At 54.3% G+C, this 115,343-nt stretch carries 108 protein-coding genes, 2 tRNA genes and 3 pseudogenes (1 of these 113 cut by a window edge); 42 read left to right on the forward strand and 71 right to left on the reverse strand.

The window, feature by feature from the left end; translation table 11 throughout:
* Both SynA1562_RS07785 and SynA1562_RS07790 read left to right on the forward strand, forming a co-directional pair.
* On the forward strand, positions 1-643 hold the 3' portion of the coding sequence (locus tag SynA1562_RS07785; RefSeq protein WP_186493407.1) for a metal ABC transporter ATP-binding protein. 47 nt of this gene lie to the left of the window's left edge; only the last 643 of its 690 coding nucleotides appear in the window; its start codon lies off the left edge, out of view; the stop codon is at positions 641-643.
* Positions 636-1,430 carry a metal ABC transporter permease gene (locus SynA1562_RS07790; RefSeq protein WP_186493408.1) on the forward strand — a complete coding sequence of 265 codons (795 nt, stop codon included), beginning with the start codon at positions 636-638 and terminating at the stop codon, positions 1,428-1,430. Before SynA1562_RS07785 ends, SynA1562_RS07790 begins: the two co-directional genes overlap by 8 nt.
* A 14-nt stretch (positions 1,431-1,444) precedes the next feature.
* Here the strand turns inward: SynA1562_RS07790 and SynA1562_RS07795 are convergent, their stop codons facing one another.
* The 4 genes from SynA1562_RS07795 to SynA1562_RS07810 all read right to left on the reverse strand — a co-directional run bounded on the left by SynA1562_RS07795 (position 1,445) and on the right by SynA1562_RS07810 (position 3,188).
* Positions 1,445-1,609, reverse strand: a complete 165-nt coding sequence (locus SynA1562_RS07795; protein ID WP_186493409.1) for a hypothetical protein — start codon at positions 1,607-1,609, stop codon at positions 1,445-1,447.
* A gap of 16 nt (positions 1,610-1,625) precedes the next feature.
* Complete coding sequence (locus tag SynA1562_RS07800) at positions 1,626-1,859, reverse strand: hypothetical protein (RefSeq protein WP_186493410.1); 234 nt, start codon at positions 1,857-1,859, stop codon at positions 1,626-1,628.
* A 227-nt stretch (positions 1,860-2,086) separates the two neighbouring features.
* The gene (locus SynA1562_RS07805; RefSeq protein WP_186493411.1) at positions 2,087-2,278 is read right to left on the reverse strand and encodes a hypothetical protein; all 192 of its coding nucleotides are present in this window, start codon (positions 2,276-2,278) and stop codon (positions 2,087-2,089) included.
* A 175-nt stretch (positions 2,279-2,453) separates the two neighbouring features.
* Positions 2,454-3,188 (reverse strand): YdcF family protein, encoded by a 735-nt coding sequence (locus SynA1562_RS07810; protein ID WP_186493412.1) that lies wholly within the window; start codon positions 3,186-3,188, stop codon positions 2,454-2,456.
* Positions 3,189-4,085: 897 nt separating this feature from the next.
* On the opposite strand from SynA1562_RS07810, the pseudogene gmd reads away from it, so the two are divergent.
* Positions 4,086-5,173: pseudogene (gene gmd, locus SynA1562_RS07815) on the forward strand (GDP-mannose 4,6-dehydratase).
* Positions 5,170-6,164: pseudogene (locus tag SynA1562_RS07820) on the forward strand (GDP-L-fucose synthase family protein). Before gmd ends, SynA1562_RS07820 begins: the two co-directional pseudogenes overlap by 4 nt.
* A 153-nt stretch (positions 6,165-6,317) precedes the next feature.
* Here the strand turns inward: SynA1562_RS07820 and SynA1562_RS07825 are convergent.
* The 3 genes and pseudogenes from SynA1562_RS07825 to SynA1562_RS07835 form a co-directional block, all read right to left on the reverse strand.
* Positions 6,318-7,424 (reverse strand): glycoside hydrolase family 10 protein, encoded by a 1,107-nt coding sequence (locus SynA1562_RS07825; RefSeq protein ID WP_370593281.1) that lies wholly within the window; start codon positions 7,422-7,424, stop codon positions 6,318-6,320.
* 146 nt (positions 7,425-7,570) lie between these two features.
* Positions 7,571-7,729, reverse strand: a pseudogene (locus SynA1562_RS07830) (phosphoribosylpyrophosphate synthetase); the annotation flags it as partial.
* A gap of 2,736 nt (positions 7,730-10,465) precedes the next feature.
* Complete coding sequence (locus SynA1562_RS07835; protein ID WP_186493414.1) at positions 10,466-11,461, reverse strand: ribose-phosphate pyrophosphokinase; 996 nt, start codon at positions 11,459-11,461, stop codon at positions 10,466-10,468.
* 56 nt (positions 11,462-11,517) lie between these two features.
* Here SynA1562_RS07835 and SynA1562_RS07840 point away from each other — a divergent pair, with 56 nt between their 5' ends.
* A complete protein-coding gene (locus SynA1562_RS07840; RefSeq protein ID WP_186493415.1) occupies positions 11,518-12,018 on the forward strand; it encodes a hypothetical protein in 501 nt (166 codons plus the stop codon).
* Here SynA1562_RS07840 and SynA1562_RS07845 read toward each other — a convergent pair.
* Complete coding sequence (locus tag SynA1562_RS07845) at positions 12,015-12,947, reverse strand: LCP family protein (protein WP_186493416.1); 933 nt, start codon at positions 12,945-12,947, stop codon at positions 12,015-12,017. The two genes, SynA1562_RS07840 and SynA1562_RS07845, sit on opposite strands and share 4 nt — an antisense overlap.
* Positions 12,948-13,026: 79 nt before the next feature.
* On the opposite strand from SynA1562_RS07845, the gene SynA1562_RS07850 reads away from it, so the two are divergent.
* Both SynA1562_RS07850 and malQ read left to right on the forward strand, forming a co-directional pair.
* The gene (locus SynA1562_RS07850; protein ID WP_186493417.1) at positions 13,027-14,055 is read left to right on the forward strand and encodes an NAD(P)-dependent oxidoreductase; all 1,029 of its coding nucleotides are present in this window, start codon (positions 13,027-13,029) and stop codon (positions 14,053-14,055) included.
* Between the two features lie 32 nt (positions 14,056-14,087).
* On the forward strand, positions 14,088-15,656 hold the full coding sequence (gene malQ / locus SynA1562_RS07855; RefSeq protein WP_186493418.1) for a 4-alpha-glucanotransferase: 1,569 nt from the start codon (positions 14,088-14,090) through the stop codon (positions 15,654-15,656).
* Here the strand turns inward: malQ and SynA1562_RS07860 are convergent.
* From SynA1562_RS07860 to SynA1562_RS07885, 6 genes are all read right to left on the reverse strand, one after another.
* Positions 15,590-16,558, reverse strand: coding sequence for a RodZ family helix-turn-helix domain-containing protein (locus SynA1562_RS07860; RefSeq protein ID WP_255445599.1), 969 nt, complete (start codon positions 16,556-16,558; stop codon positions 15,590-15,592). The two genes, malQ and SynA1562_RS07860, sit on opposite strands and share 67 nt — an antisense overlap.
* Positions 16,498-17,250, reverse strand: a complete 753-nt coding sequence (locus SynA1562_RS07865) for a pseudouridine synthase (protein WP_186493419.1) — start codon at positions 17,248-17,250, stop codon at positions 16,498-16,500. The genes SynA1562_RS07860 and SynA1562_RS07865 overlap by 61 nt, the downstream gene beginning before the upstream one ends.
* On the reverse strand, positions 17,247-18,377 hold the full coding sequence (locus SynA1562_RS07870) for a cell wall metabolism sensor histidine kinase WalK (protein ID WP_186493420.1): 1,131 nt from the start codon (positions 18,375-18,377) through the stop codon (positions 17,247-17,249). The genes SynA1562_RS07865 and SynA1562_RS07870 overlap by 4 nt, the downstream gene beginning before the upstream one ends.
* A 7-nt stretch (positions 18,378-18,384) precedes the next feature.
* On the reverse strand, positions 18,385-19,149 hold the full coding sequence (locus SynA1562_RS07875; RefSeq protein WP_186493421.1) for a response regulator transcription factor: 765 nt from the start codon (positions 19,147-19,149) through the stop codon (positions 18,385-18,387).
* Between the two features lie 35 nt (positions 19,150-19,184).
* The gene (locus SynA1562_RS07880; RefSeq protein ID WP_186493422.1) at positions 19,185-19,604 is read right to left on the reverse strand and encodes a hypothetical protein; all 420 of its coding nucleotides are present in this window, start codon (positions 19,602-19,604) and stop codon (positions 19,185-19,187) included.
* 71 nt (positions 19,605-19,675) lie between these two features.
* Complete coding sequence (locus SynA1562_RS07885; RefSeq protein WP_186493423.1) at positions 19,676-21,325, reverse strand: AarF/ABC1/UbiB kinase family protein; 1,650 nt, start codon at positions 21,323-21,325, stop codon at positions 19,676-19,678.
* A 50-nt stretch (positions 21,326-21,375) separates the two neighbouring features.
* On the opposite strand from SynA1562_RS07885, the gene SynA1562_RS07890 reads away from it, so the two are divergent.
* From SynA1562_RS07890 to SynA1562_RS07900, 3 genes are read left to right on the forward strand one after another with little or no spacing between them, the layout of a single operon-like run.
* On the forward strand, positions 21,376-22,779 hold the full coding sequence (locus SynA1562_RS07890; protein ID WP_186493424.1) for a lysine decarboxylase: 1,404 nt from the start codon (positions 21,376-21,378) through the stop codon (positions 22,777-22,779).
* Positions 22,780-22,825: 46 nt separating this feature from the next.
* Positions 22,826-23,335: a septal ring lytic transglycosylase RlpA family protein gene (locus tag SynA1562_RS07895; RefSeq protein WP_186493425.1), complete on the forward strand. Its 510-nt coding sequence runs from the start codon at positions 22,826-22,828 to the stop codon at positions 23,333-23,335.
* Between the two features lie 30 nt (positions 23,336-23,365).
* Positions 23,366-24,232, forward strand: a complete 867-nt coding sequence (locus SynA1562_RS07900; RefSeq protein ID WP_186493426.1) for a phosphatidate cytidylyltransferase — start codon at positions 23,366-23,368, stop codon at positions 24,230-24,232.
* 6 nt (positions 24,233-24,238) lie between these two features.
* Here the strand turns inward: SynA1562_RS07900 and SynA1562_RS07905 are convergent, their stop codons facing one another.
* The 5 genes from SynA1562_RS07905 to SynA1562_RS07925 all read right to left on the reverse strand — a co-directional run bounded on the left by SynA1562_RS07905 (position 24,239) and on the right by SynA1562_RS07925 (position 30,047).
* Positions 24,239-24,859 (reverse strand): LmeA family phospholipid-binding protein, encoded by a 621-nt coding sequence (locus SynA1562_RS07905; RefSeq protein WP_186493427.1) that lies wholly within the window; start codon positions 24,857-24,859, stop codon positions 24,239-24,241.
* A complete protein-coding gene (locus SynA1562_RS07910; protein ID WP_186493428.1) occupies positions 24,852-25,718 on the reverse strand; it encodes an alpha/beta fold hydrolase in 867 nt (288 codons plus the stop codon). The genes SynA1562_RS07905 and SynA1562_RS07910 overlap by 8 nt, the downstream gene beginning before the upstream one ends.
* The gene (locus SynA1562_RS07915; RefSeq protein WP_186493429.1) at positions 25,715-26,815 is read right to left on the reverse strand and encodes an iron-containing alcohol dehydrogenase family protein; all 1,101 of its coding nucleotides are present in this window, start codon (positions 26,813-26,815) and stop codon (positions 25,715-25,717) included. The genes SynA1562_RS07910 and SynA1562_RS07915 overlap by 4 nt, the downstream gene beginning before the upstream one ends.
* A complete protein-coding gene (locus tag SynA1562_RS07920; RefSeq protein WP_186493430.1) occupies positions 26,815-29,355 on the reverse strand; it encodes an ATP-dependent Clp protease ATP-binding subunit in 2,541 nt (846 codons plus the stop codon). The genes SynA1562_RS07915 and SynA1562_RS07920 overlap by 1 nt, the downstream gene beginning before the upstream one ends.
* A gap of 176 nt (positions 29,356-29,531) precedes the next feature.
* Positions 29,532-30,047 carry a GNAT family N-acetyltransferase gene (locus tag SynA1562_RS07925; protein ID WP_186493431.1) on the reverse strand — a complete coding sequence of 172 codons (516 nt, stop codon included), beginning with the start codon at positions 30,045-30,047 and terminating at the stop codon, positions 29,532-29,534.
* Between the two features lie 3 nt (positions 30,048-30,050).
* On the opposite strand from SynA1562_RS07925, the gene lysA reads away from it, so the two are divergent.
* The 9 genes from lysA to SynA1562_RS07965 all read left to right on the forward strand — a co-directional run bounded on the left by lysA (position 30,051) and on the right by SynA1562_RS07965 (position 38,058).
* Positions 30,051-31,430 (forward strand): diaminopimelate decarboxylase, encoded by a 1,380-nt coding sequence (gene lysA / locus SynA1562_RS07930; RefSeq protein ID WP_186493432.1) that lies wholly within the window; start codon positions 30,051-30,053, stop codon positions 31,428-31,430.
* Between the two features lie 22 nt (positions 31,431-31,452).
* Positions 31,453-32,283, forward strand: a complete 831-nt coding sequence (gene cdaA, locus SynA1562_RS07935; protein ID WP_011364590.1) for a diadenylate cyclase CdaA — start codon at positions 31,453-31,455, stop codon at positions 32,281-32,283.
* Positions 32,280-33,062 (forward strand): isoprenyl transferase, encoded by a 783-nt coding sequence (locus SynA1562_RS07940; RefSeq protein WP_186493433.1) that lies wholly within the window; start codon positions 32,280-32,282, stop codon positions 33,060-33,062. Before cdaA ends, SynA1562_RS07940 begins: the two co-directional genes overlap by 4 nt.
* Positions 33,059-34,054 (forward strand): biotin synthase BioB, encoded by a 996-nt coding sequence (bioB, locus tag SynA1562_RS07945; RefSeq protein ID WP_186493434.1) that lies wholly within the window; start codon positions 33,059-33,061, stop codon positions 34,052-34,054. The genes SynA1562_RS07940 and bioB overlap by 4 nt, the downstream gene beginning before the upstream one ends.
* Before the next feature lie 37 nt (positions 34,055-34,091).
* Positions 34,092-34,535, forward strand: coding sequence for a cupin domain-containing protein (locus SynA1562_RS07950; RefSeq protein ID WP_255445600.1), 444 nt, complete (start codon positions 34,092-34,094; stop codon positions 34,533-34,535).
* A gap of 797 nt (positions 34,536-35,332) precedes the next feature.
* A complete protein-coding gene (locus tag SynA1562_RS13030; protein ID WP_255445601.1) occupies positions 35,333-35,458 on the forward strand; it encodes a hypothetical protein in 126 nt (41 codons plus the stop codon).
* A gap of 64 nt (positions 35,459-35,522) precedes the next feature.
* A complete protein-coding gene (locus SynA1562_RS07955) occupies positions 35,523-36,506 on the forward strand; it encodes a rhodanese-related sulfurtransferase (protein WP_186493435.1) in 984 nt (327 codons plus the stop codon).
* Positions 36,507-36,554: 48 nt separating this feature from the next.
* Positions 36,555-37,526 (forward strand): DUF952 domain-containing protein, encoded by a 972-nt coding sequence (locus SynA1562_RS07960; protein WP_186493436.1) that lies wholly within the window; start codon positions 36,555-36,557, stop codon positions 37,524-37,526.
* A gap of 34 nt (positions 37,527-37,560) precedes the next feature.
* A complete protein-coding gene (locus SynA1562_RS07965; RefSeq protein ID WP_186495363.1) occupies positions 37,561-38,058 on the forward strand; it encodes a hypothetical protein in 498 nt (165 codons plus the stop codon).
* Here SynA1562_RS07965 and lipA read toward each other — a convergent pair.
* A complete protein-coding gene (gene lipA, locus SynA1562_RS07970) occupies positions 38,043-38,942 on the reverse strand; it encodes a lipoyl synthase (protein ID WP_186493437.1) in 900 nt (299 codons plus the stop codon). The two genes, SynA1562_RS07965 and lipA, sit on opposite strands and share 16 nt — an antisense overlap.
* A complete protein-coding gene (gene recR / locus SynA1562_RS07975) occupies positions 38,939-39,514 on the reverse strand; it encodes a recombination mediator RecR (protein WP_186495364.1) in 576 nt (191 codons plus the stop codon). The genes lipA and recR overlap by 4 nt, the downstream gene beginning before the upstream one ends.
* Positions 39,515-39,621: 107 nt before the next feature.
* Here recR and psbP point away from each other — a divergent pair, with 107 nt between their 5' ends.
* Positions 39,622-40,203, forward strand: coding sequence for a photosystem II reaction center PsbP (gene psbP, locus SynA1562_RS07980; RefSeq protein WP_186493438.1), 582 nt, complete (start codon positions 39,622-39,624; stop codon positions 40,201-40,203).
* On the opposite strand, the gene SynA1562_RS07985 is transcribed toward psbP, so the two are convergent.
* The 3 genes from SynA1562_RS07985 to SynA1562_RS07995 form a co-directional block, all read right to left on the reverse strand.
* Entirely contained in the window at positions 40,204-41,148 is a 945-nt protein-coding gene (locus SynA1562_RS07985; protein ID WP_186493439.1) for an LCP family protein, read from the reverse strand.
* A gap of 65 nt (positions 41,149-41,213) precedes the next feature.
* Entirely contained in the window at positions 41,214-43,313 is a 2,100-nt protein-coding gene (locus SynA1562_RS07990; protein WP_186495365.1) for a cation:proton antiporter, read from the reverse strand.
* Positions 43,314-43,375: 62 nt separating this feature from the next.
* Positions 43,376-45,133, reverse strand: coding sequence for an ABC transporter ATP-binding protein (locus SynA1562_RS07995; RefSeq protein WP_186495366.1), 1,758 nt, complete (start codon positions 45,131-45,133; stop codon positions 43,376-43,378).
* A gap of 101 nt (positions 45,134-45,234) precedes the next feature.
* On the opposite strand from SynA1562_RS07995, the gene SynA1562_RS08000 reads away from it, so the two are divergent.
* Positions 45,235-45,429, forward strand: coding sequence for a hypothetical protein (locus SynA1562_RS08000; protein ID WP_186493440.1), 195 nt, complete (start codon positions 45,235-45,237; stop codon positions 45,427-45,429).
* A gap of 3 nt (positions 45,430-45,432) precedes the next feature.
* Here the strand turns inward: SynA1562_RS08000 and SynA1562_RS08005 are convergent, their stop codons facing one another.
* Positions 45,433-45,720: an RNA-binding protein gene (locus SynA1562_RS08005; protein WP_011364605.1), complete on the reverse strand. Its 288-nt coding sequence runs from the start codon at positions 45,718-45,720 to the stop codon at positions 45,433-45,435.
* Positions 45,721-45,917: 197 nt separating this feature from the next.
* On the opposite strand from SynA1562_RS08005, the gene SynA1562_RS08010 reads away from it, so the two are divergent.
* On the forward strand, positions 45,918-46,112 hold the full coding sequence (locus SynA1562_RS08010) for a hypothetical protein (protein ID WP_186493441.1): 195 nt from the start codon (positions 45,918-45,920) through the stop codon (positions 46,110-46,112).
* A 21-nt stretch (positions 46,113-46,133) separates the two neighbouring features.
* On the opposite strand, the gene SynA1562_RS08015 is transcribed toward SynA1562_RS08010, so the two are convergent.
* From SynA1562_RS08015 to SynA1562_RS08035, 5 genes are all read right to left on the reverse strand, one after another.
* Positions 46,134-46,382 carry a hypothetical protein gene (locus SynA1562_RS08015; RefSeq protein WP_186493442.1) on the reverse strand — a complete coding sequence of 83 codons (249 nt, stop codon included), beginning with the start codon at positions 46,380-46,382 and terminating at the stop codon, positions 46,134-46,136.
* Positions 46,382-48,163 carry a DEAD/DEAH box helicase gene (locus SynA1562_RS08020; RefSeq protein WP_186493443.1) on the reverse strand — a complete coding sequence of 594 codons (1,782 nt, stop codon included), beginning with the start codon at positions 48,161-48,163 and terminating at the stop codon, positions 46,382-46,384. The genes SynA1562_RS08015 and SynA1562_RS08020 overlap by 1 nt, the downstream gene beginning before the upstream one ends.
* A 104-nt stretch (positions 48,164-48,267) precedes the next feature.
* The gene (locus SynA1562_RS08025; protein ID WP_186493444.1) at positions 48,268-48,609 is read right to left on the reverse strand and encodes a phosphomannose isomerase type II C-terminal cupin domain; all 342 of its coding nucleotides are present in this window, start codon (positions 48,607-48,609) and stop codon (positions 48,268-48,270) included.
* 13 nt (positions 48,610-48,622) lie between these two features.
* Positions 48,623-50,203, reverse strand: coding sequence for an ATP-dependent RecD-like DNA helicase (locus tag SynA1562_RS08030; protein WP_186493445.1), 1,581 nt, complete (start codon positions 50,201-50,203; stop codon positions 48,623-48,625).
* Complete coding sequence (locus SynA1562_RS08035; RefSeq protein WP_186493446.1) at positions 50,200-53,820, reverse strand: UvrD-helicase domain-containing protein; 3,621 nt, start codon at positions 53,818-53,820, stop codon at positions 50,200-50,202. The genes SynA1562_RS08030 and SynA1562_RS08035 overlap by 4 nt, the downstream gene beginning before the upstream one ends.
* A gap of 245 nt (positions 53,821-54,065) precedes the next feature.
* On the opposite strand from SynA1562_RS08035, the gene SynA1562_RS08040 reads away from it, so the two are divergent.
* Complete coding sequence (locus SynA1562_RS08040; protein ID WP_186493447.1) at positions 54,066-54,236, forward strand: hypothetical protein; 171 nt, start codon at positions 54,066-54,068, stop codon at positions 54,234-54,236.
* Between the two features lie 879 nt (positions 54,237-55,115).
* Here SynA1562_RS08040 and SynA1562_RS08045 read toward each other — a convergent pair.
* The 7 genes from SynA1562_RS08045 to SynA1562_RS08075 form a co-directional block, all read right to left on the reverse strand.
* Complete coding sequence (locus SynA1562_RS08045) at positions 55,116-56,516, reverse strand: nucleotide sugar dehydrogenase (RefSeq protein ID WP_186493448.1); 1,401 nt, start codon at positions 56,514-56,516, stop codon at positions 55,116-55,118.
* Complete coding sequence (locus tag SynA1562_RS08050; protein WP_186493449.1) at positions 56,516-57,487, reverse strand: UDP-glucuronic acid decarboxylase family protein; 972 nt, start codon at positions 57,485-57,487, stop codon at positions 56,516-56,518. The genes SynA1562_RS08045 and SynA1562_RS08050 overlap by 1 nt, the downstream gene beginning before the upstream one ends.
* 1,209 nt (positions 57,488-58,696) lie before the next feature.
* Complete coding sequence (locus SynA1562_RS08055) at positions 58,697-61,951, reverse strand: exodeoxyribonuclease V subunit gamma (RefSeq protein ID WP_186493450.1); 3,255 nt, start codon at positions 61,949-61,951, stop codon at positions 58,697-58,699.
* Positions 61,945-62,565: a metallophosphoesterase gene (locus SynA1562_RS08060; protein WP_186495367.1), complete on the reverse strand. Its 621-nt coding sequence runs from the start codon at positions 62,563-62,565 to the stop codon at positions 61,945-61,947. The genes SynA1562_RS08055 and SynA1562_RS08060 overlap by 7 nt, the downstream gene beginning before the upstream one ends.
* 67 nt (positions 62,566-62,632) lie before the next feature.
* Positions 62,633-62,968: a hypothetical protein gene (locus SynA1562_RS08065; protein WP_011364615.1), complete on the reverse strand. Its 336-nt coding sequence runs from the start codon at positions 62,966-62,968 to the stop codon at positions 62,633-62,635.
* The gene (locus tag SynA1562_RS08070) at positions 62,968-63,288 is read right to left on the reverse strand and encodes an MgPME-cyclase complex family protein (protein WP_186493451.1); all 321 of its coding nucleotides are present in this window, start codon (positions 63,286-63,288) and stop codon (positions 62,968-62,970) included. The genes SynA1562_RS08065 and SynA1562_RS08070 overlap by 1 nt, the downstream gene beginning before the upstream one ends.
* A complete protein-coding gene (locus SynA1562_RS08075; protein WP_186493452.1) occupies positions 63,285-64,034 on the reverse strand; it encodes a pyridoxine 5'-phosphate synthase in 750 nt (249 codons plus the stop codon). The genes SynA1562_RS08070 and SynA1562_RS08075 overlap by 4 nt, the downstream gene beginning before the upstream one ends.
* Positions 64,035-64,060: 26 nt before the next feature.
* Between SynA1562_RS08075 and SynA1562_RS08080 the strand changes: the two genes are divergently transcribed.
* The 4 genes from SynA1562_RS08080 to grxD are packed head-to-tail and all read left to right on the forward strand — an operon-like array spanning position 64,061 to position 66,013.
* Entirely contained in the window at positions 64,061-64,816 is a 756-nt protein-coding gene (locus SynA1562_RS08080; protein WP_186493453.1) for a 1-acyl-sn-glycerol-3-phosphate acyltransferase, read from the forward strand.
* Between the two features lie 28 nt (positions 64,817-64,844).
* Positions 64,845-65,372 (forward strand): hypothetical protein, encoded by a 528-nt coding sequence (locus SynA1562_RS08085; RefSeq protein WP_186493454.1) that lies wholly within the window; start codon positions 64,845-64,847, stop codon positions 65,370-65,372.
* A gap of 48 nt (positions 65,373-65,420) precedes the next feature.
* Positions 65,421-65,669, forward strand: a complete 249-nt coding sequence (locus SynA1562_RS08090; protein WP_186493455.1) for a BolA family protein — start codon at positions 65,421-65,423, stop codon at positions 65,667-65,669.
* 20 nt (positions 65,670-65,689) lie between these two features.
* Complete coding sequence (grxD, locus tag SynA1562_RS08095) at positions 65,690-66,013, forward strand: Grx4 family monothiol glutaredoxin (RefSeq protein ID WP_006851683.1); 324 nt, start codon at positions 65,690-65,692, stop codon at positions 66,011-66,013.
* 1 nt (position 66,014) lies between these two features.
* Here grxD and SynA1562_RS08100 read toward each other — a convergent pair whose 3' ends face one another.
* Positions 66,015-66,287 (reverse strand): DUF6761 family protein, encoded by a 273-nt coding sequence (locus SynA1562_RS08100; protein ID WP_115082587.1) that lies wholly within the window; start codon positions 66,285-66,287, stop codon positions 66,015-66,017.
* A gap of 74 nt (positions 66,288-66,361) precedes the next feature.
* Between SynA1562_RS08100 and SynA1562_RS08105 the strand changes: the two genes are divergently transcribed.
* The gene (locus SynA1562_RS08105) at positions 66,362-67,129 is read left to right on the forward strand and encodes a response regulator transcription factor (RefSeq protein WP_186493456.1); all 768 of its coding nucleotides are present in this window, start codon (positions 66,362-66,364) and stop codon (positions 67,127-67,129) included.
* An 81-nt stretch (positions 67,130-67,210) separates the two neighbouring features.
* Here the strand turns inward: SynA1562_RS08105 and SynA1562_RS08110 are convergent, their stop codons facing one another.
* Positions 67,211-67,387, reverse strand: coding sequence for a hypothetical protein (locus SynA1562_RS08110; RefSeq protein ID WP_186493457.1), 177 nt, complete (start codon positions 67,385-67,387; stop codon positions 67,211-67,213).
* A gap of 1,048 nt (positions 67,388-68,435) precedes the next feature.
* On the opposite strand from SynA1562_RS08110, the gene SynA1562_RS08115 reads away from it, so the two are divergent.
* On the forward strand, positions 68,436-69,143 hold the full coding sequence (locus SynA1562_RS08115; RefSeq protein WP_186493458.1) for an FkbM family methyltransferase: 708 nt from the start codon (positions 68,436-68,438) through the stop codon (positions 69,141-69,143).
* A gap of 185 nt (positions 69,144-69,328) precedes the next feature.
* On the opposite strand, the gene SynA1562_RS08120 is transcribed toward SynA1562_RS08115, so the two are convergent.
* Both SynA1562_RS08120 and SynA1562_RS08125 read right to left on the reverse strand, forming a co-directional pair.
* A complete protein-coding gene (locus SynA1562_RS08120; RefSeq protein ID WP_255445603.1) occupies positions 69,329-70,762 on the reverse strand; it encodes an exopolysaccharide biosynthesis polyprenyl glycosylphosphotransferase in 1,434 nt (477 codons plus the stop codon).
* Between the two features lie 103 nt (positions 70,763-70,865).
* Positions 70,866-72,047: a glycosyltransferase gene (locus tag SynA1562_RS08125; RefSeq protein WP_186493459.1), complete on the reverse strand. Its 1,182-nt coding sequence runs from the start codon at positions 72,045-72,047 to the stop codon at positions 70,866-70,868.
* A 394-nt stretch (positions 72,048-72,441) separates the two neighbouring features.
* On the opposite strand from SynA1562_RS08125, the gene SynA1562_RS08130 reads away from it, so the two are divergent.
* Entirely contained in the window at positions 72,442-73,149 is a 708-nt protein-coding gene (locus SynA1562_RS08130; protein WP_186493460.1) for a hypothetical protein, read from the forward strand.
* Between the two features lie 72 nt (positions 73,150-73,221).
* On the opposite strand, the gene SynA1562_RS08135 is transcribed toward SynA1562_RS08130, so the two are convergent.
* Positions 73,222-74,112: a hypothetical protein gene (locus SynA1562_RS08135; protein ID WP_186493461.1), complete on the reverse strand. Its 891-nt coding sequence runs from the start codon at positions 74,110-74,112 to the stop codon at positions 73,222-73,224.
* A 1,443-nt stretch (positions 74,113-75,555) separates the two neighbouring features.
* Here SynA1562_RS08135 and SynA1562_RS08145 point away from each other — a divergent pair.
* Together SynA1562_RS08145 and SynA1562_RS08150 are read left to right on the forward strand one after the other, a co-directional pair.
* The gene (locus SynA1562_RS08145) at positions 75,556-76,395 is read left to right on the forward strand and encodes a glycosyltransferase family 2 protein (protein ID WP_186493463.1); all 840 of its coding nucleotides are present in this window, start codon (positions 75,556-75,558) and stop codon (positions 76,393-76,395) included.
* Positions 76,395-77,645: a WcaI family glycosyltransferase gene (locus tag SynA1562_RS08150; protein WP_186493464.1), complete on the forward strand. Its 1,251-nt coding sequence runs from the start codon at positions 76,395-76,397 to the stop codon at positions 77,643-77,645. Before SynA1562_RS08145 ends, SynA1562_RS08150 begins: the two co-directional genes overlap by 1 nt.
* A 309-nt stretch (positions 77,646-77,954) precedes the next feature.
* Here SynA1562_RS08150 and SynA1562_RS08155 read toward each other — a convergent pair whose 3' ends face one another.
* The 10 genes from SynA1562_RS08155 to SynA1562_RS08200 all read right to left on the reverse strand — a co-directional run bounded on the left by SynA1562_RS08155 (position 77,955) and on the right by SynA1562_RS08200 (position 90,895).
* Positions 77,955-78,722, reverse strand: coding sequence for a bifunctional 2-polyprenyl-6-hydroxyphenol methylase/3-demethylubiquinol 3-O-methyltransferase UbiG (locus tag SynA1562_RS08155; protein ID WP_186493465.1), 768 nt, complete (start codon positions 78,720-78,722; stop codon positions 77,955-77,957).
* Between the two features lie 8 nt (positions 78,723-78,730).
* Entirely contained in the window at positions 78,731-79,045 is a 315-nt protein-coding gene (locus tag SynA1562_RS13035; protein WP_255445604.1) for a DapH/DapD/GlmU-related protein, read from the reverse strand.
* Positions 79,046-79,278: 233 nt separating this feature from the next.
* Positions 79,279-80,412 carry a glycosyltransferase family 4 protein gene (locus SynA1562_RS08165; protein ID WP_186493467.1) on the reverse strand — a complete coding sequence of 378 codons (1,134 nt, stop codon included), beginning with the start codon at positions 80,410-80,412 and terminating at the stop codon, positions 79,279-79,281.
* Between the two features lie 2 nt (positions 80,413-80,414).
* Positions 80,415-81,569: a glycosyltransferase gene (locus SynA1562_RS08170; protein ID WP_186493468.1), complete on the reverse strand. Its 1,155-nt coding sequence runs from the start codon at positions 81,567-81,569 to the stop codon at positions 80,415-80,417.
* A 445-nt stretch (positions 81,570-82,014) separates the two neighbouring features.
* A complete protein-coding gene (locus SynA1562_RS08175; protein ID WP_186493469.1) occupies positions 82,015-83,049 on the reverse strand; it encodes a glycosyltransferase family 4 protein in 1,035 nt (344 codons plus the stop codon).
* A 489-nt stretch (positions 83,050-83,538) separates the two neighbouring features.
* Positions 83,539-84,696, reverse strand: a complete 1,158-nt coding sequence (locus tag SynA1562_RS08180) for a hypothetical protein (RefSeq protein ID WP_186493470.1) — start codon at positions 84,694-84,696, stop codon at positions 83,539-83,541.
* A gap of 107 nt (positions 84,697-84,803) precedes the next feature.
* Positions 84,804-86,624, reverse strand: a complete 1,821-nt coding sequence (locus SynA1562_RS08185; protein ID WP_186493471.1) for an ABC transporter ATP-binding protein — start codon at positions 86,622-86,624, stop codon at positions 84,804-84,806.
* A 416-nt stretch (positions 86,625-87,040) separates the two neighbouring features.
* On the reverse strand, positions 87,041-88,372 hold the full coding sequence (locus tag SynA1562_RS08190; RefSeq protein WP_186493472.1) for a hypothetical protein: 1,332 nt from the start codon (positions 88,370-88,372) through the stop codon (positions 87,041-87,043).
* A 29-nt stretch (positions 88,373-88,401) separates the two neighbouring features.
* A complete protein-coding gene (locus SynA1562_RS08195) occupies positions 88,402-89,628 on the reverse strand; it encodes a glycosyltransferase family 4 protein (RefSeq protein WP_186493473.1) in 1,227 nt (408 codons plus the stop codon).
* Between the two features lie 88 nt (positions 89,629-89,716).
* Entirely contained in the window at positions 89,717-90,895 is a 1,179-nt protein-coding gene (locus SynA1562_RS08200) for a polysaccharide biosynthesis/export family protein (protein WP_186493474.1), read from the reverse strand.
* A 74-nt stretch (positions 90,896-90,969) separates the two neighbouring features.
* Between SynA1562_RS08200 and SynA1562_RS08205 the strand changes: the two genes are divergently transcribed.
* Positions 90,970-93,357 (forward strand): polysaccharide biosynthesis tyrosine autokinase, encoded by a 2,388-nt coding sequence (locus SynA1562_RS08205; protein ID WP_186493475.1) that lies wholly within the window; start codon positions 90,970-90,972, stop codon positions 93,355-93,357.
* A gap of 262 nt (positions 93,358-93,619) precedes the next feature.
* Here the strand turns inward: SynA1562_RS08205 and SynA1562_RS08210 are convergent, their stop codons facing one another.
* The 7 genes from SynA1562_RS08210 to SynA1562_RS08240 form a co-directional block, all read right to left on the reverse strand.
* The gene (locus SynA1562_RS08210; RefSeq protein WP_186493476.1) at positions 93,620-94,174 is read right to left on the reverse strand and encodes a hypothetical protein; all 555 of its coding nucleotides are present in this window, start codon (positions 94,172-94,174) and stop codon (positions 93,620-93,622) included.
* The gene (locus SynA1562_RS08215) at positions 94,171-94,455 is read right to left on the reverse strand and encodes a hypothetical protein (RefSeq protein WP_186493477.1); all 285 of its coding nucleotides are present in this window, start codon (positions 94,453-94,455) and stop codon (positions 94,171-94,173) included. The genes SynA1562_RS08210 and SynA1562_RS08215 overlap by 4 nt, the downstream gene beginning before the upstream one ends.
* A 35-nt stretch (positions 94,456-94,490) precedes the next feature.
* A complete protein-coding gene (crtH, locus tag SynA1562_RS08220) occupies positions 94,491-96,047 on the reverse strand; it encodes a carotenoid isomerase (RefSeq protein WP_186493478.1) in 1,557 nt (518 codons plus the stop codon).
* Positions 96,048-96,071: 24 nt separating this feature from the next.
* Complete coding sequence (locus SynA1562_RS08225) at positions 96,072-97,037, reverse strand: cation transporter (RefSeq protein WP_186493479.1); 966 nt, start codon at positions 97,035-97,037, stop codon at positions 96,072-96,074.
* The gene (gene trmFO / locus SynA1562_RS08230) at positions 97,034-98,404 is read right to left on the reverse strand and encodes an FADH(2)-oxidizing methylenetetrahydrofolate--tRNA-(uracil(54)-C(5))-methyltransferase TrmFO (RefSeq protein ID WP_186493480.1); all 1,371 of its coding nucleotides are present in this window, start codon (positions 98,402-98,404) and stop codon (positions 97,034-97,036) included. Before trmFO ends, SynA1562_RS08225 begins: the two co-directional genes overlap by 4 nt.
* Before the next feature lie 47 nt (positions 98,405-98,451).
* Positions 98,452-98,574, reverse strand: a complete 123-nt coding sequence (locus tag SynA1562_RS08235; RefSeq protein WP_025362202.1) for a photosystem II protein Y — start codon at positions 98,572-98,574, stop codon at positions 98,452-98,454.
* Positions 98,575-98,767: 193 nt separating this feature from the next.
* Entirely contained in the window at positions 98,768-99,280 is a 513-nt protein-coding gene (locus SynA1562_RS08240; protein ID WP_186493481.1) for a gamma carbonic anhydrase family protein, read from the reverse strand.
* A gap of 79 nt (positions 99,281-99,359) precedes the next feature.
* Here SynA1562_RS08240 and SynA1562_RS08245 point away from each other — a divergent pair.
* The 6 genes from SynA1562_RS08245 (at position 99,360) to SynA1562_RS08270 (ending at position 104,087) form a co-directional block, all read left to right on the forward strand.
* A tRNA-Lys gene (locus SynA1562_RS08245) sits at positions 99,360-99,431 on the forward strand.
* 211 nt (positions 99,432-99,642) lie between these two features.
* Positions 99,643-100,794 carry an NAD(P)-binding protein gene (locus SynA1562_RS08250; protein WP_186493482.1) on the forward strand — a complete coding sequence of 384 codons (1,152 nt, stop codon included), beginning with the start codon at positions 99,643-99,645 and terminating at the stop codon, positions 100,792-100,794.
* 13 nt (positions 100,795-100,807) lie between these two features.
* Positions 100,808-100,881 (forward strand) — tRNA-Pro (locus SynA1562_RS08255).
* Between the two features lie 188 nt (positions 100,882-101,069).
* The gene (locus tag SynA1562_RS08260; protein WP_186493483.1) at positions 101,070-102,293 is read left to right on the forward strand and encodes a site-specific integrase; all 1,224 of its coding nucleotides are present in this window, start codon (positions 101,070-101,072) and stop codon (positions 102,291-102,293) included.
* A 630-nt stretch (positions 102,294-102,923) separates the two neighbouring features.
* On the forward strand, positions 102,924-103,589 hold the full coding sequence (locus tag SynA1562_RS08265; protein ID WP_186493484.1) for a hypothetical protein: 666 nt from the start codon (positions 102,924-102,926) through the stop codon (positions 103,587-103,589).
* A gap of 261 nt (positions 103,590-103,850) precedes the next feature.
* Positions 103,851-104,087 (forward strand): hypothetical protein, encoded by a 237-nt coding sequence (locus SynA1562_RS08270; protein ID WP_186493485.1) that lies wholly within the window; start codon positions 103,851-103,853, stop codon positions 104,085-104,087.
* Positions 104,088-105,507: 1,420 nt separating this feature from the next.
* On the opposite strand, the gene SynA1562_RS08275 is transcribed toward SynA1562_RS08270, so the two are convergent.
* The 5 genes from SynA1562_RS08275 to SynA1562_RS08295 all read right to left on the reverse strand — a co-directional run bounded on the left by SynA1562_RS08275 (position 105,508) and on the right by SynA1562_RS08295 (position 107,920).
* Positions 105,508-105,756, reverse strand: coding sequence for a hypothetical protein (locus SynA1562_RS08275; RefSeq protein ID WP_186493486.1), 249 nt, complete (start codon positions 105,754-105,756; stop codon positions 105,508-105,510).
* Between the two features lie 116 nt (positions 105,757-105,872).
* Entirely contained in the window at positions 105,873-106,097 is a 225-nt protein-coding gene (locus SynA1562_RS08280; protein WP_186493487.1) for a zinc ribbon domain-containing protein, read from the reverse strand.
* A 372-nt stretch (positions 106,098-106,469) separates the two neighbouring features.
* Positions 106,470-106,784 carry a DUF3303 domain-containing protein gene (locus SynA1562_RS08285; protein WP_186493488.1) on the reverse strand — a complete coding sequence of 105 codons (315 nt, stop codon included), beginning with the start codon at positions 106,782-106,784 and terminating at the stop codon, positions 106,470-106,472.
* A gap of 116 nt (positions 106,785-106,900) precedes the next feature.
* Entirely contained in the window at positions 106,901-107,179 is a 279-nt protein-coding gene (locus SynA1562_RS08290; protein ID WP_186493489.1) for a DUF3764 family protein, read from the reverse strand.
* 129 nt (positions 107,180-107,308) lie between these two features.
* Entirely contained in the window at positions 107,309-107,920 is a 612-nt protein-coding gene (locus tag SynA1562_RS08295; protein ID WP_186493490.1) for a hypothetical protein, read from the reverse strand.
* Between the two features lie 724 nt (positions 107,921-108,644).
* Here SynA1562_RS08295 and SynA1562_RS13045 point away from each other — a divergent pair.
* On the forward strand, positions 108,645-109,082 hold the full coding sequence (locus SynA1562_RS13045; protein WP_255445606.1) for a hypothetical protein: 438 nt from the start codon (positions 108,645-108,647) through the stop codon (positions 109,080-109,082).
* A gap of 774 nt (positions 109,083-109,856) precedes the next feature.
* Here SynA1562_RS13045 and SynA1562_RS08305 read toward each other — a convergent pair.
* Both SynA1562_RS08305 and SynA1562_RS08310 read right to left on the reverse strand, forming a co-directional pair.
* Complete coding sequence (locus tag SynA1562_RS08305; protein WP_255445607.1) at positions 109,857-110,201, reverse strand: hypothetical protein; 345 nt, start codon at positions 110,199-110,201, stop codon at positions 109,857-109,859.
* 1,252 nt (positions 110,202-111,453) lie between these two features.
* Positions 111,454-111,621 (reverse strand): hypothetical protein, encoded by a 168-nt coding sequence (locus SynA1562_RS08310; protein WP_186495451.1) that lies wholly within the window; start codon positions 111,619-111,621, stop codon positions 111,454-111,456.
* 174 nt (positions 111,622-111,795) lie between these two features.
* On the opposite strand from SynA1562_RS08310, the gene SynA1562_RS08315 reads away from it, so the two are divergent.
* The gene (locus SynA1562_RS08315; RefSeq protein ID WP_186493491.1) at positions 111,796-112,092 is read left to right on the forward strand and encodes a hypothetical protein; all 297 of its coding nucleotides are present in this window, start codon (positions 111,796-111,798) and stop codon (positions 112,090-112,092) included.
* Positions 112,093-112,824: 732 nt separating this feature from the next.
* Here SynA1562_RS08315 and SynA1562_RS08320 read toward each other — a convergent pair.
* A complete protein-coding gene (locus SynA1562_RS08320) occupies positions 112,825-112,986 on the reverse strand; it encodes a hypothetical protein (RefSeq protein WP_186493492.1) in 162 nt (53 codons plus the stop codon).
* Between the two features lie 355 nt (positions 112,987-113,341).
* Here SynA1562_RS08320 and SynA1562_RS08325 point away from each other — a divergent pair, with 355 nt between their 5' ends.
* Positions 113,342-113,509 carry a hypothetical protein gene (locus SynA1562_RS08325; protein ID WP_186493493.1) on the forward strand — a complete coding sequence of 56 codons (168 nt, stop codon included), beginning with the start codon at positions 113,342-113,344 and terminating at the stop codon, positions 113,507-113,509.
* A 312-nt stretch (positions 113,510-113,821) separates the two neighbouring features.
* Here the strand turns inward: SynA1562_RS08325 and SynA1562_RS08330 are convergent, their stop codons facing one another.
* The 4 genes from SynA1562_RS08330 to SynA1562_RS08345 all read right to left on the reverse strand — a co-directional run bounded on the left by SynA1562_RS08330 (position 113,822) and on the right by SynA1562_RS08345 (position 115,285).
* The gene (locus tag SynA1562_RS08330) at positions 113,822-114,031 is read right to left on the reverse strand and encodes a hypothetical protein (protein WP_186493494.1); all 210 of its coding nucleotides are present in this window, start codon (positions 114,029-114,031) and stop codon (positions 113,822-113,824) included.
* On the reverse strand, positions 114,024-114,209 hold the full coding sequence (locus SynA1562_RS08335) for a hypothetical protein (RefSeq protein ID WP_186493495.1): 186 nt from the start codon (positions 114,207-114,209) through the stop codon (positions 114,024-114,026). The genes SynA1562_RS08330 and SynA1562_RS08335 overlap by 8 nt, the downstream gene beginning before the upstream one ends.
* Positions 114,210-114,217: 8 nt before the next feature.
* Positions 114,218-114,361: a hypothetical protein gene (locus SynA1562_RS08340; RefSeq protein ID WP_186493496.1), complete on the reverse strand. Its 144-nt coding sequence runs from the start codon at positions 114,359-114,361 to the stop codon at positions 114,218-114,220.
* 666 nt (positions 114,362-115,027) lie between these two features.
* Complete coding sequence (locus SynA1562_RS08345) at positions 115,028-115,285, reverse strand: hypothetical protein (protein ID WP_186493497.1); 258 nt, start codon at positions 115,283-115,285, stop codon at positions 115,028-115,030.
* Positions 115,286-115,343: the final 58 nt, after the last annotated feature.

Here is a 115,343-nt window from a genome sequence, read left to right on the forward strand (position 1 = left end):
CTACGGAGGTCGCAACACCGTCGACCGCGTCAACCTGCAACTGCAAGCGGGAACACTGACGGCGCTGGTGGGGCCCAACGGAGCCGGCAAGTCAACGCTGTTGCACCTGCTGGAAGGCCGACTGAAACCCAGCCAAGGAACGGTCAACACCAGCAAGCCCATCGGCCTGATGCCCCAGCGGGCCGCCATTGATTGGTCGTTTCCGATCACTGCCCGTGACATGGTCCAGCTGGGGCAGCCCAAAAAGGGCAAAGCCACAACAGCGGACCACTGCGAACAGCTGCTGGAACGCGTCGGCATGGGAACCATGGGGAACCGGCGCCTCAACCAGCTCTCCGGCGGCCAGCAACAACGCGTCCTGCTGGCCAGAGGGTTGATGCAGCAGACCGAGATCCTGCTGCTGGACGAACCCTGCAGCGCCATCGATCCACCAACGCGCGAGCACCTGCTCAAGGTGATGCGGGATCAGGCGGAAGCCGGTCAGACACTGCTGGTGAGCAGCCACGACTGGGGTAGCGCCCTCGACAGCTACGACCAGGTGGTCGTGATGGACGGCCAGATCCTGGCCAACGGGTCACCCGACACGGTCCGAGAAAAACTGAGCGACCTGACTTGCATGATGGGGAGCCACTGCTGTGGTTGAACCCGACATCTGGTGGCTTCTGCCTCTGACGATCTCGCTGTTGATCGGAGCCATCTGTCCGGCCACTGGAGCGTTGCTGATCACCCAACGCCGGGTGTTGCTGGCCAACCTGATGGCCCATTCCGTTCTGCCCGGCTTGGTGATCGCCCTGGCCATCGGCATCGACCCAAGCATCGGGGGGCTGATCAGTGGACTGCTTGGAGCCTTGGTGGCTGAACGCTTGAACCGGCGCTTCAAAGGCCGGGTAGAGGGCGCCATGAACACTGTGCTGGCAGGCTTCACAGCCCTGGGCGTGCTGTTGGTGCCTCTGCTAGAGGCACGGGTGGACCTGGAAACAATTCTGTTCGGCGATCTGCTGGCTGCCACCACAACAGATCTGCTGCGAACAACCATCTCAGCCAGTGCCCTGTTGGCGATGTTGGTGTGGGGCTACCGCGACCTGGTGTTTGTTGGCATTGACCCCGAGGGAGCAGCCATCGCCAAGCGACCGGTGCTCTTAATTCGGCTGATCTGCAGCCTGATCACGGCCCTGGTTGTGATCAGTGCCATCACAGCCGTGGGGGTGATTCTGGTGATCGGCCTGCTGTGCGCTCCGGTACTGATGCACGTGGAGCGCAGCCGAAGCCTGAAGGAACTCATGCTACGCAGCGCGAGCACGGGGCTGCTTCTATGTGGTGGCGGAATGATGCTGGCGATTGCTGTTGACCTGCCACCGGGCCCACTGATCGGAACACTGTGCTTGGCACTTCTGTTCACCTACAGGGCTAACACCGCAGAGCAACAGTGATAGGAAAGCCTTCTTTATGGCTTTTGCTTCAGGAACATCCGATCAAGGCGGCGCCGCATTCTCCGCATCAATATGCGTTCCTGCTCCAGGCGGAAGGTGCGCCGAAAGGCCAGGAACAACACAGTCAGCGTTGAGGCCATCCCCACGCTGAACAGGGCGATCAAGCTTGCATCGTTCATGGCTCCATTCACCCCGCTACTGAACAACGGCGAACCAACCGCCAGCCAGGGCTGCAATCAAACCACAGGCGAGGGCTTGAAGCACAAATTGGCCTGAGTCTTTTTTTTCCCAACGATCAATGGTCTTCGATGCCGTAACAAACGGTTCTTTGTTCCTGATCAGCTTTTCGAGATACCGCTCGATGAACTGATCGTCGAGATCGAGCCGTCGAAGCTTGGAACGGATCTGATTGAGTTCAAACTGATTCATCACTCAAAAATCTCACAACTTCTCAGCCACGAACATTGAATTACCGTTCCGAATGAATCAATGTTGAAAACACCAATCATACGTCAGCAGAGTTGATACAGAAACTGCAGATTCATTATATTAGCGAGAGTGAACTCTTGACGTGGGCCTTTCAGACAAGGAAGCTCACTGCTGTTAGCTCAGGCGATCCAAAACTCGATTGATCACGATCAAGTTCATCAAAATCCCTAAAAACCTTTGGCACTGCCGCGTCGCTTCGATTGCATCACTTCAATCGTCTTTGGCCTTGTCTTGCTGGAATACCAAACGCGTTGCGCTTCGTCGTAGCTCTCGACATCCTTGAACGACCCATCACGCAACCAGACGCGGTAGTGGTGACGGTCATAGGGGTCGGAACTGGTTTCGGTGAACTGTTTCATGCAACTCAATAACGATCGTGTCGAGCCAGGTCTGCTGATCAATCAGATCCAAGCCTGGTAAATGCTGCGCGACGAGGATCTCGATACCGCTCCGCCACATGCTTGCCCCAAGGACTTCAGAGGATATCAATATTAAGAAATTGGCGCAAGACAAAAAACAGCCGCTATTAATAAATCAGTATCGGCCGGTCACATAATAGTACATCAAAGCAAGAAACTCTCTTTTAGCAAGGAAGTTTTTTGCACGCTCTGGCAGATCAGGCACCGCAAAAACAGGGCTTGTATTAACACCAAATCGCAAGAAAGCCTGATTGGCTCGTTTCAACTGCCATATATCTGTCACAAGAATCACATCAGCCTGAGGGTAATTGTCTTGAATCCAAGTGTTAGCATACAAAGCATTTTCCCAAGTGTTTTTAGCGCAGGAATCGCCAAAAACTAATTCACTAGAAATTCCACCATCTATTAAACGTAGAGCGGTCCTGGGATCATCACCTGAAATATAAACAGAGTCAATATTTTGAGAATTAAATATTTCAATCGCAACTTTCGTGGTTGCCTTGGCAATTTGCTGCCCTCGGCCAACCAATACAATAACTTTTGACGAATTAACACCATCATGAATCGCAGAAGATGGAATATCAGCAGACAGGAGATTAGTAAGATACCTCGTCGTCAGTGGCTGATACTGAAGGCTGACAAGAAGAACAATCAAGAAGGATAAAAGCACTCTTGTCAAAAATTTATAACTTTTAAGAACCAGGCTTAGCAAACAAATTGATACTATAAAGACCAGCAAAGAGGAACCAAGTGGTTGAAACAATAGAAAGAAAATAATTTTTCGGACAAAGAGATATGCATGCTGTTCATCAACGCAAGTGGTCCAGTGAGTATTGATCAAAGGAAACAACCGAAAGAGCAACGACTTGAAATATAAGCCCAACGGGAACTATATTCAATATGACAATGAAAATCCGTTCATACACGATTTTCATGAGTAACACGAGAGAGTCTTCAGCATGAAATTCTCTCTCTTGTCCTAGGCCTATATGACTCGGGATAAAACAGTAGAATTATATAAGATCCAAAAAATCTTTGAATCGATTTTAGATGTGTTGGGGGCTAGCACGAATAGTGACAAAGCTAGTGGAATCTTATTATTTTATTAACTTACATTGCATTCTCAGGACAAGGAAATCCATCAAGACAGCACCTTGCCTAAAAATTGCCAACAGGGATAACAATCCAAATCCTTGATTTTGTCAACAGATACGACTGATAATTGAGGTACAAATACTTATATCAACTAAAGCAATTCTCAAGACTTCTGGACAAATCAATGCCCCAGCAAACTATCTGCATTCATGCTGGCACACAACCTAATAAGACATAGATCAATCAAAATTAATGAGCTTAAATCATAGATCAAGCAAATTGAGCAACAACAGATACAATTGGCGCAACATTCTTGCGGTGGGACTTGCAAAATCTTGAGCGCAGGATACTGATGTCAACCACAAAACATCAACTCAAGACCTGGAGCGACCAGGAGCCAACATTAGATTTATTCACTCAAATTCACCCTTTAGAGGCGAATATATATTGATGCGATAGACATTTGACCAAACAATAAAAAAGAAAGGCCCTTCAAACTAGGAATTCATCCTATTTGAATTGAAACACACCTAGGATACTTCCACTTCGATGTTTCCCAGATGTAGGCTTATACGACATCGGGTAGGACGATCTTGGTCTTTCAAGCGGCACTGGTCAATTATTGCTGTCCATCAATACATGTAATACAGCCGTGAAAAGAGCCTTAATTACAGGGATCACAGGGCAGGATGGCAGCTATTTGGCCGAACTTCTGCTGGAAAAGGGGTATGAAGTGCATGGCATCAAGCGCCGGTCCAGCAGCTTCAACACCGGGCGAATTGATCACCTTTATCAAGATCCTCATGCCGCAGATCCACGGCTGATCCTCCACTACGGCGATCTCACCGACAGCACCAACCTGATCCGCATCATTCAGCAGGTGCAGCCCAAAGAAATCTACAACCTTGGTGCTCAAAGCCATGTGGCCGTCAGTTTTGAGGCCCCGGAGTACACCGCCAACAGCGATGCCTTGGGAACCCTGCGCATCCTTGAGGCGGTAAGGATGCTTGGACTGACCAAGAAAACTCGCATCTATCAGGCCAGCAAAGTGAGCTTTACGGCCTGGTGCAGGAAATTCCCCAGAAGGAATCGACACCCTTCTATCCCCGCAGTCCCTACGGCGTCGCCAAGTTGTTCGGATACTGGATCACGGTGAACTACCGCGAGTCCTACGGGATGTATGCCTGCAACGGCGTGCTGTTCAATCACGAGAGTCCCCGCCGCGGTGAAACCTTTGTCACCCGCAAAATCACCCGGGGCCTCTGCCGCATTGATGCGGGTCTGGAGGACTGCTTGTACATGGGCAACCTCGATGCCAAGCGCGACTGGGGCCACGCTCGTGATTACGTCGAGATGCAGTGGCGGATGCTCCAACAGGAGCATCCCGAAGATTTCGTCATCGCGACTGGGCGCCAGGAAAGTGTGCGCCGCTTCATTGAACTGGCATCACAGAAGATTGACTGGAAAGGCATCATCTGGGAAGGCGATGGGCTCGAGGAGGTTGGCCGTCGTGCCGATAGCGGTGCCGTGGTGGTGCGGATCGACCCACGCTATTTCCGTCCCGCTGAGGTGGAGACCCTGCTAGGGGATCCAACGAGGGCGAGAGAGAAACTGGGTTGGACACCCACCACCACGCCCGAGCAGTTGGTAGCTGAAATGGTGGAGGCCGACCACGAGGAAGCGCGCAAGGAAGCGCTGCTGAAGCGAGAAGGTTTCAACGTTGTCGGGACGCACGAATGACCTTGGTTTCTGTGACCGACCGAATGCCATTTTTGGGGCTCGGGGGATGGCGGGCAGTGCCGTCACCCGGGCCTTGCAGCAGAGCGGTTATGGGTCGCTCTTAACGCCAAGCCGGGATGCCTTGGATTGTCTAGATCGAACTGCCGTGGAGCAGTGGATGAAGCAGATGCGGCCGAATGTGGTGGTTCTGGCTGCTGCCCGAGTTGGTGGTATTCATGCCAACAAAAGCTTTCCGGCTGATTTCCTGCTGGACAACCTCAAGATCCAAACCAATGTGATCGAGGCGGCCTGGGCCAATGGTGCCCGGCGGCTGCTGTTCCTAGGCAGCAGCTGCATTTATCCGAAGTTCGCAAACCAGCCGATTCGCGAAGAAGCGCTGCTTACCGGGGCTCTCGAGCCCACTAATGAGTGGTATGCAATCGCCAAAATCAGCGGTATCAAGCTGTGTGAGGCCCTGCTGCGCCAGCACGGCTTCGACGCGATCAGCCTGATGCCGACCAATCTCTACGGCACAGGGGACAATTACCACCCAACAAAAAGTCATGTGTTGCCGGCCCTGCTGCGCCGCTTCCATGAAGCCAAAATCCGTGGCGATTCGGCAGTGACCTGTTGGGGCAGCGGCACTCCACTACGAGAGTTCCTGCACGCCGATGATCTGGGTGAAGCATCTGTGTTCGCCCTAGAGCATTGGAGCGCCCTAGCGGAAGATGCCCCCAAAAGCGACGCTAACCAGCCCCTGGCCTTTTTGAACGTGGGAACCGGCGTAGACCTCACGATCCGTGCCTTGGCGTAGCAGATCGCTGACGTGGTGGGTTTCAACGGAAACTTACTGTGGGACCCGAGTAAGCCAGATGGAACGCCGAAAAAGCAGCTGGATGTCAGTCGACTGCGAGCTATGGGCTGGTCGGCATCGATTTCTTTGACCGAAGGCCTGCAGCGTGCTTACGCGGATTTCAAAGAAGCTCTGGCGACTGAACAATTAAGGGGATGAGCTGTACTGCTTCCATCCTGCTCCACCTGAACGCTCTAATGCAGTGAGCAGCTTCAAGTTCAAGAATGCATCAGCACACCATCGCAAAATGGCCTTCTGTCCTCATATGAAATTTTAATTCTCCACGATTAAGTTGCAATCAAGACAAAAGGCCTATTTTAAAGAACCCATTCGGGCGAAAGATTCTCGACGATTCTTTCTTGCATACTCAGGGACATGTGATCCCCATAGCCCTTCCCAATAGAAAAAGATCACACCATGACCGCGTTGGCGAGCCAGACGGACTTTTTGCTCCAGAACGGCCATCGAGGTGGTGCGCTTGCCGAATCCCGCCAACACACCAATCTGCGAAGGAATGCCCCAGTCGCGGGCTTTGCGCAGAGCCGGCTGATCCAGGTCTTTGGCAAATCCACGAACTGAATAGGCATAGTTCTGCACCACCAACTCTTCAATCAGCCCGCCTAAAGCCCAGAGCTCCCAGTCCTGCAGCCAGAGGTTGTAGGCCGAACGGAAGGGGCCTGGAGACAAGCTGATCCGGGTGGAGAGGCCTTCCTGCTTGAGACATTGCCGCAATTCACGCAGCAGCGAAGTGAGTTGATTGCGGCGCCATTTCATCCAATGTCGATTGCTGTGATCCCGAGGAGGCGCCAGTCCCGTCTCCTGCCGGTAGAGCGCCACGGTGGTGGGGTCATAACCGAACTGAACGGGCCAGGCGAAGTGGTCGTCCAATTGCAGGCCGTCCATCGGACAGCGCTTGAGGGTTTCCATCACCAAACCGATGAAACGGGCACGAACCTCCGGATGGGCTGGATTGAGCCAAGCCATCCGATAGTTGCCATGCATAGCCATCCAACGCCGGCCATTGGCTTTGGCCAAAACCCAGCTGGGGTTCTTATGAACAACCGCTGAATCAGCCGGTTCCATCAGGCCGTACTCAAACCAGGGCATCACCTTGATGCCGCGGCGCCTACCTTCCTCGGCCAGGGTACAGATGGGATCAAAACCGAGCCCAGCCTTCTTCAGCGGTGGCTCCACCGGAGCGAAACGGCTGTGATGAAAGGTGGTGCCTCGGCTCCAAACGTTGGGCACCACGCGATTGAAGCCGGCATCCTGCAGCTGCTGCATCGCAACGCTGATGCGCTTCCGGTCGTAATAGAGCTTGCTGGGGCTGTTGGTCAGCCACACCCCCATGGTGCTCCGGCTTCGTAGCAGCCGATCCAATCGAGGTTCGGCCATTAGAGGAGCCGGAGCCCCCGCCATCAGGCTGGCCAGAGCAACACCAATCAGTGGCTTCCACCGCAGAACCAACGCCGTTGAAGCACCAGGCCTCAAGGATGGCCCGAATCAATGCTGATCAAGCCGATCCAAGCCCGCCCGTTCAACAGTCCATGGCCCGAGACCAACAATCAGCGGAACATCGAGCTCACGGAGCTCTCTTCATGGATGCGCCAGATGGCTGCCCAAATCATGTTGGCCACGGAGAGCACCTTCAGTTGAGGAAAGACCCGGTCCTGTGGGATCGAAATACTGTTGGTCACCACCAACTGCTCAAACAGGCCCTCGGATTTACACCTGCAACGACATGGTTAACACCACGAGAGGCACCGCGGCGGTGGAACCTTCATCTACTCGGATGTCACTTTTGCATTGATGCGGTTCTGAGGGGATGATTGTATGTGGGTAACTTCGATTCCAAGCGCGACTGGGGCCACGCCCGCGATTGCTTCGAGATGCAGTTGCGGATGCTCTAACAACAGATCCCGCTGCAGGTGGAACCTGTATCTGCTCATCATGGTGGTGGCGTCCCCCAGGTCGTCCGTCCCCCTTTACATACACAAATCAGATGGTGTTCTTGTGCAATAAGCAGTGTGAGCTTCGGAATCAGTGGGGGGCCGAGGAATTGGATTCTGAGGGATTGGCTGGAAGGGAATCGTAATTAAAAAAATGATTCGACTCTCTAATTCTCAGTAAAAAGCTGCCAGTTTTGAAAATTAATAACCAAAGCAAAGCAGAAAGAGATAGGCATATTAAAAAGGGGATACCCCATCCCTTTATTTGTCCATTCGCCGGCGAGCGACTGTGGCGTGCAATCTCTATGCAGTTTTGTGTATTTCCTGCTAAAATATTGTCCTGCTTGAATTTATTGGGCTTGTAAAGCAATTGGACTAGTTGCTTTACCTGTTTCACATTATTCTAGTAATTCACTGTATTTATAGCCAGCTCGCAAAAAACCTCCCAGCTTTGCAATTAATATTTACATTTATTTTGAGCGGCTCCGATACTTTCTGGCGTATTTAGGGGGTGCCCAGAATCTGACCATGCATTAACAGAGATGGACTACCTTGAGGTTCCCAAACTTATTTACACTTTCCTTACTGATCAAGCCTGGTCCGTGTGAATCCGGACGACATAGCTAGCTCGCCATCTCACTGATTTAAGATGCGGATCTATTGGATAGTTGATCTTTCGGCTCGACTTTTTAAGTCTGCCTAGTTTCAGTTCTAGGACTTCTCAGGGGCTTTCTCTTTACCCATCAAAGCATGAAATTTCTTGTATCTTTTCCATCTCTTATGGAAGTAGTGGCGGACCCTGGCATAGGCATCTGCTGGCGATGCTTCAGTTTGGCAAGAATGCTAGCCGGGTTAAACCCGATAACAAAAGGGAAACTGCATCAGACCACTTCCTGAAAAACTGAGCTAGAAAAGCAGCTTGATCAATAGACATTGCTTAATGTCGTCTCTTGAAAATACCAAGCTTGGATCACGTCTGGGATGACAAGGTTGCTGCGGAAGTGGGTGAAGACTCAATCGCAGTGATCTCAGATGGGGATGTCGACGACTGTGTCGACTGCGGGCGATAAGACTGCCATGTCGAGCTAATGGAGCACCTAGTTGGAGACTTTAGCCAAGAGCTTCTAATCATCAATCCTTGTACGACTGAATTCATCATCAAGGAGTGCAGTAATTTTGTTTGTAAGCATCGACACCCTTCCCGAGAGTTAATACGGTGAGACAAAAACATCCCAAAGGGAATCTTCGGATGTAGTACCTCCGGGGCATATGGCTGTTGACGACTGATGAAGCTACCAAGTCATTAATCACCTCGGGCGGGAGTGGTGGGTGTGCAGACATTCGGCCTGCTGCTGCTGGTTCGAACCGTCACAGTGTGCTTTGCTCTAAAATTTATCTTTAAGCAGCCCCCGGATTATTTTTAATTCTGGTGGAATAGGTGACGGCTGAAGCCGTGACTGATCCATGTTCCTAACTATCTTGCTTTCTTGTGGGGATTTGAGAGCTTGAATTGCTTCTACACCACCCAGGATGATCACTACCCATAAACCACTTGAAAGGGAAATACATCCCAAAAAAGGTATACCCCATCCGCCTATACTCGACATCTGCAGTTAACTTTTGATCAAATCCTATGGAAATCAATCGCTTCTTGCATGAATTCTCCGAAAGATTTGCCTGAGAGTTGGCTTAGAGCAAGCCTAAGCTTCTACACTTAGGTCAAAAAAACATGCACTGAATAATGCAAGAGGCTTGCCAATGCTCATTGCACTGGAAACTCCGGCAATATTACTGACAAAGCAGATTTAACAAAGGCCGCATGAAAGCAGAATTCTCAAAGAAGAGAAGTAATTTCACCCCTTAAATCCATAAAGCATACCTGATCTGATGCAGGTGTTAGTGAGTGATCTGAAGTGGCTTCGGTTGATCTCGATCTCATGTCAACCCGACTCGACCATCTGCATAGCCACTATCCATACAGTCAAGACCTGTGTTGTGGCTTGTTAATACTCCAAAGAGGTCATATCTAATCAATACAAATATCTTCTTACCGGATGTTGCTTTAGTCCAGCCCATTTTTCTTGCTCTTTCTTACATCGTCAGTCTATATCACAAAATCTCTCGGCCTAATGCCTCGTAGCTGCTCTCGCTCGGCTATCTGGCTGACTTGCAACTCCAGTGTTCTGACGTTTTTTCAATCCTTGGAGCCATCAGCTTTAGATGAGATAAACCTCTCAATTCCCACTTCATCAGACATCAAGAGTGATCACTCCGTTCCGGAATCTTTTATCTCATTTTATTCGACTTATGGGGGTACTCTACGTATCCAAAACCCATACTTTTTGTCTGGCGGCGAGTCAGTGCATTGCCTTAGATGATGAGCCGCATAAAGTCATGTTGGATCACGGTTGTAATACTTTTAGCGGTCTAGCCATGGTGCGACTTTGATGTCAGGCTTCTTCCAAGTGTCGTCCCATCAAAAGGGATTTCAGTAGTCAGCCTGCAATTCGATCAGCGGAACATCGAGCTCACGGAGCTCTCTTCATGGATGCGCCAGATCGCTTCCCCCAGCATGTTGGCCACGGAGAGCACCTTCAGCTGAGGGAAGACCCGGTCCTGCGGGATCGGGATGCTGTTGGTCACCACCACCTGCTCAAACAGGCCCTCAACGGACAGACGTTCGCTGGCGGGGGGAGAGAAGACGGCGTGGGTGGCGCAGGCCAGCACCCGCTTGGCTCCTTGCTCCCTCAGCAAGCGTGCACCTGCGCAGATCGTGCCGCCGGTGTCGATCATGTCGTCGATCAGGATCGCTGTCCGCCCCGCCACATCACCAATCACCGTGAGGCTTTCGGCCATGTTGTGGCCGGTGCGGCGCTTGTCGATAATCGCCAGCGGGGCATCGTTCATCTGCTTCGCGAAAGCCCGGGCCCGGGCTACGCCCCCCACATCCGGAGACACCACCACCACATCTCCCAGATCCTGGGTGGAGAGGTAGTCCACCAGCACGGGAGAGCCGTAGATGTGATCGCAGGGAATATCGAAATAGCCCTGAATCTGGGCGGAGTGCAGGTCCATTGCCAGCACGCGGTCAACGCCCGACGTCACCAACAGGTTGGCCGTGAGCTTGGCGGTGATCGATTCACGACCAGCGGTCTTGCGATCGGCACGGGCGTAGCCGTAGTAAGGCACCACAGCGGTGATCTGCCGTGCAGAAGCCCGTCTGCAGGCATCCACCATGATCAGCAGCTCCATCAGGTGATCGTTCACCGGTGCGCAGGTGGGCTGGATCAGGAACACATCGCAGCCCCGGATCGACTCCTGGATCTGCACGTAGAGCTCACCGTCAGCAAAACGCTTGCAGACGCGAGGACCATCGGGCACCCCGAGATAGGCGGAAATCTCCTTGGCCAGAGCAGGGTTCGAGGTGCCGCTGAACAGGCGCAAACGGCGACTGTCCGGGGTCATCTGCTCCTGTTCGGCACGGGCTGCTGTCAGGAAACTTGTCACGGCGCCCGCGGAACGAATTCTGCTGTAATCCGATGGTAGAGGTGAGCAGTGCCCCCATGTCCACAGGTTTCCCGCTGTTGGTGGGTGCGGGCCCCCTGCCTGAACTCAAAATGCGCCAGGCCTGTGAAGCCCTGGCACGGGCTTGCCGATGCCCTCTCACCACGGTGGCCAGTGGTGCATCACCGGCTGAGGTTCTCCAGACCAATCCGGCGGCAACAGGGCTTGTGAGGCTCAGCGGCGACGCAGCCCGGCCGACCCTGAAGGGTGATGCCAGCTGGCTGCAGGCCCTCGCCGACTGGCGTCAGCCGGTGCTGCTGCTGACCACTGCTGAACAGGACGGTTCAATCTCTGGCGCAGCCGCCGCCTATGCCGCCCTGTGCCGGGAACTGCAGGTGCCGCTGCTCGGACTGGTGCAGCTCCAGGGCCCCTGGAACGGCCCAGCGCGACGCCGGGACGGCCTCAGCTGGCTGGGCTGGATTCCCGATGAACAGCATCCGGAACAGAGCGAGTGCGTCGACGCCCTCGCCCGGAGGCTGCAACTCCGCAGCCCCGCTTAACGCTGGGGCCAGAGGGGAAGGCTGGCGCCGCCGTCGATCTGGCGCAAGGTCTGCTCACCAGCCCGCTCGGCCAGGGGCAGCCGGCTGATCCGTGCGGGTTCGGGGCTGGCGATGATCGCCGCGGCCAGGCTCAGCTGCTCCGAACGACTGAGGTTGGTCTCCAGCTCAGTGTTCAGTTGGTTCACCAAACCAGGGATCACTTCGATTCCACTGGGGGCCTTGACCTGTTCGATCAGACCCTCAACAAGGAGGTTTTGGCGTTGGCGACGCTGGGGGACAGCCTTGGGATCGGGCAGATGGCGCACCAGCTGTTCCGCCTGGGCACCGTTAAGACGCTGTCGTCCGGCCTGGAGCATGACGGTGTAATCCTGCGTCTTGTCCTGGCGTTCGTAGGAGTCGCTCAACACCACCTCCACCTCGCCCAGACCATCCACCAGGCGGCGTAGGGCCGCACGGGGCATCACCACATACCGCTTGGGATCACCCTGCTGAAGACCAACAATGTCGCGGATGGCATCGCCAAGAAGACTGACGCCACCCCGTTGCCACAACTGAGCCAAGCGTCCCGGATTCTCTTCGCCAGGGAGCTGAACAGCGAGCTCCGTGGGGATCTGGAGAACCTGAAGCGGCTCCTGGGCGGCAATGCGAAGCAACAGCAGTGCATCGGCATTGGGGGGGCCCTTGGGCGCGGCCTGATTGGAGGCGGCACCCAGCCGATCCGCATCAACACCGATCACCAACACCGTCACCGGGACCTCCGGGAAGGGGGCCAGAGTTTCAGGTTGATCCGCACTCAGCGGAGCGCCCGCGGCAACGCGATCGGGTTTTGGCCAGAGGGTCGCCATCAACCACCCGGTCACACCAATCCCCAGCACAGCAGCACCGACACACAGCGCACCGCGAACTCGGGATGGCGACAACCAGTTCATTTCGCTGGACGAACCGCAATGGCGCTTAGTTTCGCCCAGATCTCCAGTTCCTAGCCTGGGCCCCGTGAAGCCGTCATCGATGTCCCTCCGCCACGACTACCGCAGCCGACCACCCGAACAGGTGCGCGTGGTGGTGTTCGGAGCCACGGGCTACATCGGCCGCTTTGTGGTGAAGGAACTGGTGGACCGGGGCTACCAGGTGATCGCCTTCGCCCGCGAGCGCAGCGGCATCGGTGGTCGTCAGAGCAGGGACGAGGTGATCGCCGATTTCCCGGGAGCTGAGGTGCGCTTTGGGGATGTCACCGATCCAGCCTCAATCGCCGCCGAGGCCTTCGATCAACCCACGAATGTGGTGGTGAGTTGCCTGGCATCCCGCACCGGCGGCCGCAAGGATTCCTGGGCGATTGACCACGCAGCCACCCTCAACACGTATGCGCAGGGACGGGCGGCCGGGGTGGCCCACTACGTGCTGCTCTCGGCCATCTGTGTGCAGAAGCCGCTGCTGGAATTTCAGAAGGCGAAGCTGGCCTTCGAAGCCGTGTTGCAGGCGGATGAAGAGATGAGCCACTCCATCGTTCGCCCCACCGCCTTTTTCAAAAGCCTGGGCGGACAGGTGGAAAGCTGCCGCAAGGGCGGCCCCTACGTGATGTTCGGAGGCGGAACCCTGGCCAGCTGCAAGCCGATCAGCGAAGCAGATCTAGCCCGCTTCATGGCGGATTGCATCCATGACGCGTCCAAACGCAACCAGGTACTGCCCATTGGGGGGCCGGGTCCGGCGCTGAGCGCCCGGGAGCAGGGAGAGATGCTCTTCCGCGCTCTGAACAAACCCGAACGGATGCTGTCGGTGCCGATTGCCCTGATGGATGCACCGATCGCCGTGCTGGACGCCCTGGCTCGAGTGTTCCCAGGCATCAACGACACAGCGGAATTTGGTCGGATCGGCCGCTACTACGCCAGCGAATCCATGCTCGTCTGGGACGAGCAGAGGCAGTGCTACGACGCGGATGCCACGCCCTCCTATGGAACCGACACGCTGGAGCAGTTTTTTGAGCGCGTGGCCCGGGAGGGCATGGCCGGGCAAGACCTGGGGGATGCCGCACTGTTCTGAAGCAGCCATCCTTGGGAGACGAAGAGGCCCCCATGGATCAGTCCACTGTTGACCTGACCAAGGCTGAACCTGGGCGCAGCACTGGGGTGCTGCTGCATCCCACCGCCCTGCCGGGCAGTCCCGTCTGCGGCAGCTTTGGAGAGCCTTGTCGCCGTTGGCTTCAGCTGCTGGCCGACCATGACATCGGCGTCTGGCAGATTCTGCCGCTGGCTCCGCCGGATCCCACCGGCTCGCCCTACAGCTCTCCCTCCTGCAATGCGCTGAACCCCTGGTTCCTGGACGGCCAGGACCTGGCCAATGAGGGATTCATCAGCGATGACGCCCTCAGGGCTGCTCCCGGAGCTGATGCACCGCTGGAGGGAGCGGAGCGTGTGGACTTCAGCCTCGCCAGGCAACGGTCCGCTGCCCTCGGCGATGCCCTGCTTGATGCCTGGCCTGAGCAGGATCCAGTGCGACATGCCGACTTCAAGCGCTGGACGCACCAGCAGCACTCCTGGCTGGATGACCACGCCCGTTTTCGCGTCCTGCACGATCAAAACCACAAACCCTGGTGGGAGTGGCCGCTCCCCCTGGCCCGGCATGACAACAAGGCCCTGCGGGCCTGGGCTGAGCAACACCACGGCGCGCTGCTGCGGGAACAACTGACCCAGTGGCATCTCGATCGCCAGTGGCAGGCGATCCGCCGCCAAGCGGCAGAGCTGGGCATCCAGCTGTTTGGAGACCTGCCCTTCTATGTGAGCAGTGACAGCGCAGATGTCTGGAGCAACCTTTCGCTCTTCACCGTCAAGGAGAACGGCCAGCTCACCACCCAGAGCGGCGTGCCGCCCGATTACTTCTCGGAAACCGGACAGCTGTGGGGCTCACCGGTGTACCGCTGGGGACAGCATCGGATCACGCGGTTCCGATGGTGGCGGCGAAGAATTGCGCGGCAGAGAGAGTTTGTGGATCTGCTGCGCCTGGATCACTTCCGTGCCCTTGCGGCCTTCTGGGCCGTCCCCGGTTCCGACAGCACCGCGGAGAACGGTCAATGGCAGCCCTCTCCAGGCCATGCCCTGCTGCGCAAGCTGCGCAGAGATGCCGGTGGTGCTCTTCCCTTGATTGCCGAGGATCTCGGCGTGATCACACCTGATGTGGAGGAGCTCCGGGATGCCTTCCGGTTGCCTGGCATGAAAGTGCTGCAGTTCGCGTTCGATGGCGAGCGCGACAACCCTTATCTGCCGGAAAACACCAATGGGCATCGATGGGTCGTCTACACCGGCACCCACGACAACCCCACAACCCTGGGCTGGTGGAACGCTTTGGATGCCGACAGCCGGGACCGCATCGCGACGCGGGTGAATGGTGAGATCACAGCTCCAGCCTGGCATCTGCTCGACATGGCCTTTGCCACGACCGCAGGCCTGGTGATCGCCCCACTGCAGGACCTGATGCACCTGGACGACCGGGCCAGGTTCAACACTCCCGGCACCAGCGAAGGCAACTGGAGCTGGAGGCTTCAAAGCTTTGATGCCGCGCTGGCGAATGCACTGAGCGGCTATGGAAGCAGGGGAGCCGTCTGGGGACGGTCGCTTGCGGGAGCAGTCAGTTTGTTGACCCGATAAACCCCCGGCCGTTCTTGATCCACAGTCAGAGGCTCTCCGTTCCAAAGCACCTGATCCTCTGCACCAGCAGGGGGATCCAGAAGGACCTCAATCGGGGCCTGCAACTGCAGGGTCAACCTGCCGGCACTGGCCATGAATTGAACCCGGTCTCCCCCACCGCTGGAGAGCTTGAGCGCTCTCGGCTCAGCCACCACAACCTCAAGCACCCCCTGAGACTGCGACATGGCGTCCCGCACCAGCTCAAACCACTGCTGAGGCTTGCGTTGCTGGACCTGTTCCAGGGGACGCAGGGCGGCGATGCCTTCGTCTGAACCCGCCAGGTTCGGACCACGGCTGATCGCCTCAACATCGGCGCGCACGGGCTCAAGGCTGAGGCTGTTGCGCAGGGCCAGATCCTGTTGTTGGCGGTTGATGGCCAGCAGGCTGAAGGCGATCACCGCCGCATAAACGACCGTTCCCTGCCAGGTGGTGAACACATCGATGTTGCCCAGGGTGAAGCGACCCAGTCCCGCTTTGGCGGGTCCACGGCGGAACACCGGCGAAGGGAGCAGGGGCTCGAGGCAGCCACCGGGAAGGGCCAGACGACGCTCGATCTGCGGAAGCATCGAGGCGAGATAGGCCCGCTCGGGCAGGCGATCTCGCCAGCCCCGCTCCAGAGCTTCGATCACAGGGGTAGTGATGCGGGTCTCGTTGGCGAGATCACGAAGCGAGAGGCCCAGTTCCTCACGACGCCGCCGCAGCATCAGCCCCAGATCCTGGCGCTGTTGCTCCTGGGCCTCCACCGTGCCGGCATCAGGGCTGGAACCCTTGCGGGGACGTCGCCACCAGAGTCCTGGACGCTTCAGTCGCATGGGCTGTTGGGCAGATCCATCGAACCAGCCCGCTCGAGCAGGGGCTTCCATTCTCCCTCGCTCAACCAGATCCAGCACCCCTCGGCCAGATCACCGAGCGGCAACCCGGCAATCGCCGTGCGCTGCAGGTCAAGAACCGGATGGCCAAGAGCTTCCGCCATCCGACGGATCTGTCGGTTGCGCCCTTCCCGAAGCTCTATCTCCAGAAGCGAGCGGTCACCCCAAGTCCGCAACCGGCGCACCCGAGCGGGGCGGGTCAAGCGCCCATCCAGGGGCACACCCCGACGCCAGCGATCGAGGACTGGCTCCGGTGGCACACCCTGCACCCACACCCGGTAGGTCTTGGCGTGGCTGTAACGCGGGTGGGTGAGTTTCAAGGTGAGTTCGCCCAGATCGGTGAGCAGAAGGGCACCATGGCTGTCGGCGTCCAGGCGGCCAACGGGGTGAAGACCAGCCCGATGCTTCGGAGGCAGCAGGTCAAGCACCGTGCGGCGACCCTGCGGGTCATCACAGCTGCAGATCACGCCCATCGGCTTGTTCATCAGCAGGACCCGTGCCACTCCACGGGACGGCAACGGCTGACCATCCACATGAATCCTCTGCTGCTGCGGATCGGCCTGGTCGCCAACGCGGGCGACCTGACCATCCACCGTCACGCGGCCGGCCTGCAACCATTCTTCAGCCCGGCGCCTGGAGCAGAGGCCGGCAGCAGCGATCAGTTTCTGCAGGCGCTGCCGCGTCATCCCAGGGGCTCCCGGGGCAGGAGCAGATCCATGCAGGCTCCCCCGGCAGGATGGTTGCGGGCGTCGATGCGGCCGCCATGGTTGACAGCGATCTGCTGCACGATGGCAAGTCCCAGGCCACTGCCGCTGCGATTGGAGCGGGTGCGGGAGGGATCCCCCCGATAGAAGCGTTGGAACATGCGCGTGAGATCGGCCTCACTCAAGCCAGGGCCATGGTCACGAATGCTGAGCAACCACCAGCCGCCGCTCTGGCGGACGGACACGTTGATGCTGCTCTCATCAGGGGAGTAGCGCAGGGCATTGTCGAGCAGGTTGAGCACCGCACGGTGCAAACGGCGCTGATCACCACGTAGGGGGCCGGATTCGCTGCGGTCCAGCTGCAGCGTCACCCGCCGTTCCTCCGCAATCGGGCCAATCGATCCCCAGGCGCTGTCCACCAGCTCTTCCAGGGTTAGGGGCACATGCTCGCTGTCGTCCTGAGGCAGGCTGTTCTCCAACCGCGACAGCTCCAACAGGTCCTCCACCAGCAGCTGAAGACGCCGGAGTTCCTTCTGCAGCCGTTGCACCAGAGCCGCGTCGTCCTCCTTGACGGCCAGCTCCAGCCGATCGCTCACCAGCATCAGGGCGGTGAGGGGGGTCTTGAGCTCATGGGCCACATCACTCACCCAGCGTTCCTGTTGCTGTTGCTGGGCTTCGAGGGACTGACGGCTCTGGATCAGCACCAGCCAGCATTCGTCGCTGCCCGGCAGAACAACGGCCTCGAGCGGAGTCCCCTGTTGATCCCATTCACAACGCTGGGAACGCAGCTGATAGCGGCTGCTGAAAATCAACTCCTCCAAGGCAGGAATGTCGAGGACATCCCGGAGCTTCATGCCACGAACCAGGCGGTTGGAAGGGATATGAAGAAGGCGTTCAGCCCGGTCGTTGATGTAGGCGATGGAGTGATCCGGGGCCAGGATCATCCAGCCCTGGGTGGCCGCATCAATCCAGGCCAGCAGCTGGGGAGCGTTCAAGACGATGGAGCGCTCCCTGGGCGTTCGTTTGGACGCCAGAACACGGCGTCGACGCTGCAGCAGAAGCGTGATCCCGATGCCAGCTGCAAAGCCGAGTGCGGCAGAAATCACCACAGCTCCCTCAGCCGAAGCGATACCCGAAGCCGCGAACCGTCCGGATCAACTGAGGCGATGAGGGCTCCTTCTCCACCTTTTCCCGCAGCCAGCGGATGTGAACGTCCACGGTTTTGGTGTCGCCGATGAAGTCGACACCCCAGATTTTCTCCAGCAGCTGGTCGCGGCTCCAGACGCGCTTGGGGTTCTGAATGAACAGCTCGAGGATCTTGTACTCCTTGGGAGAGAGGGTGAGGTCCATGCCATCCCGGGTGACCCTGCATTCACTGGGAAAGAGGCAAAGGTTGGCGTGAGTGAAGGAATGCGGTTGGGAAGGCGACGTCTCCGATTGACTGGACCGCCTCAGCAAAGCCCTGCAGCGGGCCACCAGCTCCCGCAGGCCAAAGGGTTTGACCAGGTAATCGTCGGCGCCCACCTCCAGCCCCAGCACCCGATCGGTCTCACTGTCGCGGGCGCTGATCACCAGGATCGGTGTGGTGTTGTTGAGGCGACGGAGCTCTCGGCAAAGGTCAAGCCCCCCCAAACCCGGAAGCATCAAATCGAGCACGATCAAATCCACTGGATCTGAACTGCCGGGTGTGATCAGAGTGAGGGCTGAGGCGCCATCTGCACAGGTGTGTACCTCAAAACCTTCAGCGCGCAGGGCCTCTCCAACTGTTTCGCGAATGCTGTCGTCGTCCTCCACGACGAGAAGTCGACGGGTGGAAACAGACGCAGACAGGGTTGTCACGTCCAAATGGCAGGGACAGACCCATTCTGCCCGGAAGCGCATCCCGACAGAGCAGAACAACGGCTTCGCTTAAAGGCTCAGAAGAATTCGTCGAAGTTGTCGAAATCAACCGCTTTGAACTTTCCCGCTTCCACCTGCTGCATCAGGCGCTCGAGCTGAGAAAACAAGGCTCCACCGGTCAGCAGCGAGAGCAGCAGGGCCACCAGCAGGGCAGCGCCTGAGGCAAACCCGAAGATCTGAAGGCAGCAGCCAATGAACAACGTCACCCCGATGAGGGTGCCGGCGTAGCTGAGGTTGATCTCCGCAGTCCCCAACGGCAGCAAGGGGAGCCGGTCCTGTTTCCAGCCATCCAGCTTGTTCTGCACCTGACGGCCAAAGGTGAGGCCGCAGAGCACACCCATCAGCAGCCCGATGCCCGCCATCAGGTAGGGGGGCTGGGGCAGGGTCATCATCTGGAGCAGCTGCTCAAGCTCCTGGGCGCTGATCTCCTCAGGCATCGACGCCGATCTCAAAGAGCTGAGACCTTAGCGGTGGGTTCGACAATCTCGCTGGAGTTTTGATCTCCGGATCAGGCTGCCGCCAATGGATTGAGACGCTGCAACAGCCCTCCGGCCAGACGCCCCGGGCCGAAGGTGCGTCCGAGCAGGCCGACCAGGGCACGCACGTCGTCGGTGTGCAAACGATCGTCACGGATCAGCGTCATCAGCAGACGCTTGCGCAGGTCAGCACCATCTCGGCTGAGCAGCAGCCGCAGGCCGGCTCCGGCCACAGGGATCAGTTCCTTGCCAGGAGCGGGAGCATCCTGACCCACCACATCCAGCAAACTCTCCAGCCGATCCAGGCGCAGGCGGCCTGATTCATCAAAGATCACCTCCAGCAGCTTCTCACGCATCTCGCTGGTGTCTCCCGCCAACAGTCGACGGGCCACGTAGGGATAGGCCACAGCAATGATCCGGAAGTTCGGATCCAGCCGCAAGGCAAGCCCTTCCTGACTGACGACGGCCCGGATGATCAGGGCGAAGCGCGCCGGCACCCGGAAGGGGTAATCGAACATCAATTCGGAAAAGCGATCGGTGATCGCCTTGAAGTTGAACGATCCAACCGAGTCGCCAAGGCTGCCACCGAGCACCTCTTCCAGAGCAGGAATGATCGGCGTGAGATCGGCCGTGGGGCTGAGAAAACCCAGGGATTGGAAGTCCTTGGCCAACCCAGAGAAATCACGGTTGATCAGATGCACCACAGCACCGGTGAGGGTGAGCCGATCGCTGTCGCTGATGGAATCCATCATTCCGAAGTCGACATACCCCACATGGCCGAGATCGCCGGTGCGACCCGGCAAGGCGAAGAGGTTGCCGGGGTGAGGGTCGGCATGGAAGTAACCGAACTCCAGCAGTTGCTGAAGGCCGCAGATCACGCCCGTGCGGATCAACGCCGTTGGGTCAAGACGCTGGGAACGCAGCTCTTCGCTGTCGCGCATCTTGGCGCCGTCGATCCAGGTGGTGGTCAACACCCGGGTGGAGCTGAGCATTCGCTCCACCTTCGGGATGTAGACCGCACCGTTCTCCGCAAAAAGCGCCGAAAAACGCTCGGCATTGGCCGCTTCCAGGCCGTAATCAATCTCCTCAAACAGACTGCGGCCGAACTCATCAATGATTCCGCCGAGTCCGAAACCCAGGTTGAGCGGTAGCAGCGGCGCCGTCATCACCCCCAAAGCCCGGATCAACACCAGATCCCGCCGCAGGATGAAGGTGAGATTGGGGCGCTGCACTTTGACTGCAACCCAGTGCTGGCTCTGCAGACGAGCCTTGTAGACCTGGCCAAGGCTGGCAGCGGCGATCGGCGTATCGGGGAACTCCTCAAACAACTCGGCCGCCGGAGCGCCAAGTTCCTCACGGATGCATGCCAGAGCGGTGGCATGGGGGAAGGCCGGCAGATCGTCCTGCAGGCGCGTCAGTTCCTCCAGCCAGTCCCGACGCACCAGATCCGGACGGGTGGAGAGGGCCTGTCCCAGCTTGATGAAGCAGGGCCCCAGACCCGTCAGGGTGTTGAGAATGCGACGCGCCAGCCCCTGCTGAACGGCGGGGTCACTGCTGCCTCCACGCAGGAGCAGCACCAGCACCAGCCCCGCCAAGGACCACAGCACATGGATCAGCCGCGGGATGGCGACCCAGGGACGCAGCAGTAGCCAGCCGAGATCCCGCCCGGGGTCGTAACGCATCGCATCGCGCTGAATAGAGAGGGAGACTTTAAGAAGATCAGGCGGATTTGATGGCGCTTCTGCCCCAGCTCACCCGTCGCCTCGGTCAGCCCCTGTTTCTGCCGGCCCATGGACGGGGGGCTGCCCTTCCGGATGGACTGCGTCAATTACTGCGACGCCGCGCTGGCATCTGGGACCTACCGGAACTCCCGGCCCTTGGCGGTCCGCTGGAGGCGGACGGCGCCATCGCCGACAGCCAACGTTCCGCCGCAGCACAGATGGGAGTGGCGCGCTGCTGGTACGGGGTGAACGGGGCCACGGGGTTGCTGCAGGCCGCACTGCTGGCCATGGCCCGGCCCGGAGAGCGGGTGCTGCTGCCCCGCAACGTCCATCGCAGCCTGATTCAGGCCTGCATTCTTGGGGACCTGCGGCCAGTGCTGTTCGATCTCCCCTTTCAAAGCGACCGAGGCCAGCCGGCACCGGCGGATTCGGCCTGGATCGAGCGGGTTCTGGAGGCCCTACCCCGCGATGGAGCACCGATCCGTGCCGCGGTTCTGGTGCATCCCACCTACCAGGGCTATGCCAATGACCCGACGGCGGTGATTCAGCAGCTGCAGCAACAGGGCTGTTGCGTGCTGGTGGATGAAGCCCACGGCTGTCATTTCGCCACTGGGGTGGATCACCCCCTTCCCCCCAGCGCCCTGCACTGCGGCGCTGATCTTGTGGTGCATTCCCTGCAGAAATCTGCTGCAGCACTGGCGCAAACGGCGGTGCTCTGGCTGCAGGGGGAGCGTCTGGATCCCGTGCGGGTGGAACGCAGCCTGGGCCTGCTTCAGACCACCAGCCCCAGTGCGCTGCTACTGGCCTCCTGCGAAGAAGCCCTTCAACACTGGCGGCGGCGCAAGGGACGCCGGCAATTGCTGCGGCGTCTGCAGGAGGCTGCAGCCCTCGCCGAGGATCTGCGCAACAGCGGCGTGCCGCTGCTGAACAACCAAGATCCGCTGCGCCTGATCCTGCACACGGGCCAAGCGGGAATCACCGGCCTGGATGCCGACGATTGGTTTCTGCCCCGCGGGTTGGTGGGCGAATTACCAGAACCAGCCAGCCTCACCTTCTGCCTGGGGTTGGCACGCCACCGAGGGCTGGGTCGGCAGATGAGGCATCACTGGCAGAGCCTGCTGCGGAGCTTCCCCGATCGCGCTCCCTTGCCAGCCTTCGAAGCCCCACCGCTGCCGCTGGTCACCACCACAGCGCAACCACCAAGCCGGGCGTGGACAGCGGCGCATCACCAGGAGGCGTTGAAGGACGCGGAGGGATGCATCGCGGCTGAGCTGCTGTGCCCTTACCCACCGGGCATCCCCCTGCTGATTCCCGGCGAACGGCTGGATCGCCAGCGACAGTGCTGGCTCGAGCGCCAGCAGCTGTTCTGGGGAGACCAGATGCCGGACAGGCTGTCTGTGGTGAGCGGGGGATGAAATTCAGACCCAATGCCGCTTCAATCCATGCATTCGGCTGCGGTGGATGAAACCTCTGACCTTGCTGCTGATGGCGCTGTTTCTGGGCCCCTCCGTTGGGGCCAGCCCCAGTGGCGAGGAATTTCTGGTCGAAGACATCACGGAGATCAGAGAGGCCATCACCATCCAGGACGTCAGGACGGTCGTCCCTGTCAGGCCTCTACCGGCCCCACCGAGGCAGATCGCAACCCCCAAGCCCACCCCCAGCAAACTGATCGAGGTGGTGCAGGGCGCTGCAAGCTGGTACGGGCCAGGGTTCTACGGCCGCACCACGGCCAATGGTGAGCGCTTCAGCAAGGGCACGCTGACGGCAGCCCATCGAACCCTGCCCTTCGGCACCAAGGTGCGCGTCACCAATCTGAGCAATGGCCGCAGCGTTGTGGTGCGGATCAATGACCGCGGACCGTTCAAGTACCAACGGGTGATCGATCTGGCCCATGGCGCTGCCTCACAACTTCAGATGATGCAAGCGGGGGAGGTACCGGTGAGGCTTGAGATCCTTGCCAAGGGCGATTGATAGTGTGACCACAGGACTCCTCCAATCAGCGTGATCCGTGAGGTTGTCCTCGATCAGAGCCAAGCGCCAGCGGCCCGAGCAGCGCTGCGCAAGCGATTGATCAGTGGCCTTGGTGTGGGCGGCTTTGGCCTGCTGGTGGTGAGCTTGGGCGGGTGGTGGTTCACCGCCGCGCTGGGGGGAATGGTGCACCTCGGCCTGCTCGAGTTCTTCCGGATGGCGAAATTCAAGGGAATTCGCCCCGCCACAAAAACCACCTTGGTGGCTTGCCAACTGCTGCTGTTCACCACCCAGTGGGCGATTCAGGGCGGGCTACCGGCTGATGTGGCCCATGCCGTTCTGCCGCTCTCCGGAGCCGCCATCTGCGGTTGGCTGCTGCTGCAACCGGTGACGGGTTCCATCGCCGACATTGCGGCATCGATCTTCGGGTTGTTCTACCTCGGGTTTCTGCCCAGCCACTGGCTGAGTTTGCGCGGATTGGACAACGGTCTGGAGATCACGCTGTCGGCCTGCCTGATGATCGTCGCCACCGACATCGGCTCCTGGGCCGTGGGACGGCGTTACGGGCGACGGCCCCTCTCACCGATCTCCCCCGGGAAAACCATCGAAGGGGCGATCGGTGGATTCATGTCGTCCATGCTGGTTGGCCTGGTCTGCGGTCAGCTGATGGGCTGGGCCCTGCATGGCCTGCCAGGCCTGCTGCTGGGGGCACTGATCGCTCTATTCGCCCTGGTGGGAGACCTGACCGAATCGATGATGAAACGCGATGCAGGCGTGAAGGATTCCGGTGATGTTCTGCCCGGCCATGGCGGGATCCTGGACCGGATCGACAGTTATCTGTTCACCCCAGCGGTGGTCTTCTACGCAATCGCTCTCTGCCAGCCGCTGTTGGCGCCGTAACCAGCGCTAAGGGGTGACGCTGGCCTGACCTTTGAGGGCCAACTGACCACTCGCCAGCTGCACCTGCTCGATCCGAATGGCGGGATCCATCGGAAGCAAGGTGCACGGTTGATCAGCGGTCTCGGGCCGGAAGCACAGAGTTCCCTGCTCGGCATTGAGGCGGAAACGACGGCGAGCGGGGTCCTGATGGGCAGCGACGGGAACCTGCAACTCGAGCAGATCCGAATCAATGCGAAGAGCCCCTAATGGGCTGAGGCCCATCAGCTGCTCAGCCATCCAATCCCCAAGCCAACGCCAGGGTTCAGCCAGCAAAGCACTGTTGAGCTGACGGCCGTTGAAGCGCACCTCTCCCTCCACCTGGAACGGCTGCTGCAGGGCCAGCATCTGACCGGGACTCAGCAGCTTCATGTCCACCGCAATCGGACCGCTGCACAACTCCACGCTCTGCAAGGGCAGGCCCTGGAAACAGGCATCCCTCGCCTTGAGGGTCACCCCATCCAGACGCCCTCGCAACAACGACCAGGTGGAACCGTTCAGGGCCAGTTCGAGGCTGCCGAGGCTGTCGCACTGGCTGCGAATCCAGAGGCGCAGGGCCCCTGCCAGCACGTTGAGAACGGGATCAGCCATGGGTCAACAGGTCATGACAACGCTCAGCCACCTTGCGGGGCTGATCGATATGGGGGAGGTGGCCGCAGGAGGGGAAGGTCTCCACGGGCTGATCGAGCAAGGCCTGAAGCGCCTGTTTCTGCGGAGCACGCAGAATCCGATCGTTATCACCCCAGATCACGTGCAGTGACTGGGGGGGCAGGGGATCGCCAGAGCCAGCGAAACCACCGCTTCGGGCGAAGGCTGCCAAGGCCTCAGCCCAGCCGGGGCATTGCAGGTGCAACGAGGCGATTTGCTCTTCCGGAGCTCCCACATCCGCATCGGGATCGGCGAAAGCCTGGCGACACAGCCCCCGACGCACGCCGGGACGACCCAGGAACCAGGCACCAACACGATCCAGAAGGGGCGGCACAGGCATCGGACGCCCCGTGAGACCAGCTGGAGCCAGCAGCAGCAGAGAAGCCACACGCTCGGGATGACGTCGGGCCAATTCCACGGCCACGGCCCCTCCCATTGAGGCCCCGATCAGACCCACCGGAGCCTCGGTGGGAAGCCGCTTCAGCAGGGCATCGAGATGCCGCAAAACAGGTTCCGGTCCGTAGTTGAGGCCCAAGGGACGGGGCGAGAAACCAAAACCGAACAGATCGGGGATGAACAGCTGAAACCGATCGTCCAGGAGGGGAGCCAGGCGCCGGTATTCGAGAAAACTGCTGTCGAAACCATGCAGCAGCAACAACGGAGAGCCTTGGCCAAGAACCGCCACCGGGAAGGGATCATCAACACCCAGGCCAGGCAAATTCCACCACTGCACCTGAGCAGCGAGGGACTCGGCCTGCGGGTCAAGCAGAGCCGGGCGCAATTGATCCAGGAGCGTCTTCAAAGGCTGCTGGGGCTGAGTTCCGCAGCACCCACAAGGGCCTCCAGCAAAGCACCAGGCGTCACAGCGAAGGGCAAATGATGCAGATCGGAACCCTCTCGGCAGGCGAAGCGACACACCTCCTGCAACTGACTGAGGCTGGCCTGTGCCAGACCCAGATCATCAAGACTGACGGGCAAGCCGAGCTGCCGCAGCAGCGGCAACAGCTGTCGGTGCGCCTGGCCTGCAAGCCGATTGCCGCCCAGGCGTTCCTCCAGGCGGAGCTGCACAAGGATTCCGAAACCCACCTTCTCGCCATGGAGAACGTGGTGGCAAGCCTCAAGCTGGGTGAGGCCGTTGTGAACGGCATGGGCCGCAACGGTGCGGCAACGAGCACCACCGAGTCCCCCCATCACCCCGGCGGTAAGGGCACAGGCTTCAGCGGTGCGCACCCAGGCGGCACTGTCTGGGTCCTGCAGCGCCGCTGGGCTGTCGATCAGCAATTGATCCCGCAGCACCCGCGCCATCTGCACGGCCTGCTGCACCAGACCATCGCTGCTGTCGCCGCTGCTCACTGAGGCTTCGTACCACTTGGCCAGGGCATCAGCGACACCACTGGCCAAGGTGCGCGGTGGCGCCTGACGCACCAGGCCATGGTCGAAGACAAGAAGATCTGGGCAACGATCGAGGGCAACATCCCCTTCGAAAGCACCCTGAGGGGAATAGATGTTGGAGAGTGCCGTCCAACCAGCACAGGTGGAGGCACTCAGCGGAACGGTGATGCAGGGAAGAGAGAGGCGGTGGGCCAGCAGCTTGCCGGCGTCCAGCACTTTTCCACCGCCGGCGGCCAGAACGGCGTCACAGCCCTTGGCTTCGGCAGCCAATCTCTGCAGATCCTGCTCACAGCAATCGAACTGGAGCTGAGCCTGAAGAGGATTGAGCCCCTGGGCCTGGAGATCCAAGACCAAAAGCTGACGCTGATCCGCAGTGCAAGCACTGCGACCGAGGACCAACGGACGTGAACAGAGGGATTTGATCTGAGGCAAGGCCTCATCCCAGGCTCCATCCCCCCGCAAGACGTTGGCGGGGGCAATGGAATGGGACGAGATGGATCGAACCATCAGACGCTGGCACCAGCGAGTTGCGGTGCCGTGTCCACCTGACCTTTGTGGCGGACCACCACCTTCTTGTTCTCGTCGACATCAACTTCGGCGTGGTCGCCGTCCTTGATCCGACCCGACAGCACCTCTTCGGCGAGGGAATCCTCGAGAAGACGCATGACGGCCCGACGCAAAGGACGTGCGCCATAGGCAGGGTTGTAGCCCTCCTCCACCAGGCGCTCTTTGAACGCATCGGACACGGTCAGGGTGATGCCCTTCTCGCCCATGCGGCCAAAGACCTCCTTGAGCATGATCTCGGCGATCTCCTTGACCTCGTCGCGGCTGAGCTGACGGAAGACGATGATCTCGTCGAGACGGTTGAGGAACTCAGGGCGGAAGTACTGCTTGAGCTCCTCATTCACCAGGGAACGGATCCGGGTGTACTGAGACTCCTCAGCGCTTTCACCGGAGAATTCGAAGCCGAGGCCGCCGCCTCCCTTCTCGATCACCTTCGAACCGATGTTCGAGGTCATGATGATCAGGGTGTTCTTGAAGTCGACCGTGCGGCCCTTGGAATCGGTCAGGCGACCGTCTTCCAGAAGCTGCAGCAGCAGGTTGAACACGTCGGGGTGCGCCTTCTCGATTTCATCGAAGAGCACCACGGTGTAAGGCCGGCGACGCACCGCCTCGGTGAGCTGACCGCCCTCGTTGAAGCCCACGTAGCCCGGAGGCGAACCGATCAGCTTGCTGACCGTGTGGCGCTCCATGAATTCCGACATGTCGAGGCGGATCATCGACTCTTCGCTACCGAAGAAGTAGGTGGCCAGAGCTTTGGTGAGCTCGGTTTTACCCACACCGGTGGGGCCGGAGAAGATGAAGCTGGCGATCGGGCGGTTTGGGTTCTTCAAGCCAACCCGGGCCCTGCGGATGGCCTTGGACACCGCCTTGACGGCTTCGTCCTGGCCAATCAGCCGCTTGTGGAGGGTTTCCTCCATGTTGAGCAGCTTGACCGACTCGCTCTCGGTGAGCTTCTGCACCGGAACACCGGTCCAGGAGGCGACGATCTGAGCGATGTCCTCCTCGTTCACCATCGGTGAGCTGTCTGAAGCAGCCGCCTCAGTGGAAGTCGTTTCCCCGGATTCAGCAGTGGTATCAGCCTTGGCCTCGTCCTTGTTGGCCTGCAGCAGAGAACGGATCTGCTCCCGCAGTTCAACTTCCTTCTCGCGCAGTTCACCGGCCTTGGTGAAGTCCTGATCGCGGACGGCATCCTCCTTGTCCTTCTGGACGGAACGCAGTTCCTTGTCCACCTCCTTGGCCGCGGGGGGCAGCTTCGAGTTGAGCAAGCGCACCCGGGAGCCGGCTTCATCGATCAAATCGATGGCCTTGTCGGGCAGGAAGCGATCCGAGATGTAGCGATCGCCGAGGGTTGCAGCCGCCACAAGGGCGTCGTCGGTGATTTTGAGGCGGTGATGCTGCTCGTAACGCTCGCGCAGGCCGCGCAGGATTTCGATGGTGTCGTCGATGGACGGCTCACCCACATTCACCGGCTGGAAGCGCCGCTCCAGGGCAGCGTCCCGTTCGATGTGCTTGCGGTACTCATCCAGGGTGGTGGCACCGATGCACTGGAGCTCACCGCGGGCGAGGGCCGGCTTGAGGATGTTGGCGGCGTCGATCGCTCCTTCAGCAGCGCCGGCACCGATCAGGGTATGAACCTCGTCGATCACGAGGATGACGTTTCCGGCGGCCTTGATCTCCTCCATGATCTTCTTGAGGCGCTCTTCAAACTCACCCCGGTACTTGGTGCCAGCCACCAACAGACCGATATCGAGGGTGAGGACGCGCTTGTCTTCGAGGATGTCGGGGATGTCGCCCTGCTGAATGCGCTGAGCCAGGCCTTCAGCTATGGCGGTCTTACCGACACCAGGTTCACCGATCAACACAGGGTTGTTCTTGGTGCGGCGGCCCAGGATCTGGATGACGCGATCGATTTCGTTGTGACGACCAACCACCGGGTCGAGCTTCGCTTCGGTGGCGAGCTGAGTGAGGTTGTTGCCGAACTCGTCGAGGGTGGGGGTTTTGGTGGATCCCTTGGCACCGCCGCCACCGCCACCGGCGGAGACTTCAGCGGTTTCACCCAGCATGCGAATCACCTGGGTGCGCACCTTGGCGAGATCGACACCAAGATTCTCCAGCACCCGGGCGGCAACACCTTCGCCCTCACGGATCAGACCGAGCAGCAGGTGCTCGGTGCAGATGTAGTTGTGACCGAGCTGACGAGCCTCTTCAAGAGACAACTCCAGCACGCGTTTGGCGCGGGGAGTGAAGGGGATCTCAACAGCGACGAAGCCGGATCCACGGCCGATGATCTTCTCAACTTCAACCCGGGCATCTTTGAGGTTGACCCCCATCGACTTGAGGACCTTGGCGGCAACCCCCGTTCCCTCGCCGATCAGGCCGAGGAGGATTTGCTCAGTACCAACGAAGTTGTGACCAAGTCTGCGGGCCTCTTCTTGGGCCAGCATGATCACCTTGATGGCCTTCTCGGTGAAGCGTTCAAACATCGCTGGGCCAATGCAGTGATGTCACCAAGCTATCAGGGTTGTGGGACCGCTGTGAGTGTTCGGTTTGTTCGGTCACTTTCCAGTCTGAGACTGGCCTGAAGCGCACAAAAAATAACAATGAATCCAACAAGATTCACCGCTTTTTTTGTCTCCCAGGGACGGGAAACCGAACAACTTCAAACCGCCGACGTGGGAATCGGGGCTGGTGGGATGCGACACCACTGAATGAGGGCATCGCGACCATCGGAGTAGTACCCGGAACGGGTGCCTGCGGTGCGGAAACCGGCTTTGGCGTAAAGCGCCAGAGCGGCAACGTTGTCGCTGGCCACCTCGAGAGTGGCGTGCACGGCACCGTGCTGTCGTGCCCGTTGCAACAGTGCTTGCAAAAGCAAACCTGCATGGCCGCTGCGACGCCTGTCGGGATCCACAGCCACCGCTGTGATGTGCAGCTCATCAGCCACCAGCCAGCCGCAAGCCACCCCCATCAGGGCGTCGGGCCGCACAAGACCGATGCAGAGGCGCCGGGGGTCGTCCAGCTCCCGCCGCCACTGCTCTTCGGTCCAGAAGCCGTTAAGCGCCCGTTGATCCAGTGCCAGACAGGCTTGCTGCCAGGACGGGTCAAGACGCAGGATCTGCGCAGTCGGTCCGCCCCCTACAGGGTCGATTCCTAGATTGCCCTTCGACGCCGCCACTCCGTGACCCAAACCATCACCAGTCAACGGCCCTTCGAGGCCAACCGGGATGCGGAGAGCCCTAATCGCAACCTGACCCCGATCACCACAGAACTCGACGGCACCGACCGTCTTGTGGTTGGAGGGTGTCGTCTCAGCGATCTGGCCGAGCGTTACGGCACACCTTTGTATGTGCTGGATGAAGCCACCGTTCGGGCCACCTGCAGCGCCTACCGCGAGGCCCTGAACAAGCATTACGCCGGGCCGTCCCTGCCGATCTACGCCTCCAAAGCCAACAGCTCCCTGGTGATGAGCAGCCTGGCGGCCTCCGAGGGGCTGGGGCTGGATGCCGTGTCCGCCGGTGAATTGCTGACGGCCCTGCGGGGGGGGATGCCCGGGGATCGCATGGTGCTGCACGGCAACAACAAATCCGACGAAGAGCTGCTGCTCGCCTACGCCAACAAGGTGACGATCGTGGTGGACAACCAGCACGACCTCGACCGCCTGGCTGAACTGGTTCCTGCGGGATCGGAACCGGCTCGCCTGATGCTGCGCTTCACCCCCGGCATCGAATGTCACACGCACGAATACATCCGCACCGGTCACCTGGACAGCAAGTTCGGCTTCGATCCCGAGCAGGTGGAACCCGTGCTGCGCAGCCTGGTGGGACAACCCTGGGCCCAGCTCACCGGGCTGCATGCCCACATCGGATCCCAGATTTTTGAACTCGAGCCCCACCGGGATCTGGCGGCGGTGATGGCCGACAAGCTGAAGCTGGCCCGTGACCTGGGGCATCCCGTAACCGACCTCAACGTGGGCGGTGGCCTGGGCATCCGCTATGTGGAGTCGGACGACCCCCCGAGCATTGAGCAGTGGATCAAGGTGGTGGCCGAGGCTGTCACCAGCGCATGCCAGGAGAGGGGCCTCGAGCTGCCGCGTTTGATGTGCGAACCGGGTCGCTCCCTGGTGGCGACCGCTGGCGTGACCCTGTATTCGGTGGGCTCACGCAAAACAATCCCGAACGTGCGCACGTACGTGGCCATCGACGGCGGTATGAGCGACAACCCTCGCCCGATCACCTACCAGTCGCTCTACACCTGCTGCCTGGCCGATCGCCCCCTGGCCAAGCCAGACGAAAGCGTGAACCTGGTGGGCAAGCACTGCGAATCCGGCGATGTGCTGCTGAAAGACCTGCTCCTGCCCACCACCGAGAGCGGTGACATCGTCGCCGTGTTCGCCACCGGTGCCTACAACGCCTCGATGAGTTCGAACTACAACCGGATCCCGAGGCCCGCCGCCGTTCTGGTGCACGACGGGTCAGCCGAACTGGTGCAGAAGCGGGAGCAGCCGGATGACCTGCTGCGCTACGACGTTTTGCCAGAACGATTCAACGCGTTACGTTGAATGCAGTGGTGAGAAAGGCGGAGTGAACGTGTTGGCGGTGGTGGATCCGCGCCTGGTGCTCGACGTTCTCTTTGCCTCTTCCATCGGCTTTCTGCTTTTTTCTCGCGTTAACGAGCAGCGCACCCTCTGGCTGCTTCGTGGCTGGTTGTTTCTGGTTGCGATGGCCTGGTTCGTCCAGCGCTTCGCCAACCTGCCCCTCACCACAAAGCTGGTGGACGCGCTGGTCATGGCCTGTTCGCTGTCCCTGGCCATCCTTTGGCAAGGGGAGCTGCGTCGCTTGATGGAGTTGCTGGGCACCGGTCGTTTGGCCGTGTTGCTGGGCAATCCCCAGAAGGAGTTCAGCGCTTCGGCGGGCACCGTCAACCAGATCACCGAGGCCGCAGGCCGGCTGTCGCAGCTGCGACGTGGGGCCTTGATCGTGGTGGACCTGGGAAGCGACCTCAGGCCTGAGGACTTTCTCAATCCCGGCATTCCCATTGGTGCCGTGCTGAGTCGTGAGCTGATGCTCAACCTGTTCGCCGCTGACACCCCCCTCCACGACGGTGCGGTGCTGGTGCGGGGCAATCGAATCGAGTCGGCGGGGGTGATTCTTCCTCTGTCGAGGCACAGCGTGAGCCGTTTTGGCACCCGTCATCTGGCGGCCCTCGGCATCACCGAACGCTTCGATCGCTGCATCTGCATCGTGGTGTCGGAAGAAACCGGAACTCTGTCGCTGGCGAACCAGGGCAAGCTGGAACGACCGATCACCAGTTCTCGCCTCCAGGAACTGCTCAAGGAGCTGTTCAGTACGGCCGAATCGATGCCGCCGGCACGACGTACGGTGGGTAGCGCTCCGTCTGAATCGCTGTCTTGAGCCGCCCTCCGGCCACCAGCACTGACACGGCCGATCGTTCGCTTCTGCCTGCGGACCTCGACCCAGGTCGGCTCCCGCAGCACGTGGCACTGATCATGGATGGCAACGGTCGCTGGGCGAAATCCCGGGGTTTGCCGCGCGTGATGGGGCATCGTGCCGGCGTTGAATCGCTGAAGTCCACCCTGCGGCTGTGCAGCGACTGGGGCATCCAAGCCCTCACGGCCTATGCCTTCTCCACGGAGAACTGGTCGCGCCCGGGGGAGGAGGTGAATTTCCTGATGACCCTGTTCGAACGGGTGTTGCAGGCCGAACTGCAGGCCCTGGAGGCCGAACAGGTGCGGATCCGCTTTCTCGGCGATTTGAAAGCCCTGCCCCAGAAACTGCAGGAGCTGATTGCCGATGCCACGGCCCGCACGGCGGGCAACAACGGCATTCACTTCAACGTGTGCACCAACTACGGCGGACGACGGGAGCTGGTGCAGGCCGCTCAACGGCTGGCCCAACGCGCTGCTGCGGGAGAGCTGGACCCCGACAGCATCGACGAGAACAGCATCGCCGCCGAACTGTTCACAGCTGGCGAACAGGATCCCGATCTGTTGATCCGCACCAGCGGGGAACATCGCATCAGCAATTTCCTGCTCTGGCAGCTGGCCTATGCCGAAATTCACGTCACCGATGTGCTCTGGCCTGACTTCAATGCCGATGCCTTGAAAGCCGCCCTGCTCGATTTCCAATGTCGCCACCGCCGCTTCGGCGGTCTTGATCCGATCCGCCCATGACCCTCAGCATCCGCCACGACTGGACCACCGAAGAGATCCAGACCCTGCTGGAACTTCCTTTGATGGAGCTGCTCTGGCAGGCCCAAACCGTGCATCGGGAAGCCAACCCGGGCTACCGGGTGCAGCTGGCCTCACTGCTGAGCGTGAAAACGGGGGGCTGCGAAGAAGACTGTGCCTACTGCTCCCAATCGATCCATAACAGCAGTGACGTGACGGCCTTTGAGGCCCAGATGCAGGTGGAGCCGGTGCTTCAGCGGGCCAGGGCCGCCAAGGAGGCCGGTGCGGACCGCTTCTGCATGGGCTGGGCCTGGCGCGAGATCCGAGATGGCGCTCCGTTTGAGGCGATGCTCGAGATGGTGCGCGGGGTGCGTGGCATGGGGATGGAGGCCTGCGTCACCGCGGGGATGCTCACGGACCAGCAGGCGGAACGGTTGGCCGAGGCCGGCCTCACCGCTTACAACCACAACCTCGACACCAGCCCCGAGCACTACGACCGGATCATCTCCACCCGCACATATCAGGAACGATTGGAAACCCTGGAACGGGTGCGCAAGGCCGGCATCACCCTTTGCTGCGGAGGCATCATCGGCATGGGTGAAACTCTGCGGGACCGCGCCTCCATGCTGCAGGTGCTGGCCAGCATGAACCCCCATCCCGAAAGCGTTCCTGTGAACGGGCTGGTGGCGGTGGAAGGCACCCCTCTGGAAGATCAGGCTCCCTTTGAACCGCTTGAGCTGGTGCGGATGGTCGCGACCGCGAGGATCCTGATGCCCCACGCCCGGGTGCGGTTGAGCGCCGGCCGCGAATCAATGAGCCGGGAAGCGCAGATCCTCTGCCTGCAGGCGGGGGCCGATTCGATCTTCTATGGCGATGTTCTGCTCACCACCGGCAACCCGGATGTGGAGGCTGACCGCCAACTGCTCGCCGATGCGGGGGTGACCGCCAATTGGCAGGAGGAGACGGCGGCGCCGATCAGCTGTTCTCCCAGCTGATCAGCACAGGGCAAGTTTCAACAAATCGATTAAGACGGTGCATCGCTCCGAAACAATGCACCTCAAACAAGTTGGCTGGGCCGCTGGGCTGATGCTCCTGGCCAGCAGCGTGCAGGCTGCTCCTCAGCCTGAGATTCAGGAGTTGTTCAAGGCGAGTCGTACCCCCGGCAATCGGGTGGTGGCCTATCCGCAAGGAACACCGGAGATGCGGGTGGTTCGCGTCGGCCTGCCGGTGGGAGCAACGATTCCGCTCCACACCCATCCATCACCCGTGGTTGTTGTGGTGACCAAGGGCGCGATGACCAACGTGCGCCTGGTGGACGGCAACGAGGTTGTGAGCGTGGTGCGGCCTGGTGATGGCTTCCTCGAGGGCCATCCGGATGAACCGCACTATGTGACCAACAAAGGCTCTGAACCGGCAGAGGCGCTGGTGACCTTTGCCAGTGTTGAAGGCCTGCCGAACATGGTTCCGATGCAATAAGCGATCACTTCACTTGATCAAAAGCCTCGTCCCATCTGACGAGAGATGAACGTTCATGGGTCATCGGAATGAATGATCCGAATGGCATTGGCATAAACACCAATCAGGATCGCCGCCAAGACAAGAACCATCGCTGGTTTGACTTCGTCTCCAGGTGGTCTAGGGCTACGGCACCGGACACAACCTCCCTCAACTGAGGGATTGCTGGACCATCGTCTTTCCCCCGAATGGGGGATGGACGCCACCCCAAAGCAGCCCTTATAAAGATCTCTTGACTGGCACACAAGCGACGTGGGGACAGGGCTAGACCGGAACCAGCCCTTCCATGAGGCGCCGTGATTGATCCAATCGTCCTTCCATCACTGCTGGGACTGTTTGTTCTTTCCGTGATCCTTGAAACCGTCAAAGACGACCGGCAGCGTCACCACCATCACCGGCATTGAGATCTGGCTGAAACTTCCTTCACCACGGTCGCGGTGATGATCAGCGCCAGGAAAAGGATTTCCATCGCGACGTGCAGTCAGTACTTGTCGTGAAACACCGTTCCAATGGCTGTTGCTGTGAAGACAACAGCCAGCAAGGCGAGGGCCATGGACGGAAGCGAAGCACCCTTCTGTGATGGCATCGAACACACGCCCCTGGGCGTATCGAAAAGCACCGTCCAAATGGAATCGGCAGAAGTCCCTAGGAGCAAATCTGACGGACCAGGCCCTGTCAGCGAGCAGGAACACTGCACAAAACACTCATTGTGGGTGGCATCCCGGTTGAGCTACACCGTGCTGGTCTGTGGCTAAGCCATGAAGATCGACAGCGCCAACGCTCAACCCATGGGAAGCCTGATCTTTGAAGGGGGACACAAGCCCTTCCATGCCCTGGCCTGTCCCCTGAAGCCGGCTTCGGTGCGCATCAGCAAGAAGGCCTGAGGACGAACCACGGGGGCATGACCCGGCCTGATGCAGGCTGGAGGACTGTTAAACCCGTAACAGCGTGAACCCGAGCAACCTGGAGCCTGGGCTGGCGAACGACAGCCGACTCTTGGTGGCGGCGTTTTATGCCTTCACGCCCCTGGATGACGAGCGTCGGGAGACATTGCTGAGCAGCTTGCCGACCCTGGCCCGCAATGGCAGCGTGCTCGGCTCGGTATTGGTGGCCCATGAAGGAGTGAACGGCACGATCAGTGGACCGGAATCAGCTGTTGATGCGGTGCTGAATCACCTGCGCGCCTCGTTGGATCTGGGCGACGACCACTACGCACGGCTCGAGGTGAAGCGCAGCTGGGCCAACAAACCGGTGTTCCGACGCTTCAAGGCCCGCCGCAAAAAGGAAATCGTGACCATCGGCGTGGCCAGCGTGGATCCCAGCACCAGCGTGGGCACCTACGTGGAACCCGAACACTGGAATGCCCTGGTGGATGATCCCGACACCCTGGTGATCGACACCCGCAACAGCTACGAAACGGCGATCGGCACGTTCGAGGGGGCCATCGACCCCAGCACCGAGAGCTTCCGAGACTTCCCGCAATGGGCAGAGTCCACGCTGCGGCCCCTGATCGAACGGCAGGGCAGCAAACGCATCGCCATGTTCTGCACCGGTGGGATCCGCTGCGAGAAAGCCAGCAGCTATCTGCAGCAACAGGGTTTCGGGGAGGTGCACCACCTGCGCGGCGGCATCCTCAAGTACCTCGAGCAGGTGCCAGAGGCCGAGAGCCGCTGGCAAGGGGAGTGCTTTGTTTTTGATCAACGGGTGGCGCTGAACCACCGGCTGGAACCAGGAGAGCACAGCCTTTGCCACGCCTGCGGCCTGCCGGTGTCAGCCCAGCAACGCGCACTGCCGAGCTACATCAAGGGGGTGCAGTGCCTGCACTGCGTGGATCGCTTCAGCGATGCCGACCGGGAACGCTTCGCCATGCGGCAACGCCAGATCGATAAACGTCAGATCGAAAACCACAAGATCAACCGGCAGCAGGCCTGAGCCGTCAGGCCGCATCGGACAATCCCTGCAAGGGACCACCCCGATGCCGTGCTGCCGATCCTCTACAGCTTTCGACGCTGCCCTTACGCCATGCGCGCCCGCTGGGCTCTGCTGGAGGCAGGACTATTGGTGCAGTGGCGGGAGATCGCACTGAAGGCCAAACCGGCAGAGATGTTGGCGGTTTCCCCCAAGGGCACGGTGCCCGTGTTGGTGCTGCCGGATGGCAGCGTAATCGAGGAAAGCCTGGGGGTAATGCACTGGGCCCTGGATCAGGCGGACCCTCGCGAGCTGCACAACGGCGGCGACGCCTCAGCGCTGATCGAGCAGAACGACGGCGCGTTCAAACATCATCTCGACCGCTTCAAGTACACCGACCGCTACCCCGGCACCAACAAAGACGAGCAACGCGCCGCTGGCCTGGCCATCCTTCAGAAGTGGAACCAGAGGATCGCTGATCTGGGCTGGTTGCTGGGCACACACTGCTCGCTGGCCGATGCCGCCCTCTGGCCGTTCGTGCGGCAGTGGCGCATCGCCGATCCCGAGGGATTCGACAACGACAACAGCCTGGAAGCCCTGCGCCACTGGCTCCAGCGTTTCCTCGAGGATCCCCGCTTCGAACGGCTGATGCAGCGGGCCGACCCCTGGAGTGCCGGGGGGCAACAACACCACTTCCCTGCCGATGCCGTGGCGGTGCCCCTGGATCAGCCGCTGTTTCACCTGGCTCTCAAAACCGACTGGCAGGCCGCCCAGGTCAGCGGCAGCTACCGCATCTCCACCCGGGGGATGACGTTGGAGCAGGTGGGCTTCATCCACTGCTCCTGGCAGGAGCAGGTGCAGGCCACCTTTGAGCGCTTTTATGCCGACGCCGGCGAGGTGCTGCTGCTGGAGATTGATCCCGCGGCCGTGAACGCCCCGCTGCGGGCCGATGCCATCCCCACTGGCGAACTGTTCCCCCATCTCTACGGGCCGCTGCCCCTGACGGCAGTGCGCTCGGTCGGCAGCATGCCCGCGGCAGCATGACTGGACGACCATGACCGTGGCCAGCTCCCGATCGATGCTTGAGCAATTAGAAGCCGAGGCCCGTGAACGGGGCCTACTGCTGAGGTTGCAGGTGGGCCGCCCCCTGGGGCTGTGGAGCCTGCGGCTGGTGGTGGCCCAGCAAGCCGCCAGCGGCAGCCTGCTGCTGCTGGGGGAAATGAAGGGATGGGCCTATTCCGCCGCCACGGGCCTGCAGCTCGACACGATGCGGGTGATGCCAAAGGCGCCTACCGGCGTAGGGGATCTGGTCTGGGCAGCCACCATGGCCTGGGCCCAGGAGGCCACACCCTGCTCACGGGCCCGGTTGCTGGCCATCCGCGACGACGAGCAGCAGCACCGCCGGCTGGTGCGCTACTTCCGCCAACGCGGCTTCAGCAAAACTCGCGATGTGGAAGCAGCGCTCTGGGATCTGCCCCTGCGCATGGTCTGGGGCGGCGCCGGTGCTTTGATGAGTGGTGATCTATCCACCGTGCTGGAGCGCAGTCTGCGGGGCTGGCGTCAGTCGGCGGCGTGATAGCTGCTGCGCACCAGCGGACCACTGCGCACCTGGGCAAAGCCCAGCTCTCGGGCCACATCCGCCAGCGCATCGAACTCCTGCGGCGTCCAGTAGCGGGCCACCGGAATGTGCTCCAGCGAGGGGCGCAGGTACTGACCCAGGGTGATCCGTTGGCAATCCACGCTGCGGAGGTCGTGGAGGGTGGCGATCACCTCCTCGCGGCTTTCCCCCAGGCCGAGCATCAGACCACTCTTGGTGGGGATCTCCGGCGCCAACTCACGGGCAGCCGCCAGTAAACCCAGGGATCGTTCATAGGTGGCACCGCGGCGCACCTCCCCCTGCAAACGCTGCACCGTTTCCAGGTTGTGGTTGAAGCACACCGGCTGGGCCGCAAGCACTGTGGCCAGCCGCTGCCGTTGGGCCGCCAAGGCCTGAGCGTGATCCGCCACACCCCCCCAGAAATCGGGGGTGAGCACCTCCAAGGCGATCAGCGGATTGCGGGCTCGGATCGCCGCCATGGTGCTGGTGAACAGGCTGGCGCCGTGATCGGCGAGATCATCGCGGGCCACTGCCGTGAGCACCACATAACGGAGCTGCATCGCCTCCACCGCATCGGCCACCCGCTCGGCTTCGGCGGCATCCACCGGCATCGGGGCCTGGCCCTTGTCCACCTGGCAGAAGGCACAGCTGCGGGTGCAGATCGAGCCACCCAAAAGAAACGTCGCCGTTCCGGCGGCATAACACTCGCCGCGGTTGGGGCAGCGCCCCTCCTCACAGATGGTGTGCAGGCGGTTCTGCTTCACCAGCCCCTGCACCCGCTCCAACTCCGAGGCGTTGCCGATCGGTCGCCGCAGCCAGTCCGGCAATCGCTCGACCGGAGGGATGGCGCTGTACTTGCTCATAGCGGCCGGCGCCCCTCCAGGGCGCGGCTGAGGGTGACCTCGTCGGCGTATTCCAGTTCACTGCCCATCGGCAGGCCATAGGCGATCCTGCTCACCGAACAGAAGGGCTTGAGCAACCGCCCCAGATACAAGCTGGTGGTGTCCCCTTCCACGCTGGGGGTGAGGGCCAGGATCACCTCACTGATCTCCTCGTTGGTGATGCGCTGCACCAATTCGGTGACGTGCAGCAACTCCGGGCCGATGCCGTCCATGGGTGAGATCAGTCCACCGAGCACGTGGTAGCGCCCCTGAAATTCACGGGTGCGCTCCAGCGCCAGAAGATCGCGGGAATCGGCCACGACGCAGATCACGCCGTTGCGGCGCTCGGGATTGCGGCAGATCTCACATTCGGGATCCGCGGAGAGGTGGAAGCAGGTCTGGCACTGACCCACCTGGGCGCGGGCCGCCAACAGAGCATCTGCGAACTGATGGATCTGCTCCTGCGGTTGGTTCAACAGGTGCAGCGCAAGCCGCTGGGCCGTGCGCGGGCCGATGCCAGGCAGACGCTCGAACTGATCAATCAGCCGGGCCAACGGTTTGGTGAAGCCGCTCAGGGATCTGCCGCCGATTCGGGAAATGTAGGAGTTGCGGAGATCATCTGCCGCAACAGTGGTCACGACCATCAGGCCTCAACGGCAGAATGGCCCGTGGATTGATCGCCCCGCTGATGCAGCTCCTCCAGTCTCTGAGTCGCGTGATCCTTTGCGGCGTCCTGGCACTGGTGCTGGGGGCCTGCGCAGCAGGACCGACGGCAGGGCTGCAGTCGTACCAAAGCCCGGATGGCCGTTTCGCCTTCCTCTATCCCACCGGTTGGACCGAGGTGCAGGTGAGCAACGGCCCCCGTGTGGTGTTTCACGACCTGATCCACAGCGATGAAACCGTGAGCCTGATGATCAACAAGGTGAACGAAGACAACGAGCTGAGTGAACTGGGCAGCGCCGTGGCCGTTGGCGAGCGCCTGCGCCGTGAGGTGATCGCCACCGCCGGCAGCGGCCGCACCGCTGAGCTGGTGGAAGCACAGGAACGTGAGGTGAATGGCCACACCTTCTACGACCTGGAATACGCCGTGCACTTAGAAGACCGAGACCGCCACGAGCTGGCGACCGTGGTGGTGGATCGGGGCCGGCTCTACACCCTGGCCACCAGCGTCAACGAAGACCGCTGGGGCAAGGTTGGCGACCTCTGCAGCCGGGTGGTGCGCTCACTGACCCTGCTGATCTGATCAGAACAAGAACCGGAAGCCCCCCTCACCGGCTTCACGGGCATCGGTGCCACTGCTCGACGTCGCCGGCCACTCCGTGTCCAAGTAGCTGATGCCATCGGCATTGAACGGAACAGCCTTCAGGCTGGAAGCCTGTAGATCGGTGGTGCCCATGGCGGTGATCAATCCACCCAGTTCCATCGGCCCCAGATCCGTCTGCAAGGCCTGGCCCGCAGCGGTGATCAACGCCGGCAGGCGGATCAGATTCTGCGGTTGTTTCATCTGCTCAAACAGCCCCTTCAAGGCCAGCTGCTGCCGTTCCAGCCGGCCGAAATCGCCGCGGCCATCGTTGCGCCAACGCAGAAAACCCTCCAGATCCTTGCCCTTCAACAGCTGGGGGCCTGGCTGCAGATCAATCACCAGGTTCTGGCTGCGATCGACGTAATACAGGCGCTTGGGAACGTCCACTTCGATGCCTCCCACCAGGTTGGCCAGAGTTTCAAGCGCATCCAGGCGCACCACGATGTGGTGGCGGATCGGGCGGTTCATCAGGCGGGACAACTCCCGCTCCACCGCCTCCACTCCGCCGTAGGCCATCAACGCATTGAGCTTGATGCCACCGAAGCCCTCGGCATCGATGTAGCTGTCGCGGGGGATCTGGGTGATCGACGTGGTGGTGCCATCCACCCGCACCGTGAAGATCACATCGGTGTTGCTGCCGGAGCGGTCCCGGCCCAGCACCACCACCTCCCTGGCCCCGAAGCCGGTCCAGCCAGCAAACGGGTTGGCCAGCGGCGCGGGTTGAGGCAACGCGAAGGATTCATCTTCCGTGCTGGATGGCGCTGTGATCAACCGGCTCAGGGGAACCGAGAGGATCAGACCGCCGCTGAGACCCGCCACCACAGCAGCAGCCACCGGCCAGTTCATGGCCACGGAGGACGCCTTAGCAGGGGGGGCTTGTGGCATGGAACACACGCTATGCAGCATCTTGGCGCGCTCGTCCCATCTCGGGTAGGGGGCGAAGCCCTCCTTTAAACCAAGGGGTCGCTGATCACCATCGAGGCGCAGGGCAGCTGGCGGATCAATTTGCTGGTGCGATCACTGCCGGGAATCGGCAGACCGGCCACCCGCCTGCGCTGGGTGCGCAGGATCACCAGGTCGTGTTCGCGGCTGAGGCGATGAATGGCCCCATCGATGCCGGGCCCCCGCACGATCACGATGTGAAACCGCTCCTCAGGGATGCCCGGCGGGCGCCAGCGGATCAACTGCTGTTCCATCCAATGACGGTCCTGCCCGCTGAAGCGGGGATCGTGCACATGCAGCAGGGTGATCCGGACGCGCTGATCCTCCGGGGCTGAATTGATCACCCGCAGCGCCAGTTCAAACTGCTCGCGGGCGCTGGCGGAGAGGTCTTTGATCGGAACAAGGATCCGGCCCAGGCCGCTATCGGTCTCACGGCCCAGATTCACCACCACCACCGGGCAGTGGGCCGTGCGGCAAACCCCATCGACGATGTCGCCCATCAGCCAGGCCCGGAGTTGATCGCTGCGGGCTGCACCGATCAGCAACAGATCCGCAGCCTGTTCCAAGGCCGTGCGGCTCATGCCACCGGCGATGTCTTCATCCAGCCGCAGCAGGCTGCGGGTGGGCACCGCCAACTGGGCACCGATGCTCTCCGCTGTGCTGAGGCGTCCGCGCGCTGCGGCAACGGCCCGGTTCAACCCACCGCGCATCTCTTCGAGGCTGGGATTCACCATTGCCAGGGGAAGCAGCAACCCTTCAGCCCCCGATGAGCCCTGCACCAGGCGGGCCGCCATGCTCAACAATCCCTTCTCAGTGCTGGGGTTGGCCACCGGCACCACGATGCGCAGGGGGCGCTGCACCACCTCATTGACGCCATCCAGCACCGCCGCCTCCTCACCGAAGCTGACCGGCACCGCATCAGGCCTGGGATCCTTGAGCCGTGTCACCGATTGCTCGGTGAGGATCGGCCCAAGAGTGGCCGTCACCACCATCACCGCCAGCACGCTGTTGAGCACGGTCTGATTGAGCAGACCCGCCTGGTAGCCGATGAAGGCCGTGGCCAGGGTCGCCGCCACCTTGGGCATCGTCAGCGACCACATCATCAGGATCTGGGCGCGGCGGTAACCGAACAGCCGTCCGCTGAGCCAGGACGCCAGACCCTTGCCGCCGATGGCCCCCACCAGCATCAGCGCGGTGAACTGAAAGTTGCCCAAGCTGTCGCCAAGGCTGCCCAGATCCAGCAGCAATCCCAGATCGATGAAGAAGATCGGGATGAACAACACCCCACCCACAAAAATCAACTGTTCCTTCACCCGGCCCTCGGGCAGCACGGAATTCACCGCCAGACCAGCCAGAAAGGCGCCGACAATCTTCTCGACGCCGGCCAGCTCAGCCCCCAGGGACGCCAGGAACAGGGCCACCAGAACAGCGAGCACCATCCGGTTTTCATCGCTGATGCCCCGCAGCACCAGGCGCCGGCCGAGCCAGCGGATGCCGATCACCACCACCAGAGCGAAGCCACCGATCTTGAGCAGCAGCAGGCCCAGGCCCAGTCCGCTGAGGCTGCCCTGGCCCAGCCCCAGCCCCACCGCCAGGAGCAGCAGGGCCACGATGTCGGTGAAGATCGTGCTGCCCACGCTCACCACCACCGACTCATCCTTCTGGGCGCCGTAACTGCGCACGATCGGATAGCCCAAAGGGGTGTGGGTGGCCATCAGGGCACCGAGCAACAGGCACGACACCGAGGCGAAGCCCGCCATCAGGCCGATGGACACGCCCGTGCCCACGCCGATCAACAGGATCAGCAGGCCATAGATGAACGAGCGGCGCTTGACCCGGTTGAACTCCTCGAGGTCAATCTCAAGACCCATCGTGAACAGCAGATACACCGCCCCGAGATCGGAGAGGAGCCGCACCGTTTCGCTGCTGCTGTCGACCCAGTTCAAAGCGTGGGGACCCACCACCACGCCAGCCGCCAGCAAGCCCACCAGATCGGGCAGACCCAGCCGCCGGATCAGCGGCGGCACCGCCGCACTGATCGCCACCAACAGTGAAAACACCCCGAGGGGGTGATGCATGACATGGCTGATCGAGGCCTGCATGGCCATGGCTGCACCGCCGGCTTGCAGACCCAGCATGGTCGCCGGATCTGACGGCAACAACAGCTGCTTCAGGAAGCGATAACCCCTTCGCCGGCCTGCACCTGCCAGAGGTTGGTGTAGATGCCGCCCTGGGCCACCAGGCTGTCGTGGCAACCCTGCTCCACAATCCGGCCCTGGTCCATCACCACAATCCAGTCGGCATAGCGAACCGTGCTGAGCCGGTGGGCGATCACCACGGTGGTGCGCTGCTGGGTGATCTGCGCCAAGGAGCGCTGAATCGCGGCTTCGGTGTCGTTGTCCACTGCTGCAGTGGCTTCATCAAGCACCAGCACCGGTGCATCCTTGAGGATGGCGCGGGCCAGGGCGATGCGCTGGCGTTGTCCGCCCGAGAGGCGCTGCCCCCGCTCCCCCACCAGGGTGTCGTACCCCTGGGGCAAGGCGTCGATGAAGCCAGCGGCTTCCGCCAGGCGAGCGGCCTGCTCAATCGCCAGCGGATCGGGATCCGCGACCCCATAGGCGATGTTGTCGGCCACGGTGCCGTGGAAGAGGTAGACGTCCTGACTCACCAGGGCGATGCAGCGGCGCAGGTCCTGCAGCTGCAGCCTGTCGATGGGGACCCCATCCAGGCAGATGCGTCCGCCATCACGCTCGTACAGCCGCAAGAGCAGCTTCACCACGGTGCTCTTGCCGGAGCCCGTTGCCCCGACGATGCCAAGGGTCGATCCCGCCGGCACGGTGAGATCGAAGCCCTGCAGCAGCGTTGCTCGACCGGCATAGCCGAAATCCACCGCTTCAAAGCGAATCTCACCCCGCAGCCGCTGCGGATCCACCGGCACCGTTCCTCCCTGGATCAACACTGGCGTGTCAATCAGATCAAGCACCCGTTGCGTGGAGGCCATCGAGCGCTGGTATTCATCCAGCGTTCGGCCTATGGCGGTTAACGGCCAGAGCAGCCGCTGGGTGATGAACACCAGAACGCTGTAGGTGGCCACCGGCAGTTCACCGGCCAGAGCCTTGAACCCACCGATCAACAGGATCGCCAGGAAGGCGAACAAAATCGCGAAGCGAATCAAGGGGATGAAGGCCGCCGAGAGACGAATCGCCCGGGCATTGCTCTGGCGGTAGGCCAGGCTTTCCGCCCGCAGGCGCTCCAGTTCAAGAGCTTCAGCGGTGAAGCTCTTGATCGTGAGCATCCCCCCCAGGTTGTTGGCGAGCCGGGAGGAGAGATCGCCCACCCGGGCCCGCACCTCCCGGTAGCGCGGCGCCAGCTGGCGCTGGAAATGCAGCGAACCCCAGAGAATCACCGGGATCGGCAGGTAGGCGAACAGCGCCACCTCCGGCGCCACCATCGCCATGCCAATGCCCACCACCAGCACGGTGGTGATCAACTGCAGGATCTGATTGGCACCCCGATCCAGAAACCGTTCGAGCTGGTTGATGTCGTCATTGAGCACCGCCATCAGGCGGCCGGTGCTGTCCTGCTCGAAAAAGGCCAGCTCCAGCTTCTGCAGATGGTCGTAGGCCTCGAGCCTCAGGCTGTGCTGGGTGGTTTGCGCCAGGTTGCGCCAGAGCACGTCGTAGAGGTACTCGAACAGCGACTCCGCCGCCCAGATCACAAAGGTGAGCAGGGCCAGACCCCACAGTTGCTGGCCGGCGGTCTTGAGCCCGAAACCCGCCAGCACGGACTGCTCCTTGAGCAACACCACATCCACCGCCAAGCCGATCAAGATCGGCGGCGCCAGATCGAACAGCTTGTTGAGCAGGGAGCAGGTCACCGCTGCAACCACCAGGCGGCGTTGGGGCGCCAGATGGCCCAACAACCGCATCAGGGGGGAGCGAATTGCTGAAGCTTTCCTGAGGGTTCCTTCCGACACGGTTTTCACCCCTGAAGACGCACTACAACAGAACCACAACTGAAGGAGGTGCCATGAGCCGATCAAGGTCGTTCAACCGCTTTCACCGCTACCTGGCGCGGCAAAAACGCCGCGGACTTCGGGCTGTGCTGCCCCAGTTCCAGGACGCCCGTGATCATCAGCAAAGCCCAGCAGACAGCAGCAATAACGTGCTGCGTCGGCTGAGCTTGCGTGAAATCGAAATGGACCTGATGGAGGCCGAGGCCTGAACCTCAGCCGCGGTAACCGCCGCCACCACCACGGGGGCCGCCGGAGCGCTCCCGGGGGGTGGCTTTGCTGACGCGGATCATCCGGCCCATCCACTCCACGTCCTGAAGGTCGTCGATGGCTTTCTGCTCATCGGCATCGTTGACCATCTCGACGAAAGCGAAACCGCGTTTGCGGCCGGTCTCACGGTCCAGGGGCAGGCTGCAGTTCTTGACCTCGCCGTACTCACTGAAGAGATCGAAGAGGTGCTCCTGCTCCGCCTGGAACGAAAGATTGCCGATGTAGATGGTCATGGACCGTGGAACCGTTGAACGTGCTCAGTCGCTTGAGCCGGTTCCGAAAGCTCGGAAAGGGCCAGTGCTCAAGCGTGAACCCGATGACGTTACAGGGCAGTCGCACGAATCAACACAAAAAAAAGAAGCAATTGCGAAGACTCGCCAGCAACTGAGCCATCCACCCCATTGTCAGAAGACCCTGACACAGGAGAGAGATGACATTCGACGGCCTTTGTTTCCAGGCTCTGAGCTGGACCGCTGATGGAGAGCTGGATCCAGTGGACAAACTTGTGCTGCTCAACAACTTGATCCGGCAGGCCACGCCGAGCGAGCAGATCGAGTTGATTCAGGTGGTGGAGAAATTGGCTCTGTTACAGCCCGAGGCCACTGTTCAGGTGAGCCATCTCTGACCGTTCTTGATCCCCCGGGGATCAAAGGCCGTAAGTCTCGGCTGCCTTGGCCTTGCAGGTGGCCTGCGCCATCTGGATCCCCGCCCTGTTCTGGACCTCGGCAAGGAAACAACGGCAGGTGTCGTCCACCATGCCCTCCGGAGGAACAGTCCCTGCCCGTTGCAGCTCGGCCTTCACAGCTGTTCTGCAGAACTGGGTGATCAGGCTGTTGTCCGAAGCTGAAGCGGCCAGGGGAGCCGAAAGCAGGCCAACAGCCAGCAGCGCACGCATCAAGAGGCCTTGCTGATTTGCAGTTCGCGGTTCATCACGCGCAGGCGTTGAAGGCTGTTGAACACATCCTCCGGCATGCCCTTGGGAAGATCCACCAGGCTGTGATTGTCAAAGATCTGGATGCGACCGATCATCCGGCCCTGTAGTCCTGTCTCGCCGGCGATAGCGCCCACCAGATTGCCGGGTTTGACCCGATCGCGGTGACCCACCTCAACGCGGTAACGCTGCATGTTCTCCTCAGGTGCCCGTACCGGACGCTCGCGCCGCTCACGGCGGTCTCCTGAATTTCGATCGCGGTCGCGGTCGTTGCGGCGGGTGTTCTGAATCCAGTCGTCGTCACCCTTGCGCAGCAGCGCATCGGGTCCGATCGCCAGGTTCAGTGCTGCCATGGCCAGCTGCTCGGGGCTGAGCTCGAGTTCCGTGGCCACCCGCTGCATCAACTCCTGAAGCAAGGCCGCTTCATCGGCATCAGGGCGTTGAGATTGGGCTGCATCACTCAAACGTTTGCGCAGGCGGTCGAGCCGTCCCTGGTTGATGGCCGTGTTGCCGGGCACCTCCATCGCTTCGATCGGCTGCCCCGTGGCCCGCTCGAGGTTGCGGATGAAGCGCCGTTCCCGTGGGGTCACGAACAGAACCGCTTCGCCGGTGCGTCCAGCCCGGCCCGTCCGGCCGATGCGGTGCACGTAGGCCTCGCTGTCGAACGGCATGTCGTAGTTGATCACCAGGCCGATGCGCTCCACATCAAGACCCCGCGCCGCAACGTCGGTGGCCACAAGGATGTCGACCGATCCACTGCGCAACCGCTCCACGGTGCGTTCCCGTTGGTTCTGGGGAACGTCGCCATTGAGCACCGCCACCTGATGACCGCCTGCCTCAAGGGTTTCAGCCACGGTCAGGGTGATCGCCTTGGTGCGGGCGAAGATGATCACACCCTCACCACCACAGGCGTCGAGAACCCTTTGCAGAGCTTCGAGCTTGTGCGGCATCGGCACCGTGATCGAGCGCTGGCGGATCCGCTTGCCTTCCTGATCCTTGGTGCGGATCGTGACCTCAGCAGGGTCCTTGAGATAACGCTTGGACAGACGACGGATCTCCGGAGGCATCGTCGCTGAGAACAGCACCACCTGACGCTGCTCAGGAAGCTGATCGAGGATCCACTCCACATCGTCGATGAAGCCCATGCGGAGCATTTCGTCCGCTTCATCGAGCACCAGGCTGCGCAGACCACTGGTGTCGAGCGTGCCCTGACGCATGTGGTCCATCACCCGGCCTGGGGTACCCACCACCACATCCACACCACGCCTGAGAGCACTGATCTGGGAGCGGAAATCCGTGCCGCCGTACACCGCCAGCACCTTCAGATGGGGATGGCCGGCGGAATAGGCCTTGAACGATTCGGCCACCTGCATCGCCAGCTCCCGTGTGGGGGCGAGAACGAGAGCCTGGGGTGTTTTCTGGCCGCTTTCCAGACGCTCGAGCAACGGCAACGCAAACGCTGCTGTTTTACCGGTGCCGGTCTGGGCCTGACCCACCAGATCGCGGCCGAGCATCAGCTCGGGGAAGGCCGCCTTCTGAATGGGGGAAGGTTCGCTGTATCCCTTGTCCGCCAGGGTGCGGAGCAGGGCCTCACTGAACCCAAAACCGGCAAAACCGGATTCCGGTTCAGCCGATGTGATGGTTGTGGTGAACACCTCAGCATTGGAGTTGGCTTCCGGCAGGTCGGATGCAGAAAGATCCACTGCGCAGGCGGAATCGTCGCGCTGCTGTTGCTGTTCAGTCATGGAAGGTGGCTTCGCCTGATTGATCTCTGAAATCAGGCTCACAACCTCCCTGCAACGTAAGAGTTGCCCTCTGGTTGTGTTGCCTACGCTTCAAAGGTTGGCCCTCAAGTTATCACCCGGCCGTAATCATCCTGCAGCCGTTCGATGTCGTCTTCCCGCAGATCATCACCGTGCTGAACTTCCAGAATCAGCAGATCTGAACCGTCTGCACGGGCGCGATGCACAGCGCCGCAGGGGATCGAGAGCATGACGCCCGCGCTGGCCGCGTGCCATGTCTCACCGCAGAGCAGAGCCCCCGAACCCGACACCACGGTCCAACTTTCGCTGCGATGACGATGCCGCTGCAGGGACAACTGCTGCCCGGCATGAACCAGCAGGCGTTTGACCAAATAGTTGTCCCCCTGGGTCAACGTTTCGTACCAGCCCCAGGGACGCTCAACCCGCATCAGTCCACCCGCGTCAGATCAGCGTCACCAGATCAAGGCTGGCACGGGCTCGCGTGATCGCTGTGTAGAGCAAACGGCGTTGATGGTCAGCAGCCGGGCCATCCTCGAGGGGATCGGGCCAGAGCACGATCACCCGATCCGCCTCACTGCCCTGGGCCCGATGGATGGTGAGCGCCACAGCGGGCTCCAGACGCTGCAAACGGGCTGGATGCAGACGGCGCACTTGCAGCTGGCCATCGGGATCCACCACCTGGAACAACAGGCGTTGTTCAGAGCCTGCCCCGATCACAACCCCGAGGTCGCCATTGGCCAAGCCGAGTTCCGGTTGATTGCTGCCGCAGATCACCGGCAAGCCGATCGGCCAACGCTCAATCTTGTCGGCGGCATTGGCCCCCAGCAGCGTGCGGTGCACATCTTCAAGACTCCACGGCCCCCGGCGGCGTGGACAGAGCAACAGGTCCTGCTCGAGCAGCGCAAACAAGGGCCGGGACTCCGCCATCAGCTCCTGTTCGCTGCAGCGGTCGAGATCAACCGTCAGCGCCTGCAGCTGCTGGAGGCGCTCCAGCCAGCGCTGGCGCACCAAGGCTGGAAAACGACGCAGGGGGCTGGGATGCACCTGCAGATTGGCCTGCGCAGGCAACGCAGCCAGATCCGCAGCGAACGCGGCCAGATCCCCCTGGCGCAACTGGTGCGCCACCTGGGCCAGCGCACCGCGGTTGCGGTAAGTGCGCTCGAGGTGCACCGCCCCTTCACCGAAGCGACTGCGAACGTCCGGCTGCTGAAGCCGGTGCCAGACCGCTCCACTCCCCACCGGCGGCAGCTGGGCTGGATCCCCCACCAACAGCAGCCGGCAACCGCTGGGCAACGCCTCGAGCAGGGCCTGGGTCAAGGCCAGATCCAGCATCGACATCTCGTCGATCACCAGCAGATCCAGCTCAAGGGGACGCTGGCGGTGCCTGCCGAAGCCACGGCTGCCGGCCTCCAACCAGCGGTGGAGGGTGCTGCAAGGCAACGGAGCCCGTTGCGCCAGCACCGCATCCCCCAGGCGCCGGGCCGCCTTGCCGGTGGGGGCCGCCAAACCGATGCGCAGGCCGGGATGGCGGGCTTCTGCCCGGGCCAGAATCTCCACCACCGTGCTGGTTTTGCCCGTACCCGGACCACCGCTGAGCAGCACAACCGAGGCCTGATCCAAGGCGCGCACGGCAGCGCACTGTTCAGCGTTGAGACGATCCGACAGCTCGGGATCGACTGCCTTGACGGGCTTGGGAACCGGAGCGTGGGCCCGCTCCACCAGCTCGGTCACCACCTGCTCCATAGCCTGCAACCAGCGGCGCCAGCCCAGCCGATCAGCCTGAAGCAGCAGGGGAGAGGCATCGCCTTCCAGCCAGCCACTGGCTTGGGCAACGGCCAGCCGTTCCGGCGTCAGCGCCACCGTCAACTCTCCCTGCTCCAAGGCCAGCACCAGGTCGCGACTGAGCTCCTCCAGGGCGGGGCCATCCACTTGGGGCGGGATCCGACGTCGCAGGGCAGCATGGAGGCCAGCCGTGAAGCTGGAGGGCCACGTGCTGGTTCCCGGGGGCAGCAACTCCGTCACGCCGGCACCTCCCCCAGAGCTCGATCCAGGGCTGCGATGCGATTGAGCGGCACGGATTCAACGATGCGTCCCGGTCCGACAGCATCCTCCGGAGAGGCACTCACAGCTCCGGGCATCCCCCGCAGGAAGCAGTAGACGTACCCCCCCAGATGCTGCTCCGGGTTGTAATCCGGCAGCCGCCAACGCAGATGGCGGTGCAAGGCCACCAGGTAGAGGTGGGCCTGCAGGGGGTAGTGGTGGTGCAGCATCTGCGCCTCCATCGCCTCCTGGGAGTAGTGATGCGGTCCGCACAGTCCGGGCTCAGCACTGGTGCGCCGTTCACCGATCCAATTGCTCTTCCAGTCGAGAACCCACCAGCGTTGGTGCTGGGGGTCCTGGAACACCAGATCGATGGAACCGGTGAGAAACCCGCGGCTGTTGATCGAGAGCGACGCCAGCGCCGGGCTGTAGGAGCGGCCAAAACGGGCCTCGGCATCACAACCGAAGGCGGCCACCAGATCGACCGTGCGTACGTGCTGCACCGGCAGATCAAAACTGAGTTCAGGCAGGCGCTGGTGCGGCCCCAGCCGATCCAGCGACAACGCCCCCAGCGGTCCCCCGAGGGGCGTCTTCAACACCTGCTCCAACCCCGTCAACACATCGTTTTGCAGATCGGGATCAAGCCCGGCCCGGCGCAACTCGGCGGCGATCAGCTCGTGCCGTTGGCGGGGTTCCGTGGCCTCCGCCGCAGAAAAGGGGAACTGTTCGAGGATCCGGTGCAGACAGTCCCCGGCCCCGGCCCCGCGCGGAAAGGCCGCCAGCGGCCCCGTCTCAGACCATGCCGGTTCTGCCCTCGCCGCCATCAGTTCCAACGTCGATTCCTCAGCGCCGGGATCGCGATCGCGACCCTGTTCATGCAGCTGAACGTCGTCGGATGAAGCAATCCAGGCCGAGTAACTGGCCCGGCCCCAACTCCGGTCGATCCGCTTGGGGATGGAACCAAGGGCCAAGGGCTCGGCCAGCAGCGGAGGCCGCCAACACTTGCCACTGGGCAGGCTCTCGACCAGGCCATCGATGCTGATCGGAACCTGTCGCTCCGCCAGGGCTTGGCTCAGCCGCTCATCGGTGAGGCTGTCGATCGCATCCCCAGCGGCCTCAGCTCCGAACAACCAGGCGGGCAACGGGGAATCCTCCTGGCCGTTGGCCCTGGCCCAGATCAGGATCAATTGGGTTTGGGCTCGGGTGACCGCGACATAGGCCAGCCGCTCGGCCTCCGCCGCAGCGTCCTGCTGCGCCTGTTGCGCGGCCTGCCAGCCCTCCCCCCAATGAACATCCACCCGCGCCAGGCACTCCCCAGAGCGCGGATCACGCCAGAGCGGACCGGACACGGCTGGGGGCGACTGCCAGAGATAGGGGCAGATCACCACCGGATATTCCAGCCCCTTGCTGCGGTGGACGGTGACCACGGCGATGGCGCTGTCGGCCTGATCGCTGTGGGGCTGACGGGCCTCCGGTACGGGCTGGCTGGGGTGCAACCGCTCCCGCCGCAACCAATCCGCCGCGGTGGCCACATTGAGCCCCTGGCGGTGCATCGCCTCCTGCACCAGCCGTGCCGCCTGCTGCAGATCCCCCAGCATCCGGCCCCGTTCCGACAGCCCCGCCATCTGTTCGCCGTTGAGCAGATCGGCCAGAGCCCCGAGCAGACCCAGCCGCGGCATCAGCTCAGCCCAACCACGCAGCTGCAGCGCCAGCTGATCCAACCGCCCCGGCTCCAGAGCATCGGGCGCGATGTTCATCAATCCAGAGCAGGCCAGCAGGCGCAGGCGAGCGTCGTCGCCCGGTTCCGCCAGGGCATCGAGGAACCACTGCAACAGCAATGCGGCTTCACTGTCGAGCACATCGCCCTGGGTCACCAGGCGGGTGGGAAGCCCGCAGGCCCCCAGGGCGCGGCGCAGGTCTTCCGCCTGTTGATGACGACTCACCAGCACACAGAGATCCGCTGGGGTGAGGTCGTCCCGTTGCTGCAGTTGCTCCAGCACCATCGCGGCGAGCCGTCGGGGCAGATCTGCTTCCAGGGCACTGCGGCTGGAGGGCGCCTCCGTGGAGAGCAGTAGCAGTTGCAACGCCGGGGCATCCTGGGGTGAGGTGGCGGAGCTGCGGGGCTGCACCGCGGGCACCGGCAGTTCAGATCGGGGGAGACCCGGAGCCATTAAGCGGTTCAACCCCTCCATCAGCGGTGCCGTTGTGCGGAAGTTGTCGAGCAGGTGATCGATCCGCTCCACCTGATCCCGCGCGGCCATGTAGGTGGCCAGATCACCACCACGGAAGCGGTAGATCGCCTGCTTGGGATCCCCGACCAACAGCAGCAGGTGGCGTTCACCACCACCGAAGGCGCGCTGCAACAAGCGCCACTGCACGGGGTCGGTGTCCTGAAACTCATCCACCATCACAGCCCGGTAACGCTGTTGCAGCGGTGCAAGCCAGGCAACAGCGTCATCGCCGGGATCCATGGCGGCCAACAAGCCACCGAATGTGATCACCCCACGTCGGCGACGGCGGCGGTCCAGCTCCTGCAAGCCCCGTTCCAGGAGGTACTGCCAGGTGCGCTCAATCGGTGCATCCCAGAGCGCCGCTACGGCGGCCTGCAGAGCCGGCATTACCAGGCTGGGGTCGGTCTCACCGCACTTGCGCGCGACCTTGCACCAACTGCCGGGGTGGAAGTACTCCTTCAGCGGCTTCTCACGGGCGGCAATCTCCAGCAGCGATGGCACTGAGGTCTGCCCATCCAGCCACTGGTTGATCTGCGCGCAGCGATCGGTCTTGGGCTTGGCGGAATAAGGGGTGGTGGTTCCACAGCCCTGGGCTTTCCACTGCTCGGCCGCTTGACGGAACCCGGCATCCAGGGCGGCATGGTCCCGCTGCCAGAGCGGCACGAAGTCGTCCCAGAGCTGCGCCAGCCAGTGCTCCAGCTGTGGGGCGAGGGGCTGGTCGAGATCGATCGCCCCATCAACGGCCCTGAACCGCGGCTGCTGTTCGCCATCGAGTTGCGCCAACCCCCTGCGCAAGGTCAGGGGAGAGAGGCCGCGTTGACGCAACGCCTTGAACTGATCCGGCGGCAGGCTGAGCAGCTCCTGTTGCCACAGGTCCTGAACCACCTCGGCCTGGAGCGCGGAGGCGTCGGTGTCCAGCTGAGGCTCCATCGCCGCAGCGTTGCTGAGGGCCAGACGGCGCAGGCTGCGGCGGCAGAAGCCATGGATGGTGGTGATGTCGGCCCGGTCCAGCTGCTCGAGGGCCACCAGCAAGCGCCGAATCCACCGCTGACGTGCCTCCCCTGGCTCGGAACCCGACAGCCAGTCCGCCAGGACGGGGTCTGGAGCGGAAGCCTCCATCCCCTGCTCCAGCTGTTCGAGGCCCTGCAACGCCTGTTGCAGCCGCTGGCCGATGCGGGAGCGCAGCTCTTCGGCCGCCGCATCGGTGAAGGTCACCACCAACAACGCCTCGAGGGAGTGGTCGGCCTCCGTGATCAACCGCAGGCAGAGATGCGCCAGAGCAAAGGTTTTGCCGGTACCAGCGCTGGCCTCAAGCAGGCGGACCCCAGGGCCGAGGAGGTAGGTGTTGGAATCGAAGCGCTGGGCCATGGATGGAGTCTGCTCAACTCCGACCTCAAAACCAGTGTTAACTTCCATGAAGCAGCCGGCGAAAGCTGCGAACTGGACTGGGTGTCGTCACACCCCAGAACAGAAGACGACCTAAGCGGGGGCCTGAAGAACCCTCGCTTTTTTATGGGCTTGTGAACGGATGCAACCCAACCCTTGAGAGAACAGGGGCTTGTGCGGGTGCGGGGCCATCAGGCCAACACGTTGGTGAAAGCCACCGGCCTGTTGTGTCCCCCGAACGTCGTCAGAAATTGGCCCAGCTGCTGGTGCGCAAGGCCGCCGCTGTTGAAAGCATCAACCAGGAACATCGGGCCTACTTCTTCCGCCGTCAGGCCGGCGAGCCCATGGTGGTTTCCAACGAACGCATGCGCGAAATGCTCGAGGAGCTTTTCGACTAACGCAGGTTCGCCATAAAGGGAAATCAACAGCGCGAAAACAGAAATTTAACCAGTAACACAACAGAGCAAGCAGTGCACTTTATTAGTGACAAAAAAGAGAAATCGCCAATACCTGGTTAATCATGCCAACATCAAACCGATCAAAGTTGAGCATTTTTGCAAGCAATAAAAAGTATTCAGCCTGTTTAAATTACACGCTGTGTCAACCAGGAACCACCACAAAATTAATAAGACAAATAATCCCAGGAGACAATGATTACATACCAAGAAAAATCAATAAAAAACCAGCAAAAGGATACCTAAACATTACCTTAATCCAGGACTAATCCCCACACAACACGATTACAAGAAACCGAAAACACCTAGCGTCTAACCTCAGGCTAGAATTCACTAGGATTATCCTAAAATTAGAACACATTTCCACCTCTTGACACAAGATTCTCTCATCGAGAAACTAATAAGTGCAAATAATTCACTGACTATATAGAGCTCCAACAAGTCCGATTTGAGCCCTACAAAACCTATACTACATCCCAATTAATTTCAATAATAGAGAATCCGCGGAGGTCAGCAAGGAAAGTGAGGCCAACCCCCATCTGCTCGCGATATTAAAAATTGAACCAAAGACCACTCGACACTTACCACACCTATTTACACACGAATAAGACCACACACAAGGAAGCCAAACAGTCAATTAGGGAGCCAAAGATTTAACAAAATATTGACCAGAAAACACAAAGCTAACAATCTTTATCCAACCAAAATGTGCAAGTGTAACGGAAAACGAATTGCAATCAACAGGAGAAATCAACACACATACGAATTAACAGAAAAAACAATTACCACAATATTTCCTTAGATAAGTCATATTCCTTACAGTCAAACATCTCCATCCCCAACGCACCAAAGGGTGAGGCCTGCCGCTCTCACCTGCTCGTGATCGGTGATCGCCCGAGCATCGAAGACCCAGGCCGGCTTGCGCATCCGAGGGGCCAGAGACATCCAGTTGAGGGTGCGGTACTCCTGCCATTCAGTGAGCACAAGTACCGCATCGGCCCTGGTTACAGCCTCTTCAACAGTGCGAGCTTCAGCCCAACTGCCAGTTCCACTGAGTGCGTCTTCCTGGGGTTCTGCCTTCTGTTGAAGGTCACGGGCCATCTGTTGAACAGCCACTTTGGGATCGTGAATGGCTAGCTGAGCGCCTTCCTCAAGAAGGTCGCGGCAGATGCGAATCGCCGGAGCCTCTCGGGTGTCGTTGGTGTCAGCCTTGAACGCAAAACCAAGAATCGCCAGCCGCTTTCCGGTCACCGTGCCAAACAGTTTTTCCACCACCAACCGGGCAATGCGGTGCTGTTGCCAGGTGTTCAGAGCCACCACACTCTCCCAGTAATCAGCCACCTCCGGCAGGCCGAAATGCCGGCATAGATACACCAGATTGAGAATGTCCTTCTGAAAACAGCTGCCACCGAAACCTGGGCCAGCATTGAGGAATTTTGGACCGATCCGACTGTCGGTGCCAATGGCCCGGGCCACTTCGCGCACGTCCGCCCCACTGGCCTCGCAGAACGCCGCGATCGAATTGATCGAACTGATCCGCTGGGCCAGGAAGGCATTGGCGGTGAGCTTGGAGAGCTCACTGCTCCAGAGGTTGGTGCGCAGAATCTGCTGCTGGGGCACCCAGTGGGCGTAAATCGCGACGAGGGCATCAATGGATGCAGGGTCATCGCCACCGATCAACACCCGGTCCGGAGCCTCCAGATCACGAATGGCCGTTCCTTCCGCCAAAAATTCAGGATTGGAGAGCACCGAAAAGGTGCGCTGATCCTCTCCGTCACCAGCAACTTCCAGGATGGTTTTGATGGCGGCAGCCGTGCGCACCGGCAGGGTGCTCTTCTCCACCACGATCGTGTGGCCGGTGGCCGCCTGAGCCACCTCTCGAGCACAGGCTTCCACCCAGCGCAAATCACTGGCCTGTCCAGCGCCAAGCCCCTTCGTCTTGGTGGGCGTGTTCACTGAGATGAACACCATGTCTGCAGCAGCGATCGAGGCCGCCACATCGGTTGAGAACGACAAGTTGCGCCCTCGAGCCCTCTCCACCACGCGGTCGAGCCCGGGTTCATACACCGGCAACTTGCTCAGATCGGCATCATTCCAAGCATCGATGCGCGCCTGGTTGATGTCCACCACCTGCACTTGCACCTGCGGGCAACGATCAGCGATCACCGCCATGGTCGGACCACCCACATAGCCCGCACCGATGCAGCAGATCCGTTGAGTCATCAAGCCTCAGGGTGATCTCGAAAATTCAGGACCTTACGGAACGAATCGATCGTCGGATCCAAGCCCTGCTCCAGTGACACAGTTGGATGCCAATTCAACTGCTCTCGAGCCAAGTCGATGACAGGCTTGCGCTGCATCGGATCATCCTGCGGCAAAGGTTTCTCAATCAAAGGCAAAGCCGGGTTGATCCGAGCGCGTACCAGTTCTGCCAGCTGCCGGATCGTGAATTCATCCGGATTGCCGATATTCATCGGTCCCGTATGAGCTCCATTCATCAATCGCATCATGCCCTCGATCAAATCACTCACGTAACAAAACGAACGGGTCTGACTGCCATCGCCATACAGCGTCAAGGGTTCACCACGAAGGGCCTGAACAATGAAGTTGCTCACCACCCGGCCGTCATCGGGGAGCATGCGCGGGCCATAAGTGTTGAAAATCCGCATTACCCTCACCTCCACCCCATTCATGCGCTGGTAGTCAAAACAGAGGGTCTCGGCGATGCGCTTACCCTCGTCGTAGCAACTGCGCACTCCGATCGGGTTTACACAACCGCGATAGCTCTCTGGCTGGGGATGCACCTCAGGATCGCCGTACACCTCACTGGTGCTGGCGAGCAGCAACCGTGCCCCCACCCGCCGCGCCAAGCCCAGCATGTTGTAGGTACCCAGGAAGCTGGTTTTGGCGGTTTTGACCGGATTGAACTGATAGTGAATCGGCGAGGCAGGGCAAGCCAGATGCCAGATCCGATCCACCTCGAGCTTGATCGGTTCGGTGACATCGTGACGAATGAGTTCGAAGCGGGGATGGCCGATCCAGCGGGCGATGTTGACCTTGCGCCCGGTGAAATAGTTGTCCAGACAGATCACTTCTTCACCGGCTTCCATCAGCCGGTCGACCAAATGCGAGCCGAGAAAGCCGGCACCGCCGGTAACAAGGTGGATGTTCTTGACGGACCTTCCAGAAGGCATGTCAGGTTTCACAAACGATTAGCAATGTCAGGATTTCACGAAAAGCGGATGCTCAAAACAGCCAATCGCGCGCTTCAAAAGCGTTATTTAGATGCTAGAAAAGTTTGCAACACGGCGCTGCAAACAGCAACATCCAAACAAGACTCAGCTAAACTAGCTAGAACAGCATCTGAAGTCAAGAATTCTACACTTCCGAGAAACAAACGATTTCCAAAAAATTCCTCGCTCAGATCAAATCATCGTCCCCTAGGCGGCGCTGATTGATTTAATGGAACCTCACTCCCCCAAGAAGCATGAAATATAACAAGCCATCATTCCGACTAGCCAAAAGGCAGAGCATCCATAGGCTGCTGACGCAACCCTTGGTCAAGGATTCGTCTATAGAAGAAGTTATAATTGAGATCTACAATTCACCGATAACAGGGAACAACTCGATCAGCGATCGGACCCCAAATGAATCATCGAACTTAAGCATTCTCCACCTTCTAGAAAAGACAAGCCGAGCCAACAATCCTTTGAATAACCAAAGCCATCCCCAACAAATCTCAGACAAGGATACGTCAGAGCAAGAATTGAATTCAGCTCAATTGTCGCTTCCAGCTTCGCTTACTCTAAGGAACGAAAGAGTAATCAAAAAAAATGATGAGCACAGAAGAGGCAAAGAGAAACTTGTGGGATTAAGGAACACAAGCGCAGTCCAACCAAGGACTAGGGCCACGCAGACATGGTCGAGCTTCCAAGAATGTTCGACACGCTTGATAGCATAACTACGGAGGCATGATCACCACGAAAACAACAATAATTGTGCGACGAGTAGAAACAAGACAAGGCAAATCTGCCCCCCAAGGCATCGAAAAAATGATCCAAATTCAAAGGATCGCTACCCGATAAAACATCAAAGAGGCTGCAGCATCCGACTGAAAATTCATAGCTCATATCAACTCAAAGCCGAACACGAATTTCGAGCAATAAAAGCTTTCAACCTTCAAAAAACTGTTTAGATGAATCAACAAAATTCAGCGCAGATTAATGCACTGGAAGTACTTAAAAATCCGCCCATTGATCCTTATCTATTACTGACGTCAATAAGAGCAAAGCAATCACAAAAAACAGAACCTCAATTCAGGCTGAAATTACCAATCAGATAACGGAGAGAATAGCCAAATAAATCTCTCAAGAAATGGCCTGAAAATCGGTTCTTTGCGAAAGCTATTTTGTCAATCTCAGATAAGTCAACAGCGGGCCGTACAGAAGCTGGCATGCCTCCTGGAATCCGGCCTGATCCATCAATTGCTCCGCAGCGATATCCGTGCCGAAGCAGAGCTGCATCACCGGGGTGGCCCCTTCGTCCTGCCAGCTCTTGCGGAAATCCTGCGGCCCCTCCCCCGGTTTGCGCCGGTCTTTGGCGACCATCTGCCAGCCGCTCTTCGGGGGAACTGGCCAGCACCGCTCCAACCCCTGTTGTGCCAGCCGCACCAGCTGCTGCAGCTGGTCCTCGGCTTCAGCCGTCGGCAACGCCGTCCAGCGCAAGTGCACCTCGGCGCCGGCAACCCGGGTGCTGCGCGCCACCACCGCTGAACCGGCTGCAGGAGCCGATCCCTCAGCGCACAGCAACAGGTGCTGCAACCAGCCGCGCATCACCGCCGCGGCCGTGAGCATCCCGGGCTGGACCACCACCTGGGTGTCGCCGGCGTAAAGCAGGGGCATCGGCAGGCCGGCGAGCACCGGCACCTCCCGGCGGCAGGGACCAAGCGATGCAAGCTGCCGTTGCAGGTCCTGCCAACGCTTCTGCAATTCCTCCTGCTCAAGGGCCGCCCCAGCCCCCGCCGGCAGCACACCCTGGCCCGCCAGCGACGCCGTCCAATCCGGAGCCGATCCAAGAATGAACTGCTCCTCAAGCTCGTGGTTGAGCAGCAGATAGCGCTGCAGGCCCTCCAACTCGAGCGCCTCGAGATCCTCCACCGCCTCAATGCCTTCCCCAGGCCGCAACCCCCGCGCCTGCAACCAGGCCTTCTGGGGCTGCTGCAACCAGGCCAGCAACGCTTCAGGGTCCAGGGCCAGATCGTCTCCGTCCCGTCCCTCGGCCTCGTCATCGTTGATCTCCGGCTGCCAGAGCGATGCCCAGGCCAGCCCCTGGGGATTCGGGACTGAAGCAGGAGCAGCATCCAGGCAGCGCCGGGCCTCCAGCTGACGGCGATCACAACTGAGCGGCGCCTTAGGCCGGAAGTTCTCACGGGAGAGGGGGTTGGCCGCCGGCATGACCAACAACCCCTCCGTGGAGGCACCGGCCCGTTGCAACTGCTCCTGCAGCACTGAAAGCCACTGTTCCACTGGCGCAGCAGGCGGCTGAGGCTCACCGGTGCGCTCCAGCCGCCCGCACCAGCTGATCAGCAGATGACGGCGTGCCGACATCAAAGCCTCCAGCAGCACGTAGCGGTCCTGGTCGCTGCTGCGGGGATCCCCCAGGCGCCGTTGCTGCTCCAGCAGATGAAAGCCAGGACGGCGACTCGGGCGCGGAAAGTCGGCGCTGTCGAGGCCCATCAAGATCACCACCTTGTGCGGAATCGCCCGCATCGGCTCCAGGGCACTGATGGTGAGGGCACCACTGCGGTGACCGAAGCGGCCGCTGTCCACCGACAAGGCCTCCTGCAGCACCTCCAAGGCCACGGCAGCGTCGAGGTCCAGGGGGCAGTCATGGGCCCGCAGCCGCCACTCCTCAAGCGCCGCCGCCCAGCTCTGCGCCTCATCAGTCCAGGCCCCGCCCTCAGCGAACAGCTCCTGCAACAGGGATTGGAGCAGCTCCACCCAGCCATGGCACGGCCGGGGCTGCCTAAGGCGATCAAGCATCCGCGCCAAACGGTCCAGCAGCGTCCACCAACGCACCAGGCGATCGGGGTCCAGCTCCTGCTGGAAGGGTGCCGCCCCTGCCGGAGCCAGACCCGGCTCCACCGGCAGCACCAGACCCAGCAGCCAACGGTCGAGACACCAACGCAGGCTGTGCACCTCGTCACCGCCCCGCTCACGGGCGTCCAATCCCCAGCGAAAACCGCTGCGTTGCAGCGTTTGCGTGATCAACACCGCCTCCTCCGGCGTGAGTCCCTGCTGGCCCTGCAAGGCCGGGTTGGCCAGCAGACGTTCCAGCCCCGTGGCGGTGAGGCGTGTCGCAGCCAGCTCCAGCAGCGTGAACATCGCCATCGACAGCCCCGGACTGCTCTGCTGACTGCGATCGGTGAGGCGCCAGGGCAAATCAACACCGATGGCCGCCGTGTCGTTGAACACGGAGCTGAGCAGCGGCGCATAGCGCTCGATCTGCGGCGTCATCACCAGCACGTCGCGGGGCTCGAGCTCGGGATCGGCCGCCAGCCACTGCAGGATGCGATCCCGCACCAGTTGCACCTCCCGCCAAGGCCCCGGTGCCGCCTGAAACAACAGCGATTGATCGTTTGAGGAACGAGTCAGCTCAGCGATGCTCTCGGCATTCACCAGCTGCTGCTGAAGCTGATCGAGCAAGGTGGGCTGACGCTCTTCCGCCGCAGCGATCTGCAGGGAACCTGCAAACAGATCTCCCTCGCGGCGCTCCCCCAGCTGCGCTTCACCGGAGCCCTCCAGCAACTGCTGAAATTCGGCGCCCATCCGCCCGAGAACGGCCTCCAAACGCGGCGCCTCCGCCAACCATCCCCCATCCGGCGGGATCAGCCAGTCATCCCCGAGCGAGGCACGCCGACTGCCGCAGCGCTGCCATAGATCCGGACACGGGGTGAGCAGGTAGATCTCCACCTCCAGCAGACCGGACAAGGCCTGAATCAGATCCACCTGCACCGGTGCCAGAGCACTGATGCCGAACAGCCGCAGTCGCTCCGGCAGCAGGGCCGGATCAACATCTCCCCGCCGGAGACACTCGACGGCCTCACGCACCTGCAATCCAAAGGGAGCCCGGGGCAGCCGTTGGGCCAGCAGTCGCCAGAGCACAGGCTGCCAATCGTCATCAGGCCGCGGCTGTTTCCACTGCTCCAGTTGATCGGGGCGGTAGAGGGCGTAATCGTCCATGGCATCGGCGATGGAACGGGCCAACTGCCAGCGGTCCCGCGTCAACCCCGAGGCGGTTCCTTCACGCTGGGTGAGCCAGACCCGCAACGGCTGGGCGACGGGCTGCTCCAACAGCTCCGGCAGCAACTCGAGCACCGCCCACACCAGCTGGCCCGCCCGCCAGGGATCGTCCTCCTGAGCAGGAAGATGCAACACCTGGCGCACCAACTGCCGCAGGCGACTGCCCGGGAAAGGGAACCGCACCAGGGAACTGATGCCATTGGCCGTGGCCAGCTGTTCCCCCAACCATCGGCTGGTGGGCCAGGTGTTGACCATCACCTCCACTGTCTCAAGGGGGCCCGGCTTCTGCTCGATCAACTGACGGGAGAGCAAGCGAGCCAGAAATTCAGCCCTGTTGCTTCGGTAAACCGTCAGCAAGGGCCAACTCCAGCCAGCACGGCATCGGTTGCAGCTCCTTCCACCTGAACGACCGCATCCGTTTCCGGGCAGTAGGCCGACAGACAACCGCCATAGACCGCTCCGGTGTCAATCAGAACGATCGCGCCGAGGCGCTCCACCTGGGGACGGGGGGTGTGGCCCACAACAACCTGTCCAAAACGACCGTCATAGGCCTCCCAGAAGGGATCACGAATGGAGAGATCCGGATGACCTGCTGCGTCGAACCCGGCATGGGTGGCGCACCAACCGTCACCGCGGTAGACGAGCGGAAGCTGTTGCAGGCGCGGCAACCATTGGCTAGCGCTGCTGTCGCCCAACTGGGCATAGGTGGCGTGTTGACTCAAGCCATCCCGGGATTCCAGGGCATCGATGAGGTCTTGCTCATGGTTCCCGCGCAGCCACGTGGCACGGCCTGACTGATCCAGATCCCAGACCAGATCCATCGTTGCGGGAATGGCTTCCCCACGGTTGATCACATCCCCGCAGAAGACCAGATGGTCGTTCGGCGGCAGGGTGGCAAGCAGATGGCACAGGGACTGATGGCAGCCATGCACATCTCCAATCACCCAATGCCGGCGGCTGCGCAGGTTCAAAGCAACAACCTGGAGATGAGTCAATTCTGATGCTCAGCCAGGCACCGCCAAAGCTTCGGAATTCAGATCAGAACAAACCGAGAAAGCGCTTGCGTTCCTTGGGTTGGCTCGCATCTGGCTTGGGCTTCTCCGGGGTTTCCCGGCGGTAGCGGGGCTTGGCATCACCCACCGTGACCAGGGGGTCGTTGTTCTTGAACCAGATCCAGTCGCGAATCGGCGGTGTCTCCGTGAGGTCCCGACGGGTCAGCCCCAACCCCAGCTTGGCCGAAGCCCCCAGCAGGATGTCCACCATCGCGTCCCCGTCGGCACAGGTGGCCAAGGCCTTGTTGGTTTTCTCCGCACCATCGAGGGCCTGCACCAGGAGTGCGATGCGCTGCTGAACGGGAAGGGAACTGGGATTCATCAGACGGCACCGGCAAGGGCATCGGGAATCCCCGCGGACGGTGCTTCAAAGGCCCCGACAGCCACGTACTCCAATCGCAGTTTGAGGAAGGTGATGAAGGTGGGATCGGTGGACACCACAGCAGCAGCGGGCTGGGGAATGGTTGCCTTGAGCTCAGCCAGCTCAGGAGAAGAGAGGAAAGCCGGTTGCTTCACCAACCAGAAATCGATGGTCTTACCGGTTTCGGCGTAGTTGCGTTGGCGCTCCCGCAGCACTTCCTCCAGCGGCTCCTCCACGGTGAGGAAGCGCTCGCTGGCTGCAACGAAGTGATAGGTGGTCATCCAGGCGCCTGTCCGAAAAGGGGATCAAGGCGGGGATTCTGAACCAAGACCTTCATATCCCGCACAGCCTGTTGCAGTCCGATGGCCACAGAGCGGGCCACGATCGTGTGGCCGATGTTGAGTTCCTCCATCCCAGCAATGGCCGCTATGGGCTCAACGTTCTGATAGGTAAGGCCATGGCCGGCATTGACCCGCAGACCGAGCTGCCGGGCGATGGCGGTGCCTTCCTGCAAGCGAGCCAGCTCCTTGGGCTGGGTGCTCCAGTCGGCATCGGCATAGCGCCCCGTGTGCAACTCCACCCAGCAGGCCCCAGTGTTCTTACAGGCCTGGAGCTGGGTGGCCTCCGGATCCACAAACAGGCTCACAGGAATCCCCGCGGCCTGAAGGGTCTGCACCATGGCGCTCAGAGAGGCTTCCTGTCCGGCCACGTCCAGGCCCCCCTCCGTGGTGACCTCCTCCCGCCGTTCTGGCACCAGGGTGACCATGTCGGGCTTGATCCGCAGCGCAATCGCCACCATCTCCTCGGTGGCGGCCATTTCCAGGTTGAGGCGGGAGCGAACGGTTTGGCGCAGCAACTCCACATCCCGATCCTGGATGTGACGCCGGTCTTCCCTGAGGTGCACGGTGATCCCATCGGCCCCACCAAGTTCGGCCAGCAGTGCCATCGAGACAGGATCCGGCTCAACGGTTCGCCGCGCTTCACGGATGTTGGCGATGTGGTCGATATTGACGCCGAGGCTGGCCATGACGGGGCAGTCGTTGGCCGGATCCTATGCAGCTTTGCTTGGGGGCTTTAAGTTCGCAGGCGTCGAATTTGATCAGCCCGTTGCAAGCGGCCCTGGCAACCCGAGAAAGCGCTCTGAGTGTCGGGATTGACCGCTACTGGGCTCCCCTGGCGATGTTCACCACCCAGGATCTGGCGCTGCGCTTTCAATTCCGTGAACGCCTGGTGCTGCATCCGGAACATCTGCCCCATCAGGGTCCCGTGCTGTTGGCGCCGACCCATCGCGCCCGCTGGGATGCCCTGATGCTGCCGATGGCAGCCGGCCGTCGGGTCAGTGGACGCGATTGCCGCTTCATGGTGACCACCACGGAGATGCGGGGGCTGCAGGGCTGGTTTCTGCAACGGCTGGGCTGCTTTCCAGTCGACCAGGGACGCCCCTCGATGACCACTCTGCGTCTTGCGATCGACCTGTTGGCCGACGGACAGCAAGTGGTGATGTTCCCGGAGGGCAGGATTCACCGGCAGGACGAAGCGATTGAGCTGCGTCCCGGCCTCGTGCGTCTGGCCCAACTGGCCCAGAGCCGCGGCGTCTCCGTTCCAGTGGTTCCAGTCGGTTTGGGTTACAGCCAGGCCCCACCACGGCCCTTCAGCCGGGCAGCGCTCTGTTTCGGGGCACCGCTTACCGTGCCTGCCAAAGGCGAACGCGAGGCGACGCGGCAGTTCAATATCCAACTCGCTGATGCGATGCATACGGCTGAACAAGCGGCCCGTGCAGCCGTTGGCCGACCGCTGGAGAGCTTCTAAAGTCCGTCCACGTTTTCTGTCTGGTCTCATGGGTTGTCGCGCATTGCTGACGACGGCTGCATTGGTGGCAACCCTGGGCGTGACCGCCGCTCCCGGCATCGCCCAAACCTCATCCGACAATCGTGTTCTGGCCCAGAGCCAGGGTGGTTTCAACCCAACGGCCGTTCGTTCCATGCTGGCTGAGGGCGACGCAGCCGCCAGCCGTGGAGACTTGGCCGAAGCGCGGGCCGATTACGACAAAGCCCGCAAAGCCTCCAAGCAACTGCTGGCCTTCTACCGAGACCTGAGCGGTGCCTTCCGCGGACTCGATGCTCGAATCCCCCGCGAGATGGACACCAAAGGCCGTGAAGCCCTGGAACTGCTGGCGGAAACCAACCTCCGCCTGGCTGCACTCTTCCGCCGTCAGAACCAGCCTGAAGTGGCTGTTCCGGTGCTGGTGGAGGTGGTCAAGCTGATGACACCGGCGAAACCGCAAGGACAGAAGGCCTATCAGAGCCTGCTGGAACTGGGCTTCGTCGAAACGGAATTCCGCGGTGCATCGCCTGCCGGCCGATGAGCCGGTCTGTCAGCATCTGAGCAACTTTCCCCTTGCGCAACCACCGCCATGGTGCAGCCGGATGCTGTTGAAGCCGCGATCCAACAGGTCATTCCTGACGCCAATGTCACCGTTGAAGACCTCACCGGTGGTGGTGATCACCTCCAGGTGACGGTGGTGTCTTCGGCGTTTGCCGGCCTTTCACGCATCCGTCAGCATCAGATGGTGTACGGCGCGCTGCAACAAGAGTTGGCCAGCGAAGCGATTCACGCCCTCGCCCTCAACACCTCAACCCCTGCGGACGCTACGTCCGCCTAACGCTCAATCCACGCTTAACAATGGACCCTTCCACCAAAGCTCGAATCGAAACTCTGGTCGCTTCCAGCCCGATCTTCGTGTTCATGAAGGGCTCCAAGCTGATGCCCCAATGCGGATTCTCAAACAATGTGGTGCAAATCCTGCACTCCCTTGGTGTGGCATTCGAAACATTTGACGTTCTCTCTGATCCAGAGATTCGTCAGGGAATCAAAGAATTTTCCAGCTGGCCCACCATCCCCCAGGTGTATGTGAAAGGGGAATTCATCGGCGGTTCAGACATCCTGATCGAGATGTACAACTCCGGAGAACTTCGCGAAAAGCTGGAAATCGCTCTCGCCAGTTAACTCAATAACCCTGGGGATGGCGCATGTACAACGTGCTCACATCCCCGTCAGGGCCTATAAAACTGGAGGGATCCAGGATCCAGCGATCGATCAATTGCTCGAGGCGGTGCTGAGAGCGGGGATCAAGGGATCCAGACTTTCGCAAGGCATGCAGATAGCCATCGGAATACAACCGCAGTTCCGAAGGCGTGTGATATCGGGTCGTCAGCTCCTGGCAGGCATCGCAGAGCGATTGGAAATGACGGATGGCTTCAGGGTCGTCGAGTGATGTCATGAGATACAACAGCAGCCCCTGTTACCAGCCTGCCAGGAAATTGGGCTTAGCGTAGGCGCGCCCGGGCCGATCCAGTGACCTCCACTCCCCACGACCTCACGGCGGAAGCATCTGCAGCAAGCACCGATCCCGTGGTGATGCCAAGTTCAAACACCGGGCAGGAACCGTCCCGGGTGTTGGTGGTCGAGCCGCACCCCACCCTGCGCACGGTGCTGGTTCAGCGGCTGCGTCAGGACGGTCATCTCACAGCAGCCGTGGCCAGTGCCGCTGAAGCTTTGGAGGTCTGCCAGGAACAGTCGCCTGATCTGCTGGTGAGTGCAGAATTGCTGGAGCGCAGCTCCGCCCTGCGCCTGGCTGAGCAGCTGCGTTGCCCTGTGATTGTGCTGACCGCACGGGCCGGTGCTGAACCGGTGGTGGGCCTTCTGGATGACGGTGCCGACGATGTGCTGCGCAAACCCTTTGGCCTCGAGGAACTGGCCGCCCGCTGCCGCACCCTGCTCAAGCGGGGGCACAGCGGCCTGCAGGAGCGGGTCACCGTTGGGCCACTCGAAGTACACCTGCTGCTGCGTCAGGTGACACTGCGGGAGCAGCCGGTGGAGCTCAGCCCCCGCGAATTTGCTCTGCTTTGTGCGCTGTTGATGCCTCCTGGGCTGGTGCGCAGTCGGCAGGAACTGCTGCGGATGGCGTGGCCTCCCTTCAGCGGCGGACCCCGATCCGTGGACACACAGGTTCTGACTCTGCGCCGCAAGCTTGAGCAGGCCGGTCTTGGGGAGGGCGGTGGAATCACCACCGTGCGTCAGCGGGGCTACCGCTTCAGCCTCGACAACCTGCCAGCCAGCTGAGTCAAGTGCATTGATTCCAGTCAGAGACTGGAATTTTGTGGTCAGGGCCAATCAATATCCACCACGACGCAACTTGTTTCATCAGCTGCCTGTGGGGAACAGTTCATTCGTCTTGTGGTGACGAAGGGCCTGCTTCAGCTGAGCCTCTTTGGTCGGAACCAGATGGTGCGAGGTCACCCAACCCAATTCACAGAGGTGATTCACGCAGACCTTGAGCTGAACCGTTCCGCAGGGGAGGTTGGTGAGTTCAGTTGTCATCGCTTTGGAGCAGCTCAATCGATTTCAACTGCTACACGACAAATGGCAACACCAAACATCTGAACAGAATCAAGAGTTATTCGAAGAAGCAGACTTATTGGTCGATCTGGCAAGCGGGTCAACATCACGATGCTGAAACCGGGGAGCCCCCGCCGTGAACAGCCCTACCAAAATGGATTGAAATAAAAGGACAGAAATCTCCTCATTGATGATGCGTCTGTAGATGCTTCAAAAGAGCGGAAGAGCTAGTTGACGACGAAGTGGGTTGTCGAAACAGAAAGCACAAAACAATACAGCAAAAAGAATGTGCTAATTAGAGATAGCGGGGAGCTATGGGCACATAAAAAAAGCAAAAAATAGTTAATAAGATAGAAAGGCAGCAAACACAGAGAAATTGACAAAAAATGACTGAAAAAGAGAGAAGACAGTAAGATAGCAATTGAAAAGGGTAAGCGAACGGAAAAGAAATACCAAGATATTGTGATCAAGGAAACAAATACATTCCAACGGACGAAATAATTACATATGAAAAGACAACGGATAGGGAGTTCAAGCGACCCGTTATCAAAACAAACAAGGCAAGAAGATTTACACAGTAGATCCACAAAATAAACTCATCACTGGCAAACAGCGAGAAACACCACCAGAAATAACAAAAATATGTGGACAATGGCGAAGTTCAGAAGCAATTGAACGTCGGGAAGAATTAATTACATCTATACGGTATAAGAATTTCATAAGTCGAGGCACCAAAGAGGATGGAGCACGGGGAGGTAAAATGCAAAAAAAGAAACACAAACTGCTACTGGCTAAAGATGAGCCCACTTTAAGTAAAAAACGGCAAAGCCATGTAAAGCAATCGCAGAATTAAAAAAAATGATGTCTTAGAACTGAATCATAGGATCGGAACAAATTTGCTTTCTTCATAAGAGACAGTAAGATAAGCATTAACAAGCCTTCTACGCGCATGCTGAATGAAATAAGAAACAGATTTCACCCTTTGTGGAGACTCCGCAAACTGGCAATTTTTCGATGGATTCAGCAGAGATTGGACCCTGATTTCAGCACAAACATATATGAAACGAATGTGAGTGTTAAACTGATGAGAGATTTTGGTATTATTACAAATTTAAGGAATCTTGAGAAGGCAACAAGGGCTATATTTAAGAAAATATTATTAAACTCAAAAGTTGATATTTTTTTGGACGTGGGAGCGAATATTGGTATTTATTCATGGATGGCAAGAAAGTATTGCGTAGAGCAAACATTTATGTTTGAGCCAGATCAAACAAATTGTCGACTTCTTCTCAAAACAATAATCAACAATCGAGCAAAAAATATCTATTTAGTACCTTTTGCAGTATCAGATAGACTTGGAGTTACTGAATATTATCCAGACAATGCTAGCGGTGCAGCGGGCAGTCTTGTAAATCATGCTTCAAATAAGTCTTCTCTTCACTGCAACTATGGGATGAACGACATCACATCGGTTCCAACGATAGATCTTAACCACTTTAGCGAATACTGCGAGGGCAAGAATGTGATAATAAAAATAGATGTAGAAGGCTATGAAAAGACAGTGCTTACGGGTTCCATGTTACTTATCGAAAAAGTACTACCAATTATTATTATCGAATGCAATCAGGAAAATGATACTCAAATGTTGGAAGAAATTGGTTACAGAAAATATTCACTGGGCGAAAACCATAATTACTTGATGATTCACAGCACAAGTCAAATGCTATCTCTCCTTTAGAAGGCAAGACACATCGCTTTGAAACGATAAAAATAAAAAAACCAAGCACATAGGAAAATAAAAGAAGGAATAAGATGACTCAAGCAACTAAAATAGCTAAAAGACATTTTAAGATAAAATATAGACATAATAAAATGGAAATTGACTAGAACAGAATGTATCGATTGATAAAATGAATAACATATCTAATACGCTTCTGACGATACAAGAGTAAAAAAAGTAGAAAATAAAATTTCTATATCCAATAGCAAGCTCCATTCTCGTTGATACTCGAGATCAGCCATGACTCTGGCCTCCATCGCTGAGAGCTCTTTAGTTTCACCTCGAAATCCGCTGACTTGAGCTAATCCGGTCATGCCGGGCTTACAGACATAACGTTGAGTGTAACCAGTAATTAATTTTCGGTAAATTTCATCATGCTCTAAGGCATGAGGTCGAGGGCCAACAAGACTCATATCTCCTATAACAACATTGAAGAGTTGTGGCAATTCATCCAAACTCCATCGACGCAATAGTCGGCCTACAGGGGTAATACGATTGTCACCTTTGTGAGCCTGTTTAAGTGGAATAGTATCAACAAACGGATCCACATACATAGATCTAAATTTATAGCAATTGAAAACTTTCCCTTGCAATCCACATCGTTTCTGTTTAAAAATGACAGGGCCAGGGCTTGAAAACCTAACTAAAATTGATATAAAGAGAAGTAATGGAAAAAGAACGATAACTCCGGCAACCGAGATAAGAAGGTCAAAAAGTCTTTTAATGATACGTTCATCATAAGTCTGTCTTAAGCCCCATAGTTCGATACAATTCTGATAGCCAATAGATTCACTCTTAAAACTCATGGAATCAATACACCAATGAGGAGCATATAATATGCGAGAACATGTATTACCTAACAAATCAAACAAATTAGGTTGATTTGAACCATGAATAGTTGACGGAACATGACTAAATACGATGCAATCAACAACATTTTCATCAAGCCAGAGTTTAAGTTGATCAAATCCACCACCACATATGGGAAGTTTAGGATTTTGGTGAATATGATCAACATTTTCTGGAGAAAACCAGGATAATATACGATAACCCAACCAAGGATTAGATGAGAGTTGGTATGAAAAGTCAAGAAATGCCTGTGATTCACCCCAATACAAAATTGTTCGACTATTACGTCCGATCTTTCGAATCCTTCGTAAGTATAGTCGGGTGAGAATGTGGGAAGATATCAACCATATCCAGCCGGAAGCTGCCCATAAAGAGATTGCAATACGAGAATGAGTTGCACTACTCTTATTTAAGAAGAAGGCCAAAATAACAAGACATATGATTGCCAGCCATGTTGAATTTAACTTTTGAAATAAGCGGCTAAGAGATTTATGACGATAACTTCTATAGATGCCGGAATAAGGCAATACAAAAAGAGTTACAATAGACACTATATATAATGATGGGATATTAATAAAGTCTTGAGTCCAATTAACAGTTGGCTGAAGAAAGAAGAAAATAAAACTAATGACAACCAAGTCTAAAATCCGTTGAAATCTTGCAATACTATTTCCGTTGATATCTAACCAACCCGAAGATTTAAAATGATCATGTATTTTATAAAGCACAAATAACTATAAAACAATTGATACCATATAAGACACAATGCCCATACAAAGAAGTATAAGTGACTACACTAAAGATGTTATAAAACTTAACTTATCAAAGCGATTAATTTTTCAGAATATGGTTTAGAGAATAATCATATATAGATAAGTATGATTGCAGGAAATCAGAGCGACTAAAACGTTTTGTATTTTCATATCCCATTTTAATCTGATTTGATCGTCTATCAGAACTCCAGTTCAATATTTCATTCAGAATTCGAGCAGAACCATGTATATCGCTAGGATTAATATAAATTGCACTTTCACCTCCAGCTTCTGACATTGGCTCTCTGCCGGTTGTGACAACAGGGCATCCACATGCCATTGCCTCTACAATGGGCCATCCGAAACCTTCGCTTATTGAAGGGAATAACAGCAAACTAGCTAATGAATAAAGAGCGTTAATTTGCCTGTTCGTCGGTGTCCTTAAAAAGATTATCGGCAAATCGATATGTTTGTTAATGTATTCTAAAAGTTCGACTGATGGTGGAGTACCAGCTAAAATAAGTGGTATTGGAAGTTGGCCTAACTGTGATCGAAGTCTATGTAATGCTACATATATTTGACAAACACCGATGCGGTTTTTATACCACTGATTACCACCAACATGCAGAATAAAACCATGACTAAGGTTATCACGATATAAGAGTGGTATATCGTGGATAATATCAAGTGCATGATTTCCATTAATATTAGAAAAATCATAATTTAGAGGCTGAAGGACCGTAAAAATTTTCACCATTTTGTTAGATATAATACTACGAAGTTGAATTTCTGTATTCCGGGAAACACAAACAATTATTGGTGAATGATTAAGTCCTATAAGGATGATCTTTTGAAGAAGCCTACCAGTGAACGAAACAGGATTTTGAGGTACAGCACCAAGCATAGATTGAATTGCCAAGACGTCGTGGCAAGTAACTACTTTGCCCCTACCGAGAAGGCATAAGGAATAAATAGCATTAGAATGATCCGTTATGTGATATATAATGTTATATTTTCGGCTCATCCAGAATGAATAAATGATCAATTCGATTGTGAATACAAAGTATTTATCAACATAACTTAACCACTTATTTATTAGTGGAAAAAAAATACGAAGCCTCCCTACTCGATCAATGGGCCGAATTAATTCACAGCGAATGCCTGCCCCTTCCGCAATCTCCTTATACAACAAGGACACTCTCTGCATGCTCTCCTGTTTATCCGGAAGATAGTTTCCAATAAAAACAATGAAGTATTCCAATTAGAGAAAGATCTAATTAAAAGCATAATAATGCAAAAAACCGAATTGGTATTTGATTTCATAAAAAATTCGCAAAATACAGGGACAATGATCACTACGAAATCCTTATTCTGATAATTAAAGCAAATTTGAAAATCAGTAGGAAATGGGGAAGTAAATATTCATTAAGGAAAAAGGTTGGGAAATACTAAAGTAGTTCGTATTACAAGAGTTTTTAAGGCTTGATGTCTTCAAGAAAGAGGTAAAGTACAAAAGAATTATAAATATTGAAAGCTACTATGGAACTACTGGGATGGACAGACAGGGCGAAATTGGTCCCAAAAAAAAACATATTTCTGAATGGGTCTTTTTTCGAAGCAACCTGATATGATTTTAAATATATTGGTATGTACAATTGAAACGTCACACAGCAATCAGTGGCACTGGAAGAGCTGGTACAACGTTCCTGGTAAGTCTCTTTCATGAGTTAGGTCTTGATGTTGGAGACATCAATCCAAGCAATGTATCGAAATTATCATATGGTGGTTTAGAGCTTAATATATTTGATGAAAATGCCCCATATATCGTAAAGTCACCCGCACTTTGTGACCAAATAGAAACAGTGGTGAACTCCTCAGAAGTATCACTTGATCTTTTAATTATCCCTATTCGCGATCTGTACGAAGCAGCTGAAAGCCGGCGCCGTGTAACGCGACTAGGAAATTTTTATGGTGGAATGTGGGGAAATTTTTCATTAATACCAGGTGTTCAAGAAAATTTACTTTCTAAGAAACTATATAAGCTTCTCTATTTTGCATCTTCTGCTTCGGTCCCGATAATCTTTTTGCAATTCCCCAAATTTGGAAAAGACAAAGATTATCTTTATTCAAATTTAAAAAATTTTTTTGAGGATAGCAAAATTGATTATCATAAATTCAGCACAGCATTCGATAAGATGTACAGGGCCGACAGGATTCACAAATTTTCATCTAGTGCCAACATAATACAAACACTTTGCGATTTGTACCTGTCAATTGTTTTGATAATTAGAAATTGTATATATCAACTTAGAATTAACCTCAAGATAGGGCAGAGAATGAAGAGACTTTTGAATAGAAAATAATTAAATTTATTGACACATGAAGGGTTAACTAGCGATTGAGTTTACCACAAAAAGATAGTATATTACTATTTTCTAAATTGAAGTAAACTTGTTATCTACGTCTTTGGATCGTACCTCTCCAAGCCAGACCAATAGACGATCAAACTTATATAACCAGTTTTGTCTTAGAAATATATCCTTTAATTTAATATTAAATTGATGAGATAGAGATGCTAAATAAAACTCATTTAAGATGCAAAGAGCTTTCCGTGTAAACATTTCACGCTTTTGCTCGGTAAATTTACCTCCCTTGTACCATCCCCTACCGGAAAATAACCATTCGACTAATCTTAGTCTAAGAGATAAGCTTAATGTATCTGCAAAGAAGTCTTCGGCAGTTGTACTGTGCTCATTGATATGTGATTTCAATTCATTGTAATAATCTAGTTGATAATTTAATTTTTTCAAAGCTGATTTGTCCATAGAGAACAAATAGGTACTGATATAATTAGTTATGCGAAGTATTTTGTTATTCTGCTTATTTCCAAGGAAAAAGAAGTTTTTGTTCTTGGTGTTTAAAAGCGTACCTATATATGCGTTTTTATTTCTCGCAATCTGATAACAGAACATGAGTAAGCGAAACTTAGTAAAACATCTATGTATATTGACAGTATCATTGGCAAAAATTATACAATCGTGATCCAAGGATTGTTCAAGAATATATGCCAGACCTTCTTGCCAAGCAGAGAATTCACTATTACTATTAGAACCTAATAGAATTATCCAATTTTTGAGTCTATCATCGAATCTTAAGTTGTTGATTATAGCTGAATTATTAACTACCAATATATTTGTGGTTGTGCCTATTTCTTCGATAATAGTAATTGCTTTGGTAACATTTTCAAATGTATAACCGACTAATATACCAATGGAAATAATATCCTTATTGCATAACTTAAAGCTAAGATCAAATGCTTGTGTCATAGTGCAGTAGAATGATAGAGTGTTTATTGAATGGAGTTAGTTGGTATAGAATATATCGAAAATGATTTCATTTGAAAGAGGAGTACTAAAGAAATAATTGACATATCATGCTTAAAATATTTTTAATATATGGGAACAGATTTATATTAAGGGGCAAAAAAAGTATTGGCTTCATTCTGAGTAATTAAAATGAGTTGGACAACGTATTCGAAGCTGTTCGATAGAGACTAATGTCTAATTGTTGTATCTCAGTAAGCTGTTCTAATTCAAGGGAACTGAGATCATTTATTCTGGGTCTATTCATTGTTTTCTTTGATGTGTCTCTAATAAGATCATACGGTTTATTATAGGTTAGAGACCACTGTTTGCAAAAACTATTGTAGTTATCCAATATACCGAAAAACTTATACTGCTCAGTTAAACGGCGCTCAGCCAAACGAAGAAGATTTTGTCCATGTCTGCCAGGAAAATAAAAATTTGAATATCCTGCAACAGCTCTGACTTGCATGTTGGAGTTCATCTTAGTAAAATCAACAAGCGAATAATTTAAAGCTTCCTTTAATTTAGGATGTTTATATGTTGGACTATTACATTGCCTAATGAAGAAGTAATATGATATTGCTTGATCAATTGGATTTCTTAAAAGTGTAAAATACTCACATCGTCTTCTTGTTAAATTATGTATGCCATAATTGAGATGACCATCTACAAACTCGTAGTTATTAAGTGATGTGAGACAAAAGTGTTTTAATCCACGATAATTAAAAATAGATTCAGGCCTAAAATTCTTATAAATACAAGATCGCTTAAACGATGTACCTCCGGTTTTGGGTATATGTACAAATATCTGGAGTGGTGAATGATTTGAACTAAGCATTTGATCCAGACAACTCCTAAGACATCTTATCATGAGAATATGAGTTTTAGACGATTCAGTAAATTGATATTGTGGCTAAAAAATTAATTAATCATTTGAGATAAGTATTTGAAGAGACATTTGAACATATTGCCTACAAAAACTTGTTATAGTTCATTCGCTAGGAGATCTTTCTGGAAAAATCACTGTTGATAATCTCAACAGAGGATAGCAAAAAAAGGGCAAATAAGAAGCAAAGATATACTAATTTATAGATTGAATGGGTCATATTCTTTTTGAAAAGCAATTTTTCCTATAGGACAAATACTAATGCTTATAACGCGAGTATTCCTTCATTAAAGCTAATAAACAAAAACAAATCTAAATCCAAAACCGGCTTGTAGGTTTATCGTTGGATTCTACTGCTTTGCTTTGCTTTGCTAACACTTTGGTTGATCACGCCAAGTCGGTCGCTAAAGTAAAATAAACAAGAGAAAACCATGTCAGCAAAAAAACTATCTGTATTGGATAAGAAAATATAAGATAATGGCACCAAATTCAATAATATTCGAGGGTTCTTCATTGCTGTGCTAAGTCTTACAATTGCAATACCTGTTCGTAATGAAGAGAAAAATCTTGGACTTTGTTTGCAAGCAATTGGTAATGGGTTTGCAGACTCCGTCGTTGTAATTGATTCGACAAGTGATGACAAAACAGCAGATATTGCTAATCAGCATAACGTGAAGATAATTGATTTTAAGTGGAATGGCCAATTCCCAAAGAAGCGGAACTGGTTCCTTAGAGAACACAGGCCGAGCACTGACTGGGTATTGTTTCTTGATGCGGATGAAATCCTGACGCAAAAAGTGAAGCGTGAAATAGCAGTGGCCTTACCAAGATCAACACACCAAGGATATCTACTCAGCTACACGAATTATTTTCTAGGAAAAAGACTCAAAGGTGGTTATCCATTACGGAAAATCGCACTTTTTCGTGTGGGAGAAGTTGAATATGAACGTATCGAGGAAAATCGCTGGTCTCAATGCGATATGGAAGTACATGAGCATCCGTTGCTGACTGGAACTATGGGTGTAATCCAAAGCCGTATTGACCACCGGGATTATCGAGGAATAGATTCATACATAAATAAACATAATGAGTACGCTACATGGGAGGCAAAACGTCTTTTTCATTATCGAAGAACGCAACACACGAATTCAACGTGGAAGCCCCACCAGCGCCTTAAATACAGTCTCCTCACTTCACCATGGGGCGGACTTGCATTTTTTTTTGGGAGCTTCTTTGGAATGGGAGGGTGGCGTGATGGGTCAATAGGTTTTGCCTTTTGCCTTTTGAAAGCCTCCTACTTCACTCAAATCGCCTGTAAATTACGCGAGCTAGAGTTAAAAGGAAAGGAGATTGCGTAGTGAAAATTCTTCTATACGGCATAAACTACTCACCAGAATGTGTTGGCATCGGTAAATACAACGATGAATTAACACAATGGTTATCAGCTAAAGGCCATGAAGTTCGTGTAATTACAGCTCAGCCTTATTTCCCTGCGTGGAAATTAGCAGTTGGTTATCGGAATCGATACAAACGTGAATTGCATAATGACGTGAAAGTACAACGCTGCCCGCTATGGGTGCCGCGTCACCCAAATGGAGTGAAGAGACTTTTGCATTTATGTAGCTTCGCACTATCAAGCCTAGGTCCACTTGCATCACAACTGGCATGGTGCCCAGACGTAGTTCTTACCATTGCCCCTGCCTTTTTCTGCACACCAGGTGCTCTTTTACTAGGTAATCTCTGTGGCAAACGTACTATCACATGGCTGCATATCCAAGATTTTGAACTGGATGCTGCCTTCGAACTTGGATTGCTAAAGGGGCGGCTCTTGCGATACATGGCAGAAGTATGGGAACGTCAAATCCTTCGAAGTTTTGGCCATGTCAGTAGCATTAGTACTGCTATGGTGGCTAGGCTTAGAGATAAAGGTGTAAAACGACCTAACAGTTATTTATTGCCTAATTGGGTAGATCTAGATTTTATAAAACCACAATCAGAGACAGACAGGGAAAAGAACACTTATCGACGTAATTTGCTAATTAATAAAGACCAGATAGTGCTGATGTATTCGGGTTCAATGAACAAAAAGCAGGGTCTTGATTTGCTGGTAAAGGCAATTCATCAACTTTCCGATCTCCCAAATCTTGTCTGGCTACTTGCTGGAGAAGGTCCGACAAAAGAAGAATTGGTTACTGCCACAATTGGGCTGCCTCAGGTTCACCATTTGCCCTTGCAACCAAAGGAAAGCCTAGACGAATGGCTAAATGCCGCAGATATTCATTTGCTGCCCCAGAAGTCTGAAGCAGCTGATTTAGTTTTACCGTCTAAACTGTTAGGGATTATCGCCAGTGGGCGGCCTGTTGTCGCTACATCCACACCGGGTAGCGAACTTGCCTGTATCGCTGGCAAAACTGGGTTTTGTGTCGAACCTGACGATGTAACAGCATTTTCCGCATGTATTCGAAAATTAGTTACTGATAGTAAATTAAGGCTACATCTGGGCAAATGTGCCAGGAATATCGCTGAACAACATTTTGAGAAAGATATAATTCTTGGGCACCTTGAGCAAGAACTAACAAAATTAATTTCATACAACCAGGCCAATTAACACACCATATTTTACAAAACGATGGATATGCAAATATAACAATACGTCTACATGCAGGAAATAAGGCCGCTGAAGAAAAATTTAGTATAGCGGAATGTTCACAACTCAACGAATAAATTGACAGCAATTATGAATAGTGATTGGTATAATCAAAGGTGCAGAAGTGAAGGCCATCAAAAATCAGTATAATTGGAAGATTAAAGGAAAAAAACAACGATAAACAAAAGAGACAGAGAAATATAAAAGATAGATAAGCTCACATAGAAAACAAGCGAAGTGGAAAGAAAGAAAGTAGATGATATGAAATTCCTAACGACGAAGCCTTCGCATAAGGCTTCTCACAAAAGGCATCATGGACAAAGGTATAAGTGAAGCAATGGAACGAGTGACAATTGAAGAAATTGAGGAACGTTGTAAATATAAATAAGGATGGACACAATTCATAAATTCGATATGATCAATAGGATTGATACCTGCTTGAACGAGTACATTATGAAGAGAACTAGAAGTACTTACATAAAGAAATGTATTTTGACGGTAGCAAAAGTCAACTGATGAATTGCCCCAGAAGAAAGGGCGGAATAAATCAAAAGGAACAAAACCAAAATGAAGAAATTTGAGGGCCCAATAGCTGTGGAGTTGCTCATTTATATGATTGTCCCCACCTTGATTAGAAAAAGCTGCACTGAAGAGTACAACATCTGAAAGACTGGTTAAAAACTCGACAAAATTGTCAGAGGATGATTCTGGTAAATGCTCAGCAACCTCGAGGGACATCGCAAGGTCCCAATCAGAATCAACAGGAAAGGAAGGTTGGGATAAGTCAGTTGGATAGAACTTAATCGTATTAGAAAGCATTTTTTTCTGTGAATTCCAAACTCCGTCTAATCCGACACATCTAGTTGCACCATGCTCTTCAAAAGCTTTAAGCCAAGTACCACGACCACAGCCAACATCAATGATTGAGGAAGGCCTAAAGTATTTTAATAAATGGAAAATATAAATATTTGCAGACTCATAAGATCGAGCAACTTGATCATCATAGAAAAATTCATCGTAAAGAAAAGAATTGTTCATGGTGGAAATTAGGAATTTAAGATACGAGCAGGGTTACCAACAACAGTTGATCTTGGTGGAACATTTTTGCTTACAACAGAGCATGCACCTACAACAGCTCCTTCACCAATAATGATACCAGGAAGAATAAATGCTCTAGCACCTATAAATGCACCAGAGCAAATAGTAATGGGCCTAGTGAGAAGAGACATAGAGGGATCATTGAAATCGTGAGTAGCAGTACAAACATATACCTCCTGTGCAACACAAGCATCGGAATGAACCTCAATATGACCTAAACAGTACAAATGAGAACGGTCGCCAATGCTGGAATTGGAATGCAAGATTAAATTCCAGGGATGCTCAATTCGAGCACGTTGATGGACAAACGGTCTGCCAAAAATGACCGCTCCAAAACAGCGCAAAACGAATAGACGCCAGAGGTAGAAATGTTTTGGAGTCCAACTGCACAATAGAGGCCAACAATACTCCCACAAGAGCATTCTCAAACGATACTGAAAAGTCCAAGGGCTGGAAAGTCTCGAAACCTGAAAGTATTTTTTAGTCATCAAAGAAATCAAATAAGTGGTTGATTAAGCATTTGATCAAAACATTGCAAGAATTCGTGAGCAACATTTTGAGGGTGATGTCTAATCGTGGATAAACGTGCAGATGTAGCCAAAGTAGATAAATACTCGGGACGATTAGTAAGAGAAATGATTGCTTGGGCTAATTCAAGCACTGGATCTGATACTTTATGATTAAAGATAATCCCATTTTTAAACGGCTCAATATAGTCCCGAAAACATTCTAAATTGCTAACAATAGGAACGGCACCGTTAGCCATTGCCTCCAATGGTGCAACAGGTAAAGCTTCACCATACTCCGCGAGGGAAGGATATACAAATATTGCCGACCGTTGATAGTGAGCTATCAATTCATCTTGATCATAAATAGGGCCGAGCCACTCAATAGAAAACTTTGAGGAGAAATAGGGATTGATTAGAGATTCAAGCCAGTGTTCGCCTCCTCCACCCGAACTAATTTCAGCTGGACCTACTAAGCGAAGAGACCAATCGGTGAGCCCTAATTTAGAAGCATGAATAAAAGAGTCAATCAAAAGCGAGATACCTTTTTCAGGGTGCATTCGTCCACAATATAGAATAACATTTTCCTTTGGAGGAACAGGAAATTCAGAAGGAGAAAATGGAAGTGGATTAAGTATTTTTTCGACCATATTTAGCCTATCAGGCACTTCATTATTAATGGCGCGAAACACTGATGTACTACATGCACGAAGGCAACAAGAATTCCTGTACAAACGCATTTGCCCCTTGGGCATTCGTTCCACACTCACCATTATTCGGCCAAAACGGGATTGATTGGAAGAAGCTAATAGTGGCATCCAGAATGTATTGGTAATAAGAATATCAGCATCTGGAAGTTTACATAAAGCTCTTCGCGAATAAAGAAAATCAAGAGCCTTTAATCGCAATCTACCAGACGGAATATCGTAACCCTTAATTCGAATATGATGCACACCATCAATGTATTCATCATCTGGGAGACCTGGAAAGGAACGAGATATATGAAAAACATGGTGACCAAGTTTACTGAACTCTTTACCGAGTTGAAACCATAGTTTTTCAACTGCACCACCACGTAATGGAGGTACAGGGAGAAAAGCACCTTGCAGTATTGTAATTCGCATAATTAGTTAAGTTCTGCTTTAAGGATAGAAACAAGATTGCCTGCAACAGAGGCAAAGTTAAACATAGAGTCAAATAAATCGATAGAATTGCGACTCATCTGCACACGAGAACTGTATGACATCTGAAGCCAATGGTGGAGAGCAGCTTTTGTCCCTTCAACAGTCGGAGAGTGAACGATTCCTGCACATGCAGAGGCAACATCAGGTGCAATATTCACAGAATCAGAAATAGAAACAGGTAAGCCACAGGCCAATGATTCAGCAACCACAATGCCAAAGTTTTCCTGATATGACGGCAAACAAAACAGCTCAGCACTGCGAAAGGCACCCCACTTAAGATCACCAGATAACATCCCAGTCCAAGTAATACGATCAGCAATACCTAATGCATTTGCTCTGAGAGTTAAGTCTCCCTGCAAACCAACCTGATCGGGTCCAGCAATAACCAGATGCAATGCCGAATTGCTAGAAGCAACGGAGGAAAAGGCATCCAACAAGAGATCAATACCTTTTTTGGGGTGGATACGGCTTAGAAATAGCAAAAGACGCTTGTCTGATAGATGAGGAAAATGATTAAGAAACACTTCTCGTTGTAAAGCTGCTTCAGAAGGGGGTATTGACGTACCAAATCCCACAACCTCTTCATTAGCTCGATACAGGGAGAAAGACTGTTTTGCAAGAAGCCGCTCTTGTTCAGTAGTAAAAAGTACCGCTGAGGCATCCCGTAAAACTCGATAGTCGGCCCAAGGCCAGTAACACCATTTCTTCAGGTGTTTAAGCGGATAAGCATGCTTAAACCAAGGATCAAGCATACCGTGCGGATAAACAAAATAAGGAATACCAGTAGATCTCAGCGCCCTCCACGTGGCAAACGCGTGATATTGCCAAAGCCCCTCAATGATGACGCAATCGTGTTGTTGCGCTATTGCGCGAATGCAGTCTGGAAGATTTCTACGATACCCATAGCTACCCAAAACAGGGCCTAGACCCTTTGAATGGAAAGTCTGGCCTTGCAACCAAGGAGAATCAGGCGAATCAAGACTTGCAACAGTGGTATCAATGCCAAGTGCCGTAAGGTGAGATGTGATTTGACGAATTCCCTCAGCTGGCCCACCACCAATCGGATCTAGCGAGCGAATTATGCGGAGAAGCTTCAAAGGAGCATAACTTTATATATCAAGATAGGCCATATTTACGATGCAACTGTTAAAAAAATATTGACATGAAGGGTGCTGGTTTAAGCATATCAAAGAAGAAAGAAAGCAGAAAAAGAAGAATCTCTGTAAATATCAACCGATCACAAATGAAGGGGCACCCTCAATAAAGAGAATAAAGAAATGAGAAACATAGAAATAAGCACTATAACGAATCAAATAATCTAAGATTTAAGGGCTGAATAGAAATAATTGACAAAGAATTAAGGGCTATTTATCTGTAAAATGATTGATGTAAAAGCAATAATATATCAACAGCTGGCAATGCAAGAGCAGGGCATTAATCGGATTATAAGGTGGCAAGAAACGGTAACATCCGATAGATTGACGGAAAACCTAGGAGAGGGAATTGATTCTCAAGCAGAACTAAAGGCAGATTTTGCAAGTACTAAATAGAGGAAAAGCCATAGAACGATTTACAAGCATCGATCAAAACAGATAAATATTGCCCACCAATAAAGTTCGAGGTATGATGTAATAAATGATGTTGTACATTAGAACGTAATTGTTGTCTAAGACTTTCATCATCAACAAGCAACTGAAGCTTTTGATTCAAATCATTTTGATTACCCTTTATAAACTGAAAGCCAGCTGATCCGATAGCATCAGGCAACCCACCACCATCAGAAACTAACATCGCACAGCCACAAGCCATTCCCTCAAGAGCTACAACACCGAAAGGTTCATTCCATCGAGAAGGAATAACCATTATCTCATGTTGATTTAATTCTTCAACCAGAATGTCTCCTTTTAAAAAGCCCTTAAAATTGACATAAGGTTCTAGATCGTAGCTTAAAGAAAGATTTTCAAGAAAGGTTCTTTGGGGGCCATCTCCAATAATCGTTAAAGACCAGTCTCTATTTTTCAAAGTTGAAAAAGCATTCAGAAGCATGTCTGCTCCCTTATCAGAAACTAGTCGACCTAAAAATACAATAGATTTTTTCCTAACAGCATCCGAGGTTACACGAAAGAGTTTATCATCATAGGGATTACCAATAACAAGGGATCTTGGATGGGAATCCTGTTTTACAGCATCACTACAGGCAATAGTCCGTGTAGCGAGACGAAGGGACAGTAATTTTAATAAGTGAATAAATGATCTTTTTGAATCAATAGAACGAATCCACGTTTGTAAGCCAATAACAACTGGTTTCTTAACTAGCAAAAGAGGCCAAAGTCGCCTAACCTCCAAGTTGTTCTGTAAAATAATGTCAGCCCAACTATAAATATGCAGAAGATCTTTATTAGATGGATTTCTATGCACCGAAAAATTAAAATTGTCATCAAATTCATTACATACTGAACCCGTAACGACACGGACTTGGTGACCTTCTCCAACAAAAAAATTGGCAAGGACCTCAGTAATTGTCTCTATACCACCTATGTCAGGATAAAAACGATGCGACGTGATAACAATATTCATGATAAAAAGAGGTCAGTTTAATAAACGCAAGGCATAAGTTTAATAAGTCCATAATTCAATAAAGCAAATACTGGTAAATATAATTGGTAGAATATCATCATCGGAAGCACACGAATAAACTGATTAGAAGCACATTAAACGAAATTAAAATCCATGCGCGGAAGAAAATAAAAAATTAAACCCTAGCATAAAAATTACTTATATACACATCGAGTCGGAGTAAGACAAGTGAAAACATATATCAGATTTATATTAACTCGAAGTAGTGCTAATTAGAAAGATATATAGGGGCTGACGTGAGATCTACTTCACAGGAACGAAAAAGAAATGATAAGGCAGAGTTCACTTATTAAAAGCATTAAAATCAAGCAAAAAAAACAAATAATTAGAACGATGATAGATTGACAAGCAAAGAAGTCATAAATAATGCATGAAACAACGAAGGAAAGTCCATTGAAAGAATAAAATATCAGAATTAACGTTGATAAATTACACAGATATATCAAAGATGAATTGCTTTGAAGTCTCCCTTAACTGATCTACATTTGAATTGTAAAGATTTTGAATGGAAAGTCTTTCTTCAAAGAGTTCATCCATCTGAATATAGTGATGAGCATTATTCTCAATGTGACAAGACTTAGACAACTTTTGAGAAATATTTGTGATTATTATCGGAAGATTATGTGCAACCATAGCCGCAACTCCACTACTCTTATCTACAAGATGGTCTGGCATTGTAGTAACACCAAAATTAGCCAATTGAAGAAAACGTGATATTTGAGATTCATGAAGATAGCCATAACGGATAAATTCAAAACAAAAAGGGATTTTCTCTTGTTTGAACTTTAGCCACAAAGCATCAGCAAATTCACCACAATTTCCCAGTAAACAGAAACGACACAGTTCAATGCCATATTTAGAACGAGCCAAATTGACCCTACGAAAGAATTCTGAGTATCGCCAAGATGGAGATAAAGTACCAAAGAAAACAAAATTCCAAACATTATCATCCTTCTTAAGGTTTAAGATTTGAGTTACTGGTATATGGGAAAATAAAGGAAGGACGGTAGATGAAATGCCACAAGCCAAAAGCATATCCCTATAATAGAAGTTTGATACATGAACAACTTGTGGTCTTAATAGTTTAAGTAAATTGATGGTGATTAGTTTTTGAAAAAGAGATACAAGCCGCTTAATAAGTCCCTTGTCAGGCATTGTCCAAAGCTCATGGGCCATTATATGCCACTTAGTATGATCAACAAGTTGCATTACTGTCAAAAAAAGATGATAAGGAAGACCTTTGTCATCAAACGAATAAGGAACATATTGCAGAGAAGTAATATTAGGCTTAAAATCATTTATGATCTTCTTTAATTGTTTCAGCCTGAATCTCCAAGACAATGAGGAGGAATATCTATAAAAACTATAACCTGCTGATTCATTTACGCAACATGCTGTAAAACTTTTGCGTGAAATATACCTATCATTAATTGCCACACATAAGCAAATATGTCCATCCTTGCTAAGTCTTTCAACAAGCAAATGTACATAGTCAGATACGCCACATTTAGATTGTTCCAAAGAACCTACTAAAAATAATATTTTTTGAGTTGACATAATTTCAAAGATTTGAAAAAAAAGGACCATCAAAGTTTGTATTTTATACAATCAATGAGGACGGAATCTAAGAGCAAATATAATTAAGATCTTTAATATTCTATCATAGAAATGACCATAAACAGATTCAAGAATAACTAAGGCTCATTGCCCTTTGCCAACACAAGACTTCTGAAGGTGGAGTTATTCTCGATTAAATCTTCGTAACAACCTATACCACTTATTATACCTTTATCCAACACCAGAATACGGTCACAGTGTAATATTGTTGAAAGGCGATGAGCAATTACGCACATAGTAACTCTGCTCCTTAATTTCTTTATTGAGTTCATCACGAGTTTCTCTGTAAAGTTATCTAAGGCACTTGTAGCCTCATCGAGTATCAATAAATCTGATTGTTTGTATAAAGCTCGGGCAATACCAATTCGTTGACGTTGACCTCCACTTAACGAAACTCCTCTTTCACCGACAGAAGTTTGATAACCATTCGACAAACTACTGATATAGTCGTCTATAGAAGCTTGCTTAGCGGCTAGAAGTAATCTTGAATGATTAATATCATGCGGAGAGACACCATAAGCTATATTTGACTCAATATTAGAATCAGTTAAATAAATAGATTGAGGAACATGCGAAATACGTTGCTGCCATTTCTTGAGAATAGAATCATCACAATGAATATCAGTATTATCTACCAATATATTGCCATGGTATGGCTTTAAAAGACCAAGAATAATGTCGGAAAGAGTTGATTTTCCGGAACCTGTTACGCCAACAATTGCAATAAACTCACCCTTATAAATTGATAAATTTATATTCCGAAGAATCATATTATCACTATTTTTATATTTAAAGCTCACGTCTTTTAAACTCACAAGGGGAACTTCACCAGTTCCTTCTGAGATGTAACTTAGTGCATTTATCGAACTAGAAACAGTTGGATTAGGCGCGTTAATAAAATCTAGAAGTTTTTCAAGGGAAGATTGATTTGCTTGTAATACACCAAGGGTGGTGAAACATGCCTGTACTGGCTGCATTAGTTTGTATGCACCTAAACTGACAGCGGCTAAAGATGGCAATAAGTTATTCAATTCATTACCCATTAATACGTAAAATAATGCTATACCAGTAATTAATATTATCAGAAAACCTTCTACCAGATATCGTGGAATAGTTGCTTTAACAAGTATTCCTGAATCATTTAAAAGACGCTGTCTATTAAACGTATCATAAGTATCAACAAATAAATCATAATGCTTGCCCAGAATTATTTCGCGAATACCACCCAAGCTTTCCTGCAAAACTTTGACACTCTGTTGAAAGTTGTAAGTTCGATTCTTCCCTGATTCACGAAAAGCCCTACGAAAAACAATAAATAAAATTAGATAGAAAATTCCTAGAGACAAACTAGCTGCAAGCATAATTTGCAGAGAAGTAAAAAATAAAAAGCCACCTACAATACCTATAAGAATAGAATTTACACAAAGCATTAGAATTCCTTTGACGATAGCACCAACTCTTTCTACATCTTGGGTTAATAGACTGATGATTTTGCTACTTTTACTCCGCAAATGCCACTCATAAGATTTATTTAATATAATATTAAAAGTACTTTTGCCTAAGTCAGCATTTATTAATGAGCCTAGCCGTGTTTGGTTTCTAATGGTAAGACTTCTTATACTGGAACTCGTTATAATCATAAACATAAAGCACAATGCTAATGCAGGTAATATAAAATTAGTTGGAATAAAATTAAATATACTTCCCAAAAATCCCGATTGATATATGGTTTTGTCGGGTTCTGAAAGAATTCCTAAAAACGGAATCAATAGTCCTATGTTAGCAGTTTCACAAATTGCAGAAATAATACTCAATATGAATAGATAAAAAATTTGAACTCTTCTCCTACTTGACAAAATCTGAAATAGGCAAAAATAATGTTTGAGTGAAATTTTCATTTTCTATGTACAATAAAGCAATGAATATTGATCGTCAACAAGCATATGTAAGATATGTTCAGTATTTTCATGAAAATCCCCAAAACATGTTAATTGGAATAAATGAAATATATACTTGTGAATTTAAAATATTAGGAATTGTTTTTAATGCGCGATCAAGGAAATGAACACCATGTAGTCTTATGATGTTTAAACTATTTCCCACACTTTAACATGCCGTATAGGTAAATGGTAGCCATTGCGCGGGATATTACTGGGTTTGTATCTTTAAATACATTAAAGGCTCAAATACCCGTAAATACTATTGTTCATAAAAATGTGACAAGATAGATGTTCCAGATACTCGCTGGGTTAAATTTAACACAATTAAAAAAGCGTCTAAGAAGCATATAAGCCTGCATTTCTTAAAGCTCATGTCATAATTGTTGTTTATCCTTTATTGATGAAGCTAAAGTTAAACCAGTTGTACCAACTATGAACCCAAGTGCTGAGGATTGTCCAAGTTGTCCGTTCAAGATTCCCCACACAGAAGCTGCAGCAAGTATTAATGTTATTCTATTGTTGTGTTGAAAAGATTCCCTTAAAGAAATTTTTATAACGTGTATTGAAATTGCTATTCTCCATAGAATAAATAACGTACCAATAAATAAACCTAACTCATCCATCTGTTTTCCCCAGGACGATTCAGCCAAAAGGAAACCTTTTGTTCCTGTTAATCTTACTGCTCCAATATTACTTCCCATTCCGATTCCACGGCCAAGAAGCGGGTAACTATCTCTATGTTTAAAGGGTTCTGTATATTGCCCTAGTACTCGACCTCTCAATTGACTTTCTACGATCTCAACATTCCCTTTATCAGTTTTAGCTGCGCCTGCAGCCAATTGCCACCTAAGGGAAAAGGCGTCTGCAGCTTCTTGGACAACTGGTATTCTTAAAACCATTGTTGCTATAAAGTAAACTACAAACAAACCAACAATAAGTGAATTAATCTTTGACCTGGTAAAGATCAAAACCATAATAGTTGCAGCAAAAACAACAGCGTAATTTGCGAGTAATCCTCTGCTAATTGAAACCGGCAAGGCCACGACTAGAGAAATAATTGCTAATATAATTACAAGACTTTTTAAACCATTATATTTATTTTTATTTGAATTAAGTTTGATTTTTGGTGAGTTTGCTGATGAAGTGCCATACACAACTGCCATTAGTGACGCAGCACTAAACGTGAAAAAAGTTGTTACTGAATTGGTAAAGCTAAAAATTCCAGAAGGTCTGAACTTTCCCCCAGCCCCATCAAATGCAGATGACCCGGTTCCACCTACAGCAATATTCAAAATGTGCGACGGTGGTGTAGAAGACTGTAAAGTAATTAATATCACCATAGGGATACTAATTATAATCGAAGCCCATAAAGCACGTAAAACATCCTTTACAGTAAATACCAGTGGGAATACGAAGATAAGCGGTAATTGAATCCAAAATATTCTTAATCCATAGAGTGCTGTAAACCAATCTCTATGGCCAACATATAATGTCAAAATGGTAGCGATTAGTCCAATAAAGATGATATCTCTAACCCTTGACCAATAAATGGATTTTAAAAGTAATGGCCAAGCCCAAAATAAAGCAAGTAGTGCTATGGGCTCGCGGACTAACAGCAAAGGAGTAGAAAGAAAAGGTAGAAACCACTTTCGCAAAGCGCCTTCAAATATCAATAGAACAAGATATGACCATAGAAGAAATTTCACTTTATCTCTTCTTGAACCTAAAAGCATTTTTATTTGATGATATTATTCAGAAAAGCAGACAATTGTTTTTTATATAAATCAAAACTTAGAGACTTCGACCGCTGAATGCATGACTCTTTCATATATTGGAGCTTTTCTCTGTCGTTATCTAATTCATCTAAGTGTGAAATGATAGAGCTAGTATCTCGTATTGGCACTATAAAACCATCTATTCCATGACGGATGCATTCGGGACCTCCTGAGTTCATAGTTGTGATAACAGGTATCCCTTGTGACAAAGCTTCAGTTATAACAAGGCCAAATCCATCAAACAAAGTTGGAAAAAGCAAGACGTCATGATTCTGCATTTGTTGCAGAATCTGATTATGAGGCAAAGATGAAAACCAAGTATGCTTTTCGAGAGCTTTATTTAATGGCTCACAATCCTGAGTTACTTTTTGTCCAATAATTGTAAGTGTGAACCTGTCATTTAATGCATTAATGGCATCCAATGCATAAGACAGACCCTTGCGTTGCGTTAGTGACCCGACAAAGAGAACACGCAGTTTTCCCTTATTATATTTTGGCTTATTCAATATTTTATTTGAAGGTGTGCAATATGGAATTACATATATATTTTTATCAGCAAGAAAGTTATTTCTTAAGGTTGTTTCCACAAATTTACTTGCAACCACAATTGAGTCAGCTAATTCGAGTTCGTCATCTTTTCTTCTTAGCTTATTAGCGCTATCCTTTAACCCAGGTAATGTATTAGCCCATTCTGGATTTATTTCCGTCTCTTCCTCAAATATTTTTCGAGCAGTTTTCCAATATCCAATTGGCAGTTCATAAATACATTGTATGCCTTTTTTTTTCGCCTCAATAAAAGTTTGTTTGGCTCCATCCTCGTAACAGTAGACTGCTTTTGCATAATTATTTTTTTTGAGTATACGGGATACCTGTTGATCAAAGTTTTTATAGAGTGAAAAATCAGACATAGGATGAGTCTCTTTCATATCTCGAATTAAGCCTGATCGAAAGCAGACCTGCCTCAAAAACTCTCTCTTTGGGTGGCTGACTTGTTTTGATTCAGGTATTTCTGTGAAGACTCGCCTAAAATATTCATCTTTAATATTGCCACCAAGGAAGTCAATAAAGGGATTATTTTTTGGAAAACTAATGCAAGTATGGAATTCCTCCAATAGGCCACATTCGTACAATGCCTTAGAAGTCATTCGTACATTAAAATTACCGGTAGGATGAGATAGAATAATCATTCAATTAATGCACTAAAATAATAATTGAGTAAAAATAAAATCATTGTCAATGTATTATGTTCATAGTAGTTGACTTTTAATGTGATCATTATGGAGCTCCACTAGGGCCTTCATCTTCCCTGTCAAACAGAACAAAATTTTCCTTAAGTTTAAGATTAAAGGTATCGTCAGCCATATTGTATAGAGAAATTGCCGTCATAATATCTGTCATTGGTCCTGAGACCTCGTCTAACACATCTGTCGATTTAGCAAAAAGGTTTCTTTTGACTCGTATAGTATCCCCATTCTTTAATATTGGATTTCTTTCGGGAGATACTCCTTCCTTTAAATTCAACTTATATCTTTTTAGAGTTGCAGTTCCACCTCTACTCATCCTAACAAGCTCGATCTTTCGTTCATTTGCTCTATATTGATGTGTTCCCCCTGCAATCAAGATTGCCTGTGTCAAAGTTGTATTTGAATTAACCTTCAACCGCCCCGGTTTCTCAACCTCACCGATTACGTTGACTTCGATAGTTTGTGGTGATAAATTAATTGCTGCAATTTTAATAATATCGGCTGATAGTTTTTTGTCTTTAGGTATCTCAATCACATCTCCATCATATAGGAATAGATTTTGTGTTTGATTTCCATTCATCATTAAATCAACCAAGTCGAGTGTCTTTTTACTGTATTGATCGGTTTTATTTTGAGTTCTTCGTTTTAAAATAACTCCGTTTAGCTTTGCCTCTTGTGTAATTCCTCCACCCTTTTGTATTGCATCTACAATTGTTGGTAATCCATTGACCGAAACTCTCACAGCACCTTCTGTACCCAAAGTCTCTCGTGTTCCCAAGGTATATAAACCAGGTTGTTCAACTTCGCCAATTAAAGCAATACGAACGGGCCTTGGTGTCATGAGAGTAAGGGTTATATCAGGTCTGAGCAATATTTTCCCTAAATTTAATCTGATTTTATCTATAACCTGATTAATTGTTAGCCCCTCAACATTAATAGATCCTACAAATGGCAAAGATATGGAGCCATCATTTAGAACCTCTAGTCTTCCCGACAATTCTTTGGCATCAAATACTTTCAAATTAAAAACATCACCGGGACCAGCTAAATACTGCCCTCTCTCAAACGTTGCTGAAGTTAAACTAACATTGCTCGTATTGGTTGGTACTTGACTTTTACCCTGGGCGAATGCCCTTATTTCAAAAACAAAAGTATTTGTTGCTACAATTGAAAAAGCTAGGATTCCCCTGGCAAAATCACTTCTCGGCATCGAATGGACTTTTGAATCATATCTGTTAATATAGCAAATATATTTATTGTGGTCCACACGCAATACATTCGCCGATGAGCACGGATATTCCCGAAGAGGATCTTGGCAAGTCTATTTCTCTATCAGAAATAGCATTTGCATTAAAACGACGTTGGAAGGTTGTTGCTATATCATTCAGCTTTCTTTATATATTGAATGTAGCATACACACTTTACAATTGGAACTTCAATCGAATTTATAGAGGTGGAGTCAAGCTACTTATTGTTGATCCTTTCGGAGAAAATAGCGCTGCTTCAGGGGGTTTACCTAGTGGAGGAGGCTTAGATAATCAATTTTTCGAGGAACTAGCGAGAAACGACACCGCAACTAATATTCCTACATTAATTGAAGTGCTTAAAAGCAAATCCGTACTTGGAAAATTATCAGCTTCTAATGATATTTTCTATGAAAAATTAGTAAAATCTATAACAATCACGCCTAAAGGTGAAAACTCAGGTGGTGGTGGGCTTGCAGCAATGCGTGGAGGCGGTGGTGATGCTGGCATTTTAGAGATATCTTTAAATTGGCATGATCCATCTGAGGGCAAAAAAATTCTTGGGTTGTTCACCGATACTATACTGAATTTTTCTCAAAAAGAAAAGCAATTACGGCTAGTCAAGGGTATTAATTTTCTTGATAGCCAATCGCCAGAATTAGAAAAAGATGTAGAAAAGATGCAATTAAAGCTAGCTGAATTTAGGCGCGTTAACTCTATGGTTGATCCTCTTAGAACAGGTCAGAATCTAAAGAGGAATGAAGATAAAATACGTGATGAAGTTTTGGAGATTGAAAAAACTAGAGATCGACTTTTGCAAGCTCGCTCTGAAATTGTTGCTGGTAATGTTTCTGCTTTAGGCTATCAAGAAGGTATTACGGACAGAGGCTCAGGTGCTCGTCTAACAATCTCTGATGTAGACCAAAGCCTTTTAAAAGAAATGCAGAAAGTTGAGTCTCAATTGGCTGCTGCAAGATCTACTTACCAGCCCGATTCGTTAATGGTGAGAGGCTTATCAAAGCGACTAGAAAATTTGCGCCCGTTGTTGATTTCAAACCAGCTAGATGCTGTCGATGCTGCTCTAGCGCTGAATAAAGGACGACTGATGAATGCTAAAAAACGTGCAGAAGATGTTGAAGAAAAATTTCTCTTTACTCAAAACATCATACGAGAATATGAAGGTCTGCAAGAACGCTTAGCTCAAGCAAGATCTAAGCTTAGTGGGTTGACAAGTGCTCGAGAGGCATTTGAATTTGATAATGCACAAAATAGTGTTCCATGGCGCATCATTTCGCCTCCAGGAATGTCGAGCATCCCTTTTTCACCCAGACCAAAGCGTGACCTTTTAGTAGGTTTTGTTTTTTCTCTGGTTTCCAGTGCAGTAATTGCATATTTCCTAGATCTACGCCAAAATGTATTCTACTCTTCAAAGTCAGTATTTTCTAGCATAAAACTTCCGGGCATCATTCACATTCCGTTCTTGCCAGTCCTGAATAATCTCAAATCCTTTACTTTCTCAAGAGTTAAAATTGATCAAGATAATCTAAATCAACGAGTAATGATCAACCTCTCTGATTTACCCGAAGATGTTGATTCATTGGTTGAGTTTGAGAACTCCTTCCGAAAGCTTTACAGCATTATCAAATTCGTACACTACGACAAGGATTTAAAGTCAATTGTCTTTACAAGTTCAGTAACTTCAGAAGGTAAATCGCTACTTGTTTCATCATTTGCAATATTTCTGTCACAACTAGGGCGAAAAGTCTTATTAATTGATGGAGATTTACGAAAGCCTCGGCTTCATACTTTATTGAATCTAAAATTAGAGAAAGGTTTTTCCGACTTATTAGATGATGACAACTACAACTTAGCGAAGGTTACAAAGAAGATCGGGGATGTTGAGAACCTTGATTTTATATCGGCAGGATTATCATTGACTGAACCAACCATTTTGTTTAGCTCTCCTCGCCTTCAACTTTTAATCAATTCGATTAATGAATCTTCCTCATATGATTACATCCTAATTGATACACCTCCCTCGCTAATTTGTTCTGATGCTTCCCTGATCACACGATGCTGTTCAACCTCTCTTTATATTGTATCTCTAAGGAATGTCAAAAAAAATATGGCAATCGAGGCCTTAAAAAGTTTTACAGAATCAAATGATAAATGCTTGGGAATAATTTCTAATTCCACTAAATTTGAATTAAATTCCGTTGATAGCTACTCGAAAGCCTATTCCAGTTATTATAATAATTCATCATTGTTCAATGCACCTAATGCCAAATCTGTTTTGACTAAAACTTCTAAATTTCCATCAATCCTGAAAAGCCTGGTTTATAATAAACGAACCCCAATAATTGTCAGAAAGGCTATCGAATCATCATCACGATTCTACTATAATATCAAGGAGTGGTTTATTGACTAGTTGATATATTTGCTGGGCAAATATCTTCTTAATCTTAAAAATAACTTACCTTCCTTGATTCATTCAAATTTCTAGCAAAGTATATTTTGCACGAGTACAAAATGAACAATTAATGAGCCCATACAAAATTGGCATTTATTAGTTGAGGCAATACTGACTTCTTGATAGGTAGCTGATACTAATTATCTAAACAGGGTATGCGTCAGTAGGTTTAACGTTCCGGTCAAGATTGTAAATCCACCCGGAAATAGCGAGGTTCTTCTCATCCTGGATAGCCCGCCGGCAAACTAATCCAGCCATGCGCAAGCGCTAGGGACGTCAGCAATTCGCCGGCGATCATGAGAACGGCCAATCCGGCCAAGAGCTGATACGTCCAGGGCGGCGTAAGTCGGCCGATGCCATTGGTCGACACAGTGGTGTTAGTGGCCAGAAGCTCCAGGAATCGATCGAAGCGCTCGATGCGTTGAGGCAGGAGCTGGTGGCGCAGATCGACTGCCTTCACGTAGTACACCGTCCCCCCCTGACTGGTGCCAACGGGAACCAGAGCCCGAATATCCTGCCAACGCATAGTCCAGCCGCGCCGCAGCAACCAGCGAATCCAGGCGGGGTACAGCACTTGGATGCCTTCAGCATCGGTCTCCACCCGTTCACTCAACAGACCGATCACCAACACCAAGCCCAGAAGCAAACCTGCCACCATCAGCCAGCGCGACTCCGCAGGGGCGAGCAACGGCAAGGGAAGCACCAATGCCCCATACAGGCTGAGCAAGGTGAAGCGGATCAGGGGCGATAAGCCAAAGCGTTCGATGCCGTTCATCGGTCGTCCGGAGAACCCGGCAGCGGTTCAATCAGTTCAGCCGGTTGGTAGGTGCCACCAAAAACCTCCTGTTCACGGCCTTTCCAGAACTGACCGAGCCGCATCAGATCGGCATGGGCTTCCTGCACCTTCTCGAGGTACAGCTGGGGATCCATCGAGTCCTTGGCTTCCTTGAGCTTCTTGAGCCGCAGCATCTGCAGATTCCAGGGCTTGGTCAGCTCGCCCCTCTGCTCGAGGTAGCGGGCCAGATCGTCCGACGACGGCTGAAACTCAGGCGGCATCCCAACTCCTAAGGACCATCACGCTAGGCAGAAGATCAGGCCGGCAGCGCCCAGGGGTTCAGGCCCAGGTCGGCCCCAACCCGATGGGCACAGGCAAACCCACTGAAGGCCACAGCGTTGAGGCCCTGGCCGGGGAAACAGGAATCACCAACGCAGTAGAGGTTTTTCAGGCCCGTGCGGTTGAACGGCATCGGCAGCAGTCCCGGAAGCTGCATCGCCGGAATCGGGCCGTAGCTTCCCTGAAAGCGGCCCAGAAAACGCCGGTGGCTGCGAGGCGTGCCTATCTCTTTGTGGGTGATGGCATCGGCGAGGCCGGGAAGGATGGCCTCCAGGCGCTGAATCAACCGTGCCGCATCCGCCTCCTTTTTCTCGCGGTACTGACTGGGGGTCAGACCTTGCCAGGCCTCCATCGATGAGGGCGTGAAGGTGTGAACGATGTGATGCCCCGCCGGGGCCAGATCCGGATCCAGCAGCGAGGGCATCGACACAAAGATCACCCCCTGCTCGTCCTCCATCCGGTTCCAGTCTTCGAGCAGGAGGTGATGGCAGTGGGTGCCGGCCGGAATCAGGTCAGCCCGAACCCCCAGATGCAGCGACAGGAACGAGGGGGAAGGCACATAACGCTTGCGCCAGAACTGCTCCTTGCCAGGGGTGTGGGCGGCATCCACTAGGGATTGGCCTGAGCGGCGCTGCTCATCACCCGCTCCGGAGAAGGTGTCCCAGCGGGTGGCATTGGAGATCACACGCTTGGCGCGGATGATCTCGCCATCGGCCAGCTTCACGCCCACCGCCTGATCGTTCTCGATCAACACCTCGGTGACTCGGGCCTTGTAGCGGATGGCGCCGCCGTGGCGTTCCAATCCCTTCACCAGCTTTTCGGCGATCACGCCGACGCCTCCCTTGGGGTAGTTGATCCCCCCCGCATGCCGATCGGAAAACACCATGCCGGCGTTGATCATCGGCGTGCGATCCGCCGGCATAACCGACCAGCAGAAACACTCTATATCAATGAACTTGAGCAGCTGCTCGTCCTTGATGTGCTCGCGGGCCACCGCCCCGACGTTGAACGGCAGCCAGCGGGCCAGCCCCAAACAGGCCAGTGGTGCCTTAAAGAACACCTTGGTGAGGTATGCCGGATCCTCTAGCGAGAGAAGCGGCATGGCATCGAGGCAATTGAACACCTGCCAGCAGGTGTCGTAGAAGCGGCGGATCCCCTCAGCCTCATGGGGAAACCGCGCCGTGAGATCGGCGATGAACTGCTCGTAGTCGCGATCCACGGCGATGCGCAGCCGACCGGGCATGTGGTACTCGAGCTGGGCGGGGTCGGGGATGGTGTCGCAGTGCTCCCCCACATCAGCAAGGGCACGGGTGAGCAGGTTGGTGAAACCCTTCTTGCCAAAGCCGAAGATCATCGAAGCCCCCACATCGAAGGTGTAGCCCTCGCGTTTGAAGGCACCACCACTGCCGCCGGGGATCAGATACCGCTCCAAAACGAGGGTCTTGGCTCCCTTGGCCGCCAACTGACTGGCGGTGATCAAACCACCGATGCCGGAACCGATCACAACGGCATCCCACTGCTGGTTCTCGCTCATGGCATCGCTTCTTTGGGGGTGACGCTAAGGGGCCGTCTGCGGCCTTGGATCCTGGCGGTGAATCGGCGGCATCACCGTGAGGATCACCTCAGAGCGCACCGGACGTCCGAGTTCGGCACTGCAGCGGGCATCGATGTGATGGCGCAACCCATCAATCACCCGACTTTCCTGGGGCTGCAGCGGATTGATATAAACCACGACAAAGGCCGTGCGGCCGAGCTGCTGCACCGTGAAATCCATCATCTGCAGCTGAAGCCCCACCAGCTCCTGCATCAACACCATGCGGGTGCGCTGGAGCACATCCGGGTCAGCAGCACAGCCCGCGGCCTGGGCCATGGCATCCCGCAGCGCCGCCAGCGGTTCGCGCAGCAAGGCCAGGCTCACCGCCAGCACCAGCAGGGCATCGGTGATCGGCGCAAGGACAGACAACGACGTTGCCAAGAGCAGCGGCGACGCCAGCAAGGCCAGACCCGTGGCCAGGGTGATCACCGCATCGATCAGAGCATTGCGGGCCTCTGTGAGCAGCAGCAGCGAAACCCGACCCGTACGGCGCCAATCCCGGCGGTGCCGCCAGGCCAGCAGTCCACAAAGCGCCGTCATCAAAGCGGTGTAGAGCGCCACCGGCTCCAGATGCAGCGGCGCAATGCTGTTCCTCCGCCACCAATCGATCAAGGTGGAGCAGGAGCTGCCGACGCCAAAGCCGATCACCCCGAGCAGCACCAGGGAGCGAAACAGCACATAGAGGGCTTCCTGGCCTTCGTAGCCGTAGGGCCAGGCTCGATCCGGCGGCCGCACCACGTTGCAGCTGATGCGACTGGCAATCAAGGACGACCCCACCAACACGGCGGAATAAAGGCCGTCCAGCAGCAGGGCCGAGGATCCGGTGAGCACATGGGCGGAAAAGCCAGCCAGGGCCATCACTGCGTTGGCTCCAACACCGAAGCGCAGGGAGCGCTGTTCGATCCGGCGAGCCTCCGCAGGGATTGTCATGGCGTCACGGTCTGGGGTTGGAGGGCCCGCATCGGTTCCAGATCCTGCAGGGCACGATCGCGGTAGGCGCCATAGCGCGCTCGCTTGTCGCGAATGCGTTCCGGCAGCTCCGGCAACAAACCGAAATTGGGGGGCATCGGCTGGAACTTGGCCGTTGGTGCCTCGCTGACGAAATGGGTGAGGGCTCCACTCATGCAGGTGGCCGGCAGATCAATGGGCTCCAGGCCCAGGGCCAGCCGGCCCGCATTGGTGCCGGCCAACCAGCCACCGGCCACGGCGGCGGCATAGCCCTCGGTGCCTGTGATCTGGCCGGCCGCCAGGAGGTTGGGGCGCTGGCGGAACTGCAAGGTGGGCTGCAGCAGCTGCGGCGACTCCAGGAAGGTGTTGCGGTGCATCACCCCGAAGCGCACGAATTCAGCCTGGCCCAGCCCGGGAATCATCTGCAGAACTCGCTTCTGCTCTCCCCATTTGAGGTTCGTCTGGAAGCCCACCAGATTCCAGAGGCGCCCGTCCTTGTCTTCCTGCCGTAGCTGCACCACCGCATAGGCGCGCTTGGCCCGGCGTACATCGCGATCGTTTACATCGCCCCAACGGGGATCCCAGAGCCCGATCGGCTTTAGGGGGCCATAACGCATGGTGTCTTCACCACGACGCGCCAACTCCTCTATCGGCAGGCACCCCTCAAAGAAGGTGGCGTCGTTCTTGTCGAAGTCTTTGAGTTCCGCCTGCTCGGCTTCCAGCAGGGCCTGGCGAAAGGCCAGGTACTGCTCCTTGTCCATCGGACAGTTGATGTAATCCGCATCGCCCTTGTCGTAGCGGCTGGCGCGGAAGGCCACCGACAGATCGATGCTGTCCCCATGCACGATCGGGCTGGCCGCATCAAAGAAGTGGCAGTCGGCGCGGCCGGTGAACTGGCGCAGATCTTCCGCCAGCGGTTCACTCGTAAGTGGCCCCGTCGCCAAAACGGTAATCGCCTCCACCGGCGGCAAAGTTTGCTGCTCGCGCCGTTCAATCGTGACCAGGGGATGCTGGTCAAGAGCCTCAGTAAGGGCAGCGCTGTAACGACCGCGATCCACGGCCAAGGCTCCGCCGGCCGGCACAGCGTGGGTGTCAGCCGTGCCGATCACCAACGAGCCAAGCCTGCGCAGTTCCTCCTGCAGCAAGCCCGCGGCGCGGTCGCTGCTCAGAGCGCCAAAGCTGTTGCTGCACACCAGTTCAGCGAAATCGCTGCTGTGGTGCGCAGGGGAGCGCCGGATCGGACGCATCTCCACCAGGGTGACCGCAACCCCTGCTCGGGCGATCTGCCATGCCGCCTCAGTGCCGGCGAGACCGGCACCAAGAACGGTGACATGGCGAGATTGAGACAACCGGCAGCATCAAGCAGCCTTCAGCCTACGAAGCTGGCTTACCTGGATCAGGCGCGGCTGCGCTTGAGCATCAGCTGCAGCTGACCCACAGCCGCACGGCCGATGTTGAAAGCAGCCCAGCTGACGGCGGCCAGGATCGGGGCAACCACCAGGAACAGGCGGGCATCGATACCCAGAACTTGGCCCGTGGTGATCACGCTGAAGGCCGAGTAACCGACGATCACCAGGATGAGGACCAGACCGATGGCAACTCGGACCATTCTTGAAAACGGAAATCTGTGTCGCCGATCTTACGGACTTCTTCGTTGATCCCACGACCTTCCTTGAAAGCTGATCGAATTCGCAGCAATCAGAGGAGTGCGTTCACGGCCTGATCTGGGCATGGGATGCCGCCAATTGCGCGTAGCGCCGGGCATGGCAGCGCTGTTCATCAATCGCCTCAGGCGATAACTCCCGCTTCACCGCCGCTGGCGCGCCCATCACCAGGGTTCCGGGAGGCACATCCTTGGTGACAACAGAACCAGCAGCCACCAGGGCGCCTGCACCGACGGTGACGCCATTGAGAACGATGGCACCAATTCCCACCAGGCATCCATCCTCGAGCGTGGCGCCGTGGATGACAGCCCTGTGCCCCACGGTGACATCAGCACCGAGGCGAACCGGCTGCCCCGGATCGCCATGGAGCACGGCACCGTCTTGAACATTGCTGCCTGCTCCGATGCTGATCTGCTCGAGATCGCCGCGCGCAACCGCTGTGGGCCAGAGGCTGCTGCCCGCTGCCATCTGCACATCACCAATCACGACGGCGGATTCAGCAACCCAGGCGGCGGCATCGATCTGAGGATCGTGCCAGGGCTTGGAGCCAGTCATGGCCATGGTTCAGCAGCCACCAGTCTCCCCGGCGACCTGAGTGATAACCTCATTTGGTGCCGAAATGGCATGCCCAAGCGGGCACGGGTCGCTAGCTCAGCGGTAGAGCATCCGGCTTTTAACCGGCTGGTCCTGAGTTCGAATCTCAGGCGACCCATATCAACGAATTGATGTCGTCTCGTGACTCAACAGAGCCGACGAGCCAACGGCTGTTAGAAAGCCGTGAATCTCTGATCAAGCCAACAGTTCAGATGGCGTATTTCGCATTTTTTGGCGTCACGATTCTTCTGGCATTGCTGGGTGGTTTGTTTTCTCGAGTGGCCGCAGAGCGCTACTGGATGTGATCAGCGGCGGTGGCTTCAGCAAACGTGGCTGAGGTTGATCTCGCCGTTATCGGTGCAGGACTGGCTGGCTGCAGCCTGATTGGCCGGCTCCAGCAGCTGGGATCGAATCTCAACATCGCTTTGATTGAGGCTGGCCGGGGGCCAGGTGGGCGCACGGCCACGCGCAGGAGACGGGAGCAGAGCGGCTGGCTGCTCAACCATGGAGCACCGGGCTTTGGCCTGAGTGAATCCATGTCGGAGGAAATGGAAGCTCTGCTTGCACCGTTGCGCTCGGCGGGTGTTCTTCAGCGTGACGAGCGAGCTGTGCTTTCTCTCAACGCTCAGGCGGATTTGTCTCCGGCCAACAGCCCCGACGCCTTTCCGGAAGGGGGCTGGTGGCATGGTGTTCCCAGCATGGCCAGCATCTGCGAGGCGCTGCTCGATGCAGCTGGTTCCGCGCAACTGAGCTGCAAGTTCGAAACCCGTGTGCGCTGGCTGGAGCGCCGCCGGGATCACTGGCTGCTGGAGAACGAGAATCGAACCTGGAGCCTCAGGTCCAAGCGCCTTGTGCTCAGTGGGACACTGCTTGCCCATCCCCGTTCCCTGAAGATGTTGGCCTGGAACGACGTCCCTCTGCGCACAGCCGTTGCAGAAGGCATGGATGACGACCTCGACAAGGCACTGAGCCTGCTGCAACACAGCCAAGCCGAGGTGCGCTGGAACCTGATGGTGGATCTGGGTGTACTCGCGCTCAACAGTGAACAGCTGCCGGCTCAGATCTGGTTGGACGACAACGCCAAGACACGCTGGAAGGTGGAACGCCTCGTGCTGCAGCCACAAAGCGATGGTCGCTGGGGGCTTGTGGTGCATGGCTTGGATTCCGGGGAAGCAATCACGCCCGAAAGCCAGAGGCGCCTGATGGCTCTAGAGCAACGGCGCCTGGTGGAGCTGTTGCCCGAACTGATGCAAGCCCTGCCGGTTGTTTCGGCTGCAATAAACCAGGCGACACCGCTGGGTGTGATGCGCTGGGGAGCCTCACGGCCCCTCAACAATCCCTTGCCACAAGAGCTGCAATGGTGCCCCACCAGCGCCGTGGGATTCTGCGGCGACTGGATCGAAGGGCCTGGCTTCGGGAGAGCAGAGGGAGCGATCAGCAGCGGCGTCAACCTGGCTGAACGTCTGCACGTCGACCGCTAATCTCTAAAAGCACCGGGGAGTGGCGCAGTTTGGTAGCGCGCTTGCTTTGGGAGCAAGATGCCGCAGGTTCGAATCCTGTCTCCCCGATGCCCATCAGTCCCCAGCTGATACCTGAGACCTCAGTCAATGACTGGGGTTTTTTATTACCTTGACATAGGCACAGCGTCCCTACTCACCCGGTCACAAATGGCCGAGAGGGGTCCCGTTTGGGCTGTTTAGTGTCGATTCTGGTAACGTTTGGGAGTCAGGTAAGCAAGACGTTCAGTAGATGAGCGATGGGCGTCCACAAATCAGGCGCAGCCTGGGAGGTTGCATTACGAGGAAAGGTTCAAAAGCTGAACCCACGACTGCGGATCCTGAAGGCCAAGTCAGGAAAGACACAGGTCCGATTCACCTTTGCCCCTGGTGACGTAGCCAGTGCAACTCTCAAAATCGACTGGGATCTCCTCTCTGATTCGTCGATCTGGGAAACCGTTCAGCGGCTGGACAGCCTCATGAAGGACGGGATGCCTCTAAAGACAGCAGCAGCGGCAGCGCAGGCAGGAGCCACCGGCAGCGGTACTGAGGCCTGCGGAACGGATTGGCTTTCAGGCTCCCGTGCTTTCGAAAAGCAGCTGGAAGCAGGTGGCGTTTCAACCACCACTTGGAATCAGCAATACCGGGCACCGATCAGAACAGTGGTCGAAATCATGACCAGTGAGCACCCAGCACTGAGCAGCGATGAGCTGATGGGCCGGGTTCTGGCTGAGCACGAATGGGAACGCAATACCCCACGAGCATTCACAGCCTCGAATGCCATCAACCGGTTCTCTGACTTCATGGCGAGAGAACAGGGGGCAGGGCCGTCATTCAATCGACTCTCACCTGCTGGTCTCGAGAAGCACCGAGGCAAGAGAAGAGAAGCTCAGGGGAACAAGTCATCAACCCTGGAAGACACAGAGATCCTTTGGTTCCTGGAGAAGCACCAAGACAACCCATACATGGAGAGCCTGCGGGTGATGGCTGTCTACGGGCTACGGCCTGAAGAACTTCGTCACCTCTCTGTCAAAACCCAGGGTGGTGAATCCTTCCTGTGGTGCAGCTACGAAAAGAAGTCAAGCCGGGGTGATGCCACCAAGCCACGCCGGGTGGAGCCATGCCAGCTGAGGGACGCTGAAGGGGATGTGGTCGATTGGAAGCTCCTAGCCCGATTGAAGTCAGGTGATCTGGAGCTACCGCACTTCCCGTCTGCCGGCTCAGTGTCTGACCGGATCAACACCATGCTCCGTGGATCAGCTGCATGGCTGGCTCTCCTAGCGGCGAAGCAGAAGGAAGACCCCAACGCAAACCTCACTGCCTACTGCTTCCGCCACAGCTATTCACTCCGAGCCCACCACCGTGGAATTGGTGTGGAGGATGCCGCTGCATCGATGGGTCACAGCCCGATCACGCATGTGAAGGCCTACCCGTGGTGCAGCCAGCGAAAAGTCACCAGCGCCTTTGCTAGGGCTAATGGATAAATAGGGACTAGAACCTGATTGAAAAATTGCTGGGTAAAAGTCTCACCGAATAACCACAAAGCTGGTCAGATCCAGTTACAGTTAGTCAAGCAACTCCACATCCGGGCGTCATTGCGCAGTGTCCCGGCTGCAAGTGCTGATAACTAAGCCAGTGACACAGCCGGAAGGCTGCTAGTCACAGCCCACTTACCTTTATCTAGAAGACCAGAAGTGCAGAAACTGCATGAGTTCGTCTCGCGTGCCGAGGCAGAAGCTCTTTTTTCCGTATCCACTAAGACCTTGCAGCGCTTGCGCAATGAAGGGTTCCTTCGCAAGGGAATCGAGTGGCGACACAAGTTCCCTAATCGGAAAGTTTCAGCAGTTATCTATCACCTACCGAGCTGCGAGAAGCGTATGCAACAACTGTCCAAGCAAAGGCCCAATCAAAGGAGGAAAACAGCAGAAAAGGGGATTCGCAGGGAAGGCACTGAAATTTGGTACACCAATTAAAAGAGGGCTACAAGGAGACACAACAGCCTTAAGACCAAGCGATCAGAGGTGGAAACCTTCTACACAAGCGATTAGTAGATATATCCGCGGATCAGGAACAGAACACAGCAAAACAGTAAATCACCAAAACAACAAGTACAAGTGAAAAAACAGCTTCCAAAGACAAAGAAAAAGAAAAAGCCAGAGATCAACTCAGTCATTTTGGACGGACCTCCACCCATACAAAGAATCATCAAAGACATTGAATCAGTATCTGCCCAAACAATTGCTGTGTATGCACATCTTTGGGAATCCGCCTATTGGGATCAAAATCTAGACAGGGCCGACAGAGAATTCTGGTCAGACAAGCGAGACACAGGTGGAATAACATATTGGAGCATCGACGGTCTAGCGAAACAACTGCACATCGGACATACAACAGCGGAGAAGGCAATTAACACCTTGATCAAGCATGGTTTTATTCGTGTACTCCATTTCATACCGACAAAAAAGGGGAAGAAAAAGAGAAAAATTCAAATCATTCATCCTTCTCAAATCAACAATGTCCGAGAGTCGCTTGAGATACTTGAAGAACCCTATGGCTTATGCCCACACACGACAGCAAAGCAGATTGTTGAACCTATTGACTTTGAGTTTGAATCATTTCTAGAAGCAGAAGAAGAGAAGTTCACACGCAGCAAATGGCCTTATGGACCACTCCAGATCGAATGGACCAACTTTACTCAGCTACTAAATAAACACTTTAAATACTTAGACCTGCTAGCAAAGGAAGAATGCCGATATTCCAACCTCGTTGAAGGCCATTAAGTTACTGATGTGAATTTAGTGAGCATGGCCACGCATCACTCTGCCCTTATAAAACCAAATATCTAAAATGTGTCTCTACAAAATAAAGGGAACCTTTTGGTTGTCACGCCTCGCAGAGGACAGCTCACATGGACACGATCTTCAACAAAGCACAAGGTGCTATTCAAGCAAAAAAGACTCTTGAGCCTGAGACTGATCTAGAAGACTAATATTTCTACCAAAACCCTAAAGACTTGGTATCAACACACCGTCCACACTCGCTTGCTCATTCGCTTAGACCAAACAGGAGAAATTGCTTCACCATGTTTGCCAGTACCTCAACCAGAAGATCTTAGAAGAAAAGAGCTTCCTGAACTCTTTGATGCATTGAACTATGTCTTGAAGAAGTTTAAGTTCAAAACAGGAGCGAATGATCAATACATTTACATGGTCTTGGGAGCATTGATGAATGAATACAAGAAGAGTGCCCAGAAAGAGAGTGATGCTACTTGGAAATAAGTTTGCCAATGAGTGATGGCTTATGACTTCAACTGACTTCTAATGGTTGTCTAGATGACAGAACCTTTATACCGTTGCAACTGAATTGAGGCACTTGCCATTTCTGGTCGTGAGCTATTGGGAACAGAACTGGAGAAAGAACCTGAAGCTCATCACTGTGGACGAGACACAAAAGGTTCAGCAGATACAGGTGTCTAACTGGTTAAAAGTTAGATGTGAACACTTACTGGATACATCCAGTGACCTCGAAGCAGAGTGCCTGTTTCAAGAGTTTGATACCTATGATTATCAAGACTCCTGTTGTTAGTCATGAGATTTAAGTTCAACTACAGATCCTTGCTATGGACTCTGCTAGCAGATGGTTTGGTGGTGCTTGCTTTAAAAGTTTTCTTCCCTGGCTACATGAGTGATAATTCCATTATTTATCTCTTCATTGCCTCTTTCATTCTCTGGGTTTGGGATTGCAAACAGAAGGCATAGGCCTGCATCCCCTCTTAGGGGCCTCTGTAGTTGTCTGCGAGGGGTCTATTTGTTGTCTTAGATAGTATGTAGTGTTGACAATAGTTAGGCCTCTTGTAGAGCCTTTTCCTCAGATTTTTGTCAAAAAAGTGTGAAACCTATTATTGAGGGTGCAGGGACGCAAACACCCCCCCATGGGGTTCCTTAATTTGTAGCCAAGGGCCTACCCAGGCACAGAAAAAAGCCTGTGTCTTGGTACCCAAGCAACAGAGAAGCCAGACACTGCAATTGCTCTGAGCCAGCCGGCTACCAAACTAGCTACCAAGAAAGATGCATCGACCACACTAACAGTGCAAATCAGAGGAGAGATGTTGTCTCAGTCAGCCTCACACAGAAGTCTCGCAGATAAACATCTGACCACATCTGTTCGTTTTTGTTTTCTCTCAAACGGTAAGGGGAGACAACAGAACAGACACACAGCCCATCAGCTCAGCCCGAGATCAGCGAACGATATAAGCAGCAACCAGTTCAGCCTTACGAACACGACGACGCGACCCAGTGAGTTGTCGGAGAGAGGCGCAGGTCAACGTCTCAAGCTTAGTGACGAGCATCTCCAAGTTCAACGAAGAAGATTAAACAACGACAAAAAGAGTGTTCACTTAAGAACCACCCTCCTTGCTTTTCTTATCCATCTTGCTATCAATCCATCTAGAGAAGACATAAACACAGATAAACATTGGCGCATAGATAACCCACATATTCTCTAACTGGTAACCACTATTGTTAACAAGCACTAAGCCTAAATAACTGAGCACCATATAGATGGACACTCTTCTGATTACTGGAAACTTGCCGAGCATTCATCCTTGACATCAATACTCACCATAGCAAGATCAATCGGATTTGATCTCTTCTCTAGTCTTGCTTTTTTCGAATGCCGCGTGCTGAAGGCGTAAAAGCTTTATGACTTGAATCCTTTGGTTGAAATTTCAATTCTTTTTTTGGCAGTCTTAACAGCAGGAATGACACCCGATTCATCCTTGAAAACTTTTCCTTCTATCCAAATAGTTAACGCATAGACAAGTATCAATGCTGGTACAAGGACAAGCCATTCATTGTCAAATTCATAAGGAATCTGTCTTACGCTAAAGACAGTCAAGTATCCAGTAGCAAGCGTGAGAATGAGCCGCCTTATTGTTCCGGAATTCAACTTCCCGACGCATGAAGACTCATTCTATTGAGAAAGGAGGGCGATGACAGACGACAGCGGGGAACTCTTAAGGCAGTCAAGACTGCTCCATTACCCGCTTCACGCGCTGAGACCCCTCAAGATCCAAGAAAGTCGAACACCTGCTGGATGCCAGAGACAGTCTTTTTATAGAACTCTGTGTAGCCGCACTCCGTGCACGAAACAGCGTTGTACCGCTTGTTGCCTACATCAAAGAAGCTGCTCCAGAAACCACCAGAGACACGAATCTGCCCCATTTCATAGGTTTGGCTTCCGCATTTAGGGCAGGTGTAAGTCTTCGGGAATGAATCAGGAAAGGCCATTCAAGCTAAAGCGATGATCTTCTTTAGCAGCGCTTGCCTGGGTTCGGTTGATACTGAGGGGTATGGCAGAAGGAAGTGGGCTCTGTTCCTGAGGCGAGCTAAAAGAACACAACAGAGAACAGGGAAATGGCAGCTATCCCCGTGAGGACAGTGATCGGAGCCGTTGTGGTTCTGGTGTTGGTCCAGACCTATTGCTCCTTCATGACGCCATGGATTGCTCTGCTCTTCTTGGCGTGGGTCCTGGGAGGCAGCAGGCTCACGTGAGCGAGCAACGCTTTTTCTTTTCTGAGCAGAGGGGGGAACACTCAAGCAAAAAGAAACCCCCGCCGAAGGCAGGGGCTGCACAAGCACTTTTCAGGGCTTGAGCCTGAATCAGGCACCCATCATCTCGAACAACTCCTTGTGGCATGCACAGGCTTCCTCATCGGTGAAAGCAGGCTGCATATCGAATTCAACGCCGAACATCGCGCGCCAGGGAGCGAAGTGCTTGAACAGAACCATGCTGCTTTCCGCTTTGCAGATCACTACGCCACTGCCTGTTTGAGGGCAGTGCGTGCGACTGATCAACTCGAAGCCGTCAATGTGATCACCTTCAGCGCCGCTAGCCATGTACTCAATCAACTTGGCGTAAGCAGCCTTTTGCCCTTCGATCTCGGGGAACTGCCAAGTGACGTTGTAGAGCTGCATCGGATCTCAAAAGTGAAGTCGTCTCCTAGCACTGAAACCCTGAACACCATGCAGCGCATGCGACCTCAGCCAGCATCAGGCGCCCAGCCCATCTCGTTCATGCTCTTTAAGAGCTGTCACGCAAGCCAACGGGTGATCATGGTGCCTTCATAGACATGCCCAGAAGCTTCAACAATTGGCTTGGTCTCTGGGTTCGTGAAGATGTTGTAGAGGACGTCCTCGGGTCCTTGAAACATCACTGTCGCTCTTTGGGGGTCGTCCTTGCAGACACCGATAAAGAAGGTCTTGACTCCCATCTCGGCAAACATCGCTTGCTGCTCAGGAGCATTCATATGTGCGCGATATTCCTCAAACGTGTTGCTGAGCTTGAAGTCCAAAACAGTTGTCTCGGTCATGGCTTAGCGGACGTTCATTCGTGACAGATCTCTTTTAGCCCGCTTCTGTAGTCCAGCCACTTGCTGCTGCCAGGTGGGTGCCCAAAGATTACAGCGCTACTTTAAGTGCTGAGCATCTGTGCTACCCAATCACTTCTTCAGTGGGTCGGCTTCCAACTTGATGCGCTGCTTTTGAGCAGCTTCAGGATTGCTTTCAGCCCATGCCTTCATGCCTGGGTTTGCCTCTAGATAGGCGTTCCAGTCGCACTCGAACGGAACCAGTCTCTTAGAGCACTTAGGGCGCTTGGCTTCGGCTTCAATAGCTCGCCAGTTGTCTTCAGCATGCTCACAACTGGAGTTCCAATCTTCTTGCGGGGCAATTGATGGACAGTCAGAAGTTTGCTCAACCTTGACGGTGGCACCAAGGCGCAGGATTCCAACCTGCAGCTCGTCCTTCCAGAAGTTGTAGTTATTCCCGCAGCGCCAGGTGGACTTACCAGCAACCAGCGGTTCGTGGTGACCTCCGCCCAGCCCAACCCAGTCGCAATAGACACGTTGGCATTTGCCTTCGCCTACGTAGGCGTGATTTTCAGGGCACTTGTTGCCGAGGTACTCAGGGGTTCCAGCCTGGGCTTCAACACAGCCGCGATAGTCAGCAGCCTGCAAGCACAGCTGATGAATGTCAGGGGCGACTTCACCAGCAGCAGAAACTGGAATTGCTCCAGCAATCAGAGCAATCGTTGCGAGAGACGTACGAATCATTGGCCAATTGTGGTCTCAAATCGCCTCAGGTGCAGAGCCCACTTGCTTCTGCCACGTCGGTGCCCAACGCTTGAAGCGCTTTTAGGCGCTGACCCTGCTGCAGGCGAAGCATTCGCCTACGGGTTTGCGGGACTGGCGGGCGGGGCGGAACCCAGCTTGAAGAGCGCACACAAAACAACACTCTCTGTAATCGCAGCAAAGAGTTCTTATTGATACTGCTTGACCAGATATGGGCCAAGCCATGGGCGACGTAAGCAAGGAGCAGGAACAAGCCATTGCTCGGTCAACGATGTATCTGGTCGCAGCACTCCTGAGCATCCTGATGATTTTCATTGCAGGACTGTTTCTTTCTGCGGAACTTGAACAGCAAGCCCTGCAGAAAGCAGAGACGGCACAGCAGATCGCACGTCAACAGGAGGTCACTCCTCAAGCCCAGCGGCCATGGACTCTGTGGAGAAGGCACGCTGATCAGGAAACCTAGGGATACAGCAGTAACAACCACCCCTCACCACCCGGTTTTTGTTGTGGTGGGGGATTGGTGGCGCGGTCTTTGTTCGCCATGGCGTGGAGTCTCTATTGATCCCACCAAATGGGTTCGAAGACCCACCCGTTCGCTGTGAGTAGCCAGTTGTACTGAAAACGAATTAATGAGAGATTGATGGAACGCTCCTCGTTTGGCATGGGCAGTTTCTAGCCAAACTGGTGAAGTTCCGAGGTTTCTGTGTTGAGAAGGCTGCTGCTGTTCCTGTGCCCACTGGTCTTGGCAGAAACAGCCATTGCCTTTGATGGAGGCGGCTATGAAATAGAGAAAAAAGCCGAGCTTTCTACCAATCAATTAAAAACAAAAACTCTTGCTGAATATTCAGAATTCCACCAATCTTGCATGGACACCCAGATTACCATGTGGGGAGAAGTTGCAGAGCTAATGGAAGATCTTGCTACAGCACATTGCTACTGCGAGTATACGAAACTTGAGGGTTTGGATGCTATTACCTGGGAAGACGAGAATGCCGCTGATGTTGCCTGCGCTCAGGAGGGAACGATTAAAAAAAAGAAGCTTTTATTTGGTGGGCTCTTCCACTACACCGTCAACGGCTCGATGACAACCAGCAATAGCCCCTGTCCACTCCACAGCCTTCATGATGACGTTTCGCGCCGATAACCAAGGCATATGTGCTTGGCACTATGGCCCGACTTTTAGCAACTACCGAAATTTGTCTTACTGGTGCTTGGGTGTTCCGATGGGACAATGCGAAACAGCCATTTGTCGCATGATTGCTGCTATGGCGCTTTGATTGTTGAATGCGCGATAGACAGCGAGTTGTTTGCTCAATTCGTGGCATTCCTTTTGTTGGGAGTCCATGAGTAAACCCTTGACATGGAAATAATGGCCTCAGCAAGCATGGCGTGATTGTGCCAAGTGCCACAAAATGACATTGCCATGAATCGAAGACCTGAACGACCAGCCTAAGCATTAATACTCCTAAAAGTTTCATGTGATCAATGATGCAGAGGCTGCGAAATCAGCCTATTAATATTTTATCGATACAGGAGATGACTATGGGATTTACTATTCCAGCGCTCTCAATCGGGATCGTTATGTATCTATTTTTTCACTTTTTACTGCGAGGCGTGTTCGTCTAATTAATGAAGCCTGGCTTATAAGTCAGACGTTGACTGCTGCCACGAGGTCAGCGTTGACCCAGTTGATGTTGTCTCATCGAGTTTCATCTTCAAGCCTGGTGAAACGTGCAGGGCGTACATCAGAGGCGATTAGCGCATAAAAAAGGCGGGTCGTGCATTACCCACCTGATCTGAATTCTCCAGTCGAGCAGTCCGGAGAAGTCGCAAACTTTGCGATAATTAAATGTAAAAAATCCTTTGGCACCACTGTGGGCTCAGCGCCCAAGATGAGAATTAATACCCAGGGCTGTAGTTACGCAGCGGCGGCGGGACCGGTTTCCGCCTGATGCACGGCCTTCCAGTTGCGGCAGCAATGCGTTAGGTGCTGCCCTTGCTGAAGCTGCACCTCCTGCAGGGCGCACCCCACGACTGTGTGGCAGTGACCGTCCATCCCGTAGGTGAACCACGCGCACGAGATGCAGACCTGTTCGGTGTACGACCTCTGCATCACCCGGTCATCAGCGTGCAGCCACACCTCCATTGCCTCCATCGATCCCCAGCAGTTACAGATGTACTTGCTGGGGAGTCGTAAAGAGTTCAACGGCACCGCCTGAAGAAAACAGGAGGCTTCGGCGCAGCGCTCAGATGGCAAGCGCATGTTGACCCTGCAGGCCAAGAGGGGTCTGTACCTGGGAGTCGAGGACCACTTGGCCTCTTCCCTAACAACAGGGGATCGAGGGCCGGAAGGACCCTTCCCCGCACCATTCAGGCAAACGTGGTCGAGTAACGGGGCTAGCGGTCCCAGCGGCGCCTTAGTTGCGGAATAACTAGAAAATCCATCACCGCAAAGCTGATAAGACACGGCACAAATCCCTTCTCCACGACACCGCACACCAGCCGACACGGATCCAACACGCAGACCACCAACTGAGCAATCCAAAAGATCGTCGCCTTCACAGCAAAGGAAGTGAGGGCGAAACGCCTTTCCGCTGCACTGAGACGAAACACAGTCAGCATTCAGCACGCCGGTCCCACAATCGACCGATTCACCCCCAGAAGGCAATGAGCAGGACAGCTGATTGCCTGATGCCCCACCGCTCCCGAGAGTGTGTGCATCGAGATCGGAGGAGCCCATGACGGCCGACACTCCACCTGAGCAAATCGCAGAAGCAGCCTGACTTTTCTGGCCCCTGCTCCAACTTTTCAACCCAACCGTGAGCGCCTCGTCTGTGACGACACTGATGTGCGTCTGATCAGTCGATACTCCTCTGCACCGTTCGTCTAGGTGCCCCGTAGGAGTCCCGCTTCACACCTGGTCCAAATGGCCCCAGGGTTGCCACAAGCCAGACGCTTCGACCTTCCTCTTTCAGTCCCATTGCCAAGGAGATCCCCAAAGGCAACACGTACTGACTAGGTCGACCGCAATGCATAAACGAGCGAGTTAGGCCGTCTTTCCACCGGGAAGGGCGGCCTTCCTCTTTGGCGGAGATTTAGGCATTAAGCCCTAACCATCGGCCAGAGAAAAAACAGCAGACTCATACGACTTATCGAGGCTGCATGAAAGGACTCCACACGAACGTTGCTTACTTCGGTGGCACCCTCGCGATTGCAGTCCTTGTCATGACTTTCATTTTCAAAGCGACGGCCTAAGAGCTTTACTTTCGGCAGGCGCGATCGTTAAGCCAACCAAGGATTTGTGACGAGAGGAACCTTTTGTCTCGAGTTACTCAGCCAGGACCCACCCTGCTGCCTACTTATTGGATTAGCAGGGATAACGAACATGAGAGCGACCAAACTCACCACGGCTCCACAGGGCATCGAGTACTACAGGGTCTGCAACCAACAGGGTGTCTGCCGCGTCGTCAGAGGTATGTGGGCAGCACAGCACCTCGTTGAGAACAGCCCCGACCTCAGCGCGACCAGGACACGGCTCTATCCAGCGGAATGGAGTTAGTGCCCTCATCAGCCAGGGCCTGCTCCAGCTGATCAACGCCCTTCCGCAGTTCCTCGCCCCGCTGTTGCAGCTCTTGCTCGCGGGCGTGCTCAACCTCATCCATCTGCTGGCGGCCAGCGTTCATCATTTCGGTGTTTCGCTAAGCCAAACTTCAGTCAAAGCCTCCGATCTGTGGTCATACTGCGGCAGTAAGGCAAAACACTGAAGGAGAACCACAGCAGTGTTCCGCCCAAAGAAGATTGGAGGCAAAGACTCGATAAACCTCAAGCAATTTCTTGTATGGATGGCTCTGGGTGTGGTGTTCGCCCTGCTCTGGGCCTTCATTGATCCAGCCTTGGCAATAGTTCTTGGCATCTTTGCTGTTGGCACCCTGCTGCTGGCGAAAAGCCAGCGCATTGGGATTGTCGAGGCAATGGGCGTGCCATTGGTAGGACTGCGTTTCAACCCACGCTGGATCAAAGCCTTTTGGGCGTGGTGCATCCGATTCGGTCAGGACCCTTATTCCATCCGTTGGTGGAGCTTTGTAGAAGCCGAAAGGCAGAGGGAAGTCGAAAGGCTGAGGGAGACAGAGAAGAAGGAAGAGAAGAAGGATTGATCACCTAAGAGTCAGGCCATCCATCAGTTCTGCACCGCCAGGGCTTCCTGCTCCAGCTCGTCCAACTGCAGGTTCAGCGTCAGCTGATGCAGGGCAATGAGGGCAAAATCGCGGGCAACGCCCTGCGAGGCATAACGGCCGATGGTTTCCTGCTAGCAGCCGACCAGTTCGTGGTCAGCCAGGTAGGTGAACTCGAGGGCCGCAAGGACTCTTCCCCGCACCATTCGCCTTGACGACGGGGCTAGCGGTTCATCGAAAGTCGGTTGTGATCAACCAACTTCTCGTCGGTAGTCAGTGATACCAGCGAAATAGAGGCACACGAAAGAAATTCTTGATCCCAAAGGGCTCCGAAAAATAGTGTGCGGTGCCACAGGAGAGTCTCTATTAATGGTTCCTGCGGCACTTCCTCATACGGCTGAGTGAGGCATCGCAGCAGCACGGGAGAGCGACCCGTTGGCTGGCAGACAATCCAGTCCCAGTACACGGCAAGCGTGATGGGGCTGGCTTTCTGCGCTTAACCCCGTCTTCCAACAACGGGAAAGATTTAGTGCATCGAACCGAAATACGTAACGCCTCATCAAAGTTATGGAACGGCAACCGCATCGCTCGGGGAGAACGCTGTTCTCCTCGCGGTTCCGTCGCCCCACATCATTGCTTCGGCCAAGGCTGTTGGAAGTCAGCCCGACTGATAGAAGGGGCTGCGCCGCATCAAGAAGACGAGCATCTCGGAAATCACCGCACGTAGCGTGCGTAGCTCGGCAGTCGTTTCAATCGAATTTGAGTCGAGTAACCCGTCGGCGTGATGATGTTGACCACTTCAGGAGCAGGGAGACTCAGCGTGTAACCACGATCGGTCAGCTTCTCCCAGGATTGTTTGAGCAGTTCAGTGTCCATAAGCTCTGGATAACACATCTCATCAGGATTCCGCCAATCGAGGACATTATGTGCCACTTGATGCATTTAAGAGCGGGTTATTAACCGACCATCAGACAAAACGGAAGTGAGATGATCCAAGAATTCAGCACAATTTCGCGACCTCCGCCGATGGTCCATCAGCTTGATGACAAGCGCTTTGTAGTGTGCGTGTCGAGTGGGCTTTGCCTGGAATTTGCTGACCGATGGGATGCCGAGTGCTGCTTGAAAAGCCTTCAGGCTTCAAGTGTTTTAGCTAAGTAGCTATTAATACATTGACAGACAAGGGTTAAGCATTTTTGGCTACTGCACAACTTCAGGATTGCGGCATTGTCGGTTGACTCACAGCGGGCAGATGTCTCCAGAAGAGAAGTACATCCTCTTAATGGAAGCTGCGTACACCGCCACAGACAAAGATACCTACTACAAATTGATGCAAAAGGCTGATCAGGTCTTTAAAGACACTCAGGTAACCGCAGACAACATTGAAGCAGAGGCTGCTTAAAGACCTCAGCGACCTTCCTCAAACATCAGAAACAGCTCACCGTGGGTCAGTCAGCTGATAGTTGCTGGATCCATTGGCTCCAGGGTTGCCTTAAGCCAGATGCTTCGACCCTTCTCTTTGAGCCCTCACTTGGTCAGATGGTCGTTGGCTCGAATTTCGACAACCCCGAGAAGGTCGCTGCCGCCCACCGGCATGTGCCAGTCAGAAACTCGGAATTTAGGCAATGAAAAAAATCGCATAATTCTCGCCAGCACTGACGACAGAGGAGCGATCACTATTCTTCAGGTATGGCTACCTGCTTTTAGCCACCAATTACGGACTGGCGCTTTCGATACCGCCCTTAAGTGATTTCTCAAGCCAATCAACATCCCTCTCCAGGTCTTCGACCCGCTGCTGCAGCTGTTGCTCGCGGACGTGCTCGGCTTCAGCCATCTGCTGACGGCCGCCGTTCATCATCTCGGTGTAGGTCAACGCTCTGGGCTTCATCGGCTCTTCTGGGGAGGGGATTGCTGGGTCAGTCATCAGAGCCCTTGCCAGCGGTAAGCCGACCAGCGACAAAACCAACGCCACCAGCAACGACTGCAGCCTGAAGTTGCCACACCAGACGCCTATGGCGCCATGTCATGCGGTTGAGCCAGAACCCAGCACCGACGGCCACAACCAGCAGGAAGACCAGACTTGTCTGGGTGAAGGTTTTCATAGCTTCCCTCACTTCTCCAGCGCAGCCTTCAAGGCGGTTAGTCCCTCTTCCAACTGCGAGTAGTTGTCTGGATCTGCATCCCAGGCATCGACCAACTTCTGCGCGATTTCGATGAACTCCTTCATCTCGTCGCAAGCCTTCAGAAGATCCATGGCGCAGAAGCCGAGGAGGGCGAAAAACTTACTGCCATCGCAAAGGACAAGAAAGCCCCCTGGAGGTTTCAGTTCCAGGGGTGCAGCTCTTCTCGCAGACCTCAAGTTGATGCACCCACAGGACCAGGGTGTGGTCAGAACGCTTGGGGTTGATGACCAGATGCAACTCGTTGGCTGACCCCACTTCGGGAGCCCAGCCCGTCAATGACGCATGATGCTTTTTGGCTGAGTATTGGTAGTGACCACCGAGCCGAAAACGCTGTTCAGCTGGAAGTACGCAGGAATCTTGGTGGGAGTCAAGCTTGCGGTGGTTGCCCTTGTCTTCGGTCTATCCCGTGCTGGCCTCGATCCCGGTTGGCTTTCGCTTGGGGGCTAACCCGCTTTGGATGCCCAACCAACTTCCTTTTGCCAGGTCGGCACCCAGAGCTTGCATCGCCGCCAGCCTGTTCTGAGCACGCTGGCCTCTTGCGCAGGAGACGTCAGCCGATAGACAGGTTCATCTGCGCATGGGCCGGGTGTGATGACCCGGCTTTTTTGTGCCTCTGCTCAGGCAATAAAAAACCCAGGCAGCTCTCAACACCACCTGGGTCGTATTCCTCGCTGCCCCGCCAGTCAAAGAGCTTTCGACCGGTTTGTTCTGAGGTTCAGCTGAGAGTTATGCGCTCCTCAGTCTGAGAGAGCAGAAAGCGTCAGGAAGTTGGTGATGTGACCGCCGTTGCAGTAGTGGACAGCAACAGGACGCTCAAGGAATCCAGGCTTGCCGTCCTTGTCGAGAAACTCAACCCCAGTCAGCTTGACGATGGCGTCTTCAGAGTTCTTGACGCAGTTCACGAACTCCTTGGACTGCTTGGCCATTGGGGCAAGCAAGACGAGGGCTCCAAGGACAGCAGCCCCAATCAGACCCTTCTCAATTTTGGAGTTCATGCTGTTTGCGCGGTTGGCTCAAAGGTTTTAAGGGACAGGAGCCACATTCGCCAGAGAA

Origin of the sequence: Synechococcus sp. A15-62, from assembly GCF_014280075.1 — a bacterium.
GTDB lineage: Bacteria > Cyanobacteriota > Cyanobacteriia > PCC-6307 > Cyanobiaceae > Parasynechococcus.

Bases quoted from the DNA above. Each gene is read 5' to 3' on its own strand.
- SynA1562_RS08310 (WP_186495451.1), bottom strand. From the start codon at position 111,621: ATGAACGCTGGCCGCCAGCAGATGGATGAGGTTGAGCACGCCCGCGAG.
- SynA1562_RS08280 (WP_186493487.1), bottom strand. From the start codon at position 106,097: ATGGCCTTTCCTGATTCATTCCCGAAGACTTACACCTGCCCTAAATGC.
- SynA1562_RS08100 (WP_115082587.1), bottom strand. From the start codon at position 66,287: ATGACATCACTCGACGACCCTGAAGCCATCCGTCATTTCCAATCGCTC.
- SynA1562_RS07860 (WP_255445599.1), bottom strand. From the start codon at position 16,558: ATGGAAGCCCCTGCTCGAGCGGGCTGGTTCGATGGATCTGCCCAACAG.
- SynA1562_RS08005 (WP_011364605.1), bottom strand. From the start codon at position 45,720: ATGACCATCTACATCGGCAATCTTTCGTTCCAGGCGGAGCAGGAGCAC.
- SynA1562_RS08165 (WP_186493467.1), bottom strand. From the start codon at position 80,412: ATGCGAATTACAATACTGCAAGGTGCTTTTCTCCCTGTACCTCCATTA.
- SynA1562_RS07885 (WP_186493423.1), bottom strand. From the start codon at position 21,325: ATGCGTTACGACCCCGGGCGGGATCTCGGCTGGCTACTGCTGCGTCCC.
- SynA1562_RS07805 (WP_186493411.1), bottom strand. From the start codon at position 2,278: ATGAAACAGTTCACCGAAACCAGTTCCGACCCCTATGACCGTCACCAC.
- SynA1562_RS13030 (WP_255445601.1), top strand. From the start codon at position 35,333: ATGAAGATCGACAGCGCCAACGCTCAACCCATGGGAAGCCTGATCTTT.
- SynA1562_RS07825 (WP_370593281.1), bottom strand. From the start codon at position 7,424: ATGGCGGGGGCTCCGGCTCCTCTAATGGCCGAACCTCGATTGGATCGG.
- SynA1562_RS07990 (WP_186495365.1), bottom strand. From the start codon at position 43,313: ATGGCCATGCAGGCCTCGATCAGCCATGTCATGCATCACCCCCTCGGG.
- SynA1562_RS08050 (WP_186493449.1), bottom strand. From the start codon at position 57,487: ATGCCTTCTGGAAGGTCCGTCAAGAACATCCACCTTGTTACCGGCGGT.
- SynA1562_RS08010 (WP_186493441.1), top strand. From the start codon at position 45,918: ATGACATTCGACGGCCTTTGTTTCCAGGCTCTGAGCTGGACCGCTGAT.
- SynA1562_RS07875 (WP_186493421.1), bottom strand. From the start codon at position 19,149: ATGCGCTTCCGGGCAGAATGGGTCTGTCCCTGCCATTTGGACGTGACA.
- SynA1562_RS07965 (WP_186495363.1), top strand. From the start codon at position 37,561: ATGCTTGAGCAATTAGAAGCCGAGGCCCGTGAACGGGGCCTACTGCTG.
- SynA1562_RS08035 (WP_186493446.1), bottom strand. From the start codon at position 53,820: ATGGCCCAGCGCTTCGATTCCAACACCTACCTCCTCGGCCCTGGGGTC.
- SynA1562_RS08075 (WP_186493452.1), bottom strand. From the start codon at position 64,034: ATGGCCAGCCTCGGCGTCAATATCGACCACATCGCCAACATCCGTGAA.
- SynA1562_RS08285 (WP_186493488.1), bottom strand. From the start codon at position 106,784: ATGCAGCTCTACAACGTCACTTGGCAGTTCCCCGAGATCGAAGGGCAA.
- SynA1562_RS07880 (WP_186493422.1), bottom strand. From the start codon at position 19,604: ATGCCTGAGGAGATCAGCGCCCAGGAGCTTGAGCAGCTGCTCCAGATG.
- SynA1562_RS07985 (WP_186493439.1), bottom strand. From the start codon at position 41,148: ATGCCACAAGCCCCCCCTGCTAAGGCGTCCTCCGTGGCCATGAACTGG.
- SynA1562_RS08215 (WP_186493477.1), bottom strand. From the start codon at position 94,455: ATGCCGCCTGAGTTTCAGCCGTCGTCGGACGATCTGGCCCGCTACCTC.
- SynA1562_RS08180 (WP_186493470.1), bottom strand. From the start codon at position 84,696: ATGGTCCTTTTTTTTCAAATCTTTGAAATTATGTCAACTCAAAAAATA.
- SynA1562_RS08320 (WP_186493492.1), bottom strand. From the start codon at position 112,986: ATGGACACTGAACTGCTCAAACAATCCTGGGAGAAGCTGACCGATCGT.
- SynA1562_RS07890 (WP_186493424.1), top strand. From the start codon at position 21,376: ATGGCGCTTCTGCCCCAGCTCACCCGTCGCCTCGGTCAGCCCCTGTTT.
- psbP (WP_186493438.1), top strand. From the start codon at position 39,622: ATGGCCCGTGGATTGATCGCCCCGCTGATGCAGCTCCTCCAGTCTCTG.
- SynA1562_RS08340 (WP_186493496.1), bottom strand. From the start codon at position 114,361: ATGGATCTTCTGAAGGCTTGCGACGAGATGAAGGAGTTCATCGAAATC.
- grxD (WP_006851683.1), top strand. From the start codon at position 65,690: ATGGACCCTTCCACCAAAGCTCGAATCGAAACTCTGGTCGCTTCCAGC.
- SynA1562_RS08015 (WP_186493442.1), bottom strand. From the start codon at position 46,382: ATGCGTGCGCTGCTGGCTGTTGGCCTGCTTTCGGCTCCCCTGGCCGCT.
- crtH (WP_186493478.1), bottom strand. From the start codon at position 96,047: ATGAGCGAGAACCAGCAGTGGGATGCCGTTGTGATCGGTTCCGGCATC.
- SynA1562_RS08045 (WP_186493448.1), bottom strand. From the start codon at position 56,516: ATGACTCAACGGATCTGCTGCATCGGTGCGGGCTATGTGGGTGGTCCG.
- bioB (WP_186493434.1), top strand. From the start codon at position 33,059: ATGACCCTCAGCATCCGCCACGACTGGACCACCGAAGAGATCCAGACC.
- SynA1562_RS08085 (WP_186493454.1), top strand. From the start codon at position 64,845: ATGGGTTGTCGCGCATTGCTGACGACGGCTGCATTGGTGGCAACCCTG.
- malQ (WP_186493418.1), top strand. From the start codon at position 14,088: ATGGATCAGTCCACTGTTGACCTGACCAAGGCTGAACCTGGGCGCAGC.
- SynA1562_RS08330 (WP_186493494.1), bottom strand. From the start codon at position 114,031: ATGACTGACCCAGCAATCCCCTCCCCAGAAGAGCCGATGAAGCCCAGA.
- SynA1562_RS08225 (WP_186493479.1), bottom strand. From the start codon at position 97,037: ATGACAATCCCTGCGGAGGCTCGCCGGATCGAACAGCGCTCCCTGCGC.
- SynA1562_RS08185 (WP_186493471.1), bottom strand. From the start codon at position 86,624: ATGAAAATTTCACTCAAACATTATTTTTGCCTATTTCAGATTTTGTCA.
- SynA1562_RS07905 (WP_186493427.1), bottom strand. From the start codon at position 24,859: ATGGCTGATCCCGTTCTCAACGTGCTGGCAGGGGCCCTGCGCCTCTGG.
- SynA1562_RS08295 (WP_186493490.1), bottom strand. From the start codon at position 107,920: ATGATTCGTACGTCTCTCGCAACGATTGCTCTGATTGCTGGAGCAATT.
- SynA1562_RS08155 (WP_186493465.1), bottom strand. From the start codon at position 78,722: ATGAACAATTCTTTTCTTTACGATGAATTTTTCTATGATGATCAAGTT.
- SynA1562_RS08025 (WP_186493444.1), bottom strand. From the start codon at position 48,609: ATGCGGGTTGAGCGTCCCTGGGGCTGGTACGAAACGTTGACCCAGGGG.
- SynA1562_RS07865 (WP_186493419.1), bottom strand. From the start codon at position 17,250: ATGACGCGGCAGCGCCTGCAGAAACTGATCGCTGCTGCCGGCCTCTGC.
- SynA1562_RS08000 (WP_186493440.1), top strand. From the start codon at position 45,235: ATGAGCCGATCAAGGTCGTTCAACCGCTTTCACCGCTACCTGGCGCGG.
- SynA1562_RS07845 (WP_186493416.1), bottom strand. From the start codon at position 12,947: ATGAACTGGTTGTCGCCATCCCGAGTTCGCGGTGCGCTGTGTGTCGGT.
- SynA1562_RS07915 (WP_186493429.1), bottom strand. From the start codon at position 26,815: ATGGTTCGATCCATCTCGTCCCATTCCATTGCCCCCGCCAACGTCTTG.
- SynA1562_RS08260 (WP_186493483.1), top strand. From the start codon at position 101,070: ATGGGCGTCCACAAATCAGGCGCAGCCTGGGAGGTTGCATTACGAGGA.
- SynA1562_RS08240 (WP_186493481.1), bottom strand. From the start codon at position 99,280: ATGGCCATGACTGGCTCCAAGCCCTGGCACGATCCTCAGATCGATGCC.
- SynA1562_RS08335 (WP_186493495.1), bottom strand. From the start codon at position 114,209: ATGAAAACCTTCACCCAGACAAGTCTGGTCTTCCTGCTGGTTGTGGCC.
- SynA1562_RS08290 (WP_186493489.1), bottom strand. From the start codon at position 107,179: ATGACCGAGACAACTGTTTTGGACTTCAAGCTCAGCAACACGTTTGAG.
- SynA1562_RS07850 (WP_186493417.1), top strand. From the start codon at position 13,027: ATGTCCCTCCGCCACGACTACCGCAGCCGACCACCCGAACAGGTGCGC.
- SynA1562_RS07795 (WP_186493409.1), bottom strand. From the start codon at position 1,609: ATGAACGATGCAAGCTTGATCGCCCTGTTCAGCGTGGGGATGGCCTCA.
- SynA1562_RS08070 (WP_186493451.1), bottom strand. From the start codon at position 63,288: ATGACCACCTATCACTTCGTTGCAGCCAGCGAGCGCTTCCTCACCGTG.
- SynA1562_RS08080 (WP_186493453.1), top strand. From the start codon at position 64,061: ATGCAGCTTTGCTTGGGGGCTTTAAGTTCGCAGGCGTCGAATTTGATC.
- SynA1562_RS07840 (WP_186493415.1), top strand. From the start codon at position 11,518: ATGTCCACAGGTTTCCCGCTGTTGGTGGGTGCGGGCCCCCTGCCTGAA.
- SynA1562_RS08345 (WP_186493497.1), bottom strand. From the start codon at position 115,285: ATGAACTCCAAAATTGAGAAGGGTCTGATTGGGGCTGCTGTCCTTGGA.
- SynA1562_RS07920 (WP_186493430.1), bottom strand. From the start codon at position 29,355: ATGTTTGAACGCTTCACCGAGAAGGCCATCAAGGTGATCATGCTGGCC.
- lipA (WP_186493437.1), bottom strand. From the start codon at position 38,942: ATGAGCAAGTACAGCGCCATCCCTCCGGTCGAGCGATTGCCGGACTGG.
- SynA1562_RS08175 (WP_186493469.1), bottom strand. From the start codon at position 83,049: ATGAATATTGTTATCACGTCGCATCGTTTTTATCCTGACATAGGTGGT.
- SynA1562_RS08205 (WP_186493475.1), top strand. From the start codon at position 90,970: ATGAGCACGGATATTCCCGAAGAGGATCTTGGCAAGTCTATTTCTCTA.
- SynA1562_RS08135 (WP_186493461.1), bottom strand. From the start codon at position 74,112: ATGACACAAGCATTTGATCTTAGCTTTAAGTTATGCAATAAGGATATT.
- SynA1562_RS07895 (WP_186493425.1), top strand. From the start codon at position 22,826: ATGAAACCTCTGACCTTGCTGCTGATGGCGCTGTTTCTGGGCCCCTCC.
- SynA1562_RS08200 (WP_186493474.1), bottom strand. From the start codon at position 90,895: ATGCCGAGAAGTGATTTTGCCAGGGGAATCCTAGCTTTTTCAATTGTA.
- SynA1562_RS08305 (WP_255445607.1), bottom strand. From the start codon at position 110,201: ATGCGCTTGCCATCTGAGCGCTGCGCCGAAGCCTCCTGTTTTCTTCAG.
- SynA1562_RS07995 (WP_186495366.1), bottom strand. From the start codon at position 45,133: ATGCGGTTGTTGGGCCATCTGGCGCCCCAACGCCGCCTGGTGGTTGCA.
- SynA1562_RS08110 (WP_186493457.1), bottom strand. From the start codon at position 67,387: ATGACAACTGAACTCACCAACCTCCCCTGCGGAACGGTTCAGCTCAAG.
- SynA1562_RS08065 (WP_011364615.1), bottom strand. From the start codon at position 62,968: ATGAATCCCAGTTCCCTTCCCGTTCAGCAGCGCATCGCACTCCTGGTG.
- SynA1562_RS08020 (WP_186493443.1), bottom strand. From the start codon at position 48,163: ATGACTGAACAGCAACAGCAGCGCGACGATTCCGCCTGCGCAGTGGAT.
- SynA1562_RS08090 (WP_186493455.1), top strand. From the start codon at position 65,421: ATGGTGCAGCCGGATGCTGTTGAAGCCGCGATCCAACAGGTCATTCCT.
- SynA1562_RS07800 (WP_186493410.1), bottom strand. From the start codon at position 1,859: ATGAATCAGTTTGAACTCAATCAGATCCGTTCCAAGCTTCGACGGCTC.
- SynA1562_RS08195 (WP_186493473.1), bottom strand. From the start codon at position 89,628: ATGATTATTCTATCTCATCCTACCGGTAATTTTAATGTACGAATGACT.
- SynA1562_RS08210 (WP_186493476.1), bottom strand. From the start codon at position 94,174: ATGAACGGCATCGAACGCTTTGGCTTATCGCCCCTGATCCGCTTCACC.